A 115,343-nucleotide genomic window follows, 5' to 3' on the forward strand; every position below is an offset into this window, starting at 1 on the left:
TCGCTTCAGACATTGCTGAACGTGCCCCACTGGGGCACAGCAACCGCTCTGACCCGTTCTCGTTTGTCAACTCGGTCGTTGCTGGACGTGTGCCACCGGCACACAGCAACCGAGCCGACGGGCGAGAAAGCCAAGGGTGTGCGCTAAACTATTAAAGAATCATTTCGGAGAAAAAATATGGTAATGACCTTAGAGGCGGATTACGCCGTCAGGATCGTGGAATATTTGACAAAGCACCCGGAGCGCTGCGATGCGAAAACCATTTCAGAGCGGGTAAGCGTTCCCCTTCGGTTTTCCCTGAAGATTTTGCGGGATCTGGTGCGGGAGGGCATGGTTTGTTCCTTTAAGGGAGCAAAGGGCGGCTATACCTTGGCAAAGCCTCCGGCGGAGATCACCCTGCGGGAGGTGGTGGAATCCGTGGAGGGGCCGTTTATGCTCAGCCGCTGTCAAAAGGAGGAATACAGCTGCGGCCGGGCCCACTGCAAGCTGCACAGCATTTACGAGAAGATCTCCGAGGACGTGCGGAAGGAACTGGATTCCTACAATTTTGAAATGATCTGCGGAGAAGAGCGGGAGGCGTAATGATGGCGACCTACACCATGTTTTCTTTGCTTTTCGGCTGGGGAACCGCGCCGCAGACCTGGCTCCTTTTGTCCTTTTTCCTGCTGCTGGGGGCGGTGGTGCAATTTGTCGCGCTGAAGCGCTGCAGGCGCTTTGGGCGGTGGCTGCTTCCGACCCTGCTGCTCCTTTTGTGGTTCGCCCTGGAGCTTCTGACGCCCCAAACCGTAAACTACACGCAGCTCATCGGCCTTGAGGTGCTGGCCTTTATATTAGCCTGCCTTTTGGGAACCATGCTGGGAACAGCGCTGTTCTATCTGGCGGAGACCGTGAAGAACAGGAAAGAAAAGAGCGCGGAGGATCGATGAAACGGAACGATATATGAGAGACCGAAGGGCCTCTCACTGTCATCATTGAGCAGAAAGCAAGGAAAACCTTGCTTTCTCAGTGAAGGATCTCGTCCTTTGCCCTTTTGGGGGATTAAAGGACGAGATTCTTCGTCAAGAAAGCTATAGCTTTCTGCGTTCCTCAGAATGACAGTGGGGAACTGTTCTATAAATTGGAATTTAGCGGTTATCTGCACACCACCCTCCTGTCATTCTGAACGAAGTGAAGAATCTCGTCCTTCTTCCTTTTCCCGGAATAAAGGTCGAGATTCTTCGTCACTATGTTCCTCAGAATGACAGTGGGGAACTGTTCTATAAATTGGAATTTAGCGGTTATCTGCACACCACCCTCCCGTCATTCTGAACGAAGTGAAGAATCTCGTCCTTCTTCCTTTTCCCGGAATAAAGGTCGAGATTCTTCGTCACTATGTTCCTCAGAATGACAGTGGGGAACTGTTCGGTAAATTGGAATTTAGCAGGTAAGTTGCTAGTCGTGAGTAGTTAGTTGTTAGAAAGGGGAAAAGGCTCCCCCTTGTCATTACTGAACAAAAAGCAAAGCAAGCTTTGCTTTCTTTGTGAAGAATCTCGTCCTTTGTCCTTTTGCCCTGGAAGTAAGGACGAGATTCTTCGTAAAGAAGCGAAGCTTCTTTTCCTCAGTAATGACAAAAGAAGAGGGCTTGCTCTTCTCTAACGACTAACGACTAACAACTAACAGCTAACAACTAGTCCGCTAAACTACAATTTATTGCATTATCGTGACCTCCATTGCTAATTGCTCATTCCTTATTCCTCATTATACATAAATATATAGTCATTCTAGGGCGCCGGGGCCGGGTAATCTATTCGTGCCTCTGCCGTCTAAAAGCCGGTGTCTAAAATAAAAGTAAAAGCGCGTTGCGGAAAGAAACTGCAACGCGCCCTTTTTATATCAGCCCGAAAAATAAAAAAGAAGCCCGGGAAAGGGCTTGACAAAAGGAAAATGTTGTTATACAATAATATACTGCATCATAATGGGTTGAAGTATCCCCGTTACCTTTTTATTAGTATAACACAGGTGTGGGAAATAATCAAGACCCAACTGACAAAAAAACAATTTTTTTGTCGAGAATGCTCTTTTTGTGCAAGTTCCAGCAGAGGGCAGCGCCTTTGTCGGATTTGAAAGATCAAATATCTATTAAAAGAAAAGATTGGAGTGGCTGTGCCAATGGTGAATGTGAAACCGGTAAAATTAGGCAAGAATACTCGCATGAGCTTTTCCAAAATCGAGGAAGTTCTGAAAATGCCGAACCTTATCGAGGTTCAAAAGGATTCCTACGGCTGGTTCCTTCACGAGGGCCTCAAGGAGGTTTTCGAGGACGTTTCCGGCATTACGGACTTCAACAACAATCTGGTACTCGATTTTGTGGATTACAAGCTGGACGATAAGCCTAATTACAGCGTATCGGAATGTAAGGAACGAGACGCAACCTACGCCGCCGCTCTTCGGGTGACCGCGCGTCTGCTCAATAAGGAAACAGGGGAGATCAAAGAGTCTGAGGTCTATATGGGAGATTTCCCCCTGATGACCCAAAGCGGCACCTTTGTGATAAACGGCGCGGAACGCGTGATCGTTTCCCAGCTGGTCCGTTCTCCCGGCGTATACTATAAAATGGAATACGACCGTTCCGGCAAGGAGCTTTTCAGCTCCACCATTATCCCCAACCGGGGCGCCTGGCTGGAATATGAGAATGATGTGAACGATGTATTCTATGTCCGCATCGATAAAAACAGGAAAATGCCCATTACCGTGTTCCTGCGCTGCCTGGGGCTCGGTACCGATCAGGAGCTTTTGGGTTTCTTTGGTGACGATGATAGGATGCGCGCCACCATTGAAAAAGATACCTGTAAATCTGTGGAAGAAGCGCTGTTTGAGATCTATCGTAAGCTGCGCCCCAGCGAGCCGCCCACCATTGAAAGTGCGCAGGCCCATATCAACGGCCTGTTCTTCGATCCCCGCCGGTACGACCTGTCCCGGGTGGGCCGGTATAAATATAATAAGAAGCTGAATTTGGAAGGCCGTCTGGTAGGACAAACCCTTTCTCAGCCTGTGGTGAGCCCCGCCACCGGAGAGGTGCTGGCGGAGGCGGGCACTACTGTGAACCGGGAGCTTGCCATTCAGCTGGACGATGCCGGCGTTACCATGGTCACGGTAGAGCTTGACGGCAAAGAGGTCAAGATCATTTCCAACGGCATGGTTGATATTTCCAAATATGTGGATTTTGACGCCAAGGCAGAATGTGAAATCAACGAGCGTGTGAGTTTTCAGGTGCTGCAGGAGATTTTGGAAAGCGCCGGAGACGATCCGGCGGCGCTGAAGGCCGCCGTAAAGGCGCGCCGCAAGGATCTGATCCCCAACTATATCACGGTGGAGGATATTTTCGCGTCTGTCAACTATATGAACTGCCTGGCGGTAGGCCTGGGCGTTACCGATGATATCGACCACTTGGGCAACCGGCGCATTCGTTCGGTAGGCGAGCTGCTGCAGAACCAGTTCCGCATCGGCTTTTCCCGTCTGGAAAGAGTCATTCGGGAGCGCATGACCCTGCAGGCGCAGGATCTGGAAAGCCTTACGCCTCATTCCTTGATCAATATTCGCCCGGTAGTGGCCGCCATCAAGGAGTTTTTCGGCTCCTCTCCGCTGTCTCAGTTCATGGATCAGACAAATCCTCTGTCCGAGTTGACCCACAAGCGCCGCTTGTCCGCTCTGGGTCCCGGCGGCCTGTCCCGTGACAGAGCCAGCTTTGAGGTGCGCGACGTACACTATACCCATTACGGGCGTATGTGCCCCGTGGAGACCCCCGAAGGTCCCAACATCGGTCTGATCTCTTACCTTGCCACCTTCGCCCGGATCAATGAATACGGCTTTATTGAAGCCCCTTTCCGCAAGGTGGATAAAAAGACCGGCGTTGTCACCGATGAAGTGACGTACATGACGGCTGACATGGAAGACGATTTCATTGTGGCCCAGGCCAACGAGCCTTTGGACGAAAAGGGCCGCTTTGCCCGTGCCAAGGTGGTAGGCCGTTATCGAGATGAATTTGTGGAGGTAGAAGCCTCCAAAGCGGATTACATGGATATCACCCCCCGTATGGTGGTTTCCGTTGCCACAGCAATGATCCCCTTCCTGGAGCACGATGATACCAACCGTGCGCTGATGGGCTCTAACCAGCAGCGCCAGGCAGTGCCCCTGCTGAAAACGGAAAGCCCCATCGTGGGTACCGGCATGGAATATAAGGCCGGCGTGGATTCCGGCGTATGCGTTTTGGCCAAGCGGGGCGGTGTGGTAAAGTCCGTCAGTGCCAATCTGGTTCGTGTTACCGCGGATAACGGCGATATCGATGACTATGAGATCATCAAATTTATGCGCTCCAACCAGAGCACCTGCATCAATCAGGTGCCGGTAGTCTCTGTAGGCGAGCGGGTAGAGGAAGGCGATGTGATCGCCGACGGTCCCGGCGTCAAAAACGGCGAGATCGCCCTGGGCCGCAACGCGCTTATCGGCTTCATGACCTGGGAGGGCTACAACTACGAGGACGCCGTACTGCTCAATGAGAAAATGGTGCGGGAGGACGTTTATACCTCCATTCATATTGAGGAGTACGAAATGGAAGCCCGGGATACCAAGCTGGGTCCGGAGGAGATCACCAGAGATATCCCCAATGTGAACGAGGAGCTTTTGAAGGATCTGGACGACAGGGGCATTATCCGCGTAGGAGCGGACGTCCGTGCCGGCGATATTCTGGTAGGTAAGGTCACCCCCAAGGGAGAAACAGAGCTTACCGCGGAAGAGCGGCTGCTTCGCGCCATCTTCGGCGAAAAGGCCAGAGAGGTGAGAGATACCTCTCTCCGCGTGCCTCACGGTGAATCCGGCGTGGTGGTAGATGTGGACGTGTTCACCCGGGAAAACAGCCACGATGAGCTTTCTCCCGGTGTCAATAAGGTGGTGCGCTGCTACATTGCCCAGCGGAGAAAGATCTCCGTAGGCGATAAGATGGCGGGCCGCCACGGAAACAAGGGCGTTGTGTGCCGTATTATGCCGGAGGAGGAAATGCCCTTCCTGCCGGACGGCACTCCGCTGGATATCGTACTGAATCCCCTGGGCGTGCCTTCCCGTATGAATATCGGGCAGGTGCTGGAGGTCCATCTGGGCATGGCCGCCAAATCTCTTGGCTGGAAGATCATGACCCCCGTGTTCGATGGCGCGCAGGAATCCGATATCCGCGAATGCCTGAAAATGGCGGATATGAGCGAGGACGGCAAGTTCTGGCTGCGTGACGGCAGAACCGGCGAATACTTTGATAATCCCATTACCGTGGGTTATATGTATTATCTGAAGCTCCACCATCTGGTAGACGATAAGATCCACGCCAGAAGCACCGGCCCCTATTCTCTGGTAACGCAGCAGCCTTTGGGCGGTAAAGCCCAGTTCGGCGGCCAGCGCTTCGGCGAAATGGAAGTGTGGGCGCTGGAGGCTTACGGCGCCGCTTACACCCTACAGGAGATCCTCACTGTGAAGTCCGATGATGTGGTGGGCCGTGTCAAGACCTATGAGGCCATTGTCAAGGGCCAGAATATTCCTACGCCGGGTATTCCGGAATCCTTTAAGGTGCTCATCAAAGAGCTGCAGTCTCTGGGCCTGGACGTGAAGGTACTGGATCAGAACGATCAGGAGATCGACCTGAAGCAGAACTTTGACGAGGACGATGATATGGGCCTGGGCCGCGGCGGAGCCATGTTTGACGAGGAAAGCGTTGCCGACGATCTGGAGGGTTATTCCGTTGAAGACGCCGAGGATCTGCTGATGGACGGTGTTTTGGGCGATGGCGATGAGGACGAGGACTTCGATGAGGAAGACGCCGAGGACGAGGATTTCCTCATGGACGATGAAGACGATCTGGAATAAAGGGAGGAGACGATTAAGTTATGGAATTTAACACCTTTGAATCGATCAAGATAGGTCTTGCTTCTCCTGACAAAATACGGGAATGGTCTCACGGTGAGGTGAAAAAGCCGGAAACCATCAATTACCGTACCTTAAAGCCGGAGCGGGACGGTCTGTTCTGCGAACGGATCTTTGGGCCTACCAAGGACTGGGAATGCCATTGCGGCAAGTATAAGCGCATTCGCTTTAAGGGCAAGGTGTGCGACCGTTGCGGCGTGGAGGTCACCAGGGCCAAGGTTAGAAGAGAGCGCATGGGCCACATCGAGCTGGCAGCCCCTGTGTCTCACATCTGGTATTTCAAGGGTATTCCTTCCCGCATGGGCCTGATTTTGGATCTTTCTCCCCGGGTGCTGGAAAAGGTTCTGTATTTTGCTCTGTATATTGTTACCGATCCTGGCGATGTGCGGGAGCTTTCCAAAATGCAGACCCTTACCGAAAAGGAATACCGGGATTTGAAGGAAAAGTACGAGGACGATTTCCAGGCGGAAATGGGCGCCGAAGCCATTCAGAAGCTGCTCAGCGAGATCGATGTGGAAAAGGTCGCCCAGGAATTGAAGGACGAGCTGGAAACAGCCTCCGGCCAAAAGCGTGTGCGCATTTTGAAGCGCCTTGAGGTGGTAGAGGCCTTCCGCCTTTCCGGCAACCGCCCGGAGTGGATGGTCTTAAATGCTGTGCCGGTGATTCCCCCGGATATCCGGCCCATGGTACAGCTGGATGGCGGACGTTTTGCCACCAGCGACCTGAACGATCTGTACCGCCGCGTCATCAACCGCAACAACCGCTTAAAGCGCTTGCTGGAGCTGGGCGCGCCGGATATCATTGTCCGCAACGAAAAGAGAATGCTTCAGGAAGCGGTAGACGCTTTGATCGATAACGGCCGCCGCGGCAGGCCGGTCACCGGCCCCAACAACAGGCCGTTGAAGTCCCTTTCCGATATGCTCAAGGGCAAGCAGGGGCGGTTCCGCCAGAACCTGCTGGGCAAGCGCGTGGACTATTCCGGCCGTTCCGTGATCGTGGTTGGGCCGGAGCTGAAAATGTATCAGTGCGGCCTGCCCAAGGAAATGGCACTGGAGCTCTTCAAGCCCTTTGTGATGAAGCGCCTGGTGGAAACCGGGGCTGTTGGCAATATCAAGGCAGCCAGAAAATCCGTAGAGCGGGCAAAGCCCGAGGTTTGGGACGCGCTGGAGGTAGTGATCAAGGATCACCCCGTGCTTTTGAACCGCGCGCCTACCCTGCACCGCCTTGGCATTCAGGCCTTTGAGCCTGTGCTGGTGGAGGGCCGTGCCATGAAGCTGCACCCCCTGGTGTGTACCGCCTACAACGCTGACTTTGATGGTGACCAGATGGCCGTGCACGTACCTCTTTCGGCGGAGGCTCAGGCGGAGGCCAGGTTCCTGATGCTGGCGGCTAACAACCTTTTGAAGCCCTCCGACGGGCGGCCTGTTACCGTGCCCACCCAGGACATGGTGCTGGGCTCCTATTACCTGACGCTGGATAAGGAAGGCGAGCTGGGCGAGGGCAAGGTATTCCGCAATATGGAAGAGGCCCTGATGGCCTATGACGCGAAATATATCAGCCTGCAGGCAAAGATCAAGGTGCGCCGTACGGTGGAATTTAACGGCAAGCCCCTGACAGGCATGGTGGAGACCACCATGGGCCGTATGATCTTCAACCGCTCGATCCCTCAGGATCTGGGCTATGTGGACCGCAGCACGCCGGAAGGCGCCCTGCAGCTTGAGGTGGATTTCCTGGTAGGCAAGAAGCAGCTGGGGCAGATCATTGAGCGCTGTATCAAAATACACGGCACCGAGGAAACCGCCGAGGTGCTGGACGCGGTAAAGGCCCAGGGCTATAAATACTCCACCATCAGCGGCATCACCGTGGCTGTGGCGGACGCCACCACCCCGCCGGAAAAGGCGGAGTTTATCCGGGCCGCCGAGGAAGAGATCGATGAGATCACAGAGGAATACAATCAGGGCCTTCTGGCGGAGTCCGAGCGCTACAACGCCGTGCTGCGTACCTGGGAAAAGTGCACTGACGACGTCACCGCCGCTTTGCAGCGCGATCTGGACCGCTACAACCCCATCTATATGATGGCGGATTCCGGTGCCCGAGGCACCATGAGCCAGATCCGTCAGCTTGCCGGTATGCGCGGCCTGATCGCCAACACCTCCGGTAAGACCATTGAGATCCCCATTCGGGCCAACTACCGCGAGGGCCTGAACATTCTGGAATACTTCATTTCCTCCCGCGGCGCGCGGAAGGGCTTGACCGATACGGCTCTGCGTACCGCTGACTCTGGCTACCTGACCCGCCGCCTGGTGGACGTTTCCCAGGAGGTCATTATCCGCGAGGAGGACTGCGGCACCACCGAAGGCCTTGAGATCTTCGATATCACCGCCGGGCCCGAATCCATTGAGCCGCTGAGCGAGCGTTTGGTAGGCCGGTATCTGGTGGAGGATTTCTGTGATGAAAACGGCAATGTGCTGGTTTCCAAGGATAAAATGATGAACGACGCGGACGCCGCTTTGATCGTAGGTCACGGCGTGGAGCGCATCAAGATCCGCTCTGTGTTGAACTGCCGCGCTAAAAACGGCGTGTGCAAGAAGTGCTATGGCGCTTCTCTGGCAAACGGCCAGCCCGTTCAGGTGGGCGAAGCGGTGGGCATCATCGCCGCCCAGTCCATCGGCGAGCCCGGCACACAGCTTACCATGCGTACTTTCCACACCGGCGGCGTTGCCAGCGCGGAGGATATCACCCAGGGTCTGCCCCGTATTGACGAGCTGTTTGAAGGCCGCAGGCCCAAGCACGTGGCCATCATCAATGAGATCGACGGCAAGGTGACCTTCGAGGAGATCAAGAAAAACCGCCATGTTGTAGTGACCAACGAGGAAGACGGGGATTCCCGCTCTTACCTGATCCCCTTCGGCTCCCGTATTACCGTAAAGGAAGGGGAATATGTCAAGCGCGGCGCAAGGCTGACGGAGGGCTCCGTCAATCCCCATGATGTGCTGGCTATCAGCGGCACGGAGGAGGTTCAGAATTATCTGATCCAGGAAGTGCAGCGAGTCTACCGGATGCAGGGCGTGGATATCAACGATAAGCATATTGAGATCATCGTGCGTCAGATGCTCCGCAAGGTGCGCGTGGAGGATCCGGGAGATACCGATCTTCTGGTAAGCTCCCTGGCAGATAAAAACGAAGTGTTCTTCGCCAATGAAGAGATCCGCCGCCGGATCCAGGCAGGGGAAAGCGAGCTGAGGGAAGCCACCTATACCCCGATCCTGCTGGGTATTACCAAGGCTTCTCTGGCCACCGATTCTTTCTTGTCCGCCGCCTCCTTCCAGGAAACCACCCGCGTGCTGACCGATGCCGCCATCAAGGGCAAGGTAGATACCCTGCTGGGCCTGAAGGAGAACGTGATCCTCGGCAAGCTGGTGCCTGCCGGCACCGGTATGAAGTGCTATAGCGAGGTGGAGATCGAGCCCGATGTAGAGCCTGCCATTCAAGCGGTTCCTGAGGAGCTGGATTTTGAAAATACCCTGCCGGATATTCAGGCAGAAATGCCCACGGAGCTTCCGCTTTGAGAAAAGCGGCGGAAGAATAGCCGTTCGTGATCCTGGGCATTTTGAAAAAACATGCGAAATGCAGGAAAAAACTTGACAAAAAAGCACGCTCAGAGTATAATTACTTTCCGAGCGGCTTAGGGGGTATTCTGCCCTTTTGCAGAAGTATCCCGTTTCAGCCGCGCTTCGGGGAACTCCCCGAAGCGCTTTTCCTGTCTGTTTGGGCCGTTTTCGTATATTGTGATGGGACGGTGGGCAGTTTAATTCTGTACGCCTGAACATAAAATCAGAATCATTTTCAGAAAGGAGGAACACTATGCCTACTTTTAACCAGCTGATCCGCAGCGGACGTTCTGTCGCGGAGAAGAAGAGCAAGTCTCCTGCGCTGCTGAAGGGTTGGAACTCCAAAAAGCGTTCCGCGATTGATCAGGATTCTCCCCAGAAGCGCGGCGTGTGCACCACTGTGGGTACCAAGACCCCCAAGAAGCCGAATTCCGCTTTGCGTAAATTCGCCAGAGTGCGGCTTTCCAACGGCATCGAGGTCAACGCCTATATTCCCGGCGTGAGCCACAACCTGCAGGAGCACAGTGTGGTGATGATCCGCGGCGGCCGTGTACGTGACCTGCCCGGTGTGCGTTATCACATCATTCGCGGCACCCTGGACGCTCAGGGCGTTGCCAAGCGCATGCAGGCCCGTTCCAAGTACGGTGCCAAGCGTCCCAAGGCCGGCGCAAAGTAAGCTTCTTTTCTTGGGAAGCCATTCGTAAAGTCAAAGAAATTCGTGTGACTGCCCCGGCCTTGCCGGGGAAGGCAGTGTATCGTATAGATTCCTTATGGGATCTCGGTAGTTGCCGATTTTGTCAAACGGGAGTTATTTGCTTTCGAGTACCGATGATATCATTTTATGAAGGAGGGAAGAGTATGCCAAGAAGAGGCAATGTGGCAAAGCGCGATGTTTTGCCCGATCCCATGTACAATTCCAAGCTTGTCACCCGTCTGGTGAACAATATCATGCTGGACGGCAAGAAGGGGGTTGCCCAGAAGATCGTGTACGGTGCGTTCGGCATCGTGCAGGAGAAGACTGGGAAAGAGCCCCTGGAAGTGTTTGAACAGGCCATGGAAAGCATTATGCCCAGCCTGGAGTGTAAGTCCCGCCGTGTAGGCGGCTCCACTTACCAGGTGCCCATGGAGGTTCGGCCTGAGCGCAGGCAGACCCTGGGTCTGCGCTGGCTCACCGCCTATGCGCGGCAGCGTTCCGAGCGCACCATGCAGGAGCGCCTTGCCGGTGAGATCCTCGACGCTGTAAACGGCGCCGGCGGCGCTGTGAAAAAGCGGGAAGATACCCATAAGATGGCCGAGGCCAACCGTGCCTTCGCCCATTACAGATGGTAAAAGAATAAGCGGCACAAATCAATTTGTGCGCTGAAAGGAGGAAATCACCAGTATGGCAAGACAGGTAGCACTGGAACAAACCAGAAATATCGGTATCATGGCTCACATTGATGCCGGTAAGACCACTACTACAGAACGTATTCTGTTCTACACAGGTGTCAACTATAAGATCGGCGAGACCCACGAAGGCGCGGCCACTATGGACTGGATGGCACAGGAACAGGAGCGCGGCATCACCATCACTTCCGCCGCCACCACCTGTTTCTGGCCGGATCATCAGGGCCGGCAGAACCGTATCAATATCATCGATACCCCCGGCCACGTGGACTTTACCGTGGAAGTGCAGCGTTCTCTGCGCGTGCTGGACGGCTCCGTGACTGTTTTCTGCGCCAAAGGCGGCGTAGAGCCCCAGTCTGAAACGGTATGGCGCCAAGCGGACGAATACAAGGTTCCCCGCATGGCCTATGTCAATAAGATGGATATCATGGGCGCCGATTTTTATCGCGTGGTTCAGATGATGAAGGACCGCCTGAAGTGTAACGCTGTCCCGATTCAGCTGCCCATTGGCAGTGAGGATACCTTCAAGGGCATCGTTGACCTGGTGGAAATGAAGGCCTATGTCTATTACGACGACCTGGGCAAGGATATCCGCTGCGAGGAGATCCCGGAGGATCTGAAGGAGAAGGCCGAGCAGTATCACACCGAAATGGTGGAGCATGTCGCCGAGCTGGACGACAACCTGATGGACAAGTACCTCTCCGGTGAGGAACTGACCATCGAAGAGATCAAGGACTGTATCCGCAAGTCCACTATCGCCAATCATATGGTGCCTGTGACCTGCGGCACTTCCTATAAGAACAAGGGTGTTCAGAAGCTTTTGGACGCCATCGTGGACTATATGCCTTCTCCCGTGGACGTTCCCGCCATCAAGGGTGTGAACCCCGATACGGAGGAGGAAGTGGTTCGCAATTCTTCCGATGAAGAGCCCTTCGCGGCTCTGGCTTTTAAGATCGCCACCGATCCCTTTGTGGGTAAGCTGTGCTTCTTCCGCGTCTATTCCGGCCACATAGCCGCCGGCTCCACAGTATATAATTCTGTGAAGGACAACAACGAGCGTCTGGGCCGTATTCTGCAGATGCACGCCAATGACCGGAAGGATATCGACCACGTGTATGCCGGCGATATTGCCGCCGCCGTTGGTTTGAAGAACACTACCACAGGCGATACTCTGTGCGATGAGAAGCATCCGGTCATTCTGGAATCCATGGAATTCCCGGATCCCGTGATCCGTGTGGCCATTGAGCCCAAAACCAAGGCCGGTCAGGAGAAAATGGGCATCGCCCTTTCCAAGCTGGCGGAAGAAGACCCCACCTTTAAGGCATATACCGATGAGGAAACAGGGCAGACCATTATCGCCGGCATGGGCGAGCTGCATCTGGAGATCATTGTGGATCGCCTGCTTCGTGAGTTCAAGGTGGAGGCTAACGTCGGTAAGCCCCAGGTGGCCTATAAGGAGACCATTCGCAAGCTGGCGGATGTGGATACCAAGTATGCCCGTCAGTCCGGCGGTAAGGGCCAGTACGGCCACGTTAAGATCAAGATCGAGCCCAACCCCGAAAAGGGCTACGAGTTCGTCAACGCCGTGGTAGGCGGCTCTGTGCCGAAGGAGTATATCCCCGCGGTGGATCAGGGCGTTCAGGGCGCTATGCTGGCCGGCGTATTGGCCGGATATAATGTTGTGGACGTCAAGGTCACGCTGTACGATGGTTCTTATCACGAGGTGGACTCTTCTGAAATGGCGTTTAAGATCGCCGGCTCCATGGCCTTTAAGGAGGCTATGCGCAAGGCGGACCCCGTTTTGATGGAGCCCATTATGAAGGTCACCGTCATTACTCCTGAGGAATATATGGGAGACGTTATCGGCGACCTGAACTCCCGCCGCGGCATGATCTTGGGTATGGATGCCATTCCCGGTGCCCAGCAGGTAAACGCCGAGGTTCCGCTTTCCGAGATGTTCGGATACGCTACCGATATGCGTTCCAAGACCCAGGGAAGAGGCCAGTATACCATGGAGCCCGCTCATTATTCCGAGGTTCCGAAGGCCATTTCCGAGAAAATCATTTCCGAACGCGGGAAAAAGTCTGAATAAGCTGTAAATATCTCTTGATTTTTCAGTGCTTTGTTGGTAAAATGAAGCATAAGCAGGCTAGACAATTATTTCCTGAAGGGCAGCTTCGCAAAACTGGGGATCACCCCGCGCGGAGCGCTCAAAAACAAAAGGAGGAAATTTCCAATGGCAAAGGAAAAATTTGAAAGAAACAAACCGCACGTTAACATTGGCACCATTGGCCACGTGGACCACGGCAAGACCACGCTGACCGCCGCTATCACCAAGGTTCTGGCTATGAAGGGCGACGCTGACTTCATGGACTATGCCAACATCGATAAGGCTCCCGAAGAGCGTGAGCGCGGTATCACCATCAACACCGCCCACGTGGAGTATCAGACCGACGCCCGCCACTATGCCCACGTTGACTGCCCCGGCCACGCTGACTATGTAAAGAACATGATCACCGGCGCTGCGCAGATGGACGGCGGTATTCTGGTGGTTTCCGCCGCTGACGGCCCCATGCCCCAGACCCGTGAGCATATTCTGCTGGCCCGTCAGGTAGGCGTGCCCGCCATCGTAGTATTCATGAACAAGTGCGATCAGGTTGACGACCCCGAGCTGCTGGAGCTGGTCGAGATGGAGATCCGTGATCTGCTGAACGAGTATGAGTTCCCCGGCGACGATACCCCCATCATCAAGGGTTCCGCCCTGCAGGCTCTGGAGTCCGATTCCAAGGATCCCGCCGATGCTGTGTATGCTCCCATTCTGGAGCTCATGGACGCGGTAGATTCCTATATTCCCACTCCCGAGCGCAAGGCTGATCAGCCCTTCCTGATGCCTGTTGAGGACGTGTTCACCATCACTGGCCGCGGCACTGTTGCCACCGGTCGTGTGGAGCGCGGCGTGCTGAAGATGTCTGAGGAAGTTGAGATCGTCGGTCTGGCCGATGAGACCAAGAAGTCCGTTGTTACCGGTATCGAAATGTTCCGTAAGCTGCTGGATTACGCTGAGGCCGGCGATAACATCGGCGTTCTGCTCCGCGGCATTCAGAGAACCGATATCGAGCGCGGTCAGGTTCTGTGCAAGCCCGGCTCCATCAATCCCCACACCAAGTTCAAGGGCCAGGTTTATGTTCTGACCAAGGACGAAGGCGGCCGTCATACCCCCTTCTTCAACAACTATCGTCCTCAGTTCTTCTTCCGTACCACCGACGTTACCGGCGTGATCTCCCTGCCCGAGGGCACCGAGATGTGCATGCCCGGCGATAACGTGGTCATGGACGTTGAGCTGATCACCCCCATCGCCATCGAGGAAGGCCTCCGCTTCGCTATTCGTGAGGGTGGCCGTACCGTTGGCTCCGGCGTTGTTACCGCCATCAATTCCTAAGATTCTATCTATTCGCAAAGCTCTCAGTTTTTACTGGGAGCTTTGCTTTTTCTTTCCCAAAAATTTGCAGCTGTGTATGGAGGTGCTTGAAATGGGGATCCAAATTCTGGAGATAAAGAAGGAAAGCTGGCCTGCCGCCCGATTGATCGGCAGGAAGTACGAAGGCGAGGCCAACTGGGGCGAGTGGTGGGAAAACGGTTGGTTTGAGGTTTTGGAATCCGCCGAGCCCCTCTCTCTGAACGGAGACGCATATATCGGCGCCGTCCATGTGGTAAACGAGCAGCCGGAGCGCTGGATCGGTATGTTCTTTTCGGAATCCGCGGCGGTTCCTGCCGGGTTTGAGTCCATAGCCATTGAGCCGCTTGATTATGCGGTCTGCTATTTGCGGGACAAGGAGGGAAGCGGAGATTTTTACACGCTGGAAACGCACCGGCGATGTCTGGAAGAGCTGGAGTCCCTTGGCTTCCGGCGGAAGGAAGACAGCTGGTGCTTTGAGCGCTATCAGTGCCCTCGGTTTACTTCCCCCGACAAGGAGGGCCAGGTGATCCTGGATTACGGAATCGCGGTCGAGAGCTGACCTGCTTTAGCGGCGGTAAGCGGCAAAAAAGAAAGGAGAGGGTATACATGGAGCTTCAACGTCTGGAAGCTTTGGCAGAAAAGTACATGGGGCACAGAAAATCCCATATTGAGCGGGAGATCGGCCATGTGTATTTTCACGGCAAACGCGTGGCAAACGGCGTGCTGCTGCTTCGAAAAAAACTTTTCCCGGAAGATGCTTCTCACGATGATGTTCTTTTCTGCGCCGGGCTGTTTCACGATGTGGGAAAGGGGATCGAGCCCCACCCCCGCACCGGAAGCACGCTTGTGCGGGAGCTGCTTTGCGGGGAAATGACCCCGGAAGAGATGGAAGCTGTCTGCGGGCTGATTGCGGTTCACGATGACAGACGGGCGGACAGCCCCCATTCTCCCTGGGTGAAGCTTCTGCAAGACGCGGATCTGTTGGATCATTTCGGCATTCAGGGAGTCTGGCTGAGTTTTACCTACTATGCCTATATGGGACAAAAGGGAATGTCGGAGCTTCCTGAATTCTATGAGACAGAGTGGAAGCCCATGGTCGCCAAAAACCGAAAGCTTCTCAATTTCCCTTTCTCCAGGGAGATTTTCGATGAGAAAACCACCTACGAATGGTCGGTGATCCAGCGGCTCAAGGAAGAGGGAACCGGCGCTTATCTGGAACGAACCCTGCAAAGCCTGTAAATTTTGAGTTTGCTCTATAGAAAATTCATGTGCGTAAGGCGATACGATACCATTGCGGCAAGTGCCTTAAGCGCTTTCCTGTTTATCAGGCGCCTCCGCATACAGATTGTGCGGTATTGCCTTACCTGGAATCGGCAAAACCACCTGGTTTCATCCTGTTTTGCCAAAAAGTCAAGAAGGAGAGAAATGCTTATGGATCTGACGCGCTACACACGGCGTTATGTATCTCTGACTGCTGCCGCAAGCGGCAATCAGACCTTTTTTACCGGAGAGAAGAAGCCCATGGAAAGCGTGGTGTTTTATCGCCTTTCCGGAAAAGCGGATTGCCCTTTTTCGCTCCTTTTTTCGGACAGTATTGACAGCACTTTCGAAGACGGCTCTCACAGCCGGGCCGGAGAGGTTTTGGGCGGTTGGAAAATTTTGTCTGCCCACGCCGCGGTCGTAAAGGCCCCAAAGCCCGGGGAACCTGTGGAGGAAGCCCGCCTTACCTTTGAAGGAAAACCGGAAAAAGCAGCGGCGCGGGGAGAATGGTTTGCCTCCGATCCTCTGAATCTTCGGGGCGCTGCCGGAGAGTATCTGCGTCTCCGCCTGGTTTTTACGGGGAAGCGTCTGCCGTGCCTGCGGGAAACACTGCTGGACAGCTACCGGAGGCAGGGGGAAAGCTGGGTGGTTTCCCCGGAAACTCCTTTAGCCGCTATGATCGGGGCGGAAAAGCCGGCGCGAGTCAGGCTTGGTTTTTTAGGCGATTCCATCACAGAGGGGATCGGAACAGAGCCGGGAAGCTATCAAGGTTATGTTTCCCTTCTCTCTTCGCTTCTGGGAGAGGAATACGCGGTATGGAATTTAGGGCTGGGCTACGCCCGGGCGGAAGACGCCGCCGGAAACGGCAGCTTTCTTCGCAAAGCAAAGGCCTGCGATGCGGTAGTGATCTGCCTGGGGACCAATGACCTGCTGCAAACGGGAGACGCGGAGAAGCTGCGGGAAAACCTGAAAAAAATCATTTCTCTTCTGCGGGAAGCCGGCGTCCGAATCTTGCTGCAAACTCTTCCGCCGTTTGATTACGAGGGGGAACTGGAACAAAAGTGGAAAGAGACGAATGGCTTTCTCAAAGAAGAGCTTGGAAAAGAGCTTCCCGTATTTGACCCGGTACCGCTGCTGTCGCCTGACGGCGGAAACACCGGAAGGGCCCTTTACGGGGGGCACCCCAATGCGGAGGGCTGCCGGAAATGGGCGCAGGCTTTATCCGGAGAACTCATAAAATGGCTCGCATAAAGCTGCTGTTTTGACTATGAAGGGAAAAGAAAAAACACAAAAATATTTGATGGAAAAACCGCTTGAGGGCAATGTGGTACAGCTCTCAAGCGGTTTTTGTCAAGAGAAGGGAAGCCCTGCTAATCTTCTGGAGTTTCGCCCTCCTCATATAGTTTTTTCCGGTACTGTGTGGGATACAGGCCGGTGATCTTTTTGAAATCCCTTGAAAACTGCTGCGGATATTTCAGCCCGACCTTGTAGCAGATATCGTTGATTTTCATGCCCGGCTCCCGCAATAGCTCAATAGCCTTTTGGATCCGGAACCGCAGCAGGTAGGCCGGAAAAGTCATCTGCGTTTTTTCGCGAAACAGAGCGCTGAATCGGCTGTAAGAAAGAGCAACAGATTCCGCGACCTCTGCCATACTCAGGCCGCTGTTGAAGTAATGCTCCTGAATATACTGTTCTGCGTATTCTATGGTATCCTTGGCCGGAACATTGGAGCTCTGCTCACTTTTTACCCTGGGCTTTTGCTGCACCGTATACGCCTGCAGCTTTTGATCCAGCTGGCCGATCTCAATAGGCTTCAGCAAATAATCGTCGGCGCCGTTCAGAAAAGCGGTACGCACGGTATCGAAGTCATCATAACCGCTGAGTACCCAAATTTTACTTTGACATCCGGCTTTTCGCAGAGCAGCGATCAGGCTGAGGCCGCCGAAAAAGGGCATGCGGATATCGGTAAAAATGATATCAAATTTTTGATGCTTTATCTCTTCCAGTGCCTGATAAGCGCTGGAACAGGCGGTCACCCGGTACTCGATATCCGGGTAATCCAGCCGTTTCAGCTTCAATTTCAGGTTTTCCGCTACGAAGCTTTCATCGTCCACAACCAAAATAGAAATTGACAGCACCGTATCACTCCCTTATCTTTAGAAAAAATAATGCTTGCTATTCTGCCACTCATAGAATATACTCAGGTTGTCAATAAGCTCTCTGACCATAAAAACGAAAAGGGAAAGAGTGTGAGAGGGGATCATTTGGATCCCTCTCTTGCATTTCCCCAAAACTTGAGAAAACAAAGAACGGAGGGAGCGGCCTTGCGCACAGGGAAAGGTAAAAATTCTTTGTACTACTCCATGATTTTCAAAATGGTCATTTTTTTAATTCTTCCCCTTCTGGCAATAGCGGGTGTTTTCTTTGGGAAACTTCTGCAAGATGGTGAAAAAAACTATCGCAACACGCTGACTCTGGTCATGGAACAGGCGGAAAGCGCCAGAAATGAAACGATCGATGATATTTTGAGGGTAGCGGACAGGATCAGCTCTTATGAACTGCTGAAGGGCTTTTTGCTGACAAAATATTCTTATCGGAGCTGGAATTACTATTCGGATGAGGTCGTCCGAATGGTTTCAGGGGGCTTGTCTTACGAGAACCGCATTGTGCCGAAAATCTATTTTGCGAACACAACTTTACCCCGGGGCTACGATATGTTTTACCGGCTGGAGGATATTTCCAGGTTCGATTTTGTTTCCGAGTTTTTAGCCGCAGATCAAACAGAGCAGTGGATCACTCCTGCTATGGTAGAAAAGTATTCTTTCTCTTTTACACCCTTTGCTAACCACTATACCTATATGAGAAAAGTGTATTCCGAGGAAGGGCTGCTTTATTTGCTGACTCTTTCTGTAACCCAAAGAGAAATGGATCCATTTTTATATCAGATACAGGAGGGAAGCTCCGGTGGAGCTCCACAGGTGGTGGAAAGCCCGGAGAGACTTTTGCTGAATTATTCCGGAAAGGAAATCAGCAGTGAGGAAGAAGCGTTGACAAACGGTTCTGTTTTAGTAAAGACCATATCTTTTGAGAAATCGGGGTTTCCCCAAAAACTTACTTATATTTGGGGGAATAACCCTCAAAGGATCTATTTCCTGTTTGGGCTGGCCGTGGTGCTGCTGTTTGGCTGCTGCTCGATCCTGATCAATATCCAGTTCGTGAAAAGGATCTTCGCGAAGCTGCTTTCCTGTGTAAACCGATTTGAAACGTCAATCGAGACCGGAAAATATGAGTCGCAGCCGCTGACCGGGGAATTGGAGCTCAGAAGGTTTACAGCTACCTTTAACGCGTTGACTGAAAAAATAAGAGGTCTTCTGGAGCTTACCGAACAGCAGGCGGACCTGGCGAAAGAAAGCCAGCTGAAAATTTTACGCCAGGAGATCAATCCGCATTTTCTGTACAATACCCTGGAGGTGTTTGCCTATCGTATGGAACTGCATCACCATGCGGAGGAAGCAGACGCCATTGCCTCTTTTTCCGGAATGCTGCGATACAGCCTATCGAAGGAGGGAAAGTATGCTGCCATTCGGGAAGAACTGGAGCAGGTAAGAAAATATATTCAAGTACAGAAGCTAAAATATCCGTCTGTCCGCTTTGAAGCGGATATTTCCCCGGAGCTCTTGGAGAGAAAAATGATTCGCTTTCTGCTGCAGCCCCTGGTGGAGAACAGCTTTACCCATGGGTATCAGGAAAAGCCTCTGTTTATTAAAATATCCTGTACTGACCTGGGCAATGGCACCCGGTTTGAGATTTACGACAACGGGAAGGGAATCGCGAAGGAACGGCTTCAGGAGATCAGAAACAATTTGAAAGCAGGCGATGAAGGACCGGAGATCGGCATCGGGCTGGGAAATATCGACCAGCGCCTGAAGCTTTTCTATTCGGAGGCTTCCGCATTGCAGATAGAAAGCAGTGAAGGGGAGGGAACCACGGTAGCTTTTCAGATCCCCCGATAAGCGCATTTTTTCATAAATTAGAAAAAGGCGGAAAGGACAACATTGGATTGCCCTTTCTGCCTTAATTTTATCTTGAAACAGCAAAAAAATAAAGCACTATATACAAACAAAGTGAAAAATGTGAAGAAATCGTTAATTCTGTTATTTGCAAAAACGCAGATCGCTGATATCCTAAAGATAAAGAAGGTCACAATAGGTGAAATTTTTAAGGAGGGTGGAATTTTGAGATGAAAGCTGCAGGGACAAAAAAGAGCAGAAAGCATTATGGCCTGCGGGAACAAATGGCGTTGCAATCCATGATTTTTCCGGCCATATTGGTGTTGTTTGTATTTTCTTATGTTCCAATGTACGGCATTGTGATCGCATTTAAGGATTTCCGGATCACAGACGGTATTTTCGGGTCTCCCTGGGTGGGGTTGAAATATTTTCAGCAGTTTTTAGTAGACCCTTCCCTGTGGAAGGTTTTGCGCAACACCATGGTGCTCAACGTGGTGGGTACGCTGATCTGCTTTCCCACGCCGATCATTCTGGCGGTGCTTATCAGTGAGCTCAAGAATAAAAGCTTCAAGAAAGTGGCTCAGACGGTCTCTTACCTTCCATACTTTCTTTCGTGGGTTATTTTTGCCGGGCTTATTATGGAAATGCTGCGGCCCAGCGGAATTTTCAGCGATATCTGTGTGGCGCTGGGGATTTCAAAGGATCCCATCAATTTTATGGCGCATGGCTCCTGGTTTTACGCGATCTACATTCTTTCCAGCTTGATCAAGGGGTTGGGATACGGCTCTATTATTTATGTGGCCGCCCTTTCGGGGGTAGACCAGGAAATTTACGAGGCGGCTACCGTAGACGGGTGTTCCCGACTACAGCGTATCTGGTATGTTTCTCTTCCCAGCATCATGGGTACTGTGGTAATCATGCTGATCCTGCAAATTGGCTCCATTCTGAATACCGGTGTAGAGCAGATCCTGATTTTCCAGAATCCTCTGAATCTGAATTTCAGTGAAACCCTGGACACCTATGTGTATAAAATCGGTATCAGTCAGGGACGGATGTCCTATTCCACAGCCGTCAACCTGTTGAAGTCTCTGGTTTCCGTAGTGCTGCTCTGCATTGCGAACGGGACTTCCAGAAAGCTGACGGAAAAGAGCCTGTTTTGAAAAGGGGGGCCTTTGTATGACAAAAGCGAAAAAGCCGGTTGAAATTTTCGATGTGGTAAACATCATTTTGATGATCCTGATGATGGTCGTGATGCTTTTTCCCTTCTGGTATGCCGTGGTAGGGTCGTTCAATGACGGCACAGATTATTTGACCGGCGGCGTATATCTGTGGCCCCGCAAATTTACCACCTACAATTACAAAGCGGTATTTCGGGATAAAACGATCCTTTCCTCTTTCGGTATTACGGCGCTGAAGGCCATTGTGGGAACAGTGACCAGTCTGTTTGTCACCTCACTTGCCGCCTATGCTTTGAGCCGCCCGCAGCTGAAGGGAAAAAAGTTTTATATTCCCTATATGATGCTCACCATGTATTTTGGCGGCGGCCTGATCCCATATTTTATTACCATTAAAAATCTGGGGTTGTACGATACTTTTTGGGTCTATATCATTCCGGGGCTGTTCAGCGTATGGAATATGATCATTATCCGCTCCTTCTTTTCGGAACTGCCGCCCAATCTGATCGAAGCGGCTAAAATCGACGGCGCCGGAGAATATCGTATCTTTTTCCAACTGATACTTCCTCTGTCAAAGCCCGTTCTGGCAGCAATCGCTCTGTTTACGCTGGTAGGCCACTGGAATTCTTATTTCGATTCCATGATGTATACCTCGTCTGCCAGCTTGCAGACGATCCAGCTGTTCTTACAGAAGGTGATCACAGACGCCGGCACCGCCAAGGGCCTAGCAAATCAAGCTATGTTGCAGCTTCCGGAATCCGCGCGCCAGATCACACCGCAAACGATCAAGCTGTCTGCAATGGTGGTTACGGCTCTGCCCATTATCTGTGTGTATCCCTTCCTGCAAAAATATTTTGCCACGGGGATCATGGTTGGTTCTCTCAAAGGGTGATAAGCGGTTTTCTAAAATCGCTTGCCATATACAAAATCATACAATTTCAGTAAGGAGGAAAATCAAAATGCTGAAAAAATGGAAAACAGTGTTTGCGGTTGTCTGTATCGCGGGGCTTTTGTGCGGCTGCGCCGGTACGCCGTCCAGCACACCCAGCTCTAAAGCGGGTACATCTTCCGCCGTAAGCGCTTCCACACCGGAAAGCGAGCCTGCCTCTTCCGGAATCACGCTGGCCAGCCCCAGCTGGAAAACCGATACCTCTCCCATTACTCTGGAGTGGTTCGTGGGGTACGACTGGGCGTCTTTTACCTTTGACCCAGCCAACAACGAGTTTGATAAATGGTGCCTGGAGGAAACCGGCGTAACCATTTCTTACAGCTTCGGCAATCAGGAAAAGCTGAATGTGCTCATCAATACCGACAGCCTTCCCGATATCGTTACTTACGATGTGGTCTCCACAGAAAGATTGTCTATGGAAAATGGCGGCTTGCTTCTGCCGCTGGACGATCTGCGGGAGCAGTATGCCCCGGATTTCCGTGTGGTGCCCGCTATGATGGATTGGTACCGCAATGAAAACGATGGCCATTGGTATTCCTATGCCAGCTATTTCTATGATGTGGAGGATACGGAATCCAGAGGCGGCTATTTGACCTCCCACAATATGAACTTTGCCCGCAAGGATATTATGGAGCAGCTGGGGATCAAGCCTGAGGATATGCAGACCAAAGAGGGCATGATCGCCGCGCTGAAAAAGGTAAAGGACGCCGATATTACCTACAATGGCGTCAAGGTGGAGCCTATGCACGGCGCGGGAGGAAGTACCACACAGTTATATGCCGAGCAGTTTGGCCTGGATCGTGAGGATAAGGACGGCAATTTCCTGAATATGTACCGCCAGCCTGAATATCTGGAAGCGCTGCTGTTCCAAAACCAGATGTATCGGGAAGGCCTGATCTCCGATGAAGAGTTCACAGCGGACAATGTACTGCGCAAGCAGAAGGTCACCTCCGGCGCTTACTTTGCCGGTACCGGTCAAGCCGATTTAGACGGAAAGGCCGATTTGTTCTATTCCGACAGTGAAGCGATGATGATGTACGTGGGCCATATCAAGGGAGACAGCGGAAAAGAGCCCATTATCACGCCTTCCACTACCGGCGGCTGGACCGGAACGGAAATTTCCAAGAACTGCAAGGATCCTGCTCGGGCCATTCAGCTGTTTGCCTTTTTGTCTCAGCCTGAAAACGCTATTTCTTACTATCTCGGCGGTGTGAACTGCTATGATCTGGTAGACGGCAAGGCAGTGATAAAGCCCGAATGCGCACAGGAACGTGAGGCCGATGCCGTGGCCTATAATAACCGGACTCGCAGCGGAATTCAGGAATACCTGCTGGACTTTGTAGATGTGCAGATCGCGACATCGCAGGACGATATGGACGCTATGCAGCAGGATGAGACCAATGGCCGGATCAAGTACATGGACGGGCATTACTATGATGACAAAATTTTCAGCAATGTGATTCCGGAGGGTGGTTCCGACCTGGCCGCGGTTTCCGCGCAGATCGAGGATTACTGGTCCCAGCAGTCCGCTCAGATCATTATGGCCCCTTCCGCGGAAGAGGCGGAAAAGCTTTACAACGACGCCATTACCCAGATGGATCAAATGGGAATGAAGGAGCTGGACGAGTACCGCAACGAAAGATTCCAGAAAAACAAAGAAAAAATGGGCGTAAAATTTGCCTGGCCCAGAAATCAATAAGCTTACTATCTGAGATCCTTCTATCAGGCGGAGCGAGGGAGAAAGGTTTCTCCCTCGCTTTTCCTAATACAGTTTATTTTTGAAAGGGGAGAAGGAAGGTCAATGAAATTTTCTGTCTTTTCCGACTTGGAATGGACCTACCCGGATACAGCGCTTACCGACCGGCGAAGCGTGGAGTTGAGCTGCGCGAAAAACGGACATACCGGGTTTCAGCTGCTGGGGGAAGCGCTGCCGGAAAAATCGGCGCTTCAGATTTCCATGGAATGGGAAAACGAAGGGGATCACCCGGCGGTGGAAAGCTTTGAATTGATCGATATCGGGGTGGAAGAGAATACCGGCGCGAAGCTTTACACCACTACAGATTACGAAAGCTGCAAGGCGTTTGTGACCAGAAAAGCTCCCTTCCGTGTGTATGACTGTCTGCGCCCGCCGGAGGGGGTATTGCAAGGAACAAGGCTTGCCTTGTATTTTCGGTTTACAGCGCCGCCGGAGCTGTCTGCCGGAGAGCACCGGGGAACCCTTACCGTTTTTGCCGGGGAGGAGAAGCTTTCCCTTCCCGTCAGGCTTCAGGTGTATTCTGCCGTTATTCCGAAGCTGCCGGAGGCGAAGCTGTCCTTTATCCATTTCTTCAGTTATCAGAATTTGGCACTACAGGAAAAGGCCCAGCCGGATACGGAAGAATATTGGGAAGCCTTTCGCCGCTATGTCCGCGCTCAACAGGAGCTGCGCTGCAGCGCGATCATGCTTCCGCCGGGAGAAGCCGTTTTCTCTCCGGAAGGAAAAATCAGCTTCGATTTTTCCCGGGCGGTGCGGGCGGCGGAAATCGCCTTTGAGGAAGGGATCCGGAAGGTTTGCGGTTGTCAAATCGCGAAACGGCGTGATGCGCCGCCCTACGGCTATACCCTGAACTGGGAAACGCCCGGCAGGAAAGCTGAAACCGCTTCGATCGAGCGATACTTTTCCACTTGGCGGCAGATCGTAGCGGAAAAAGGCTGGGAAGGCCGGGTGATGCAGTCTCTCGCCGATGAACCCCAGCCCTACAGCGCCGCCGCTTATCGGGAGCTTGCCACCTGTGCCAGGGAATATTTGCCGGGAGTCCCCTTCCTGGAAGCGGTGGAAACGCCGAACCTGGGGGACGCTTTGGATATCTGGATCCCGAAGCAGGTTCACTATGAGGAAAAAAGAGAGGACTATGAGCGCCTGCGGGCAGAAGGGAAAACGCTTTGGTTCTATACCTGCGCTTTCCCGGCAGGACCCACGATGAACCGAAGCATGGATCTTCCGCTGGTGCAGTGCAGAGAGGTATTCTGGATGGGATTTTTCTATGACTTCACCGGGTTTCTGCACTGGGGGTTCAATTACCATGAAGGGAAAGATCTGTGGAATTTCGCCTGCTGTGAGGATCCGCAAAGCGGAAAGAAATTCCCGGCTGGGGATTCCAACATTGTTTATCCCGGTAAAAACGGGCCATGGCGCAGTATGCGCTATGAGGCGCAGCGGGGCGGCGTGGAGGATTTTGAACTGTTGCGGCAGCTGGAGCGGAAAAGCCCGAAAGAAGCGCGGGATCTGGTGCGCCGCATTTGTACCAGCTTCCGGGAGTATAACACTTCAGCCTCGGCATTTGAAAGCAACAGAAGATTGCTCTTAGAAGCCTGCGAAAAACTGGAGCGCTGAAAAGCGCAAAGAGCGGGGGCCATACTGATATGGCCCCCGCTCTTTGTATGTTGTGACCGGTCTTTGCCGGAATCATGGCCGTCAGCTTCCCGGAAACAGCGGCAGCATCACACAGAAGAGCACCAGAAAGATCAAAATGTGAAAGGAGATCGTGCTCAGGGCAAATTCCCGTTCTTCCACGGCTTCTTCCTTGATCAGCAGCGCCCCCACAAAGAAAGGGGGAAGCAGAAACATGGTATAGACCGAAACGGAAAAGACCGTTCCCAGGTGTAAGATTCCCTTGATGAGGAAAGTGTCCAGCAGAAAGGCAATGGAAGATAATAGAAGCAGCCGCAGGGCGATGATGAGAAAGGAGCGACGCAGATAGTCCCTTTTGATCCGCAGTCCATAGCCGATGGCAAGGCCCATAATGGGCGTTGTCAGGGCGGAAAGCTGTTCCAATCCCTCGAAAAGCCCCTGTGTAAGGAGACTTGTCTCCAGCAGCGGGACACACCCGGCGCAGTTCAGCAGGATCGCCAGGGCAGAGGCCCACACATAGGGATTTGTGAGAAAAGCCCTGCCGATGCTTTTGGAGGAAACAGCAACGATCTCCCGGTTTAACACCCGCATGTAGGTGACGAACACCAGAGAGAAAAAGAGTGTTTGCCCCAGGTCCATGATCACAATGGGATAGATATTTGTCTGGCCCAGTGCTGCCGCCAGCACGCCATAGCCCAGCATGCCGTTTTCATAGCCGGTAAACAGGGCGGAGGCATAGGGGGTTTCCCACCGCAGCAGCCGCCCGATTCCCCTTCCCACGCATAAAAGCCCCATGCTGATGAGAAACACAAAGAGCGCCAGAACCAGATAAGAAGCTTTGATCTCCAGCCTCAGCAGGGAAAGAAAGATCACCACCGGCAAAGCCAGATTTACAGCAAGCTTTTTCATGCCTTCCATCACTTGTGAGGAAACAAAGCCGGTGTGCCGGAATACACAGCCCAGTGCGATGAAAGCGAGAATGGGGATCAGCCTGCAAAGAACCTGAAGCGTTTCTCCCATGGAGCTCACCGCGCTTTCTTCTTTGCTTCCAGCCTGACCAGGGCCCACTCCGGCAAGGCAACGTCCACATGACCCTGTGCCGCTGTTCCCTTGTGGCATTCCCTGCGGTTCCAAAGATCATACACCATCAGCTCGTATTCCTCCGCCATATCCGTGGTGAGAAAGCTGAACCCGGCAGGGTCCTCCGGGCGGCGGAAGAACAGGAGGAACAGCTCGGAGCCCTTGTGAAGGCACAGACCGCTGCTGGTATTCATCATGATGATCTCGGGCTCCATCTGATCAAAGGGCAGGTCTTTCATGATTTCTCCGAAATATTGCAGCCGAGGCGCGCTTTCTCCCACCATCTCTCCGCCATAGGCCCAGAAAATATCCCGGTTATTGCCGTTGACGATGTAGGCTTCCCCATGGCTGGCATAGCCGCCGGCCATCACGGCCCGAATGTGGCGCTCCAGCTCCTCCTCAGGGGTGCGGTCTCCCCACACGCTGCCGGTAATGTTTCCCTCATAGCCGTATTCATCGGCAATGACAGGCCGCTGAAATTTTGCCTTGAAATCCAAAACAGCGCAATAGGTATTGGAATTCTGGAACACAGTGTGGGTGAGCCAGTCAAAATCCGGTACGGCGCCCACGGTAAAATTGTGAATGGAGCGCAGGTGGCCGTAGGGGTCGGCTTCCCGCAGTGCCTTACCGATGCGGTCCCAATTTTTCAGATCGGATAAGGACTTCACCGTGTGGTCGTTTTCCGAAAGCGGCGTCAAAAGCAGATCGTATTCGTTTGCCAGGCACCACCATACATTCCGGAAGGCGGAAAGCCGTGCCGCCAGGTAGCGGACATAAAAGAGATCGTCCCGTTCACTCATGCCGGGATTGATGCCCCAGCGGTCAAAATCGTAAAAGTGAAACAGGATCACATCGGCTTCGATCCCCCGTTCCAGTAAGGCGGCCACGTCCTCCTCAAAGCGCCGGAAGTAAGCGGGATTGGGCCGGGTAAAATCCAGACTTCCCGCTTCTCCGGCAAAGGGCAGATCCGGCGGATCCTGGGCGATATCGATGGTGACCTCCGTCAGCTTCTGGGCCTTCAGGTGCTTGGGAAAAAAGCCCATGCGCAGCTTGTTGAAGCCATAGCTCGCCACAGATTCTACCGTTTTCCGGCGGGTTTCCGGGGAACTGGTGGTCCAGGCATAGGCGGTGGTGCCCAAAACGAACAGCGGGGTGCCGTCCTCATAGGCAAAATGAAACTTCTTTGCCACCCGCACCGGCCCGTGATTTCCCTGTGCGGGTTCCCTGCACAGAAAGCTGCCGGTGGTTTTGTTCAGGCTGGGGAGATTGGAAAACACGGTATATTGGTATTCTCCTGTGTGCTGGGGCATAAACCGCAGCTTCCACACACCGTCTCCATCGTAAAAACCGTCTACGGTCAGCGTGTGATAGCCGTTTTGAAACCTTGCCTTCAGCTCTCCCTCGAGAAAGGGATTTTGAAAGAGAGCCTCCGTTTCCGGCAGGGAAAAGGCAAGCTCAAAAATTCCCCATTTTTCTATGGTTTGTGTCATATGCTCTAAGCTCCTTTCTGATTGCGGCTTATCCCTTTACGCCGCCCAGTACCATACCGGTGGTAAAGTACTTTTGCAGCAGGGGATAAAAGCCCAGGATCGGGATCATGGCGATAAAGATCTGAGCGCATTTTACAGTGCGGTCCGAGATCTCGCTGAGGGATTCTGCGTCCTTGATGGAAAGCATGGAAATATCCCGGTTTACCACCACTGTCTGTAAATAGCTTTGCAGCGGGTAATTGTCCGGGTTGTTCATCAGGATCAGCCCGTCAAACCAGGAATTCCAGTTGGTGACCAGGCAGAACAGGATCAGCGTGGCCAGGGAAGGGGTGGAAAGCGGCAGATAAATTCGGGCAAGGATCGTCCATTGTCCCGCGCCATCGATCAGCGCCGCTTCCTCCAGCTCCTTGGGAAGGGAACGGAAAAAGTTCATCAGAATGATCATGTTGAACACAGGCAGGGCGCCTGGGATCACCAGGGCCCAGATAGTGTCGATGAGCCCGGTATTGTAAATGGTCAAAAACCAGGGAATCAGCCCGCCGCTGAACAGCATGGTAATGACAAAATACCAGGTAAAGATATTGCGGGCACGGAAGGCGCTTTTCCCTTTGGAAAGGGGATAGGCCACCAGAACTGTCAGCAGCATATTTACGGGCACCGCCAGAAGAACGCGCTGGACGGCCACAAGGAAGGAACGGTAAAAGGCGGGTTTGCGAATCACATACTGGTAGGATTTCCAGGTGAAATCCACCGGCCACAGCGTTACCTTGTTGGCCATTGCCGCCGCGCTGGAGCTGAGAGAGACTGCCAGCACATAGACAAGAGGCAACAAGCAGCACAGCGCCGCCAGGATCAAAACGGTGTAATTGACAATGAGAAAGATCCTGCGACCAGGGGAAACATGCTTCATCGAGGATACCTCCTTAGAAAATCTGATAGTCCGCGAACTTATATGCCAGCAGATAGGAAGTGGAGATCAGGGCAAAAGAGATCACAGACTTAAAAAGCCCCACCGCCGTGGCAATACTGTACTGTACCTGCTGCAAGCCCAGCCGGTACACCATGGTGTCGATAATATCCCCGGTGGCGTATACCTGTGGGGAAAGCAGATTATAGATCTGGTCGAACCCCGCGTTCAGAACATTTCCCAGAGCCAGCACAGTCATCAAAACAATGGTGGGCAAAATGCTGGGCAGAGTGATATGCAGGGTCTGTTTGAACCTCCCAGCGCCATCTACCACGGCGGCCTCATACAGGGTGGGGTCGATCCCGGTCAGGGCGGCAAGATAGATGATGGTGCCGAAGCCGAATTCCTTCCACACATCAGTGAAAACCATGGTGTAGGGGAACCAGCCGGCGTCCCCCAAAAAATAAATGGGTTCTATTCCGAAAGCCCCTAACAGCCGGTTGACGATCCCTTCCGTTGGGGAAAGCAGATCGATAAAAACGCCCGCCAGGATCACCCAGGAAAGGAAGTGGGGGAGATAGATCAAGGTCTGTACCGTTCTTTTGATGGGCGCTATGGCAACCTCATTCAGCATGAGAGCCACCAGAATGGGAACCACCAGACCGCCGATAATTTTTAAGATGGCGATGAAGAAGGTATTGAAAATAATGTTTGGGGTGTCCGGCATGGAAAAGATGTAGTCGAAATTGGAAAGTCCTGCCCAGGGAGAGCCAAAAATCCCCAGGGAGGGATCGAAGTCCTGAAAGGCCATCACAAGGCCGCCCAGAGGAATGTACTGATAAATGAATACCACAATAATGCCTGGCAGCAGCATGAGATAAAAAGGAATTTCCCGTTTGAGCCTGCCGGCTTTCTGCATTTTCCGGTCCATACGCGATACGCTCCTTTCGTCAGGCGGAGGCAGTACACCGCCCGGTGCATATGTTTATCAGAAAAAATCCGCCGCCTTCTGGCGGCGGATCTTTTCTAAAGGAGAAAACAAAATTTAGGAGAACCCTCGATTTTATTTTTATTGCGCGGAAGCGGCGTACCACTCATTGACCTCCGCCGTGATCTGCTCGCCGCCCAGGCGGTTCCAATCGTTTACAAAGCTGTCAAAGGTGTCGATGGAAGCGCCCATGATGATCTTGGTGAATATCTCATTTTCCATTTTGCTGAGCACACCGGAATTTGCCACAATGTTGGAGCCCTTGGTCGCCATAGTCTCCGTGGGAGCGCCATAGAAAGCGTTGTAAAGGTAGGAGTTTTCCTTCTCGCACTGCTCCAGCACGGTAAAGGCGCCCTCTTCTCCGTAAATGGCGTTCATACACCAGTCGGCGCCAAGCACACTGCCGTTTAAGGTATTCACGATCTTCTCATAGTAAGAGGTCTCAATAGCGGACAGGCTGGAAGGATCGTCCTTTTCAATGGCTTCCAGGCAGTTTTTGTGGGTATCCAGGTTCTGGTACAGTTTCTCGCTCATGATAGGAGCGTATTTGAAGGCCTGGATCCCGTCCGGGGTTTCCCAATAGGTCAAAGGATCGGCATTTTCACCGAAAACCTTTTCATAGAAAAGGTTCAACATCTTTACTACTGCCTCGGGGTGCTCGCAATTCTTGTTGACCACCACGTAGTTGGATACCGGAATATCCACTACGGAAACAACGGGGCTGCCGTCCACGCTTGCCAGGGGGCAGGCGACCCAATCGGCGTTGGGGTCGTTATCCTTGCTGCTGTTTAAGGGCCAGGAGGGATTCCACATCATTCCCATTTCAATGCCGATCCGGCCGGAACTGGTGTATTCCGCTACCTTGCCGCCGTCCTTTGTACCGAATTCCGGATCGAAAATTCCCTTTTGGTACAGTTCCTGAAGCTTCAAAAGCGCGTCCTTCATCTCGGGCTGGATCGAGCCGTATACCACAGAGCCATCGTCATTCTGGAGCCACTTTCCGGGATAGGCGCCGTAGGCAAAGAAAATGCCGTCCGCTCCGGAAAAGGTGCTGAGAATGTCCTTTGTCAGGCCGATTCCGTAAGTATCGTTCTGGCCGTTTCCATCGGGATCGTTTTTCACAAAGGCCTCCGCCACAGCGGTGAGCTCGTCCATGGTAGCGGGCTTTTCCAGGCCCAGTTTTTTGAGCCAATCCTGGCGGATCCACAAAACAGGTACACGGTCCAGGCCCGTGGTGGCGTTGTGGGGCAGAGCCATCAGCTTACCGTTGAAATTCGCAGACTTGAATACGATATTGTCCAGCGGGCGGATCTCTTTCGTCAGGTCGGTGGCGTATTGATCAAAAGCGTCGTCCAGGGGGGCAATGCTCTCCTCTTTGGAATCCACCAGGCGCTGTAGCTGCTTCATGTCCACATTCATCAGGTCGGGCAGATCGTTGGTGGCGATCAAAACGTTGATCTTATCGCTGGCCTGTACCTGGGGAACGGTCCATTTGTACTCGATGTTGATGCCCAGCTCTTCCGCGTAGGCCCGGATCCAGGCGTTGTCCTCATAGCTTTCTCCTTCCTTGTATTTGATGGTGTCGTCCACTACAAAGATGGAGGAAATGCTGATGGGCGGGTCGTACTTTGCCATGGGATCAGCCGGTTCGGCCGCCTGACTGGAGGGTGCCGCTGCGGAGGACGAGGGTGTGTTTTTGCTTTCGGTCTGGCTGGAGGGAGAGCCGGGCTGCCCGCAGGCCGCCGTGCCCAGCAGCATGCTGGCGGCAAGGGCCAATCCGGCAGCTTTTTGGATCATTGCTTTTTTCATGTTGGAACCTCCTCTTGATTAGGCAGCTGGTTGCTGTCTATTGTTCTCAAAAAGAGTCTACCATATGAGAAAGAAATGATACAATATTTCCATTTCCAGATTGTTGCCCTCTGTCCAGTTCTTCTCCTTTTTTGTCGAAAAAAGGCCCCTCTATAAAGGAGCAATGAACAATTAGCAATGGAGTGCAAGGGCGCAAGCGTTGTAACCAACGCTCAGTAAATTATAGTTTATCTGCTCTTAGCCTCCCCTTATTTATAAGGGGAGGGGGACCGCCGAACGGCGGTGGAAGGGATAGTCACACGCAGAAAGTGGCATAGAACCGCTAGTTAGAATCCCCTCAGTCACGGCGCAGCCGTGACAGCTCCCCTTATAAATAAGGGGAGCCGAAAGACGCTAAATATAAATTTAGCAAACTAAGTCCTTGCCCTTAAATTGCTCATTCCTCATTGCTCATTCCTGATTTCTAATTGTCCTCCCGGTCGGAACGCAGGCTCTCCTGATATTGCAGGGGCGTCATGCCGGAAACCTTTTTGAAAAAACGGGTAAAGTAGGAAGAGGAGAAAAAGCCCACTGCCGCGGAGATATCCTTCATTTTCAGCTTTCCTTCGGCGATGAGGCGCTTTGCCTCCTCCAGCCGCTTTTCTGAAATGTAGGCGGAGAGGTTTCGCCCGGTTTGGGCGCGGAACAGGTCGGAAAGGTATTTGGGATTATAGTTGGAAAGCTCGGAAAGTCGGGAAAGGGAAAGATCTCCGTCCAGGTGGTTTCGGATATAGGACTTTACCGTTTCCACACAGCTGTGGGTTTGGGCATTGCTGGAGGCCTGCTGAAAGTCAAACAGCGCTTCTCCGAAGGCCAGATACCTGTCTTGGGGAAAAGGTCCGGAAAGCTCTGCCTGAGAAAGCTCTTGGGAAAGCACGCGGGTTTGCGCCGTGGCTTTGGCGTGGGAAATCTGATTCAAGCAGGAGAGAAACAGCAGGTTCAATTCCAGCGCCAGCTCCCGGCCAATCTCCCTGCGTTGAGAGGAAAGTTCCAAAAGCGCTTCATAAAGGGCGGAAAGCCGTTTGGAAAAGGCTTCCCGATTTCCCGTTTCCAGATCTGCCTTCAAAAGCTGCATTTCTTTTTTGCAGGCTTCCTTTGCCCGGAAAAGGCTCGATTCCTGAGTGGGCGTATCCTTTTCGCCCGGCGCCACATAGATCAGGTTTTTCCCTGTGGAAAGCTGCAGGCGAAGGACAGATTTCAAATGCTGATATTCATAAAAGACCTGATCCCAGGCGGCGGGCTGTTCCGCCAGCACAAAGCAGAAGCTGCTTTGGCATACCGTTTTCGCGGCGTCCAGCTCGTCGAAAATCAACTTGGGAAGGGCCTGGGTGATCGAGGGCGGCAGGGAGGCGCAGGGCTGTAAAAACCAGACAAAGCCCCCGCTTTCCTGATAGGCAAAGCACCGGGCCTTGTCTCTCAGCCGAATGGTCAGCAGATCGGTGAGCAGGTTCATTTGCAGCAGCGGATCCTCTATAGGAGAAACAGGAGCCCCCAACAGTAAAGTGACCGGCTGCTCCGCCCGGAAGGGGATCTCCAGCGCATCAAAAATCTTTTGTGAGATTGGGGCGGCATCGCCGGCGATCACCCCGCTCCAGAGCTCCCGCAGCCGCAGGGCCCGAATGATTCCCAGCTGCTCTTGAGAGCGCATTCGCAAAGCTTTTTCCTTCAGTTCCTCCTCCATTTCCTGAACGCATTCCCCCACGGCCTTCAGAATGGCGTCGTGTCCTTCTGTTTTGAGCAGAAAGCGAACTCCGGGGTTTTTCAGCGCCGCATAGGCGTATTCAAATTCTTCGAAGGCGGTGAGAAACAAAATGCGGCAGTCGGGCCAGTTGACCCGTACCCGCCGCATCAGCTCCAGGCCATCGATCACGGGCATTCGAATATCCGTAAGCAGAATATCAATGCGCTGCCGGTTCAGGATCTCCAAGGCCTGGGTGGCAAGGCAGGCCTTTTGTACCTCCAGCTCCCAGGGATTGCGCTCCTCCAGTAAAGTGGATAAGCCCTCCACGATCATGGGCTCATCGTCTACGATCAAAATGCGGTACATGATTTCAGCCTCCTTTTTCGGTTTCTTCAAGGGGGTCGGAAAGCGGAATATCGATTTCCACCCGCAGGCCGCCAAGCTCTGACCTCACAACGCGCATCAGACCGGACTTCCCAAAGCGAATGGAAAGGCGGCGGTAAAGATTGGAAAGAGCGCCCGCTGTAATAAGGTCCCGCGGCTGCACGCAGTTCTGCCGAGTCGCTATGAGATCCTCCTCTTTGAGCTCTTCGCCGTTGTCTTCTACAAACAGGGTAAGGGCCTTTCCCTTTTCCTGAAAGCCAACGTGAATGATCCCATCGGAAAGCTTGTTTCGCAGCCCGTGCTCCAACGCGTTTTCGATCAGCGGTTGCAGCAGCAGGGCGGGCAGCCGCAGGGCCTCCAGCTCCGGGCGGGGCAGTTCATCGATCTGAATGGTGATCCGGTTGGAAAAGCGGATCTCCTGGATCTCGGCGTAAATGCGGGCATATTTCAGCTCGCTGGAAAGCTTCACGTTCTCAGAGGCCTCCTTGGTAACAAAACGAAAATATTCCCCAAGCTTTTGAGAAAGCCGGGAAGCCAGCTCGCACCCTTCCGCCATGGAAATGGTGGAAATGGAGAAAAAGGCGTTGTAGAGAAAATGGGGATTGATCTTCTGCTGTAAGTGCTTTAATTCTGCCTGCTGGGTCAGAATGGTCTGCTCGCTCACCTCGTTATTGAGGCGGCAGATGGTGGAGATCATGGAATTAAAGCCCTCGTAAATATAGGCGAATTCTTCCGGCCCACGGTGCTCAATGACAGCGTTCAGCTTACCGTTCTCCACCCGGCGGAAGGCCGCCAAAAGTGTGCGCAGAGGCTTGTGTACGATTGCGTAAACAATGGAGGAAAACACAGCCAGCACAAAAATGGAAAACAGGAGAAACGCGATAAGCCAGTTTCGGTAAAAATGCAAAGGGGAAAAAATATTTTCCTCCGGCGTGTAGCTGAGCAGTGTGGCATCCAGCGCCTGAGAGTGCTGATAGCTTACCACATAAGGAGTTCCCTGATAGGTAAGGTGCAGGGAGCCTGACGCATCCGCATTAGAACGTTTCGCGATTTCTCCCGCCAGGTATGGGCCGATCTCCGCCCGGACTTCTTCCTCGGCGGTCGCTTCGCCAAACTGCAAATGGGCCTGCGTGCCGTACAGGGCTTCCCCCTTGCTGATGGTGTCGGTGAAGGAATCCAGATCCAGCTGAATGGTAAGGGCGAAGGCATCGAGGCCCCTGAGGGGTCTGGCGCTCAGATCCATGAGGTAGGGAGAAAGCAGCACCATATAGGGCTTTTCTGTATGGACCGTAATGGGAGAAGCCAAAATCTCCATACTCTCCCGAATAAATTCATACTCCTCGTCTGTCATAGTGGAAACGCCGCTTTTCCCGGAAATGGCAATCCCACTGGACAGGAACCAAACGGTGGCGTCCTTTACATAGACAGAGCTGGAGCAGAGGGTATTCATCTTTTCCTGTACGGAGCGCTCTGTAAAAACGATGTCGGAAAGAGACATATCGTCATAAGAAAAGCCCAGCGTGTTCAATTCAAAATCGTTGACTAGATTCAGCTGCTGGCTGCGGATATACTGAATATCGTTTTCCAGCACCTGCATATCATTTTTGATCTGCGCCTGATGAGAGGAAAAAATATTCTCCTGGATCAAATGGTAGCTTTTTTCATAGACCAGCAGGCTCATGGCGTATAAAAAAGAAAAAAGCAAAAGAAACAGGAGCATCACGGTGCGAAAGGTGGAAGCGGTAAATACCCGTTTGACGCCGGAAAGTAGAGAGGCACTGTGCATGAAATCGCCGCCTTTTCAGAGGGTCCCGTCCCGAAAAAAGCCCTCGAATTTTCACGAAACTTGTCGGAATGTATCGCATTATAGCACTTTCTGTTCCGGCCTGACAAGGAAATTTTAACGGGCGGACTCTAAAGCCTGATCTCCACCGCCTCGTCCAGTACCATGGAATTCGGGGAAACCAGGCAGTCGTAAGCGAGAAGCTGTACGCCGTGGGAAGCGGCAAAGCGGAGGGCCTTTGCGAATTCCGGGTCGGTAACGGCGTTCGGCTCAAAATACCTTGGTCCCTTCATCTGAATGACGAACAGCGCGCAGGCACGGTAGCCCTGCTCCACGCAGCGGCAAAGCTCTCTGAGATGCTTTGTGCCCCGTTCGGTGGGCGCGTCAGGAAAACGAACCACGCCGTTTTCTTCCAGGGTAACGCCCTTCACTTCCAGAAACCATTTTTCATTCTGCCCTGTTTCGGCGTAAAAATCAAACCGGGAATTGCCGAATTTTTGTTCCGCACGCAGCAGGATAAGCTCCGGAAGCAGCCGGGGCAGGGCCTCCGCCGCAGCCTTGTTGGGGGCTTGGCTGTCCATATTGATCAGAAGCTCTCCCTTTCTCACGGCAATGAGATCATACAGGGTTTTCCTGGCGGCATTTTCGCTTTTTTCCACATATACCTCCGCTCCCGGAACTAAAAGCTCCCGGCAGCGTCCCGTGTTTTTTACATGGCAAACGCAAACCTCCCCATTGATTTTTACCTGGGCGATAAAGCGATTGGGCCGGGAAAGAAAGCTCCCGGGAAGCACGGTTTTGTAAGTCATGGAAAAACCTCCGCAAAATTTCAGGATAGGTCTTGCTCTAAACGGTAGAAAGCTTTATACTAGACAGAAAGAAGCAAGGTGATTTGTTCTTTTCCGAAAGTGCAAAAGAGCTGCCCTGGCTCCTTCGTGAATTTTAGTATAGCATATTTTTCGAGAGAAAGAAAAGAACAAATCAGAGCTCTATATTATGGTAACTTAAATTAAATATGTAAATCAAAGTAAATCCGGTGTTTGCAATAAGATAGTTAAAATTCTTTGATGTATTGCTGGGTTTTATAAACAAAAATCAGAAAAGGAGTGATCGGCTTGAAAATTTATGTAAACTCAAATGCGGCCCAAAATGGAAACGGAACAAAGGAAGCGCCCTTTCAAACGCTCTCGCAGGCGGCTGAGATGGCCAGGGCGGGGGACGAGGTGCTGGTGGCTCCCGGTATTTACCGGGAATGGGTAGATCCGAAAAACGGCGGCATGGACGAGGAGCACCGGATCGTTTACCGATCCCTGGAGCCGGGCAAGGCTGTGATCACCGGGGCGGAGCCGGTAAAAACCTGGCAGCCATACGAGGGAGAGGTTTGGACCGCCCGGATCCCCAATTCCCTGTTCGGCGGCAGCAATCCTTATACCACCCTGCTGGAGGGAGATTGGTACATTCCGGAAAAGCCCTTCCATACCGGGGAAGTGTATCTGAACGGGAAATCTCTCTATGAGGCGGAAACGCTGGAGGGCGTGCTCAAACCGCTGCCTCACGCCGCCTCCTGGGACCCGGAGTTTACCGTTTACCGCTGGTACACGGAGCAGGAGGGGGACAGCACCGTGCTTTACGCCAATTTCCACGGGCTGGATCCCAACCGGGAAAATGTGGAGATCAGCGTGCGCAGCAGCTGCTTCGCCCCTTCTGAGACTGGAAAGAACTATATTACCCTTTCCGGCTTTACTGTGCGGCAGGCTGCCACACAGTGGGCGCCGCCCACCGCCTATCAGGAGGGAATGATAGCCCCCCACTGGTCCAAGGGGTGGATCATCGAGGACTGCGAAATCTCCGAATCCAAGTGCTCCGGCATTTCCCTGGGAAAATACCGCCAGGAGGGCAACGATAACAAGTGGCTGCACTGGAAATATAAGGACGGCACCCAGACGGAGCGGGAGTGTATCTGCCAGGCTCAGCGGGAGGGCTGGACAAAGGAGAGCATCGGCTCTCACACCGTCCGCCGCTGCAATATTCACGATTGCGGACAAACCGGCATCGTGGGCCATTTGGGCGGTGTGTTCTCCGTGATCGAGGACAATCATATCCACCATATCAACAATAAGCAGAACCTGGCCGGCGCGGAGATCGGCGGCATCAAAATGCACGCCGCCATCGATGTGGTCTTCCGCCGGAACCATATTCACCACTGTACCCGAGGCCTTTGGCTGGATTGGCAGGCCCAGGGCACCCGCGTCACCCGGAACCTGTTTCACGATAATACCCTGCCCAATCTGAAGCCCGATATGGAGCAGCCGGACCCCTCCCTGTTTCAGGGCCTGGGGGAGGATATTTTTGTGGAGGTCTCTCATGGTCCCACGCTCATTGACAACAATCTGCTGCTTTCCGCCCGTTCTTTGAAGCTTGCCTGTCAGGGTGTGGCGGTGGTGCACAATCTCATTGCGGGCAGCCTGGTTTCGGTGGGCATCGGCACGGATAACGGCGCGAAAACTCTGGCCTGTCCCCGTTATACGCCCTACCATGTTCCCCACCGCACGGAGGTGGCGGGTTTTATGACCTTCCTCCACGGAGATATGCGGTTCTATAACAATATTTTTGTACAGCAGCCGGTGCACCCGGCCCTTTGGGCGGCCATGGAATCCAGAAAGGAAGCGAAGGACCCCTGGGACGACTGCAACATGAAAACCGGAACCTTTCCCTATGACGGCTATCCCACCTTCGAGGAATGGGACCGGGAATTTGAAGGTTACTGCGGTATGGGTTCTGCGTCCAGCGACCGCTACTACATGCACCTTCCTGTGTGGACGGGAGGCAACGTGTTCTTTAATGGTGCCAGGCCCTGCGACAGAGAAAAGGATTATGCTGTGGCAAGCGATACGGTCACCCTGAGCCTGAAGGAGGAAAACGGCGCGTATACTCTGGAAACAGATCTGTACGGGTGTCTGCCGAAGCTTGAAACGGCCCTTGTGACCACCGAACTTTTGGGTATGGCCTTTGAGCCGGAGCAAAGCTTTGAAAGTCCCGATGGCTCCGCTATCTGCTTTGACAGCGATTATTTCGGCGTCAGCCGGGAAAATGCTCCGCTGCCGGGTCCCTTCGCTTCCGGAAAAGAAGCGGAAGCTCCGCTGTTCTAGTCGTGGATTTTCCAAAAAGGTCATATTGCTTTTTTCTGCTCAATACAGTATACTGGTTATTAGAGCCGAAAAGGGCAATGCCGCCTGTTTCCGGCGCTGAATTCGAGGGGGGAGTGGCGATGCTGATGCAGTATCTCTGGCTGAGCGTAACGATCCTGGCCGCCATCGTGGAGGCTGCTGTGCCCGCACTGGTGTCCATCTGGTTTGTGCCGGGAGGCCTGGCGGCGCTGATCGTGAGTCTTTTAGGCGGCCCGGTGTGGCTGCAGATCCTGCTGTTTCTTGTGGTTTCTGCGCTGGCTCTGCTTTTCACCCGTCCTTTGGTGAAAAAATTCCAAAAGGATAAGGCGGAGAGCACCAATGCCGATATGGTACTGGGGCGTACCGCCCTGGTCACGGAGGACATCAACGACCTGCTGGGAACCGGCAGAGTCACGGTACGGGGGAACAGCTGGTCCGCCCGCTCTGTGGAGGAAGGTACGGTGATTCCCAAGGGAGAAGCCGTTCTGGTAGAGCGCATTGAAGGTGTAAAGCTTATGGTGCGCCGGAAAAAAGAAGGAGGATCTTTATGACGGGATTAGAAGCTTTTGCCGGAATTTTTGTGGTCGCGGTGCTGGTGATCTTTGTGCTGGCGGTCATCATCGCCAATATCAAGATCGTTCCTCAGGCACACGCCTTTGTGGTGGAGCGGCTGGGCGCGTTCCATGCCGCATGGGGAACGGGCCTGCATGTGAAAATTCCCTTTTTGGATCGCATCGCGCGGAAGGTGAGCCTGAAGGAGCAGGTCATTGATTTCCCGCCTCAGCCGGTGATCACCAAGGATAATGTGACTATGCAGATCGATACTGTGGTCTATTTTCAGATCACCGATCCCAAGCTTTACGCTTACGGCGTGGAAAACCCCATTTCCGCCATTGAAAATCTCAGCGCCACCACGCTGCGGAACATTATCGGCGAAATGGAGCTGGACCATACCCTCACAAGCCGCGACGTGATCAATTCCAAGATCCGGGTGATCCTGGACGAGGCCACCGATCCCTGGGGCATCAAGGTAAACCGTGTGGAGCTGAAAAACATCATTCCTCCTGCGGAGATCCAGGATTCCATGGAGAAGCAGATGAAAGCGGAACGGGAGCGCCGGGCCAAGATCCTGGACGCCGAGGGTGAAAAGCGCAGCGCTATCCTGATCGCCGAGGGCCAGAAGGAATCCGCCGTGCTCCGCGCGGAAGCGGTAAAGGAAACGAAGATCCGGGAGGCCCAGGGCGAAGCGGAAGCCGTTCTCACTGTGCAGCGGGCCAGGGCGGAAGCGGTAAAGCTGATGAATGAGGCGAACCCCGGCGAGCAGGTCATTGCCCTGAAGAGCCTGGAGGCCTTTGAAAAGGCCGCCGACGGCAAGGCAAACAAGATCATTATCCCCTCCAATATTCAGGGCCTGGCGGGCCTGGCGGTCTCTCTGAAGGAACTGATGGCGGACGGGGAAAATAAATCGCACAAAAATTAGGAGAAAACCTCCTGAAAATTTTCCCATTGGCAAGGCTTCTTACATCGGTAAGAAGCCTTGCACTTTTTTTGGTTTCATTGTATACTGAACCTTGTTCTAATGAGAAAAATCAGGTGCGGAAAGGAAGGCTGTTTTATGCCCTTTGTAGATGTGAGAATGAGCTGCGCGGTTACGGCGGAGCAGGAGTCCCGCCTGAAAGCGGGGCTGGGCGAGGTCATTTCCCTGATCCCTGGAAAATCAGAGAGCTCTTTGATGGTACAGATCGCGCCGGAATGCCATATGTGGTTCGGCGGCAGCGAGGCAGGCCCCATTGTCATGGCCAAGGTATCCATTTACGGCAGGGCCCCCGAGGGTTCCTTTGAGAAATTCGGGGAAGCGGCGGTGGCGTTGTTCAGACAGGTTCTGGGGGCGGAGCACGTCTATGTCAAACTGGACGAAACCACCGACTGGGCCTGGTAATTTTCTGTTCGGGAAAGGAAGAAGCTCAAATATGTGTGAGAAAAAAGCAGCGGTCATTATGGGCAGCGACAGCGACCTGCCGGTGGTGGCCCCGGCCATCAAGCGGCTGAAGAGCCTGGGGATCCCCCTGGAAGCTCATGTGATGAGCGCCCACCGCACCCCGGAGGAAGCGGCGGAATTTTCCAAAAACGCCCTGCAAAACGGCTTTGGCGTGATCATCGCCGCCGCCGGAAAGGCAGCCCATCTGGCAGGCGTTTTGGCGGCGCATACCACACTGCCGGTGATCGGTATTCCGGTGAAGTCCTCCACCCTGGACGGCCTGGACGCGCTGTTGGCTACCGTGCAGATGCCCTCCGGCATTCCCGTTGCCACCGTTGCTATAGACGGCGCGGACAACGCCGCGATTTTGGCGGCGCAAATGCTGGCTTTGTCCGACCCGGCGCTTCAGGGAAAGCTTTCCGATCTGAAGCGGGAAATGCGGGAAGGCGTTGCAAAAAAGGATCAGACCTTGCAGGAAAAACTGAAGGAGCTGTAACAAGAAATTCAGAAAGCGGAAGGAGAAGCGAATATGAAAAAATCGATCATGAGAAAATACGCCAAATTGGCCGTGAGAAGCGGGGCAAACCTGCAAAAGGGCCAGGGCTGCGTGATCTCCGCTCAGGTAGACCAGCATGAGTTTGCCGAAATGGTGGTGGAAGAGGCCTACCGTGCCGGGGCAAAATGGGTCATGGTAAACTGGGGCGATCAGGCGGTGACAAAGCTCCACTACCGTCACGGCACCGTGACTCAGCTTTCCCGGGTAGAGGAATGGGAAAAGGCGAAAATGCAGTATATGGTAGATACCCTGCCCGCCATGATCCACATTGATTCCTCTGACCCTGACGGCTTAAAGGGCGTCAATATCGCGAAGCTGCAAAAGTCCAGCGCCGCCAGGGGAACGATCATGAAGCCCTTCGAAAAGAAAATGGACAATAAAAACCAGTGGACTATTGTCGCCGTACCCTCCAAGAAATGGGCGAAGAAGGTGTTCCCGGAGGATCGCGCCAGCGTAGCGGTGGAAAAGCTGTGGAACGCCATTTTGCATTCGGTGCGTATCACAGCGGAGAACGACCCTGTGGCCGAGTGGGAAAAGCACAACAAGGCCCTGGCGGAGAAGTGCGAAAAGCTCAATGCCCTTCATCTGGACTACCTCCACTATGAAAGCAAAAACGGTACGGACTTTAAGTGCTGGCTGATTCCCGAGGCCCGCTGGCACGGCGGCGGCGACACGCTGCCTAACGGCATTTTCTACAACCCCAACATGCCTACCGAGGAGGTTTTCATTTCCCCCAGGAAGGGCAAGTGCGAGGGAACGCTGGTGGCCACCCTGCCGCTGTCCTATCAGGGAAACCTCATCGATAAATTCTCTGTTACCTTTAAGGACGGCAAGGCGGTTTCCGTAAAGGCTGAGAAGGGCCAGGAGCTTTTGGAGCATATGATCAAGATGGACGAGGGAGCCTGTATGCTGGGCGAGCTGGCCTTAGTGCCGGACGATTCTCCCATTTCCAATTCCGGTATTCTGTTCTACAACACGCTTTTTGATGAAAACGCCGCCTGTCACGTGGCTCTGGGTATGGGCTTCAATGAGACCGTGGAGGGCTTTGAGAACATGACCGATGAAGAGCTCAAGGAATTGGGAATCAACGATTCCATTATCCATGTAGACTTTATGGTAGGCAGCAAGGAACTGAACGTCACCGGGTACACCAGGGACGGAAAGAAGGTACAGATCTTCAAAAACGGCAACTGGGCTATTTGACCGATCTAAGGCAACACCGGGATTTTTCCGGTGCTGCCTTCCGTGTTTTTATCATCATTGTGAAAAGGAGCTGCTGCAATGAAAAGCTACAGCGATAGTTACAAGGCGGCGGGTGTGGATGTGACCGCCGGGTATCAGTCCGTGGAATTGATGAAGGAGCATGTCAGGCGCACCGTAACTCCCGGCGTGGTTTCCGGCATAGGCGGCTTCGGCGGCCTGTTTGCCCCGGAATTTTCCGGCATGAAAGAGCCGATCCTGGTTTCCGGCACAGACGGCGTGGGCACAAAGCTCAAGGTGGCCATGCTGATGGAAAAGCATGATACTATCGGCATCGACGCGGTGGCCATGTGTGTAAACGATGTGGTGTGCTGCGGCGCGAAGCCCCTGTTTTTCCTGGACTATATCGCCTGCGGAAAAAATATTCCGGAAAAGATCGCGCAGATCGTGGCGGGAGTGGCCGAGGGCTGCGTACAGTCCGGCTGCGCCTTGATCGGCGGGGAAACTGCCGAGCACCCCGGCATGATGCCGGAGGAGGATTACGACCTGGCCGGTTTTACCGTCGGCCTGGTGGACAAGCCCAGGGTCATCGACGGTTCCGGGCTTCAAGCGGGGGACGTGCTGTTGGGTGTGTGCTCCTCCGGCGTTCATTCCAACGGCTTTTCCCTGGTGAGAAAGGTGTTTGGGCTGAATGAAGCCAACATCGGTAAATATTATGAAGAGCTTGGCGGCACTTTGGGCGAAACCCTGCTCACGCCTACCCGCATCTATGTGAAAGCGGCCCTGGCCGCCATTGAGAAGGCGGAGGTAAAGGCCATTTCCCACATTACCGGCGGCGGCTTCTATGAGAATATTCCCCGCATGATGAAGCCGGGGCTGACAGCCCGGGTGGAAAAATCGGCCATTCCGGTCCTTCCCATTTTCCCGCTGCTGCAAAAGGCGGGCAATATTCCGGAGCACGATATGTACAACACCTTTAACATGGGTGTGGGCCTGTGCATGGCAGTGTCTGCGGAAACCGCCCAGGCGGCGCTTTCTGCTATCGAAAGCGCCGGGGAAAAGGCTGTGGTGATCGGCGAGGTGACAGAAGGGGAAGAGGGGGTCTTGCTGTGCTGAACATCGGTGTGCTGGTGTCTGGCGGAGGAACGAACCTGCAAAAGCTGATCGACGCCCAAAATGCCGGAGAACTCCAAAACGGCATTCTTCGGGTGGTGATCGCCAGCAAGGCGGACGCCTTTGCCCTGGAGCGGGCGAAAAAGGCCGGGATCGAGGCCATCGCCCTGTGCAGGAAGGACTATCCCGATGTGGACGCCTACAGCCAGGCGCTGATCGACGCCCTGTGGGAGCGGCAGGTAGAGCTGGTGGTGTTGGCTGGTTTTCTCACCATTACGGGAGAAAACTTTGTCCGTGCCTTCCCAAACCGCATTTTGAACGTTCACCCGGCGCTGCTGCCTGCCTTCGGCGGCAAAGGATACTATGGGCTTCACGTCCATGAGGCCGTGCTGCAAAGGGGCGTGAAGGTCACCGGCGCCACGGTGCATTTTGTCAATGAAGTCTGCGACGGCGGGCCGATCATTCTCCAGAAGGCCGTGGAGGTCCGGGAGGGCGATACCCCGGAGACTTTGCAAAGGCGGGTCATGGAGGAAGCCGAATGGAAGCTTTTGCCCCAGGCGGTTTCCCTGTTCTGTGGAGGAAGGCTCACCGTGGAAAACGGTGTGGTTCATTGTAAGGAAGCATAAAAGGAAAGGAAGAGTTTGATGAAGCCAGTCAGTCTTTATGAAGATCTCAGCTCCAATTCTTACCCCGGCCGGGGGATCGTGATCGGCAAAAGCGAGGACGGAAAAAACGCGGTGATCGCTTATTTCATCATGGGCCGCAGCACAAATTCCCGGAACCGTGTGTTTGAAGCGGAGGGAGAAAACCTGCGCACCAAGGCTTTTGATCCCGCCCTGCTGTCCGATCCCTCCCTGGTGATCTATTTCCCCGTGCGCGCCTATCCGGGCGGCCAGATCGTCACAAACGGCGACCAGACCGATACCATCTATGACTTTTTACAGGCGGGAAAAACCTTTGAGGACGCTTTGCGAACCCGCACCTTCGAGCCGGATCCGCCGATTTTCACCCCCCGGGTCTCCGGGATTGCAGAGCTTCAAAACGGCGATTTCTCCTACAAGCTGTCCATTCTGAAAAGCACGGACGGCGATGAGGGCTTTGCCCAGCGCCAGTTCTTTGAATATGCTCCGAAGCCCGGCCTGGGCCACTTTATTCACACCTATCAGGGAGACGGGAACCCGGTGCCCTCCTTTGAAGGCGAGCCCACCCCGGTCACGCTTTCCGGCGATATCGATACCTTTACCGGAAAAGTCTGGAACGCCCTGAACGAAGACAACAAGGTTTCCCTCTTTGTGCGGTACATTGACCTTGCCACAGGTAAGTACGAAACCCGTATCGTCAATAAGAACGGTTAAATAATGTGCCGTCTGCTGAAAAGCGCCCTTGTTCTTCTCTGACAACCAATAACTAACCTCTGAAGGAGCGATCAAGATGACCGAAATGGAACTGAAATACGGCTGTAACCCCAATCAGAAGCCCTCTAAGATCTTTATGAAGGACGGCTCGGAGCTTCCCGTTACCGTCTTAAACGGCAAGCCCGGCTACATCAATTTTCTGGACGCCTTCAATTCCTGGCAGCTGGTCAAGGAACTGAAAGCGGCTACCGGCCTTCCCGCGGCGGCTTCCTTCAAGCACGTCAGCCCTGCCGGTGCGGCGGTGTATGTGCCGCTTTCCGACACCCTGAAAAAGATCTATTTTGTGGACGATCTGGAGCTTTCTCCCATTGCCTCCGCTTACGCGGCGGCCCGGGGAGCCGACAGAATGTCCTCCTATGGCGACTGGGCTGCTCTTTCCGACGTGTGCGATAAAGAAACCGCTGCTCTGCTGGCCCGGGAGGTTTCCGATGGTGTGATCGCCCCCGGCTATACGAAGGAAGCGTTGGAAATCCTCAAGACAAAGCGCAAGGGCAATTACAACGTGGTACAGATCGATCCCGAATACGTTCCCGCCCCCATCGAGCACAAGGACGTGTTCGGCGTTACCTTCGAGCAGGGCAGGAATGAGCTGAAGATCGACAGCGAGCTTCTGAAGGAGCTTCCCACGAAAAACAAGCACCTCACCGAGGAAGCCAAGCGGGATCTGATCGTGTCCCTCATCACCCTGAAATATACCCAGTCCAATTCTGTCTGCTATGTGAAAAGCGGCCAGGCTATCGGCGTGGGCGCCGGCCAGCAGAGCCGTGTTCACTGCACCCGGCTGGCGGGAAATAAGGCGGATAACTGGTATCTGCGCCAGTGCCCCAAGGTTTTGAACCTGCCCTTTAAGAAGGATATTCGCCGCCCGGACCGGGACAACACCATTGATGTGTACATTTCCGATGAATACATGGACGTGCTGGCGGACGGCCAGTGGGAGAATTTCTTCACCGAAAAGCCGGAGGTCTTTACCCGAGAGGAGCGCCGTGCCTGGCTGGATACCATGGCAGGCGTAGCCCTGGGCTCAGACGCGTTCTTCCCCTTTGGTGACAACATTGAGCGCGCCAGAAAGAGCGGCGTGGAATTTATCGCCCAGCCCGGCGGCTCCATTCGGGACGACAACGTGATCGCCACCTGCGACAAATACGATATCGCCATGGCGTTTACTGGGATCCGGCTGTTCCATCATTAAGAACTTTGCCGTGATTTTCGCGCCCAACGATCAGGGCTTTCGGGAAAAGGAGGAACGACCATGGCAAGCGCTTTGCTGCGAAATTTGACAGGAAAGGTCTGCACCGTTTCCATGTCTATCAGCCTGTCGCCTTATGTGGGAAGGATCATGGCGGTAGAAGAGGACTGGCTGGAGCTGAAGCAGAAAGACGGAACGCTGCATTATCTCAATATCCCAAGAATCCAGGAAATTCAAGTGATGCCTGAAAAAGTACAGGAGCAATGGAGAGAAAAGCTATGAAAATTTTAGTCATTGGCAGCGGCGGCAGAGAGCACGCCATCGTCCGCAAATTAAAGGAAAGCCCCAGGGTGGAAAAGCTGTACTGCGCTCCCGGCAACGGCGGCATCGCCATGGACGCGGAGTGCTGCCCCGTGGGGGCCATGGACAAGGAAGGGATCCTTGCCCTTGTGAAAGAAAAGCAGATCGATTTTGTGTTCGTCGCCCCGGACGATCCTTTGGCCGCCGGTATGGTGGACTGCTTAGAGGCCGCCGGGTTTCCCTGCTTCGGCCCCAATGCCAGGGCGGCCCAGCTGGAAGCCAGCAAGGTGTTTTCCAAGGGCCTGATGAAGAAATACGGGATCCCCACGGCGGAGTATGAAGTGTTTTCTCAGGCGGAGAAGGCCTTGGCCTACATCAGGGAAAAGAATACTTATCCCATCGTCATCAAGGCGGACGGCCTGGCGCTGGGGAAGGGCGTTATCATCGCCCAGAATGAGCAGGAGGCACGGGACGCCCTGCACTCCATCATGGAGGATAAGCTCTTCGGCGATTCCGGCTCTGAGGTGGTGGTGGAGGAATTCCTCACCGGCCCGGAAGTGACCGTGCTGGCCTTTACCGATGGCGAGGCCATGTGCCCCATGGTTTCCTCCATGGACCACAAGCGGGCTTACGATGGGGACAAGGGCCCCAACACCGGCGGCATGGGCACCATAAGCCCAAACCCCTTCTATACGGAAGCGGTGGCGGCGGAGTGTATGGAAAAGATTTTCCTGCCCACCATGAAGGCCATGAACGCGGAAGGAAGAAAATTTAAGGGCTGTCTCTATTTCGGCCTGATGCTCACTCCCGGCGGCCCCAAGGTCATCGAATACAATTCCCGCTTCGGCGACCCCGAAACCCAGGTGGTGCTGCCAAAGCTTCAAACAGATCTTGTGGAAATCATCACCGCCGTGGCGGAGGAGCGCTTGTCAGAGCTTACCATCGAGTGGTCTTCCCAGCCCTGCGCCTGCGTGATCCTGGCAAGCGGCGGTTATCCCGGCAGCTACCGGAAGGGCCTTGAAATTCACGGCCTCCTGGAAAACGGCCAGGTGGACGGCACAACGGTCTACCATGCCGGAACCAGGCTGGAAAACGGAAAATTCCTCACGGCCGGCGGCCGGGTGCTGGGCGTTACCGCAAAGGGTGAGACCCTGGAAAAAGCGCTGCAAAACGCCTATGCCGCCGCGGAAAAAATCAGCTTTGAAGACGTCATATACCGAAAAGATATCGGCAACCGGGCGCTGGAAGTGAGGTAGCAAAGGAGAACGATCGTTATGGATAAAAATTTGGCTTGGGAAAATGTTTTGTTGACGGATTCCGGATTTTTTGATCCATTTGATTTGAGCAGGCCGCTCGCCCCTATTGTAGAGCGCTTTACCACTATGGTAGCAAAACCTTTTTCCAAGGCACGTATTTTATTTATTCCTGCTGCTGCTTGTGATGAAGAGTCAAAAAAGCTTGCTTCTATTCTGTATTCTGAGCTTATCTGGCTAGGCTTCTCTTCGAAAAATATAACTACGTATATGCTGGATAAACCCCTTCCCTTGGAGGAAGCTTTAACCTATGATATTCTGTTTTTGACAGGCGGCTGGTGTGAACATCTCCTTAAACTTATCAAAAAGACTGAATTTGTAGATGTTGCCAGAGCCTTTGTGTTTGCTAATAAGGTTTACGTGGGGGTAAGCGCTGGAAGTGTCATTGCTACTCCCAACATAATGGGGACTTTTGAGCAACGACCTAGCCTTGATACGAGCGGCCTGGGTTTGGTTTCCGCATACATAGATTGTCATTGTGATATGCAGCCTGGCCTAGTGCAAAAGACACTTGCTTTTCCTCATATATTGCTCCACTTTAACCAGGCGCTGGCTGTCAATAGCAGTTCCTATGAGCTGATAGAAGCTCCTGCGACTTCGCAGAATATAAACTGGTCCTCACCGCCAACTGTTGGTGAAGAGATTTTTCAACTGAATAACTCTACGGAGCTGTATCAATACAACTAAAATAGGGAGGGAAACTAACATGAAAGCACCCATCACATTTGCTATTTGCGGCTTTGGAGACAGGGGAAGCACCTATGCTTCCATGCAGAAGCTGTTTCCTGATAAGATGAAGGTCGTTGCCGTGGCGGATCTGAATCCCCGGAAGGTGCAAAAGGCAAAAGAGCTTTACGATATTCCGGAGGAAAATTGTTTTTCTTCCGGGGAGGAAATGCTGGAGCACGGGAAGCTGGCGGACGTCATGGTGGTTTCCACCATGGATCGCCAGCATGTGGGCCACGCCATTCCCGCGCTGAAAAAGGGCTACCATATTATGATGGAAAAGCCCATTTCCCCGGAGCTTTCCAAGTGCCGGGAAATTTTGGAGGTGGCAAAGGACTGCCCCGGCAAGATCATCGTGTGCCATGTGCTGCGCTATACCACCTTCTATAATACCCTGAAGGATCTGATCTCCGGCGGGCGGATCGGAGATGTGGTTTCCATCTGCGCCAACGAGAATGTGGGATATTGGCACCAGGCTCATTCTTTTGTGCGGGGCAACTGGCGGAATTCCAAAGAAACCAGCCCCATGATCCTGCAAAAATCCTGCCATGATATGGATATCCTCACCTGGCTTTTGGGGAAAAAATGCAAAGCGGTCTCCTCCTTCGGCGGTATTCAGCTGTTCAAAAAGGAATGCGCTCCCGAAGGGGCTACCCCTTATTGCCTGGGCGGGTGCAAAGCAAAAGAGCACTGCGTTTTCGATGCGGAAAAGATCTATATCACCAGCCCGAAAACCGGCAGAGCCACCCATAACGACAACTGGATCACCTCGATCCTCAGTGTGGAAAACACGGTGGAAAGCACCTATGAAGCGCTGAAAAATGGCCCTTACGGCCGCTGCGTCTATCATTGTGATAACGATGTGGTGGATCACCAGCAGACAATTCTTCTCATGGAAGACGGCTCCACCATCAGCTTTACCATGTGCGCCTTTACCGAAAGCTGCTACCGCTATTTTAAGGCCATGGGAACAAAAGGGGAGATCGAAGCGGATATGATTTCCAACGTGATCCATATCCGGGAATTCGGCAAGCCGGAGGAAGTGATCGATGTAGGGAAGCTGGCTTCCGACCTGAAGGGCCATGGCGGCGGCGACAGCGGCATCGTTTCCGACTTTTTGGAAATGCTCTTAAACGGCAGCGAAGCCACCGAGCGCACCACCACCCTGGAAAATTCCATGGAAAGCCACTTTATCGCCCTGGCGGCGGAGGAGTCCCGCTTAAACGGCGGAAAGGCCATCGAGCTGGAAAGCTTTAAGAACGGAAAGTAAAAAACAGCCGGGAACCTCCATGGCAAGGTATGCTTTAGAAGTTTCCGGCTTTTGCTGTAGAAGGGAGGGAATCATATGGAAGATACTGCCGCCGGGAAGGGTCTGGGTTCTTTCCAGCTGAAGCTGATTGCCATAGCCGCCATGCTGGCCGATCATTTGGCCTTTGCCTTTTTGCCTGCCGGAACGGTTCCGTATTTTATCCTGCGCTTTTTCGGCAGGCTCACCGGCCCGCTGATGTTTTTCTGCGCGGCCCAGGGGTACCGCCACACAAGAGATCTGAAGCGGTATCTCCTTCGGCTTTTCCTTTTCGCGCTTCTCAGCTATGTGCCCTTTGTTCTCTTCAGCGCTCAGGGGGAGCGTGCCAATCTGAATTTTCTGAGCCTCAGCGTGATCCACACGATCCTTCTGGGCGTGCTGGGAATTCATGTTCGCCACAGGGTGGAAAATCCGGTGCTGAAGGCGCTTTTGCTGGCGCTGCTGTTGACGCTCAGCCTTCCGGGAGATTGGGGCGGGATCGGCTTTGTGATAATCCTTGTGTTTGATTTCTTTTACGAAAGCCCCTCCGGCCAGAAAATGGGCTATTTCCTGATCGTTCTGTTTGGCGGCGGTGTGCTGTTCTTTTTAACCTCTCCCATCATCGACCTTTTGACCACGGGCATCTGGCTGACGGATTTTTCCTATTTCCTTTCCGGGGGCATTAACCTGGGAATGCTTCTGCCCCTTTGGTGCATTTCCCGCTATAACGGAAAACCGGGTACCGATAAGGCCTGGACAAAATGGCTGTTCTATGTGTTCTATCCCGCCCACCTGCTGCTGATCGCCCTGATCCGGTTTTGGATCGCCCGGTAGGATCACAGGAACCAAAAGCGGCCTTCCTTTATAAACTGAGAAGGAAGGGGAAAAGTCCCCTGAAAATTTCCAGTTTCTTGATTAAAGCTCCCAAAGTCAGGCAAAACTAGAAGTGAAAACGCCTGAACCGGAGAGAGGAAGGTCAGAATTGTGATAGTCCATCGAGGAGATATTTATTATGCGGATCTGAGCCCCGTCGTGGGCTCCGAGCAGGGCGGCGTTCGCCCGGTGCTTATCGTGCAGAACGATGTGGGCAACAAATTCAGCCCCACCGTCATCGCCGCGGCGATCACCAGCCAGCACGATAAGGCGAACCTGCCTACTCATATTGAAGTAAACGCGGAAAATACCGGTCTCTTAAAGGATTCCGTAGTGCTTCTGGAGCAGGTGCGCACCATTGATAAGCACCGCCTCAAAGAAAAAATGGGCCGCCTGGATACCGGCTCCATGAATCGGGTAAACCAGGCCCTTTCCATTAGCTTTGGCCTGCCTACATAGGCCAAAGCGAAGGAAACGGAAATCGGTTCCCCAAAAGCAAGGGCGCGCAGAGCTTCTGCGCGCCCTTGTCCTTTCGGAAAGCTTCTTCCAATGGGAAATTTTCGGCATAAAAAGAGTTCCTGAACCAAAAAGATTTCTCTTGCAGTTTCCCAGCCGGTGCATTATAATAAACAGGTCAGCCATCAGGCTGATCCCCTGCGGGTATGGCGGAATTGGCAGACGCGCCAGATTTAGGTTCTGGTGGTACCCCCGTGCAGGTTCAAATCCTGTTACCCGCACCAAAAGGAGACAAAAGCAATTTAGAGGCTTTTGCCTCCTTTTTTATGCTCCAAAACTCTATAGGTGAAACAAAAAGCGTGGGATAACATCTTAATCCACGCTTTTTGTGTTCTTTAATCTATGGGAAATCCCTAATAAGTCACTAATAATCATGTTCAGTAGAGGGAAAAAGAGAAATTAATATCACTAATTTGTAGGTTCTACTTGAAAACGCTCGAGCAACCCACTATAATGTAAGAAAGGAAGATCCTCGTGAAGTTGTCCCTGTTGGAATCAAAAATTTTTGGCAAGGTATGTTATGGCTTTCGGCGTGACAAGAACAAGCGGATAGAAATAGTTGAGCATGAGGCCAAAATCGTGCGGGAGATATTTGCCCTTTGCCTGTCAGGAAACAGTTTGGAGAAAATCCAGGAGCATTTACGCAAGCAAGGTATTCCTTCTCCATCTGGAAAAGCGATGTGGAGCCGTGACGTGCTGAACAAGCTGTTAAACAATTATAAGTACACGTTTGGCGTTATCGACCACGCCACTTACTTTGCTGTGGAAGAAGTGAAATCAAATCGGTGCAAAAATCCCAATTGGAATATTGAGGACGATGAAGAATGGAACGAGCAAGTCAATCTGAGCTACTATGGGCCTACGCGATAACGAGGGATGAGTATGCCAAAAGGCTAAGTGAAAAATCGCTGCTCAAAGCGGAAGACCTGGAGTTTATACGAGACTGTATCTTCGAACTTATCAACCGTGGGGAGGCCAACATTCATGACCCGAAGGAGGAGCAAAGACTTCAAGCGGTTGTAGAAAAGTATTTATATCCTGAAGTTGAATATATCTCACTGACAGATATCGCAAAGCGTTTTGATTCAGAGAATCCAAGTTATGTGATTCAAAGCTGGCTACGCAGCAGGAATACGATTGCATTTTTAGGCCAGTGGGAAAGAGAAAACAATCCCAGCTTTGACGAGCAGGCTTTTCAGCAATTACTCGTTGATGTTCGCTCCCCCTCCTATACCTTGACTCCTGCCAGATGGATCGAAAGGGTAAATGCTGCTGGGATTATCTCTAAGCGAGGAAAGAAGGGGGGCACTACGGCTCATCCTTTCATAGCTTGTGATTTCGAGATGTGGAATGATGTGGCATTTCGATACAGAGTAATATCTATATTTGGTTAACAGAAATTTGTATTTTTAAACTCCAGGCATCTTAAAATAAGAATCAGCATTTCGCTTCAAGCCAAACCATTAAGTAAATTATCAGGGTGGAATTTATGGATAAAATCGTAAAGACTGGCTTAAAGATCGACTTACACATTCATTCCTGTTTTTCAGCTAAAAAGGATGGAAAAAAGGTCAAGGACAATACGATTCAAAATGTGCCCGTGCTTATAGAAAAGCTAACAACGCAAGGTGTCAATATTTGTGCAATTACTGACCATGATAGTTTTTCATATGAAATGTATTCTACTCTTAAATCCGCTGAGACTCAAAATGGCTCAATCTGCAAGGTTCTCCCAGGAGTAGAGTTTTCAGTTACCTTTGAAACAGAGGATTCTTCGCCAAGCACAGTTCACATTGTGACAATTTTCTCCGACGAGAAACCACAAAAAGTCCAACTGTTGGAATCTGTTTTAAATACAATACCTCCTGATTTGAATGGGACTTATTCCGAGGAATGCTTTTTACGGGTACTCCGCGAAATCGATTTAGATACGATTCTAATTGCTCATCAAAAGAATTCTTTAGGTAGTCGTAAGCCAAGAAAACATGATGCAAATTCATTAGGGGATGCAAAATTTCATGAATTTATCTATTCAGACTATTTTGAGGCGTTTGAATTTAAAAATCGCAAAAATGAAGTCTTAAACAAAAATTACCTTGTTCAAACAAATCTTGATGAGAAAGTCACTTTTGTAACCGGAACAGATTGCCACGATTGGAGTGTATATCCCAAAGAAGACACTTCCGATTCTTTGGTTGAGTTTCCATATACATTTGCAAAATGCCTTCCAACTTTTAAGGGCTTAGTAATGGCAATTACAGATTCCTCTCGCCTAAAAATGGTTAATAGTTTTTTCAGCCCGGATAAATTTTCGTTAGAAAGTTTATCCTTCAAAACCAGGAATAAAGAACTTTCTATTCCTCTTTCTAAAGGAATTAATGTTATTATCGGAGATAATTCAATAGGTAAATCGTTATTACTACATTCCATAACAGGATTTGAAAAAAACGGAGACGCCCTTGCACCTGCAATAAAAAAAGGGTATAAGAGTTACTTAAAACGAAACAGTTTGGTTATTCCAAAGAAACTATCTATTGAGAATATTTTTTATTTTGATATGCAAGGTGAGATTCGAGCGAAGTTTGAAGAAAACCACTTAGATGCCACTGAATTTCTTTCAAGATACTTCCCTCCAAACATTGATGAGCAACCTTATAAACGTCTTGTCGAAAATGAGCTCAATCGTATGATTGATTATTTGACTAACAAGTTTTCTATAGATGCTGAAATCCACAATCTTGCTTCCTTTACAATTGCTGTTTCGGATAAACCCTCAGAAAGCTTGGTCTTTAGTCACAATCTTCGCTCACATAAAGTAGAAACAAAGCAATTCATTGATATCATTTCAAAGATTGACGAACTGGTTATTTTGTTAAATCAGATGACGGATTTGCAGGTAGATGAAGATGATAGGACATATTTTGAAACGCAACGTGCCAACATATTGAAAATGCGGTCAAAATACCAAACACGCGCCAATGAAATAAGTCTAGAAAACCAACGTATAGAAGCCATAGCCAAATCAATTCAGAATGTGGCCTCACGCCATAATAGAAGTATTTCTGATAGGCAAAAGAAACTTGAATCTTTTGAGAGCAATACGAACACCCTCAAAGAAACTGTGATTTCTATACTTAAAAAGCTACAAAAACTTCAGCGATATTCACCACACATCGAAGAAGTCTCAATTGCACCAAACACCAATACAATTTTTGATTATCAGTTTATATCTCGTCTAAATGTTGATAAATTGAATACAGAATACTTCTTGTCACATATCGCTAAAGTGATTCGGTCTAAGTCATCTATTGATTGGGAGACTATTACCGAAAAGAAACTTAGAGATATTCTTTTGAAGTATGATGAGTCCAAACCAGTTCTACAATTTTTTAAAGAGGCAATGCTTGACAGTATAGAGAATGATTTTCTGCCCAAAAAAGCCATAATTTATCAAGGAATGGACAAATCAGATGAGTTATCTTCGGGTCTCAACTCCAAAATATATTTTGACCTGCTTTCCTATGAAAACACCAGAGATGGAATCTATATTGTCGATCAGCCAGAGGATAATGTTTCTCAAACAGCGATAAAAACTTACTTATTGGCTCGATTTAAAACGATGGGAGAAAATCGGCAAATAATTATGGTTACGCATAACCCTCAGTTTATTGTCAACCTTGATGTTGATAATATTATTTATATTTTCCAAGATGGAGATGGGTTCAACGCCTATTCTGGCGCGTTAGAATATGCAGATGATACCTATAGCATTCTTGATATCGTCGCTAAGAATATAGATGGTGGACTAGATTCAATTAAAAAGAGGTGGAAACGCTATGAAAAGATTACTGCGATTTGAGTTTCGGCAGAACTCTTATATTCTTCTTGAAAATGAAAAAACAGTCTTTTCCATTAACGCAAGAGACCTCAAATTCAATGCGTTACAATTTTATAAAGGAGTATACTCCGAAAAAGGTATATCTACCAATATAGAAATTGAAAACCGTGTTGATGATTCAGATAAAACAGGCAAGTATGTATTCGTGTGGTTACTTGAGATAGTCCAAGCCATATCTGAAGCTTTGCCAGAAGAAAATAGTGATAGTGAAGATATTACCCCTTCTGAAAAGAATAGTGAAGAATCTCTACCATCCAAAATTATTCCCTTGTTTGAGTTTGCAGCTTGTGCAGGAGATGGTTTTTTCAATGATGACACTATTCCCCATACAGATTATTCCACTGATGTTATCGAGGCAGATTATGCGGTGACTATAGCTGGTCATAGCATGGAACCGACTATCCAAGATGGCGCGGTTGTGTTAGTAAAGAAAGTTGATTGTCTTGAACACAATGAAATCGGAATATTTATTGTTGATGGATCAATTATGTGTAAGCGGTATGTCAAAAAGGGCCGGGGGGTTCTTTTGTGTCCAGATAATCAATCAGGCGAATATTCTTCTATAAAGGCATCTTCAGTAAACTCATGTATACTACAAGGAAAGGTGCTTGGGGTATAAGCATAAATCCTTCAGCAAAAGATGTACCGTGGGATTTTAACTTCCCAGAATTGTCATATGTGGTAATATTTTGTGAGAGTTCGAATGCATACCTTGATTGGGCAAAAATATCTTTTTGGTCGTGGGTTCACAGACCACTGTGCCGAAAGCTCAGCGCAAAGCGCTGAGCTTTCGGCAATTTGCGAACCACAGGTTTTCTGAAAAAGTTGATCGAGGAAAAGAAAAAAGAAAGAGAAAGGAAACTTGCAATGAAGATCGAATTTGAAAATATCAGCCTTCGGGATATGGAGGAGTCCGATATTGAGGATTATGTGCGCTGGTTTACCACTGAAACAGAATGGTCGAAAACGGATGCCCCGTGGGAGCCGGTTGAATCGGACGAAGAAACTGAACGCGCATCCTGGCGTGACTATTATGAATCGGTAAAAGATCTTTCCGATGAGACCCGCCGCTGGAGATTTGAAATCGAATGGAACGGCAGGCATATCGGGTGGGTAAGCTCCTACTCGATTGACGAGAATTACAACTGGATCGGCGAGGTTAGAGAAGGGCAGACCGTTTACCGCACGATTGGCATTGATATTTGCGAGAGCGACGTTTGGGGAAACGGGATCGGCACCAACGCCCTCCGTGCTTTTATCAAGTACAACCTGGAAAACGGCGTGGACGAGCTTTACACACAAACCTGGTCAGGCAATGTCCGTATGCTCCGCTGTGCCGAAAAGCTGGGCTTTCAGGAGTGCGGCCGCAGCATCGGCACACGGGAGGTCAATGGGCGGAAATACGATGGGCTGACCTTTCAGCTGAAACGAGAGAAATAAAATTAAAAAAGCCAGGAAAAAGGAACTGCTGCAAAACACTCAATTTTGCGGCAGTTCCTTTTTTAGAAATACAATGAGCAATTAGCAATGTAGGGCAAGAACGGGTCGCTAAATTATAGTTTAGCGTCCTGATTCCGCTATCACTATTGTCATTCTGAGGAACGAAGTGACGAAGAATCTCGTCCTTAACACCAGGGTAAAAGGGCAAAGGACGAGATTCTTCACCGAGAAAGCAAGGCGCGCCTTGCTTTCTGTTCAGGAATGACAGGTGGAAAGCGAGCAGCGTACTCACTAAATTCCAATTTACCTGCTTGCTTGTGGTCGGGCCGGAAGCTATCCTCCCACACCAGGCAGCTTCACGGGTTGCCGCGACGCCTCGCCGCTAAATTCCAATTTATCGGACTGGTTTCCCCCCTTGTCATTGCTGAGCAAAAAGCGAAGTAAATTTCGCTTTCCCAGCGAAGGATCTTGACCTTATTTTCTGGGAAAAAGCCAAAGGACGAGATTCTTCACTTCGTTCAGAATGACAGGAGGGAGGTGAGTAGATAACTGATAAATTCCAATTTAACAGGCATTACAGGCATTGCTTACACCGCCTGTGCTCTTGCCCTTAATTGCTCATTTCTCATTGCCTTTCCTGCAATTCCTGCAAGAGCTGCCACAGCTGCTCGGGGGTAGCGTCGGTGCTCAGGCGGGCCGCAATCTGATAGCCGTCCCAGGAAAACGGAAAGCGGTGCTGGAACTGTACGATGCCCCTTTTCCAGTATTCCCGCAGGTCCTGCTCTGTCAAATTGGAAATATCTCCGGCAAAATTGTACTCCTCCCAGAGGTCCAGGCCGAAATCGGGATTTTCCCGGTAGATATCCCAGCCAATGACCGCATGGCCGGAGGCGGCTGTATCGTAAGCCAAAAGCACCGCGACAGGAATACCGTTTTGCAGCCTCACTTCGCTGGCGGTGGGGATTAGCGATGGGCAAAGCTCCGAATCCACAGGGTAATAGCCGGCAAACGCATTGGGAATTTCCGCCAGCGTTGCCCAGGTATATTCATCGCCCTTTTCCTTCGCGAAGGCTTCTACCTCAATCGGGCGCCGCAAAAAATGCTCCAGCACGGCAAGTATATCCTCCGCGGGAATCTCTTCACTGCCGTAAATGCGGTACCAGAGCTTTTCTTTTTGGAAAGTCAGGCATTTTTCCGTTTCCGCACTGCCAACGGCGACGATCTCGGTTCCCTCCTGCCGGGCGAGGTACTGCCCAAAGTGAGAGGCGTACTCGTCCACACCGGGAAAACGATTCAGCTTTTCCGAAACAGAAACGATCAGGAAATTTTCTCCATAGCCCCAATCCGTCGTGTGAACTAGCTTCCAGCTTAGGGAGAGCTCTTTGAGCCGGTTATCCTCTTCAAAAAAAGCGCCGCAGGTAAACTGATAGCCGCCATGCAGGGCGGGGATTACCTCGGCCTCTTCCAGCTCCTGCCGTTTTGTGCTGAAAAAGCGCTCTCCTGAGGTAACGGTTTCGCAGATATCCCGGATCATGCCGAAGCTCGGTTCCTCTTTGGGGGAGGGAGCATTTTGAAAATATTCCCGAGGTGTGATCGCCGTTTCCCCTTGGGAAGAGACAGCTTCGCTGCTGCTGACTTTCGGCGTACTGGCATTGGGAAGGCCCGCGCTGCCGCAGGCGGCACAGCAGCAAACCATGGCGGCGGCGGTCATCAGGCCGAGAATCTGTACCGCAATGCTTTTGATTTTTCGCATGACATTCCTCCTGTGACTATTTTATCAATTATACAACGCAAATGGAAAAATCACTGACCTTTTCTGAAAATAATTTTCCTATTTTACATGTCCTGTGGAGGACAAGAGGCCGTATGCTCAATATCCGCCCGTATTGGCTTGTCCCTGAAGAGCTTGTATTAAACTTTGTGATTTTCAGATTGACAAACAACATTTTTTGCGTTATATTTTGGCAAAAGAACAATTTTTATCAAAATGATATTTTTGAAATGGAAAATTGTCTTAGAAATTCATCTTGGAAAAGCTTTTGTATGGATTCTTGGGATTTGCTATAGTGAAAAAGGAGAATGAGAAGTATGAAAAAATTTCAAAAAGCTCTGGCTGTACTGCTTTCAGCGGCGCTGCTTCTGCAGGCGGTTCCCCTGCGGGCCATGGCGGAGGAAGCTGTCTCTTCCGCCGCAGTGCAGGAAGCAGAGAAAATAGCGCTTCCTACAGATTTTGTAGAGGAGAAGTCCCTCGAAGCCCAGGTGGTGTACGAGGAAACCGAACAGCGGAGCGCGGCGGAAAAGCATTTCCGTTTAAGCGACGGTTCTTTTGTCGCAGCTTCTTATCCCGGCCCGGTGCATTATGAAACCGAGGACGGCGCCTGGGAAGAGATCGATAATACGCTGTCGCTCTCTCAGGCAAGCAGATATTCCCTTGGGAGAATCAATGCTCCGGGTATGTACGAGGCTAAAAATGGGGAAGAAACAAAGCGCTATTCGTCTGTTCTGCGTCCTGACGAACCCCTCTTTTCTCTTGCGAATCAGGACTATAGCTTCGGATTGGCGCTTTTGCGCCCGGATACGGCACAGACACTTGTGACGGATAAAGCGGTAAAGCCGGAAGAGGGCACCGCGGAGGATAGCGCGGAAAGCTCTTCCTCCTCAGAGCCGGAAGAAACCTCCGAACCAAGCGAAAGCTCAGATGCGAGCTCCATGATATCAGAAGGCGAGAGCGTTTCATCACAGCCCGAACGCTCAGAACTGCCCGGCTTCGATCAGGATTTGAACAGCGAAGAAGAGATTCAGGAAGAGTCTGTTTCCACTTTTGCCGAAGAAAAGGACTTCCCGGTTTCATCCGCTCCGTCCTCCCTGGAGGAAAAGGAGGAAACGGAATCCTCTGCGCCTTCTGCCGGCCAAGGCGCTTTCGATGAAGAAACTTCCCTTCCTTCTGATGCTCCGGAAAGCACCGCTCCGGAAGGCTCTGAGCCTGTGGCTTCCGCTCCGGAAGAGGACAGCGCCACCGAGCTGCCGCCTGCGGAGAGCGGCAAGGAAGAAACCACCGCTGCCGCTATGGCGGCCAGCGTTTCCGCGAAAATCGAAAATCCGAAAGGCGCAAAGCCCGGCGCGGCCCTTGCCCCCGGAAACCAGATCAACAGTGTTGGAGTAACTGACGATACCGAAGCCGCGTCTTCCCTGGAAGACCAGCTGCAGCCGGAAAAAATATCCTCCAAGGTGACCTATGAAAACGTCTGGCCCGGGGTGGATTTGCAATATTACAACTACGGCTATAACGTCAAGGAAAGCATCATTGTCAGGCAGCCGCAGAAAAGCTACCGGTACAGCTTCCTTTTGAATTTAGAGGGCCTTACTCCCGTTCTGCGGGAAAGCGGCAGTGTTGACCTGCTCGATGAGAACGAGAAGATCCTCTACCAAATTCCCGCCCCTTATCTGGTGGACGCCGGCCAAAGCGTTTCTTACGACGCGGCTTATGAGCTGGTCCACACCACAGAGGGCTATGTGCTGACGGTAGAAGCCGCCGCGGAATGGATCAACGCCGAGGACCGGCAATTCCCCGTTACCATAGACCCAACGCTGATCCTGTACGGCAGTGATTTCGGAAATTCCTTTACAGCTACCTGTGTAACCACAGAAAAACCGAATACTCCAGGTTCCGGTGTGGAAAGCCTGTACATAGGCCATGGGACCACCGGTGATGAAATGCAGGTCTTTTTCCAGTTTGCTTCTCTGCCTACCATACCTGCCAACTGCAATGTGGTCAACGCGACTCTGAACCTGTATCAGCACACCTATAGCCAGGTGGGGCTGAACCGTATTTTTGTGCAGGCCCATGAGGTGACGTCCGCGCGGCCTTCCAGCTATGGGTCAAACGCCGAGTGGATCAGAAACATAACCTGGAACACCAAGCCGTCCTTTAACCAAAACATTACCGAGGCTTATGCCCGCATTACAGAGGCGAGCGAAGGCAAATATATCTCCTGGGATATTTCCCGCCTGGTAAGCAAGTGGTATCATGATCCCGCGGCAAACTGTATGCTTGCCATGGACGCTATTGGGCCCGATAAATTCAGCTCTACCCAGTGCGGCACCGGCATTTTCTGGATGAATATCAATTCCAGGCCGCTTTTTTTGATCCATTATCGAAACAATGTGGGCCTGGAAAACAGGTTTACTTATCAGACCTCTTCTGTTGGCAGAGCGGGTACAGCCAATATCGGCGATTATTCCGCCCAGCTTACCCTGGCAAATACCCTGTTTTCCAGCAACAGCGAAGCCATGCCGTTTTCCCTGGCGGCGTATTACAATTCTCCTTACCGGGGCAGGTATTTTACGGCCAATAATGGCTTTGGCGTCCATACCGCCAACTATGCCAATATGTGCGTGGGCTCCGGCTGGAAGCTTTCCGTGCAGGAAACCGTTGTAAAAATCACGGTAAAAACCAATAACGCTTCTACAGACTACTATGTGTATACCGACGCCGATGGAACCGAGCACTATTTTGAAGCCCCTTCTTCGCTGAGCGCTTATAAAGATGAAGACGGGTTGGGCTATACCCTGTCGGTTTCCGGTGCCATTTCCACGCTGAAGGACGAAAAGAACAACAAAAAGGAATTTTATAACGGCTACCTGACGAAGCAGACCGATAGAAACGGCAATGCGATCTATTACCTTTACAACGACAATACGGCCTACAGCTCGTCAAGCCCTTTCAGCCCGTCTTCCACCGCCTGGAAGCCGAAAGCGGGGCAAGCCAACCGGGTCACGCAGGTTTGGCAGGTAAACGATAACGGCAGCGCCGCCGGTGTGCAGAGCCTGGTCTGTAAGCTGACGTACTCCGGGAATTTTGTGAATAAGATCACCGATGCCAGCGGGCGGGCTTATACCTTCCAGTATGCCGCCCCGGCCTCCGGCGCGCAGCTGCTCAGTAAAATCACATTCCCGGACGGGCATTCCGCCCAGTACGGATATTCCACCGACACGGATCTTCTTATAAAGATCTATGATGAGGAATCAAAGTCCGGGTTGGAGCTTGCCTATGGATCCAGCTTTAAGAACCAGTATGTACACAAGGCTCACGAATATATCGCCTCTACCCTGAACGGCACGCAAACGGTGGGAAGCACCTGGCACAATTACTCTCCCAGCCTGCAGCAGAGGCTGTATCGGTTTTACGGGCAGGATCGTACCGAGAATACAAACGATGACATTACCACCCGCTATACCTTTGACCTGGCAGGCCGAACGGTCAATGTGGTAAATTATAATTCCAACTGGACGGAAATTCTGGGGACCTCCGCCCTTACCTATACCAAAAACCAGGGAACCAATAAAACCAACAACCGCGTGACCGGCGCGGCGGCTTCTGGTATTGCGGCGGTGAACCAGCTTCAAAACGGCGGTTTGGAACAGGTCAATTACGGTTGGGTACATCAGGCGAGTACTGCCAACTCAGGCTCATTGATTTGTGAGAATATAAGCGAAACAAGCAAAACGATCCTCCCCCGAACCGGTAAATATCTGATGAAGCTGCGCCACTCTCCGACCGCGGTTTCCACCACCGGTTCCGGTTCGATATCCTCCTGCTTTCAAAGCGTGTATCTGAAGGCGAGAACTACCTATGTGTTTTCGGGTTATGCCAATTCCTCCGGGATCACAGGTTTTGGAAAAGACGGAGGAATGACGCTCAGCTTCAATGATTCCACCGGAACGGAAGTTCTTGCCGAAAGCAAACTGCTTGACTATGCTACCTCCACAAAAATTGAATCAGGGTGGACCCGCTTGCAGGTCAGCTATAGGCCAAAAACCAGCGGGAACTATCGGATCTGTGCAACTTTAAAGAATGCGTCTGAATACGGGGCTTTTGACGATTTTCAGCTTGAAAAGGTTGTCATTCCATTTGGCAGCGTGCTGTTAGAGAAACAGGGGGCAGCCACCACTGTAAATCTGGTGCAATTTGGAGGCTTGGAAAAGTGGGTTTCCTCCGATACTTTGTCAACAGTCCCCATTTCAAAATATTGGACTTATCCGGATTCCCGCGTGTCTCCTGTCACTTTAAGCGGCGATGACGCCCGCCGCGGCGTTGCGCTTCAGATGCTGGGGCACCCGGACGCCAAAAGGCGCGCTTATCAAACGGTTTCCATCAATCGAAGCTCCAATACCACCTACATGCTGTCCGCGTGGGGAAAGGCGCGCTCGGTAACAGACGGCGCGCCGGTCAGCGACTTGTCCGGTGACAACGATACGCCACAACGCTTTTTCGGCATGATCGCTAAAATTCTGTATTCCGATACCACCACGCCGGAATATCAGTATGTTTCCTTTAACCCGCAGTTTGACGGCTGGCAGTATGCCTCCGGCTTTATCGTACCCAAGCGCGCCAATAAAACGGTAACCAGCATTACCGTTTCTCTCGCGTATGATTACAACGTAAATACCGCCTGGTTCGATCAGGTTTCTTTGACCGAAGAGCCCGCGCAGACCTATACCTATGACAGCAACGGCAAGCTGAAAACCGTTACCACCTCCGCGCAAAGCACCGATACCTATACCTACAGCGGCCCGGATCTCACAAAGCTGGTTTCCGCGTCCTCCGGCACGTTCAATTATACCTACGACAGCAGCCACAACATGACAAAGGCCACGAACGATGGTGTGAATTTGACCGCCGCCTACGACCCGGCGGGAAACAACACCTCCGCCAAGCTGCAAAAGGGAACAAGCGGCGTTTATATGCAGAGCAGTGCCGCGTATACCTCCAATAAAAATCACCCGTCCTCCATTACAGACGTAAACGGTATCACCACCGGCTATACCTACGATGGCCTGGGCAGGGTGAGCACGGTGAAAACGCCCTATGCGGGAGGCACCCTGACCGTGAACCAGCAATATGTGGCCGGAACAAACGATAAGGTCAGCAATACCTATGTTTCCGGGGCGATCTCCCTCTCCAACAAGTATGACAAAGGGGAAATATCCTCCGTCATGCGGAAAAGCTTCCAGGGAACCACGCCGCAGTGGCAAAAGTATCTGACGCCCAGAGACGACTGGGGAAATGTGACAACGGTACAGGTGCAAAGCGGAAATCATGCTTCTCTGGAAGGTGATGTAGTGTGGGAGTCTCCAATCACGCTTGCGTCGTACTATTATGAGCCGAATAACGGCCCCCTGTTTCAAACGGTCTACGGAAACGGCGATATAGATGAGTACTATTATGATATCTTGGGCCGCCCGGAATCCATATGGCATTACACAGATGATTTATTTGATTATGAAGAAGCGCTCGGCTATGATTCTTATGGAAATGTCGCCCGAAGCACGGTGTTTGATGAGTCGGATAATTTAAGCGCGGAATATTTCTATGAGTATGACAGCTTGGGCCGCCTGATCCGAAGTGAGCAAAGTGGAGATCAGGTGACAGCCCTCAGAACTCAGCATAAATATGACGCGCAAAACAGGCTTTCCTCCCAGTCCTGGCAGCTTCCCGGCTATACGCTGTGGGAAACCTATGCTTACAATAACGCCAACGGCACCCTGAAAAGCATGGAGCTGGGTACAGGCCGCTCATTGACCTTTGGGTATGATAACCTGCTCCGCTTGCAATCGGAAACCCTGGAAGGGATCTACCAGCGGCGCAGGAACTACGGCGAAACCACCACCGCAAATAAGGAAACCAACCGGCCCAACTACTTTATCTATTACAAGCCGGACGGAACCACAGTGAAGCTCGGCTACCGTTATCTCTATGACGCCGCCGGGAATATCAAGCAGGTCTATAGCCGGGAAGGGGAAAATGCCCTTGCATTGGAGTCCAGTTACGAGTATGATAAGTTCGGGCAGTTGACTTGGGCGTATACCCTCTCAAGAGCTGAGTCCTACACCTATGACACGGCAGGAAATATGCTGAGCCGTACACAGGGGAGTACCACAATAGATTATAGCTATGAAAACAGCCAGTGGGGGGATCTGCTTACTTCCTACAGGGGTCGGAAGATAGCCTATGAGGGTCAAAGCTATGACATGGCTACTAACAGTGTTACCGGAACGCCGGTCAGCGGAAACCCCGTCAACTATTGTGGATCCGATGCTAAGCGTTGGGAGATGACGTGGAAAAACGGCAGATACCTGTCGAAAGTAAAATCTGGCGCAAGAATCGCTACCTATGAGTACGATAAGAACGGCCTGCGCACCAGCAAAACGTACAACGACACAAGGTACGATTACGCCTATGCCGGGGACAAACTGGTGTGGCAGGGCTGGGAAGGCAATGAAATGTACTTCTTCTATGACAATACAGGCGCCCCTATTGCTTTCTGGTATTTTCCCGATGGAGGAAGCCGGGTAACCGGGTATTATTTTACGAACGCTCAGGGAGATGTGACCCGCATAGAAGACCCCAACGGCAATGTGCTGGCGTCATATTCCTATGACGCCTGGGGCAAAGCATATAAAAGCTCAGGGAGTATGCGAAATATCAATCCCCTGCGGTTCAGAGGATACTATTACGATACCGAAACGGGCTTTTACTACCTGCAAAGCCGCTACTACGACCCCGTTGTTTCCCGTTTCATCAATGCAGACAGCTACGCCTCCACCGGCCAGGGTTTCCTGGGCTACAATATGTTCGCCTACTGCGGCAATAACCCGGTGAGCAGGGTAGATGCTGATGGGAATAAATATACGATGGTCAATGATAATGTATTCGGTGGAGGCGGTGCCGGTTTAATTGGAATTTTTGGACTTTGGGCTCTTGCTCAGAGTGCACAGAATGTAAAATCTCAGCCTTTAGCAAAAGCAACAACTGATAAGCCACCTGAGGAGAAATCAAAGACTTACTACCATGTGACCACGGCTGGGAATGCTGCTGCTATTATAGCAAGTGGGCAGTTAAGAGGTAGTGGTTGGGAAGGAGGATATGTTTTCGTCTGGGAGAAGTATCCTAATGAGCAAGCTATCAAAAATAGTGGCGCAAATTATGGTCAAGGAAAATCGGGTGTTATCATTTCCATTGAAACAAATGCGGCATTTGAAGAAGATAAAGGCATAACAGATAAAAAAGCAAAATCATGTGGACCGCTTAGAAGCGTTTTAATTGGGCCAGTTTCAGTTCAAAATACGAAAATTGTAGGGTGGTATTAGTGAGAATTGAGAGTGTTGAGATAAGCAGCAGTGGATATATGCGCTGTAAGTCAGAATTCTACACAGTTGAAGATGTAACAACCAGGGCAAATACCTACCATTTCTTTCCTGGTATCAATGCTTTATATGGAGAATGTGATTCCGGTAATTGGGGAATCAGTTATTTGTTGTCTATGTATCAGCACGAGCGATATAGTCGGAAGCACATTATCAATTCACCGCTGATTGCCAAAGTAAACGGCGAAACCGTTCCCCTGGAACAGATTTGGGATATATCCTGTTACATGGTTTCCGGCATGGATCCCTTGTTTGCTTCCAGAAAAACAGTGCGGCAGCTGGTACAGAAAGCCATCAACAAAAATCATCTCTCGGAATCTGTAGAGGATATTCAAAGGATATTCCATATAGAAAATGTTAGATTTGATCGTCGTATTCAGTACACAGGGCATGAAGTGTTTCGAATGATGGCGGCAATAGGATATTGTAATGGGAAAGAAATCTTTTGCTTTCCGTGGATGAGTGAAAGCCGGTTTGATGCTTTTACCGGTCATCTTGCTGATACGCTTCGCATTTTGGATTCCCTGAATAAAATTGTAATCCTGCCAGTATCAGAGGCTACTGATATTGATGCGTTTTGGCGAACTTCCTCCGGTAGTGAAATTTTTCAAAAGTACTGGAACGACAGCAGATTTCAGGATTTTTATACCCATACTGAGGCCAAATAATCTGATCAATACCAGCCCAATAACGGTTCCTTGTCGAAGCTGATGCCTACAATAACGCCAACGGCACCCTGAAAAGCATGGAGCTGGGTACAGGCCGCTCATTGACCTTCGGGTATGACAACCTGCTCCGCCTGCAATCGGAAACCCTGGAGGGGATCTACCAGCGGCGCAGGAACTACGGCGAAACCACCACCGCAAATAAGGAAACCAACCGGCCCAACTATTTCATCTACTACAAGCCGGACGGAACCACAGTGAAGCTGGGCTACCGCTATCTCTATGACGCCGCCGGGAATATCAAGCAGGTCTATAGCCGGGAAGGGGAAAATGCCCTTGCATTGGAGTCCAGTTACGAGTATGATAAGTTCGGGCAGCTAATTAAGGCCGATACGGGGGCAGGGCTGGAAACCTATACCTATGACACGGCGGGAAATATGCTGAGCCGTACCGTAGCCAGCACGGTCAAGAGCTTTGGCTATGAAAACACTCGGTGGGGAGACCTGCTCACCTCCTATCGAGGCCAGAAGCTCGCCTATGAAGGGCAAAGCTATAACAGCTCAACTAATACCGTAAGCGGCAATCCGGTCAGCGGAAACCCTGTCAGCTACTATAACGGCAGGCGCTGGGAGATGACATGGAAAAACGGCAAACAGCTTGCCAGCGCCACCAGCAGTGGAAGAACCGTAAGCTATGAGTACGATAAAAACGGCCTTCGCACCAGTAAAACCTACAACGGCACAAGGTACGACTATGCCTATGCGGGGGACAAGCTGGTCTGGCAGGGCTGGGAAGGCAATGAAATGTACTTCTTCTATGACAATACAGGCGCACCCATTGCTTTCTGGTACTTCCCCAAGGGCGGCGCCCGTGTTACCGGCTACTACTTTACGAACGCTCAGGGCGATGTAACCCGCATAGAAGACCCCAACGGTAATGTATTAGCTACTTATGCTTACGACGCCTGGGGCAGAAACTACAGCGCCTCCGGCAGTATGCAAAACATCAATCCCCTGAGATACAGAGGGTACTACCAGGACGCTGAAACCAATTTCTACTACTTGCAAAGCCGCTACTATGATCCCAGCACTGCCCGTTTTATCAACGCAGACAGCTACGCCTCCACTGGCCAGGGCTTCCTGGGCTATAACATGTTCGCCTACTGCGGCAATAACCCGGTGAGCAGGGTAGATGCTTCAGGGAGTATGCACGTTAGGATTGATGATTTTGGCGGAGGCGGAGGATTATCTGTAAATGGAGCGGGATCAAAGTATGTTTTGCAATCGCAAGAAAAAGATAGTAGCGTTGATAAAAAGAATCCTCCTCCACCAAGTACTGGCTATAAAGAACCTAAAAAGGGGCTTAATCGTAATCACAACAATGGAAAAGTTAAAAATCCTAATGGCCCTGGGTGGGGGTGGCCTTCATCGGATGGTGGTGTATGGATGCCGGGTGATAATATGGATGGAGGAGCTGGCTGGACAATTCAATATCCCAACGGAAACCATAAGCACGTATATCCTAACGGGCATACTCGCGAGCATATAACTATAGATTGGGATCCCGTAATAGGCGGAGGGATAATTGTTGGTTCAGTTCTAGGATTAATATGGGTTGCTGGAAATGATGCAACTTTAGTTGGTATTGCTGACGATGCGGTTGCTATTCCGCCGTTATTGGGAGCAATACAACAGGGTTGGTCAATGATTGTTGGTTAGGAGAGTTATATGATGAAGAATGTAAACGTTAAAAAGCAAAATGATCATGAAGTTATGGATGATATAATACGACATTTCGTTTTTGAAACAGATAGTCAGATTGAGTTGTTGTGGAATAATGATACAGATTGTTCCATGACAGAAACGAAAGAAAGATTAGAAGCCTATTTGAGTTATGTACAGAGAGAAACGACACCAAATATTGTTCGCTATTTGACAGACTTTGGATGTAGTTCTTCTGATATTGAAAAGTTTTTTGTACTTTCCAAAGAATTGGAAAATAATTTGGAGCCCATGGAAAAAAGGCTGCAAAGGTGCAGAGAAGTAATCTTGAAATACACACTTTCTGATACGTTGTGCTTGCTGAAAAATGTGCTACACGACAGCGAAGAAGATCCTCATTACTCTGCTGTCACTGCGGACAGACTTTTGAAGGATTATTTGATCTGCAAGGGTTTGAAGGAAGAATATTCTGTGCGGGAGTTTTTAAGAACTCAGGGGTATTCTGCGGCAGATATAGACTTATTTTACGAAAAATACCGAAAGGAGTGTCTGCATTGCTATTTTCGTGAGCCGAAAGAACCGATGTACTCCAACGGAATTCTGAAGGTCTACGAAGTAGAGGGGATTTTTGTCATCGCCATTTTGGCGGAAAAAGAAAACAAAATAATCGATCCCAGAGGCGCGGAATTTACAGCAGACAGACAAGTGAAGTGGACGAAGAAATTGAACTTGGTAAATACTTATCAACCAAATTGGCTTTTAGGTAAAACCGCAGAAGAGTTGCAAGCGGAGTTTGGCGAAACTCACGTTTTCCTGACCTTTGGGGAAAGGGAAAGTGTGCCAAGCTATATTACGAATCAAGGGCATCTAATTGGTTTTGTTTTGACAGATGGCAAAATAACGGATTTTGTAGAGCTTGATTTACTGAAACAATAAGTGTCCGCCACAAAAGGCAGGGCTGGGAAGGCAATAAGATGTATTTCTTCTATGACAATACAGGCGCACCCATTGCTTTCTGGTACTTCCCCAAGGGCGGCGCCCGCGTTACCGGCTACTACTTTACGAACCAGCAGGGAGACGTAGTGCGGATAGAAGACCCAGATGGAAATGTGCTGGCAACCTACGCCTATGACGCCTGGGGCAAAGCATATAAAAGCTCAGGGAGTATGCGAAATATCAATCCCCTGCGGTTCAGAGGATACTATTACGATACCGAAACGGGCTTCTACTATCTGCAAAGCCGCTACTACGACCCCGTTGTTTCCCGTTTCATCAATGCAGACAGCTACGCCTCCACCGGCCAGGGCTTCCTGGGCTATAACATGTTCGCCTACTGCGGCAATAACCCGGTGAGCAGGGTAGATGCTTCAGGGAGTATGCACGTTAGGATTGATGATTTTGGCGGAGGCGGAGGATTATCTGTAAATGGAGCGGGATCAAAGTATGTTTTGCAATCGCAGGATAGCAAATATATTGATACTCAAAACCCCCCGCCACCTGAAACTGGTTATCAGCCTCCTAAAAAAGGATTATCAAAATATGATAAAGGAAGAGTAAAAGTTCCAAACAGTAAAGATAAAGGTTGGCCTGCACGCGATGGCGGTATTTGGGTGCCAGACAATGGCATGGATGGAGATCCTGGCTGGACAGTTCAATATCTCAATGGAGATCACAAACATGTATACCCCAATGGGCATACTCGCGAGCACATAACTATAGATTGGGATCCCGTAATAGGCGGAGGGATAATTGTTGGTTCCGTTCTAGGGTTAATATGGGTCGCTGGAAATGACGCAACTTTAGTTGGTATTGCTGACGATGCGGTTGCTATTCCACCGTTATTGGGAGCAATACAGCAAGGTTGGTCAATGATTGTTGGTTAGGAGGTATTTATGAAAAACAAAATGCAGTATACCCCGATTTATTCTGAAGCAATAGAAGAAGTACTGTTTTTCTTTCGAGACTCCACGTGGAAGCTTCTAGATTGGCTGTGGGAACCGGAAGCGGAAGATGTTTCCGCAGAACAAATTAAAGAGAGAATTGAGCTTCTCATAGGCTTAACAAAAGAACAAAGCAGTATAAAGCAATTTCTTTTGGACTATGGATTCAGCCCGGCAAAGATAAGACGATTTTCCCGTGAGTGCGGAAACATTGATCTTAAACGGCAGATTACTTTTTTAGATAGCAGCATACCTGTGGAAAGATTATTAGCTTTATTTTTACAAGATAGGCTATCGTTTATGGGGTTAGTTTTACACGACAGTGAAGAAGATCCTCATTACTCTGCTGTCACTGCGGACAGACTTTTGAAGGATTATTTGATCTGCAAGGGTTTGAAGGAAGAATATTCTGTGCGGGAGTTTTTAAGAACTCAGGGGTATTCTGCGGCAGATATAGACTTATTTTACGAAAAATACCGAAAGGAGTGTCTGCATTGCTATTTTCGTGAGCCGAAAGAACCGATGTACTCCAACGGAATTCTGAAGGTCTACGAAGTAGAGGGGATTTTTGTCATCGCCATTTTGGCGGAAAAAGAAAACAAAATAATCGATCCCAGAGGAGTGGAATTTACAGCAGACAGACAAGTGAAGTGGACGAAGAAATTGAACTTGGTAAATACTTATCAACCAAATTGGCTTTTAGGTAAAACCGCAGAAGAGTTGCAAGCGGAGTTTGGCGAAACTCACGTTTTCCTGACCTTTGGGGAAAGGGAAAGTGTGCCAAGCTATATTACGAATCAAGGGCATCTAATTGGTTTTGTTTTGGCAGATGGCAAAATAACGGATTTTGTAGAGCTTGATTTACTGAAACAATAAGTGTCCGCCACAAAAGGCAGGGCTGGAGCGGCAATGAGATGTATTTCTTCTATGATAATACAGGCGCCCCCGTTGCCTTCTGGTACTTCCCCAAAGGCGGCGCCCGTGTTACCGGCTACTACTTTACGAACCAGCAGGGAGACGTGGTACGGATAGAAGATCCAGACGGAAAATTGTTGGCCTCCTATGGCTATGATGCCTGGGGAAAAGTTATTGTCTCTTCTGGTAGCGTGGCAGCCATCAACCCGCTAAAGTACGGAAGGTACTACCACGATACCGAAACAGGTTTTTACTATCAGCCGGGACTGGCTTACTCCTGCTTAGCGGCCTGCCGCAGGGCGTATTGTTTTGGGGTAAGGCCCTGACTGCGGCGAAAGACACGAATGAAATAGCTGAGGTCGTTAAAGCCGCAGGCGAAGGCCGCTTCTGTAACAGAGCAGCTTCCCTCGGCCAGGAGGTCGCAGGCATGGCTGATCCGGCGGAGGTTCAGGTACTCCATGGGGGTGTGCTGAGTCATCTCCCGAAAAAAGCGGCAGAAATATTTTGGGGACATTCCAGCCTCCCGGGCAAGCTGCTCCAGGGTCAGGGATTCGGTATAGTGCGCCTCTACAAAGGCAAATAATTTTTTCAGCAGGCGGATATTTTTCCGCCTGTTTTCCTTTTCCGGCAGATTTGAGGTATACCACCCTTGTTCTACCATGTGGCCGAACAGCCCGCAGAGGGCGCCGAAGGCGGCGAGGCGTTCTCCTTTTTCCTTTGCTGCTCCATGGGAAAAGAGCAGCTCCGCCAAAAGAGAGAAACCGGCGTCAGCCGTTGGAGGCTTCGGCAGAAGAAACAAATTTCCCGCGGCAAGCTCCCGTAAATGCTTTGACCATTGGCCGCAGGCGCTTCGCAGCAGCTCCAAATCAAAAACGATGCACTGGTAAACGCTTCCCTCCTCCGGCTGGCCGCTGTGCAAAACGCCTCCGGCGATCCACAGCAGCTCTCCCGGCTCCAGATGATACTTTATCCCGTTCAGCCAAATGGTCAGCTGCCCCGTAAGCACTCTGACCAGCTCGTATTCTATGTGCCAGTGATAGGGCATCACAAAGCGAGGGTGTCCTTCTGAAATATGGTAAAGCTCCAAAGGGAAATCCGGTTCCCCTCTGGGAAGCAATTCGTTATAGGCCTGTTCCTGCATAGCGTACCCTCCAGGAAGTGAATATTATCCTACTTTTTGCCATAATAACACAAGTGCCAAAAAAAATATAGGGATATAATGAAAAAAATATCATTTTTATGATGAAGGAGGAAATGTACTCATGACAGAAAATCGGTATCGGGGAGACTATCCTGTGATCGGCATTCGGCCTACCATCGATGCCCGCCGGGGCGCCTTGCAGGTGCGGGAATCCCTGGAGGCGCAGACCAGGGCCATGGCGGAAGCGGCGGCTAAGCTGTTTGAAGAAAATTTGCGCTATAGCAACGGAGAGCCCGTGAAGACGGTGATTTCCAGCGTATCTATCGGCCGTGTGGGCGAGGCGGCTGTTTGCGCCGATGAGTTCCGCAAGGCCGGAGTGGATATCACCCTTACTGTAACGCCCTGCTGGTGCTACGGCGCGGAAACCATGGATATGGACCCCAACACCATTAAGGGCGTTTGGGGTTTCAACGGCACGGAGCGGCCTGGCGCGGTATACCTGGCTTCCGTTCTGGCGGCTCACGCTCAGAAGGGTCTGCCGGCCTTCGGTATTTACGGGAAAGATGTTCAGGAGGCGGACGATACCTCCATTCCGGAGGACGTGCGGGAAAAGCTGCTGCGGTTCGGCCGGGCGGCAGTGGCCGCGGCCACCATGCGAGGGAAATCCTACCTGCAGATCGGCTCGGTCTGTATGGGGATCGCGGGTTCCATTATCGACCCGTCCTTTTTCGAGGAATATTTGGGCATGCGGGTGGAATCGGTAGACGAGGTAGAGCTGATCCGCCGCATGACGGAAAATATTTACGACGAGGAAGAATACCAAAAAGCCCTGGCCTGGACGAAGAAAAACTGTCCTGAGGGCTTTGACAAAAACCCGGAAGAGCTCCGGCGCAGTCCCGAACAAAAGGAAAAGGACTGGGAATTCTCTGTGAAGATGATGTGCATCATCAAGGATCTTTGCCGTGGCAACGAAAAGCTGCCTGACCGCTGGAAGGAAGAGCGGGTCGGACACAACGCCATTGCTGCCGGATTCCAGGGCCAGCGCCAGTGGACGGATTTTTACCCCAACGGGGATTTCGCCGAGGCCATGCTCAACTCTTCCTTCGATTGGGAGGGGTCCCGGGAGCCTTTTGTGCTGGCCACTGAGAACGACACCTTAAACGGCGCCGCCATGCTGATGGGAAAGCTGCTTACGAACCGGGCACAGATCTTTGCTGATGTTCGTTCCCACTGGAGCGCCGATGCCGTAAGACGGGCCGCCGATGGGTACGAGCTGGAGGGAAAGGCGAAAGCGGCAGGCGGTTTTCTGCATTTGATCAATTCCGGCGCGGCCTGTATTGACGCCTGCGGCGAGGTAAAGGACGAAAACGGAAACGCCGTGATAAAGCCCTTCTGGGAAATGAGCGAGGCAGACCGGCAGGCCTGCCTGAAGGCCACCGAATGGTGTGCCTCCGACCTGGGATATTTCCGGGGCGGCGGCTTCTCTTCCCGGTTCTGTACCCGGGCGGAAATGCCGGTCACCATGATGCGTCTGAATCTGGTAAAAGGCCTGGGCCCTGTGATGCAGCTGGCAGAGGGCTGGACAGTCCATCTGCCGGAGGAGGTTTCCGATAAGCTTTGGAAGCGTACCGACTATACCTGGCCCTGTACCTGGTTCGCCCCCAGAACCACCGGGGAAGGCGTTTTTGCCACAGCTTATGACGTGATGAACAACTGGGGCGCCAACCATGGCGCCATTACCTACGGCCATATCGGCGCCGACCTGATCACCCTCTGCTCCATGCTGCGGATCCCCGTCTGTATGCACAACGTGCCGGAGGAGAAAATTTTCCGTCCCGCCTGCTGGAACGCCTTTGGCATGGAGAAGGAGGCCCAGGATTATCGCGCCTGCCGGACTTATGGCCCCCTGTATCGATAACAAACGTAAACAACTTCCATAAGAAAGGGAGATCGAATCATGTTTGACGGACTGCAAATGAATCTTGGAAATCTGTTTCGGACGTCCGACGCGAAAACCCGCTCTCTGTCTCCGGAGAATGTTACCGGAGAAAAGGGAAAAGGGGGCATGTGCGAGCTGGAAAACGGCAGCGCCCGCCAGGCCGCCCGGGGCTTGGGAAAAACCTGGAAGGTGAATCCTTATTTTGTCGTTGCACCCGGTGAAACCATTACCCTGGCAGATGTGGCAGGTCCCGGCTGCATTCAGCATATTTGGATGACTCCCACCGGTAAGTGGCGCAGCACCATTCTGCGTATGTACTGGGATAACGCGAAGCGGCCTTCGGTGGAATGCCCCCTGGGAGATTTCTTCGCCAGCGGCTGGGAGGAATACGCGCCTCTTTCTTCTTTGGCGGTATGCGTGAACCCGGGCAGGGCCTTTAACTGCTATTGGCCCATGCCTTTCCGGGAGCACTGCCGCATCACCATGGAAAACCGCAGTGAAGAGCCCATGACCATTTATTATCAGATCGACTATACCCTTACGGAGCTTCCAGAGGATACCGCCTATTTCCACGCCCAATTCCGCCGGGTCAATCCTCTGCCCTATAAGCAGGTCTATCCCATTTTGGACGGTGTGAAGGGAAAAGGCCAGTATGTGGGTACCTATCTTGCCTGGGGCGTCAACAGCAGCGGCTGGTGGGGAGAAGGGGAGATCAAATTCTTCCTGGATGGCGATACGGAATACCCCACTATCTGCGGCACCGGTACGGAGGACTATTTCTGCGGCGCTTACAATTTTGAAAACCAGAAGCTCCATCAGTATGAACCCTATTGTACGCCTTATGCAGGCCTTTCCTATGTTTCCAAGCCGGATGGCCTGTACCAAAGCCAGCAGCGGTTCAGTATGTATCGCTGGCATATCATGGATCCCATTCGCTTTGAACAGGATCTGAAGGTGACTATTCAAGCCCTGGGCTGGCGGGAAGGCGGGCGCTATCTGCCGCTGCGGGACGATATCGCTTCCGTTGCCTTCTGGTATCAAGCCGGAGAGACTCAGCCCTTCCCCGAGCTGGGCGATAAGGATGCGTTGGAGGTCAATTAGCAAAGCCGATCTCAATTTACAGAAACGAGGATCCTACTATGAACAGTAAAACCTACACCGGGAACCAGCTGGACTATATCGGGTTCCCCTTAGGCGGCATGGGCGCGGGAATGTTCACTGTGGAAGGCACAGGAGCTTTTTCCGCTTTTTCCCTGCGCAACGCACCCAACGTCAATTTGGAGCCCTGTCTGTTTTCCGCCATTACCGTGAAGGGGGAAAAGAACCTCAGCCGTGTTATTGAAAGCCAGGTGCCGAAGCACAAAATTTACGGAGCGGCCACCGCGCCTGCCACACCTGTTCTCTATGAGGAAAATTTTGCCAGGGCTACCGGCCTTCCCGGCAGGACCTATGGGCTGCCCCGGTTCAAAAGCGCCGTGTTCTCCGCCCGGTTTCCCTTTGCGGAGATCTGCTTTGAAGACCGGCAGTTCCCGCTGGCCGTTTCCCTGAAGGCGTGGAGCCCCTTTACGCCGCCCCACGCGGACGATTCCAGCTGCCCTGTTGCCTATTTGGAATATACCTTTGAAAATACCAGGTCCATCCCGCTGGAAGCTGTTTATTATTACAGCTCCATGAACTTTATGGCCCAGGGTAGCGGCGTTCGTTCGGTATACCCGGTGGAGGGAGGCTTTGTTCTGGCCCAGGAGGGAACGCCGGAAAAGCCCTGGGATCGGGGCTATTATACCGCCGCTGTGCGCGATCCGGCGGTCAGAGTGAATACCGCCCTGTTCCGCGGGGGCTGGTACGATTCCCTTACCATGCTTTGGAACGATATCGAGGCGGGAAAATCGGAAGAGAAGTACCGGGAAAACGACAGCGAGTACCCCAATCCCGGGGGAAGCCTTTCTCTGCCGTTCCGGCTGGAGCCGGGAGAAAGAAAAACCATTGTGGTGCAGTGTGGCTGGTATGTGCCGGAATCCAGGCTGAGGATCGGGCAGACAGATCAGAAAGAGCCTTATACTGACGAGCAGCTGGTGAATTTGAAGCGGTACCAGCCCTGGTATACCACAAAATTCCGGAGCGTTGAAGACGTGGCGGAGTTCGCGGCCTCTCACTATGAGAGGCTCCGTAAAGAAACCGCGCTGTTTTGCGATACTTTTTACGCCTCCACCTTGCCCGATATCGTCCTGGAGGCGGTGGGGGCCAACCTGTGCATCTTAAAATCTCCCACCGTACTGCGGCAAACCGACGGCAGACTGTGGTGCTGGGAGGGCTGCTGTGACAGCGTGGGCTCCTGCCATGGTTCCTGTACCCATGTGTGGAACTATGCCCAGGCGTTGTGCCACCTGTTTCCCGCTATGGAGCGGAGCCTGCGGCAAACGGAATTTTTCGATTCACAAAACGAAGCGGGCCATCAGAATTTCCGCTCCGCCCTGCCCATCGGAGAAACCACCCATGATTTTTACGCCGCTGCCGACGGCCAGCTGGGTGGGATCGTAAAGGTCTACCGGGATTTCCTGGTCTGCGGGGATCTGGCCTGGTTGAAAAAGCTGTGGCCCAGGGTAAAGGCTTCCATGAAGTTCTGCATTGACCGGTGGGATAAAAACCGGGAGGGCGTTCTGAAGGAGCCCCATCACAATACCTATGATATTGAATTCTGGGGCGCCGACGCTATGTGTTCTTCCTTCTACCTTTCCGCCCTGAAGGCCATGGTGGAATTGTCCGCGCTGCTGGAAGAGGACGGCCGGAAATACGAAGAATTGTTAGAGAGAGGAAAGGCCTATTTGTCAGAGCGGCTCTATAATGGGGAGTACTTTTGCCAGGAGGTGGAATGGAAAACCCTGGGAAAAAAGCCCGGACAGGCCGCGATCAATGATACGAAGATCTCTCCCGAGGCGGAAGCTTTGATCACTGAAAACGGCCCCAAGTATCAATATGGCAAGGGCTGCATTTCCGACGGCGTGCTGGGCTTTTGGCTGGCGGCGGTTTGCGGTCTGCCGGAGGTGGGGGATCCCGAAAAGATCAAGAGCCACTTAAATTGTGTGCATCGCTATAACCTGAAGAAGGATCTGTTGGAGCACGCGAACCCCCAGCGTTCCAGCTATTGCCTGGGGGAGGAAGCCGGGCTGCTGCTCTGTTCCTGGCCCCATGGGGAAAAACCGGCCCTGCCCTTTGTGTACAGCGATGAGGTGTGGACGGGTATCGAATACCAGGTGGCTTCTCATCTGATGTTTGTGGGAGAAGTGGAAAAGGGCCTTGAAATTGTGCGGGCCTGTCGCAGCAGATATCAGGGGGACGCGCGCAACCCCTTCGACGAGTACGAGTGCGGCCACTGGTATGCCCGGGCTATGGCATCTTACGCTCTGCTGGAGGGCATGACGGGAATCCGCTACGATGCTTACCGGAAAACTCTGTACATTGCGCCCAGGATTCAGGGGGATTTTCAATCGTTTTTAGCTGCCGATACCGGATACGGCCTGGTGGGCGTAAAAGACGGTGAAGCCTACTGCCAAGTGGTTTCCGGCTCCATCGATGTGGAAAAGATTCAGCTGGAGGTATAAGGATTTCCGACAAGAAACCACTAAAAAGGAGCTGCTGCAAAACGGGTCGTTTTGCAGCGGTTCCTTTTTTAGATATTAGTCGTAAGTAATGAGTTGTTAGAGAAGGGCAAGGCCCCTCCTTTGTCATTCTGAGCCGTAGGCGAAGAATCTCGCCCTTAATTTCTGAGCAAAGAATCAAAGAGCGAGATTCTTCACTTCGTTCAGAATGACAGGTAGAAAGTGAGCGGATAAACACTAAATTCCCATTCATTAAATTTTGCCCGCAAATTTAATAATTTCTCATTCCTCCCTGTCCCTCTCCCTTTCTGAGCAACTCACCATGCACAACTCGCAACTGGTAAAAAAGAAAAGGCTTCACTCTATTGTTCTTTTCTGTGCAAAGTCTTTTGGGTTCAGGTAAAATGGGAATACTTGAAAAGAAGGAAACACGGCAGCTTCAAGGCTTTTTGAGTTTTTCAAAAAAGCACTGGCCTGAGAGAGCCGCAATTTACAGGAAAGGATAGGAGGAATATGATCAAGAAAAGACAGTACAAGCTTACGGACAAGCAGCTTCTGGAATATGAAACTTATCTTCGGGAGCAGGAACGGGCGGAAAATACCATACAAAAGTATATCCGTGATCTGAAAAATTTGCAAGCCTACACGGAGGGCAAAGTTTTCACAAAGGAGCTGCTTCTCGCCTGGAAGGAAGAACTGCTGGAAACACGTTCCTCCGTTTCGGTCAATTCCATGCTGGCAGCCGCAAACAGCTTTTTCACATTTATGGGGTGGCAGGAGCTGACAATGCGGTTTTTGAAAGTTCAAAAAACTCTTTTTCGGGATGAGAGCAAAGAGCTGACCCGCACAGAATACGCTTCGCTTGTCCGGGAGGCAAGGCGGGAAGGAAATGAAAGACTTTCTCTTTTGATGCAAACCATCTGCGCTACCGGGATCCGGGTATCGGAGCTGCAATATATCACGGTGGAGGCTGTGGCGCGGGGCAGGGCGGAGATCAATAACAAGGGAAAGCGCAGGGTGATATTCCTGCCGCAAAAATTGCAAAAGCTTTTACGGAAATATCTTCAAAAACAAAAAATAACCGCCGGAGCGGTTTTCGTAACAAAATCGGGAAACCCCTTAGACCGTACCAACATCTGGCGAGAGATGAAGCTTCTCTGTGAAAGGGCGGGGGTGGAACCGGAAAAAGCTTTCCCACACAATTTGCGCCACCTGTTTGCCAGAACGTATTACGGAATGGAGAAGGATCTGGTGCGTTTAGCAGATATTTTGGGACATTCCAGCGTGAACACAACGCGGATCTATACGGCGGAAAGCTGCCTGGATTACGCAAAACGCCTGGAACGATTGGATCTGATCACCGTATAAAGCGAAAGCAAAGTGGGCTTGCAAAAATCAATTTATTATTACAACATAATTTGTATTGTGTGGTAAAATTACATATTTAATTTTATCATACTATGCGTTGCTTTGCAAGAGGTTTCTCGTTACAGAAAGAATTTGCCCTGTTGAACTCAAGCATTTGAAAAAGGGAAAGCAAAATTCTGGTTCTCAGGCAATACCGAACAAATCTAAGCATCGTCTTGCTTGTGCAAATACGACACTCAGATTTGTTTGGTGCTGCCCCAAAGCAATATTACCGAGCCTTTGCTGTCAGTATAGAAAAGGCTGTTCTTTTTGCGCCTGTGTTTCGCTGATAGCATTACAACATATTTCCATCTGCTGTTCCGCGCCTATCATTAGGCGTGGATTTTTCATGAAAAAAGCAATGAGGAAAATATGGGGAGGGTGCCAAAAATCTTCGGAAGAAAAAGGGAAAAGTCAGCAGGCAAGTTTACCACACAATACAAATTATGTTGTTGTGGGGCCAGGGGGGGAATTGGTTTGAAGAAGCGAGCAAAGAAGCTGTGGGTCTCCAGAATGCTTTCCGGGCTGGTTGCTTTTTCTCTGCTGCTGGGGGGGCTGCCACTGATCGCCGCGAAAGCCTACAGCACAGAAAGCCAGATCGTGTCGTCTTTTACTGTCTCCTATGATGGGACATCTTTGTCTCTGGGGCTGGAGGGAAGGTCGTATAGCTCGCAGGAACCTGTGTTGACGCTGATCGGACAGGATGGCTCCCGGGAAACGTATCTGGTCGTCATTTCACAGGATAACATTCAGCTTTTGAAGGATTGGGCTCCGGTTTCCGGGGCCAGTGCTGCCATACAGAGAGACAATACAGAGGCGGGAAACTGGGGAGAAGCTTATCAAGGCGTTTTGACTGTGCCGCTTGCTTCTCTTCCTTTAGATCGTTTCAGTTTGGAATTTATGGGTACGGCAATTTCCGCCGCTGAACTGGGATTTTCCGAAGAGGCTCCGGAATCCACGCCGGAGTCTGCTGTGGAAAGCGGCCTGGAATCTACTTCGGAAGACAAGCCGGAATCAGGGATCACCTCTGAACCGGAAAGCAGCGTGCCGCCGGAGGAAGAGGAAACAAGGAAACGGCCTGCCGATACCACCGGACGGATCACAGTGGACGGCAGCGCGGAGGATTGGAGCGCCGTAACGCCTGTTTCCCTTTCCGGTGTGGAGGATCAGGGAATCAAAATCAATTCTCTGCGAACCGCCATGGATACGGAAGGCAACGTATATCTTTGCTTTGAAGGTTCCGCCAATCAGTACAACCTTCCCAACGCAAAATGGATCATGGTGAATATCACACAAAATGGTGTAACACAGCAGATATCGCTGGATTCCCTTTGTCAGCAGGGCGGCGAACTGCAAACCGGCGGTGAAGTGGGAAATAGCGATGGGCCCGTAGTGGTGGAGGTGAAGCTGCCCGCCGGTTATTTTGCGGACAGCGATTTTACGATCTCCTATCGGAATACCTCATTCCCGGCCTCCGGCATGCCTGTAATGGACGGAACGGAACTGGAAAAACCGGAACCGGTTTATGAGGGGATCGTCATAGACGGCAGCTTTTCCGATTGGGACGCGGTAAAAAAATACCCGGGAAATGATCCCGGCGGCAACTTGGACTGTGTAAGCGCCGTGTTTGACGGGGATTGGATCTATTTCTATCTTAAGGACACTCCCAGCGGCAACGCTGCCAACGCGGGCAGCCACGGAAACGGAAAATATTCCCTGAAAACCGATTTGGGGCATGAGCTTTTGTTCCAGTTAAACGCGGATGGCACAGTAAGCTGCCCGGCTGAGGGGGCTTCCGCCCGGCATGTGGGAACCCAGTGGGAGGTGGCAATTCCCGCTTCTGCTCTGCCCAGCTACTTAAACACCTTTGATTTTGGACTGTATCTCCATGACCCGATCATCACAGAGGTGGCAAATTTGAATGGACAGGGAAGCGGGGGCAGCTTTGAAGGGATCGTTTATGATGGGCTTTACGGAGACTGGACCTACTACCCGCATACCACGATCCAGTATGATACCCAGGGCACGCAGGAAGAGAGCATCGATGCCAGCGGTGCTTTGTACACCAGCGGCACTACATTATACGGGCATGTCAAAACCACCGTGCCGGACCATCTGGCCCAGAAGGGATACGAGCTATGCCACGCGGTGACGATCCGTTTCAATGAAAGCAGCGAGCTTCATTTCCGCCTGGTTTCCGTGGCAGAGGACGGAACCATAGACTATAACACCAATGTGGGCGGTTTGGCCCCCGGTACTTATGAATACTACATTTTGGAAACAAACGACAGCCAGGAATTGAAAAATATCAATAACACCGATCCCAATGCGCCCCCGTGGTATGGGAAAATGATGATCACCGTCAAGGAAGGCGTAGACGAGGGTGAGTTTTATCTGGATCTGGAAAAGCTTGCCAAAACCTTTGACTGCGGTGTGGGAGATTTCAAAACCATTTCCGCGCAGTTCGGCGAGCTGGGTCAGCAGTGGATCACTATAGCCGGCACTTCCTCCGGAGCGTGGCTGGGCGTTTTACTTTGCCTTGCCGCTGTGGTAGGCGTGGGTGGCTGGCGCAGGCGCAGAGGCGGCGTAAAAGAATCATGAATCCATTTTTCCTTCTTTTCGCGGTTCTCATATGGGTTTTTCTGCTGGTGGTCACAAAAAAAGCAGAGCTGCATGCCTGGCAGTTTTTCATTGGAAGCGCGGGGCTGTTTCTTCTTTTGATGACGGCAGCTCGCCCAGTGCTGACACAGCCGCTGGCCAGAGCTGTTTCCGGCTTGGTTGGGATAGTCGGCAATCTCACCGGGCAGTTTATGGCTTATTTTAAGTACGGCATCATTTTTATCGCCTGCGGGGGAGAATCCATGACCCTGCAGATCGATTTTGAGTGCTCCGGGATCATCGAGATCATGGCCTATGAAAGCCTGCTGGCGTTTTTCAATGTATACAGCGCTACAGAAAAGCTTCTGCTTGCCCTGACCGGCTTTTGCTATATCATGGCGTGCAACGCCCTGCGAATCGTGGTGATCTGCTTAGCGGTATGCTTTTTCGGGCCGGGGGCCTACTATGCCGCCCATGCGATCATCGGGCGGATCATCTTCTACGTTCTCAGCATTTACCTGTATTTTTATGTGTTTACAAAGCCGCAGATCGTGCGGATGAAAGTGGGAAGTTTTGCCTATGCCCATACTAAAAAGACTCCTTGATTCCTTTGCCTTCTGGGGTGCCTGGATCATCATTTCCGTGGCAATGGAGATCATTCCCTCTCTGGGGAGCATTCTGCTTTTGCTCAAGCGGCGGATCCAGAAAAGGAAGCCTTACGAGCGGCCTAAAATCGACCCGGAAATTTCTGTGATCATTCCGGTGTACAATTCGGCGGAAACACTGTTTCACTGCGTGGAGTCTATTGCGGAAAGCACCTATTCCAGTGAAAGCATTCGTATTTTTCTGGTCAATAACGGTGGCAGCGACAACAGCTTTTCCGTGTTTGATCAGTGCCAAAAAGCCTTTCCCCAGTTGAAAATGCAGTGGCTGAACGCGGAACAGGGGAAATCCAGGGCCATGAATCTGGCCCTTTACAACAGCGGTGGAAAATACATTATCAATATCGACAGCGATGGATATCTGGAAAAAAACGCCTTGGCAAATCTGGTGGCAAAATTTGAAGCCAACCCTGATTTGAATTGTATGACAGGCGCTGTTTTGACCCACCCCGATGACATTCGGGCGCGGAAGGGCTTTTTCAGCAGACTGCTGCGGAACATGGAATTTATGGAATACGCTCAGGCCTTCCTGGCCGGGCGCAGCTACGCCTCGGAAACCAATTCTGTTTATACGCTGTCGGGCGCTTTTTCCGCTTTTCGCAAATCGGCGGTTTTGAGTTCCTGGCTGTATAATACCGATACGATCTGCGAGGATACCCACATTACCTTTCAAATGCGGGTGCGCCAGAAGGAGCGGATCGAGATCTGTGAAAACGCCATCTATTTCACCGATCCCATTCAGGGAATGGATCAGCTGTATACTCAAAGGCAGCGGTGGCAGCGGGGCAGCCTGGAAGTGGCCCAAATGTTTTTGGATAAAAGCTTTCGGGTCCACAAACTCGTAAAAGATGTAAACGTTCGCACCCTGCTTTTTGATCATACCTTTGCTCTGCCTCGTATGATCTGGTATTTAGCCATGTTCTGCCTGGTCTTTATGAATTATTCCGGGCAGACCATTTTATATGCCATGGGTGTGATCTTTGCCCTGTATATCCTCATCGGCTTTTTTTATTTTTTCTCGGTTCTCGCTTTTCTGAAGATGGATCCCCCGGTGCGAAAATACTATGCCGATCACTGGTGGTGCGTTCTGCTTCTGCCGTTTTTTAATATCATGGTGTTTTTTATCCGGCTGGCGGGGATCGTGAACAGCATTTCCACAGACAGCGCCTGGAAAACCAGAACGCTTTCCGAAGAAGGCAATTCCTTTGCCGCTGCCGCCAGGGAGCTTTGCAAAAAGCCTTTAACGCTTTTGGGAAAATTTCGTGATGCCGTCAATCGAAATAAGCCGCAAAAAGAAAGTGTGAAAAAGCTCCCGTATTCTCTGTCTTGGTATTTGGGAACAGGGGCCGTCTGGTTTTTCGGGGCGCTGCTGCTTGTGGTAGTGTATTGGTCCAGAAAAGCCTTCGGTGTGGAAATAAACGAGATCTTAAATACGCTGGCGGGCGGTACGGAGGGTACCGGCGCCGGCATGATCAGTGAGATCCTATGGGGGCTGGTGCTGCCTCTTGGGGCGGCGCTTCTCTGCTGGGGGCTTTTTTGCTTTTTGGACTACCTTGCGGGCCGCCGCCTGGAAAAACGGCGGACGGAAGCCCCCCGTCTCTCGCGGGTCTATCGCGGCTTTCATACCGCTGTGCTGTACGGCGGTGCGGTGCTGCTGCTTTTCGAGGCGCTGTATGCCAACGGGGAATATAAGCTTCTGGATTACTTTGGGCTGTTGGGAACTACTACTCGCCTTTACGAGGATTATTACGTGCCGCCGGAAGAAACCGCCATCACTGCTTCGGGAACAACGAAGAATTTGATCTATATCTATGTGGAAAGCTTGGAGACCGCCTACGCTTCCCGGGAGGCCGGAGGAAAGCAAACGGAAAATTATATCCCCCGGCTTACGGAGATCGCCCGGCAGAATCTCAATTTTTCCGATACAGAGGGCCTGGGCGGCTTTCACTGTACCCAGGGGGCCAACTGGACCATGGCGGCGCTTTTTGCCACCACCAGCGGCGCGCCCTATGCGTTACCCGGTACAGAGCGGAATTACCTGGAGGGAGAAGCGCATATGCCGGGGATCGTCACCCTGGGAGATATTTTAGCGGAGAAGGGATATGTTCAGGAATTTCTCTGCGGCTCGGCGGGCTCCTTCGCGGGGCGCTCCAATTATTTCCAGCAGCATGGGGACTATGAAATTTTCGACCTGTGGGCGGCAAGAAAAGAGGGCTATATTCCTGAGGATTACAAGAAAAACTGGGGAATTGAGGATAAGGTACTGTTCGATATTGCCAGGGAGGAGCTCACCGAGCTGGCAGGGCAGGGAAAACCTTTCAATTTTACTCTTCTTACAGTGGATCTTCACGCGCCCGGCGGTTATCTCTGCGACTGGTGCGAGAAGAAATACGAGAACATTACCGCCAATGTCGCGGCCTGTAATGACAGTCTCATCGCGGAATTTTTGGCATGGTGCGAGAAACAGGATTTTTACGATGACAGCGTGATCGTGATCGTGGGGGATCACCCCCGTATGGACGGAAACCTGGTAGAGGGCTTGGACTATTATGACAGAACGGTGTATACCTGCCTGATAAACAGCGATACCTCCTGTCAATCTGATCCGCAAAGGCGTACTTATACCTCTATGGATCTGTTTCCCACCGTGCTCGCTTCCCTTGGCTTTGAGATCGAGGGAGACAGGCTGGGATTGGGGGTGAACCTCTTTTCTCAGGAAAAGACCCTGGCGGAAGAAAAGGGTTTTGCCTGGCTGAATAACGAGGTGCTGAAATCTTCCGATTACTATATTTCTTCCTTCGTGGAAAGTCCGGCAAGCTGAGGAAGAGAAAGGAGGCGGCCACATGAAAAGAAAAGAACTGGCTCATAAGGCACAGGAGAAAGGGAACGTGAAGAGGCATACGGCGCTGCTGGCGGCAGTGCTTTCCATTTCGGTTTCCCTGTGCGCCGCCTGCCTTGTCTGGCTGGGCCTGGACCGGTACGAGCGGGGCGTTCTGGACGTGTGCGCGGTGCAGCAGGACGCCTATGTGCAGCTGGTATTAGACCAGATCAACCTGAAAGAAAACCGCAGCGACACGGAGATCATCACCGGTATTCTGAGCAGCCTGGACGCTTCCACCAATAAGTATTGGACCTTTTCCCGGGAGCAAAATATGCTGTTTGTCAAGGACGTGCTGGAAACCAACAAGTATAAGGGCCTTACCACGGCGACTTATTACGCCTCCAACAGCGCGCAAAGCTTTCTGAACAGTCTTTCCGTAAATCATGTGATCCATGGCGAGATAGAAATTGATGGAAGGGAATACATCGCTTCCGGCGTGGCTTTTATTTACGACGGCGCTCCTTATCGTATGTGTCTTTTGACCAACCGCAGGGTGCTGCTGGATAACAACCGCTTTTTGGAGGCAAAGGTGGGGCTGTGTATTACGGCAGCGGTGCTTTTGGTCACTCTGTGTGTCACTTCCCTGGGAATGGCTCATCGGATCCAGAAGCTCCGGGAGGAGCGGGAGCGGCAAAAGCAGCTGATCGAAGGGCTGAATCAAAGCCTTACATCCATCAATGAGCGATTTTCCGAGCGGGACATTCACGATGCTAAAACAAATCTTTGGAAGAAGGAAGCCTTTTCCGGCTTTTTACAAAAGCTTATACAGCGAAAGGCGTTTCCCATTTCCATTGTTCAGCTCCGGTGCGCGGACAGCGCGGGACAAAAAAGCGTGCTTCTCCTTTCTCAATATCTCACGGATAAAAGTGTGTTGAAATTTCAGTGGGCAGACCGGGTCTTAGTGCTGGCTTTCATACAGGCCAGCGCCTCCGCGGTGGAGCAGGAGCTCTGCTCTCTGCTTTCTCCGGAGGGAACAAAGCTCCTTTGTCAGATCAGAGTCACGGAAGAGGGGCCCGGTCAGGAAGAGATAGAAGAAAAGCTGAGGGAGGGGGGAAAAATATGAGTGTGCGGCTGTACCGGGAATACAAGCTCAAGTTTTATCTCAATGCCCGGCATTATATCATCGTAGGCGGACGCAAGGGCGAGCCCCACTCCCACACCTGGGAATTTGCCCTCACCATTCGGTTTGGGCGCACCTCCTTTGTGGAATTCAACGTGTTTGAAAAGGGAATTTCCAAATACCTTTCCCGCTATCAGAACAAGGTGATGAACGAGGAGGAGCCCTTCGACGGCATTTTGCCCACTTTGGAAAATATGACAGATTACTTTTCCGGGGAATTTTACCGTGTGATCCATGAGATCGGCGGTATTCTCACAAAGGTCGAGGCCAGTGAGACGCCTACCAGAAGCTATATTTTGAACCTTTCTGAAAATGAGGAAAACAGAAGGCTTTCGGAAGAAACAGAGCAGGAGATCCTGTCCGATGTGATGGACGCGGTGCTGGATCAAATTGTCGAAGAATGAGAGTGGGATTTTCATAACCGATCAAAAAAGGGGGGGCTGCACAGATGGCGCTTTGGCGGAAAAACAGACAGTTCGGGCGGCAGCTGTACAGCTTTCTGCCGCTTTTCTATCTCTGTATGGCTGTGGGGGTAGTGGCTCTGGTAAGCCGCGGCGGCGTATACCCCAGCGGTTCTGATACCATGTATCACGTGTTCCGGGGAGATCTGGTTTACAAAGCGGTTTGCGGCGGTGATCTCTGGCCTGGTTATACGCCGCTTTGGTACAACGGGGTGGAAATTTTGCGGTACTGGCCTCCTCTGCCCGCTTATTTTATGGCGTTGTGCCAGGCGGCGGCAGGGGGAGACCCCCTGAACGGCTATCTGGTATTTGTGGGCGCGGTCTGCTTTTTGGGGGCACTGCCCTGGCTGTGGATCGGACAGCGGCTGGAAAGACCGTTTTTAGGCGGTTTCTTAGGCGCTTTATGGTTTTTTCTTCCCAATAATCTTTTGGCGATTTTTCAGGAGGGGAATTTAGCCCGCGCGCTGAGTATGGTGTTTCTTCCGGTGTTTCTGTACCTTGTGGAGGAATACCTGAGAACCCAAAACCGGCGGCTGTTTCCCGGACTTGCCGGAAGCTTTCTGCTGATGGTGCTTTGCCATTTAGGGTACGCGGGCATGCTGGCGCTGGCGGTTTTGCTGTTTTTATTGCTGCATCGGATCTTCCGCGGAAAAAAACAGGGTGCGGGAGCGGTACTGTTTTCCATGCTGTTTGGATTTTTGATGACCGGCATTTGGTCATTGTCCGCGTTGCGGGGAGGAATCTCCAATGTAGACAGCTCGGAAAGCATGGCGGGCTTTTTTCAAAGCCTGGCCATCACCCTGAATCCTCTGGAGCGGCTGGAAAGCGGTAACGGGAATTTCTATTTCGGACTGGCGGCTTTCCTGCTGGCGGTTTTCGGTATATTGGGCGGAAACCGGGAAGAGCGCCCCGACTTTGCGGCGGGAATTCTGATCTGTCTTTCCACCGGCTCTTCTGTGTATTATCTGTTTCGCTCTCTTCCCGGCGGCCAGTATTTGTGGATGCTGCGGTTTATTTCCATAGCCCTGTGCCTGATCCTGCTTGGCCTTCTGTTTTGGAAAACCCTGCGGCGTTCCCTGGTGCTTCTGTGGTGCGTTTTACTGGTGCTGGACTGTGTTCCCTCCCTGTCGCTGCTTACCGGCACACAAAACGGCGTGCGGGCCGCGGACCGGCTGGACAGCCTACAGGAGACCACCCTTATCGCCCGGGCGCAGGAGGTCACAGAACAGCGCATGGCGCTGATGGACGAAAGCGCTATGGGCTCCACCGGGGCCTTTTTGGTTTCCGATTGGGGAAACAGTGTCCCCGCCGTCTTTGGCGCGGGCTGGGAGGCGGCTTCCACCTCCTCCAATATCGTACAGCTCAATAAGGCGCTTTCCGGCGGGCAGTTTTTGTATCTTTTCGACCGGTGCCTGGAGCTTGGAAGCGATACGGTGCTGGTGTATGAGTCCAGGCTTCCCAAAACTTCAGATGCTGTAGAAAACTTGGATGCCGCAGCGAAATCGGTGGGCTATGAGCTGCTGGAAAAAAGCGGGGGATATCGGCTGTACCATAAGGAAACCGGCTGTAAAAGCTGGGGAACGAAAACCCGCTACAGCGCCATCGGCATTGGCTCCGGCGCGGCGGCGATTTCCCTGGATTTTCCGGCGGTAGAGGAAACAGATTCCTGGAATTTGAACGAATACAGCTTCGAGCAGCTTTCCCAATATGAAACCATTTATCTGGCCGGCTTTACCTATGACGATAAAGAGGAAGCGGAGGCATTGGTCACTCAGCTCAGTGAAGCGGGGGTACATATCGTCATCGCGGCGGATGGCATTCCGGAGGACCGAAAAGCGAATAATCAAAGCTTTCTCGGCATCACCTGCAATCCGGTCACCTTTTCCAACGGTTACCCGGAGCTTCTCACCGTGGACGGCACCATTAACGCGGATCTTTTTCCCACGAAATATGCCACCTGGCAGACCGTGTTCGTAAACGGCCTGGACGAATGCTGGGGAAGGCTTTACGACAATGGCTTGGAGCTGCCCTTTTTCGGCACGGTAAAAAATGAAAATATTGTAGTGATCGGGATCGGCCTGACACGGTTTTACGGCCTGACTCAGGATCCCTCTGTGGGAAAGCTGCTGAGCAGAGCCATGACGCTTTCTTCTTCCGAGCTGCCGGAGCGTACCATTGTCCCCTTGGAAATTCGGCAGAGCGCCCACGAGATCACCGTGGAGTCCCCGGAAGATAAAGTAAATACCGCGCTGGCATACCACGATTCCTTCCTCAGTGAAAAGGAGCTTTGGGAAAAGAACCATTTGACTTATGTAAACTCGGGGGCCACTGTGATCCGGATCACAGCGCCCTATTTCTGGTCGGGAGCGGCGATCAGCGCAGCAGGGGCGGTGTTCCTGGTACTGTATCTGGTATTTTTAAGCCGTTGCGGTCGAAAAGGACAGAAGGAAAAGCCGGAGAAGGAGGGAACAGGGCTTGGAAGGTCGGAATAAGCCGGGCGTGCTGATCCCGGCGTATGAGCCGGGGGAACAGCTTTTCATTTTGGCAGGGGAGCTTTTGGAAAAAGGGCTGGAGCTTGTTGTGGTAAACGACGGCAGTACGGGAAAGGCAATCTTTTTGCGGCTATCAAAGCAGCCCGGCGTAACGGTGCTGGAGCATATGGAAAACCAGGGAAAAGGCGCGGCGTTGAAAACCGGACTGCGTTATATGAGGGAGAGGGGCTTTACCCACGCGATCACGGCGGACGCCGATGGTCAGCACAGCGCGACTGATATTCTCAGAATGAAAGAAGCGGTGGAAAAGAACGGCGGGAGCTTGGTCTTGGGCGTAAGAAGCACCGCGGAAATGCCGGGGCGCTCCCGGTTTGGAAACAAGCTGACCTGTCTTCTGCTTCATGGGCTGTACGGACTCAAGCTCAGCGATACCCAGACCGGACTGCGGGGAATTCCTCTCACAGGGGAAAAGGTGGAGGCTCTGCTCTCCCTTCCCGGAATGGGCTATGAGTTTGAAACGGAAATGCTGATCCGCTCCGGGGAGCTTTTTCCGGCGGGGATCGTGGAGCTTCCGATCCAAACGATTTATCTGGGCCAAAACGAATCCTCTCATTTCCGCCCTATCCGGGACGGTATGCGGATCTACCGGGTGCTGTTCGGCAGCCTGCCCCGCTTCCTGCTTTCTTCTTTAGGAGCTTTTGTTCTGGATTATCTGCTGTTTAATTTGATTTACTATATGGTCTTTCCCCAGGAGGTGGCGGCAGCGGTGATCGCAAGGCTCATCAGCGCCAGCACGAACTACCTCATCAACCGGAATTTTGTGTTTCGGGGAAGGAAAGAAAGCTATACGGCCTTAAATTACGGAAAGCTGGCCTGTGGGCTGCTGCTGGCAAATGTTCTTCTGCTGCGCTTTTTTACAGGTATTCTGGGAGTGCCCGCCTATCTTACAAAGCTGTTTGTAGAAGTTTTTTTGTACATTGTCAGCTTTCTTGTGCAAAGCAGCCTGGCGCACAGGCATATCGGGAAGAAGGAGAAGTGAGGCAATGGGGAAACAACAGAAGAAAAAAATTTTGATCGCGGACGATTCTCCGATGAATCGGGCGCTGCTTCTGGAAATGCTGGAGGATCAGTTCGAGATTCTAGAAGCGGAAAACGGCAAGGTGGCGGTAGAGCTTCTTTCCGAGCATAGACAGGAGCTCTCATTGGTGCTGCTGGACATTTTGATGCCGGAAATGGACGGCTTTGAAGTGCTGGCAGTGATGAATAAGTACCATTGGATCGAAGAGATGCCGGTCATTATTATTTCGGCGGAAACCTCTCCTTCTTATATTGACAGGGCCTATGATTTTGGCGCGATGGATTTCATCACCCGCCCCTTTAACCTGGCTGTGGTACGCCGCCGTGTGGAAAACACCCTGCTGCTTTTTGCCAAAGAACGAAAGCTTACCAATATTGTGACGGAGCAGATTTTTAAGAACAAGCAGAGCAGCCGCCTGATGATCTCCGTGCTGGCACAGATCGTGGAATTCCGAAACGGGGAAAGCGGCTTGCATGTTCTGCACATCAATACCATCACCTCTCTGCTTTTGCAGCAGCTGCGGCAAAAGGAAAACAGATATGGCCTGGATCAGGAAAAATCGGAAAGGATTACAACCGCCTCCACTCTGCACGACATTGGAAAGATCTCTATTCCGGAGGAGATCTTGAACAAGCCCGGAAAGCTCACCTCAGAAGAGTTCGAGATGATGAAAACACATTCCATGATCGGGGCGAAAATGCTCAGCGGCCTTTCGGAAAAGCAGCGGGAGGATCCACTGATCCAAACGGCCTATGAGATCTGCCGCTGGCACCATGAGCGATATGATGGCAGAGGATATCCCGATGGGCTGAAGGGGGAGGAAATTCCCATTTCCGCCCAGGTGGTTTCCCTGGCCGATGTATACGATGCGCTGACCAGCGAGCGCTGCTATAAAAAAGCCTTTTCTCACGAAGCTGCCCTGGAGATGATCCTGCAGGGGCAGTGCGGGGCGTTTCACCCCATGCTGCTGGAATGCCTGCGGGAGATTTCCGAAAGTCTGAAGGTGGAGCTGGCGGTCAATTCCGACCATCGTGAGGAAGAGGAAGATCTCAGAAATGTTGCGGATCAGCTCCATGATTACGGCTTGCTTTCCTCAGAGCGTATGGCGGATCAGGAATATTTTGAGCGGCATAAGGTTCGCTTCTTTTCCGATACCAGTGAAGAGATATTCTTCGTCTATACGGCTTCTCCGCCCATGCTGACCTTGAATAAATACGGAGCGAGGCGTTTGGGGCTGGAGGAGTTGCTGACAGAGCCGTTACAGGAGGAAAAAGCAGAGAAATGGCTGGGACAGGGCAGAGCGCTTTTCAGGGAAAAAATGGCGGCGGCCTCGCCGGAAAACCCGGATTTCGGTTTTTCTTCCACAGTTTCCATAGACGGTCAGCCGCAGGGCTGCGATTATGAATGCCATACGGTGTGGACCTCTTCCGGCTGCTACGGAGCCATCGGCAAGCTGCTTTTGAAGCGGAAGGAAAACCTGTCTGCCGACCGGGAAAAGCACCGCCTGAAAAAGCTGGCGGAAGCGGTGGAGCAGATCTCCGCCGGGCGATTTGAGCTTTCCCTCTCCGTGGAGGGAAAAGACGAGATCGGCAGGCTGGAAGCGGGATTTCAAAGTATGACGGAGCATTTGACCCGCCATTTGGACGAACTGAGTGACCTTGCGTATCGGGACAGCCTGACCTCGGTGAGAAACAGGGTGGCCTACCAGAAAGACGCGGCACGGCTGGATCAGCGCCTGAAAACGGAGCGCTGTGACTTTGCCGTGATCGTACTGGACGTGAACTATCTGAAATACATCAATAATACCTACGGCCACGCTTTGGGAGACGAACTGCTGGTGAAGGGCTGCAAAATAATTTGCGGGGTCTTTCAGCACAGCCCGGTTTACAGGATCGGCGGCGATGAATTTGTGGTGATCCTGGAGCGGGAAGACCTGAAAAATGATGAAGAGCTTACCGAAACGCTGCGTCATAGCATGGTGGAGATCGACTGTTTGGACGGCACGGCCTTCAAAACGCCCATCTCCATGGGGATCGCCCGGTATGAGCAGGGAAAGGATCTCTCCTTCGACGATGTCTTCCGCAGGGCAGACGCCCTGATGTACGAAAACAAGCTGGAAATCAAGTCGGCGCATCGTTTATTCTCCGATTTGACTGACGGATCGCAAAAAACAGTACAGGCGGGAAATTGACCGCAAAGAATCAAAGCTGGAGCAGGCTTCGGAAATAGAAGCAGCACCGTATAAAGATAAAGCTGAGCTTCTATTGCATTTTCAGGAACCGCTCTAAGGGAAAGGGTGTCTGTATGGATCTGAAAAGCTGTTATACCGCCTTTGGCGGAGATTATGAGGAGGTTCTGGGCAGGCTGTATTCAGAAAAGCTGGTAAAAAAATTCCTTCTGAAATTTTTGGAGGATAAAAGCTTTGAAGCTATGGTTCAGGCATGGAAGGAAGGAAACGGGGAAGAGGCCTTTCGCATGGCGCACACGCTGAAGGGCGTGTGCCAGAATCTGGGGATCGCCCGGCTGGGAGCTTCCGGAGCAAAGCTCAGCGACCTGTTTCGCGGCGGCACGATCCCGCCGGAATCCGGGGCGGTCATAGCCGCGGCGGAGGAGGAATATGCACAAACCCGGCAGGCGATAGAAACCTATCGAGCCGAAACGGAAAATTTATAAAGCATAGGAAGGTGACTGTATGGACAGCAATCAGCTGCGCAAAAAGACTTCCAGATTTCTTATAATCGGTTTTGCGGCTTTGGCAATACTCAGCACAGTGATTTTCAGTATGACAGGAATTATATTGAACCGGGAAAGCACGGAAGGGCTTTGTGAGCTGGGCGAGCTGTATATGACCGGCATGAGCGAGCAGCTTTCCAGACATTTTGAAACTACGATCAAGCAGCGGCTCAGTCAGGTGGAGGGCCTGAAAAAGGTGATTCAGGCGGAGGGAATGACTTCGCAGAGCCTGTATCAGGAAATGGAATACCGTGGTCAGGTGCGGGATTTCGATTATCTGGCCCTCTGCTCTGCGGAAGGCGATTTTGAAATGATTTACGGAGAAATGATCCAGGCGAAAAACCTTCCCCCCTTTCTGGAGGCCTTGAACCGGGAAGAAATGCGGGTGGCTTTGGGAAGCGATGCTTCGGGAAACGCTCTGGTCATGTTCGGCGTCAGCGCGGAATATCCCATGCCCAACGGAAAGGTCAGTACCGGTCTGATCACCGCCGTACCTCTTGAATATATCACAGAAACCCTTTCCCTGGACAGCAGAGAGGACGAGCTGATTTACTGTCATATCATTCGCCCGGACGGCAGCTATGTGATCCAGAATTCCAATACGGAGCTGGAGCCCTTTTTTCAATCCGTGCGAGAGCTTTATCAAAGCAGGCAGACGGGAACCCCGGAAAAGGAGGAAGCCGGGCAGGAGGAAAAAGAGCTGTGCGATGCATTGGAGCAGGCCAGGCCCTATTCCGCTTCGCTGAATATCAATGGAGAAAAGCGGCAGATCTATGGAACCAGCTTGCCCAATTCCGAGTGGTATCTGCTCATGGTTATGCCCTATGGCAAGCTGGATCAGGTGGTAAGCGAGCTCACGGCAAAGCGGCTGTGGGGAACGCTGGGGGCCTGCGCCGCCGTGCTGATCATTTTGATTCTGATCTTTGTACGCTATTTTTCTCTGACAAAGCTTCAGCTGCAGGAGCTGGAAAAGGCCAGAAGCGAAGCGGTGCAGGCGGCAAAAGCGAAAAGCGAATTTTTATCGAATATGAGCCATGATATCCGCACGCCGATGAACGCCATCGTGGGCATGACCTCCATCGCCATGTCTCACATGGAGGATCGTGAGCATGTGAAGAACTGTTTGAAAAAGATCGCGCTGTCCAGTAAGCACCTGCTGGGGTTGATCAATGATGTTTTGGATATGTCAAAAATTGAAAGCGGCAAAATGAGCCTTTCGGTAGATCGCGTTTCTCTAAACGAGGTAATGGAGGAGATCGTCAGCATTGCCCAGCCTCAGATGAAAAGCAAGAGGCAAAGCTTTGATGTGCATATCGAAAATATCACAGCGGAATATGTGCTCTGCGACAGTGTGCGCTTAAACCAGATTCTGCTGAACCTTTTGTCAAACGCGATCAAATATACGCAGGAGGAAGGTCATGTGCGGCTTTCTCTGTCGGAGGAGGCGTCTGAAAAGGGAGAAAGCTATGTTCGGCTCCACTTCCGGGTAAAGGATAATGGGATCGGAATGTCCCCGGAATTTCTGAAGCGGGTGTACGATTCCTACAGCAGGGCGGATAACGCCAGAGTACATAAAACAGAGGGCGCGGGCCTGGGCATGGCGATCACAAAATATATTGTGGATGCCATGGGTGGAACGATCCAGGTGGAAAGCGAGCTGGGAAAAGGTACGGAATTCTGCGTTACGCTGGATCTGGAAAAAGCTGAGATCACAGAAAAAGAAATGAACCTGCCCGCCTGGAAAATGCTGGTGGTAGACGACGATGAAACCCTGTGCCGAACTACCGTAAAGGCGCTGGAATCCATCGGGGTGAAGCCAGAGTGGACCTTAAGCGGTGAGAAGGCTGTAGAAATGGCTCTTCGGCATCATGAGGAGCAAGATGATTATCAGATCATTCTGCTGGATTGGAAGCTGCCCGGCATGAGCGGGATCCAAACCGCTGCGGAGCTGCGGAACAAGCTGGGGGAGACGGTTCCGATCCTGCTGATTTCCGCCTACGATTGGAGCGAATTTGAAACGGAGGCAAAGGAAGCGGGAATCAACGGATTTCTTTCCAAACCCCTGTTTAGATCCACCCTGTTTTATGGATTGCGCTCTCACATGGGAATCGAGGAAGAGAAAGCGGCGTCTGAAGAGCCCGGCTCCAGCCTTGCTGGCCGCCGGATCCTTCTGGCGGAGGATAACGAGCTGAATTGGGAGATTGCCAACGAACTGCTTAGCGATGTTGGCGCGGAAATAGAATGGGCGGAAGATGGTCAGGTTTGCCTTACCATGTTCCAGGAGGCCCCCGAAGGCTATTACGACGCGATCCTGATGGATATTCGAATGCCGATCATGACAGGATACGAAGCGACAAAGAAGATCCGGGCCCTGCCCCGGCCCGACGCGGCCGTTATTCCCATTATCGCCATGACGGCAGACGCCTTTTCCGAAGATGTACAGCGCTGCCTGGAATGCGGTATGAACGCCCACATCGCGAAGCCCATCAATATGCCTGAGCTCTTGCGGGTATTGCACAAGTATCTCAAGTAGCACTGATACAGGGATAAAAGCAAAAGGCACTGCGACAGCCGGCTTTCCAGCTGCCGCGGTGCTGTTTTTGCCATACAGAGCTAACGACGAAAAACAACAGAAAATTCAGTTTGCCAAATTGAAATTTAGCGGTGAGAAAAGCCTCCCCTTGCTTGCAAGGGGAGGGGGACCGCCGAACGGCGGTGGAAGGGATAGACACCCGCAGAAAGTGGGATAAAACCGCCAGTTTTAATCCCCTCAGTTAGCCTTCGGCTGACAGCTCCCCTTACTCGCGCAAGTGGAGCCTAGGGACGTTGAACTATCATTTAGCGCCTATCCGCCTTCCCAAAATTGACTTTTTTGTCAGATTCAGGTAAAATAGCAAAGGTTTGCAAAAAACCGAAAAAAGTCCCGGCTTTGCTTTTACAAAGTGATATCAGAAAACGCAAATTCCGGAGAAAGGCGACGAAAGATCGTGACTATGGATTGGATCAAAAACAGAAAGATCGACTGCCACACCCACATTGTCAGCCCGAAGATCAGGGAAGAGTATTTTCGGTGTACCACCGGCTTTGCCCTGGTAATGCAGTTTCCGGAGAGCATTATGAAAAACCCGGACTGTATTCGCACCGTGCAGGAGGACGATCGGCTTTTTCTGAACGCCTCTGTAGACCTGAAGCGTCCTATTCCTCCGCAGCTGAGCCTGATCGAGGAAAATTTGGAGCGCTGGAAGGTAGTGGGGCTGAAGCTTTATTTGAGCTACCAAAGCTCTCGGGCAAATGATCCTCCTCTATATCCGATCTATGAATTCGCTCGCCGTCATCGGCTTACCGTGACCTTCCACACCGGCCTGTGTTCTTTGGTGCTGCCATCCGATCAGGATATCGAGGGCTCTGCCGCCTGCTATATCGCAAAAGCGGCGGAGGATTTTCCCGAAGTGAATTTTGTAGCGGCCCATATGGACGATCCCCGGTTTACGGAATGTATTCGCCTTGTGGCGGAGCATGAAAATATGTACACCGATTTTTCCGGCGCCTATGAGACCGGCACAAAGGAAGGAAATGATGTGGAGGGCGCCATTGCCACCTTTGGAGCGGCCATTCATTCCCAGCCGGGTATGGAGCGGAAAATTCTTTACGGCACTGATTTTTGCCCGCCTATCAATCTGGCTCAGTTGGAAGAGTATGAACTCAGTATTGAAAAAATATTTCCGCCGGAGGCCTTCCCGCTGGTCTATTTTGAAAATTGTCTGCGCGCCTTTCCGAGGCTTGAAAATTGGATAAAAAGAGAGGATCCTTCCCTGTGAAAAGCTTTTTGAAATCTTTTACCCCATACCAAATCATTTATCTTGCCGCCGTATTTCTTTTGACAACGGCCTTCATCATTTTTTTCCCTGATCATATGCTGGACGATACCTCAAATACACTGGTGCTGGTTTGCTCCGTGGTCGCCACCCTGGCAAATCCTGTCTGCGAGCTGCTGATCTCCAAGCAAAGCAAATGGAATTTTGGGGTGGACGTGCTCTTGATCGAGATCCCTGAATTGGTGATCTGTCTCGCCATGGGCTGGTACACTATTGCCATTGTTACCATGGTATTCTGGATCCCCATCGATATCGTCAGCTTCCTGCGGTGGACGCGCCACCCTGACGAAACGGAGGAGGAGCTTACCGTGGTGAAGCGTCTCAGCTGGAAACAGGATATTTTGGTGGTCCTGGCGATCCTGGCCTTTGGCTTCGGCGTGGGTTCTTTGATCTCCATGCTTCCCGGCGCGGCGGACTCCTATCTGGACGCTCTATCCGCCGCCTTCGGCATGGCAAACGGTATTTTGCTGCTGCTGCGCTACAACGAGCAGTGGTACGCCTGGTTTATTACGCTGGTGCTTTACGCCGCCTTGTACATCATTTCCGGTACTTATATCATGCTGATCACGGTAGCCGCCATGCTGGTCAACACCTGCTACGGCTTTGGAAAATGGGTGCTCTACATCAAGCGTCACCCGGAAACAAAAACGGAAACAGACGCCTCGGCAGAATTGCCCCAGTAAGAGACGGAGAAGGAGAAAGCGTGTATGAAAAAGCTGGAAAACAACTATGATCACACGAAATATGCCTGTTACGTTGCCTATGTGACCCAGGCGGTGGTCAATAATTTTGTTCCGCTGCTGTTTTTGACCTTTCAAAAAAGCTTCGCGATCTCCTTAAACCAGATTGCGGCGTTGGTCACCATTAATTTCGGGATCCAAATGGCGGTAGACCTTTCCAGCTCTTTCTTTGTAGATAAAATCGGCTATAGGACCTGTATAAAGGCCGCCCATTTGTTTGTAGTGGGAGGACTGTTGGGGCTGTGCTTTTTTCCCTCTATTCTGCCCAGCGCCTTTTTGGGGATCATTTTAGCGGTAATGCTTTACGCAGTAGGCGGCGGGCTGCTGGAGGTGCTGGTCAGTCCCATTGTGGAGGCTTGTCCCACGGAGAAAAAGGAGTCGGAAATGAGCCTGCTCCATTCCTTTTACTGCTGGGGCCATGTCCTGGTGATCTTATGCAGTACGGCGTTCTTCGCAGTGTTTGGCCTGGAAAACTGGCGGGTGATGGCGTGCCTGTGGGCGGCGATCCCGCTTTTGAACTTTTTCTATTTCTGTCAGGTGCCGGTTCCTACTCCAGTGGAGGAGGGAAAGGGTATGAAACTTCGGGAGCTGATAGGAGCAGGCGTTTTCTGGAGGCTGTTTCTGATGATGCTGTGCGCGGGCGCCTCAGAGCAGGGCATGAGCCAGTGGGCTTCCGCCTTTGCGGAGGCTTCCCTCCACATTCCGAAAACCGCCGGAGATCTGCTGGGGCCCTGTGCCTTTGCGGTGATGATGGGCCTTTCCCGGCTGTTTTTCGGGAAGTGCGGGGACAAGATCAAGCTGGAACGGTTTCTGAACCTCTCCAGCCTGCTCTGTGTTGCCAGTTACCTTCTGGCGGCGCTTTTTGATCAGCCAGCCCTGTGCCTTCTGGGCTGTATGCTCTGCGGCCTTTCCGTGGGGATCATGTGGCCCGGCTGCTTCAGCATTGCCTCGAAAAAGCTGAAAAACGGCGGTACCGCCATGTTTGCCCTGCTGGCTTTAGCAGGGGACGTTGGCTGCGCGGCAGGCCCGGCCTTAGTCGGAAACGTGGCAGAACTCTTCGGCGGCGAGCTGCAAGCAGGCCTCCTGGCCGCCGTGATCTTCCCAACCCTGCTTCTGCTCTGCAACCTTCTCCGCAAAAAACAGAAACCAAACGCAAACAACCCCTAAAATCCCATCAAAAAAGCGTTTCAGAGCGGTGTCCTCTGAAACGCTTTTTCTAACAACTAAATCCCCATTTCTTTCTTCACTTCCTGGAAGCACTGTACCGCAAAATCCAGATCCTCCCTGGTGTGTCCGGCAGATACCTGGGTGCGGATACGGGCCTTACCCTGAGGCACCACAGGGTAGCTGAAGCCAACCACATACACGCCCTTTTCCAGCATACGGGCGGCAAATTCCCCGGCAACCTTGGCATCGTACAGCATCACGGGAACAATGGGGTGGCTGCCGGGCAGCACGTCAAAGCCCAGCTTAGAGAGCCGCTCCCGGAAGTAAGCGGTGTTCTCGTGCACCTTATCCCGCAGCTCGGTGGAAGCTGTCAGCAGCTCCAGGGTTTTCAGGCTGGCGGCGCAGACAGCGGGAGCCAGGGTGTTGGAGAAGAGATAGGGACGGCTCCGCTGGCGCAGCAGATCCACGATCTCCTGACGGGCGGCGGTATAGCCGCCAGAGGCCCCGCCCAGGGCCTTACCGAAGGTGCCGGTGATGATATCCACCCGATCCTGTACGCCGCAGTATTCCGGGGTGCCCCGGCCAGTATCGCCCATAAACCCGGCGGCATGGCTGTCGTCCACCATGACAAGAGCGCCGAATTCCTCGGCCAGGTCGCAAATGCCCTGCAAATTGGCAATGTAGCCGTCCATGGAGAATACGCCGTCTGTGGCAATGAGCATCACCTTGCAGCCAGCTTCCTTAGCCGCTTCCAGCTGCAACCGCAGATCGTTCATGTCGTTATTCTTATAGCGGAAGCGCTTCGCCTTGCAAAGCCGCACGCCGTCAATGATAGAGGCATGGTTCAGCTCATCGGAGATCACAGCGTCCTCCGGCCCCAGCAGGGTCTCAAAAAGGCCGCCGTTGGCGTCAAAGCAGGAGGAATACAAGATCACATCGTCCATGCTGAGAAACTCCGCCAGCTTCTTTTCCAGCTCCTTGTGAACGGACTGGGTGCCGCAGATGAACCGCACGGAGGAAAGACCGAAGCCCCATTTATCATAGCTTGCCTTTGCCGCCTCCAGCAGAGCCGGGTGGTTGCTGAGGCCCAGATAGTTATTGGCGCACATATTGACCACCTGCCGGGCCTGAGTGGTATCGATCCGCGCCTTCTGCGGGGTAGTGATGACCCGCTCGTCCTTCCAGGTACCAGCCTCGCGGATCCCTTCCAGTTCTTTTCTGTACTTTTCAAGAGCCTGCTTCATAGGAAAACCTCCAACTTTTTATTTCAATGAGTAATCAGCAATTAGGAAGGGCACAAACAGTACAATTAACGCCAGATAAATTGGAATATATATGGCGCTCCTTGGCGCCCCTGAAAGGGGAGCTGTCAGCCGAAGGCTGACTGAGGGGTTCCGTGGTGATGAGTAGAAAAGGCAAGTTTTGTGCGGGATTTCAGCGCCCTATAACCCCTCCGTCACGGCTTCGCCGCGCTGCCGAAATCTGCTCGAAGAGCAGATTTTCCCCTTCTCAGGGGTGAACGCGTCCCGGTGGGGGGAAGGTCTCCAGTGGAGAACTCAGCTGTCGCTTCAGACATTGCTGAACGTGCCCCACTGGGGCACAGCAACCGCTCTGACCCGTTCTCGTTTGTCAACTCGGTCGTTGCTGGACGTGTGCCACCGGCACACAGCAACCGAGCCGACAGGCGAGAAAGGCAAGGGTTGATGCTATTTGCCAGTCCGCAAACTATAATTTACCCCTGCCCTTATTTACTCCAATCCAAAATCACCTTGCCGGAGCGGCCGCTGTTCATGGCGGCAAATCCTTCTTCAAATTGGGTGTAATGATACCGGTGGGTGATGATGGGGGAAAGGTCCAGGCCGCCCTGAACCATATAGGACATCTGGTGCCAGTTATCCATTTTCCGCCCGTAGATCCCCTGCAGGGTCAATCCCTTGCAGATGATGCTGTTCATATCCATGGGAACAGGCTGGTTGGAAATTCCCAAAAGACTGATCTTTCCGCCGTTTCGCATCACAGATACCATCTGAGTCAGGGCGGCTCCATTGCCGCTCATTTCCAGGCCGATATCAAAGCCCTCCACAAGCCCCTGTTTGGACATGACCGTGGGCAGATCCTCCTGCTGCACGTTTACCGCAGCGTCAGCGCCCATTTTGCGGGCCAGCTCCAGCCGGTAATCGTTCACATCGGTAATCACGACCCGCCGGGCTCCCGCGTATTTGCAGATGCCTGCGGCGATGATGCCGATGGGCCCCGCGCCGGTAATGAGCACGTCCTCTCCTACCAGATCCCACATTAGGGCGGTGTGAGTGGCGTTGCCGAAGGCGTCAAAGAAAGCTACTATCTCTTCCGGCAGATTTTCATTGATGATGATCACATTGCTTTCCGGAATGCACACATATTCCGCGAAAGCGCCGTCCCGGTCAACGCCCACGCCCTTGGTGTCCCAGCACCATTGAATGTTGCCAGTGTGGCAGTTGCGGCAGCGCCCGCAGGTGATATGTCCCTCGCCGCTGACCCGCTGGCCCACGTGCAGGCCGGTCACACCGTCGCCCAGTTTGGCGATCTCTCCCACGTACTCATGGCCGATGGTCATGGGCGGGCGGATGTGCTCTCTGGCCCAGGGATCCCAATTGTAAATATGTACGTCCGTTCCGCAGATAGCGGTTTTGTGGATCTTGATCAGTACCTCGCCCGGCCCCGGCTCCGGCACAGGAACCTGGCGTAATTCCAGACCCGGCCCGGCGATCGGTTTTACTAAAGCGTCCATGAGCTGTGCCATAACTGTCCTCCTATAAAATACAGATGGTGCGATTTTTCCGAATTCTGTATTTGTTCTGAGGACAGTATAGCGGCTTGCCAAGGAAAAGTCAAGAGCGAACTTCTTCAAACTCCGAAAAAATAGTGGAAGAACAGCCATGCTATCTTTCTCCCTTTCCGGGCGGCACAGAAATTTTCCTTCCGCATCAAGCAGCTGCACAAGTACCTGCGGCGGATTAGGCGTTTGCAAGCAATGAATTTATTGCATTCCTTTCGGTCGGGCCAGAAATTTTCCTCCCGCACCAAGAGGCTTCACGAGTGCCTACGGCGGCTCGCTGAAAAAGCATTAGACATTTTTTCGATACAGCGCTATACTTATCTCAGAAGTATGAAAGGAGGCACTGCTGTGAAGTATATCAAATTGGGAAATTCCGATCTGACCGTGTCCCGAGTCTGCATGGGCTGTATGGGCTTCGGAGATGCCGGGAAGGGCATGCACTCCTGGACGCTGCCTGAGAGCGCTTCCCGGGAAATCGTAAAGCGGGGGCTGGAGCTGGGAGTAAATTTCTTTGATACCGCTATCAGCTACCAGAGCGGGACCGGGGAAGAATACCTGGGCCGCATTCTACGGGGCCTCACCCGGCGGGAAGAGGTGGTGGTCGCCACGAAATTTCCGCCCCGCACACCGGAGGAGATCGAAGCGAGAGTCACCGGGCAGCAGCATGTGAAAAACATGCTGGATACCAGCTTACAGCACCTGGATATGGACTATGTGGACCTCTATCTCGTTCACTCCTGGGATAACAACACCCCGATTTTTGAGATCATGGAAGGCCTGAACGATGCGGTAAAGGCGGGAAAGGTTCGGGCGATCGGCATTTCCAACTGCTATGCCTATCAGCTCTGTAAGGCCAATGCTGTGGCAGAGCGGGAGGGCTTTGCGAAATTCGTTTCCGTCCAGGGCCATTATAACCTGATTTTCCGGGAAGAAGAACGGGAAATGGCAAGGCTTTGCCAGGAGGAGAATATTGCTATGACGCCCTACAGCGCCCTGGCGGGAGGCAGGCTGGCGAAGCGCCCGGGGGAAACCTCCCGGCGGCTGGAGGAGGACGCCTTTGCCAAAGGGAAGTACGACGCCACGGCGGAGCAGGACGGGAAAATCATCGACAGAGTCGCAGAACTGGCGGACCGCCACGGTGTTTCCATGACGGAAATTTCCCTGGCCTGGCTGCTGACAAAAACCACTTCCCCGGTAGTGGGCGCTACAAAGCTTCACCATATAGAGGGCGCGGCAAAAGCAGTGGAATTAGAGCTTACAGCGAAAGAGCTTGCCTATTTGGAGGAACCCTATGTTCCCCATAAGCTGGTGGGGGTAATGGCCCAAAACTGAATCCGTATCCTATAAAAAAGTTAAGGCAACCCCGCACAAAGACCGGCCAGAGGCCTTCGTACACAATTTGCTTGCAGATTTTCCGTCATAGCACACAGCTTTCGTTTGCCAATCGCAAGATTGGCTGCATTCAATCTGTGCACTCTGACGAAAAATCTGACTGTACAACTTGCGCACAATCTTTGTGCGGCGTTGCCTTGACCGTGCAAAAAAGGAGACTTGCACCAACCAGTGCAAGTCTCCTTTTTATAGAATAACTTATTGCTTCTGCTTTTCCATGCGCTTCAAAACGATCCCGGCAAGCAAACCAATGAGAACGCCCGCCACAGTTCCGCTGATCAGCAGCATCGGCAGGTAGTAGAGCAGCTCTGCCGTTTTGGTCACGAAGCAGGCCACCGCGATCTGCCCGATATTGTGGCACACGCCGCCTGTTACGCTGACTGTAACATAGGAGAATTTTCCGCTCTTTTTCAGAAGGATCATCACCGTTAGGCTGAGTACCGCTCCGGCCGCGCCGTACAACAGGCTCATCATAGAGCCGAAAAGAATACTGACCAGCAGCAAACGGAGTAAGCTGACAGCCACAGCCTCTTTTTCCCCGATCCCATACAGCACAAAGACGATGGCCACGTTGGGCAGCCCCAGCTTAATGCCGGGAATGGCGGTCAATGGCGGGATCTGATGCTCCAGAAACGATAAGATCATTGCCAGAGAAACGAACAGCGCTAAAGAGGTCAGTTTTGATACTTTCATAGGTCTATCCCACTATCTCCGCAAAATTTTCCCCGCCGGAAACCGTGACCGTAAGCTTGTTGGGCAGGCAGGTAATGGTCTCATTGGTCCTGCTGATCTGTCCCTGATGGATACAGTAGTGATCGGGACAGCTCGCTTCTTCCATGCGCGCCTTGCCGTTTTCGATCCGCAGCAGGTTGGTGCCGCCGTTTAGACTGTAGGTACCATCGGCGGAAAGGGAATACCGCCCCTGCTCCTGTCCGTCCACACGGATAATGACCTCCGCGCCCGGTTTCTTTCCCAGCTGAAGGAACAGAAGCAAGGCAAGGGCAATCAGCACGATCCCGCCGATCAAAAGAAGATCCCGGCGTTTCATCAGAAGGCCAGCAATGCCAAAGCGATCATACCCGCGCAAAGCAGGCAGACGGGCAGACCGCGGAAGGCCTTGGGAACGCTTTCCTCATCGATCCTGCTGTGCAGCTTGGAGAAGATGGCCATGGTCAGAGTAAAGCCAATGCCTACCGCAGCGGCGGTGAGAACAGCCTCGCCGTATGCCAGCTCTGTATTATGGACGCACAGGCCCAGCACGGCGCCGTTGATGGCGAACTTCATAAAGTCCACCTTGCAGTAGTTTTCCAGCTTTTTCTTCGCGAAAAGATGAATGAACTCCACTACCAGCAGCATGACAATGACGAAGGCCATGGTGCGAAGATAGGGGATATCCTTCAGCAGGTAGGTTTGCAGCGGCCAGGTGATCAGGGTGCTGAGCACCATGACGATGGTGGTGCCCAGGCCCACCAGAAAAGACTTCTTGGTGGAGCGCTCGTTTTCAATGACGGCGCCTGTGCCCAGGAAATGCAGGAGGGCATAGTTGTTGGAAAGAAGCCCAGCCAGAAGAATTCCGAAAATTACATCAGCAGTCATCAGTCAGTTCCCTCCTTCTTTGTTACCTTTTCGCTGATCTTGCGGATCGCGGCAAAAATAATAGCCAGTACAAGATAGCCGCCAAATACGCCGGACAGGGCGGATACCCGGTAGTCCTTCAGAAACTCAATGGAAACGCCCCAAATGCTGGCATTTCCCAGCACCTCGCGGATCAAAGCGCAGAGCACCATGACCAGCGTAAAGAGGAAGCCGGTTTCCAAAGCGGTCTTGATCGTGGTGGTCTCCACATTTTCACCGGCCACGTCCTCCGCGTTGCGGTAAGGCACGGCGCTGACCGCCAAGGCGGCCAGATGGACGCCCAGCATATTGACCACATTGGGGAAATACGCCTGCATCAGCATGTCGATCAGGGAAACAAAACCGGTAATGATCAAAATGTAGATGGGCAGGTGTGCCCGGCTGGGGATCACCTTTCTAAGAGCGGAAATGACAACAGCGCTGAAGAACGTGGCAAGGATCACCGCCGCGCCCATGCCGAGAGCGGCACGAAGATCCGCGCTGGAAGCCATGACAAAGCCTACGCCCAAGGGGAGCAGGTAAGCGGCCTCTTTATGAGAAATGCTGCTTTTCGTTGAGTTTTTCATTCTGCGGTACCTCCGTTCTGTACTGTCTGAAAGGCTTCAAACGCGTCAGTGACCGCCTGCTGCATGGCATGAGAGGTCATAGTAGCGCCGGCGATCAGAGCGTTGTCTCCTGTCCAGGTGTCCTGGGTCAGGCCGGTGAAGGAGTCCTTATAAGCAGGCTGGTCCACCGTGTCGTCCACCGTGAAGTATTCTTCGTCAAAGAAGAGTTTCTTGGCGTCCGCCTTGACAATAGCGCCGGAAGCGTCCAGGATCACATAGATATCCATGGTCTGATAACCATAGCCTCTGGCACAGAAACCGTAGTAGGTGTCCTCGCCAACCTGGAAGGAATCAGCGGCTACTATTGTACCGAAGGTAGTGAGGGAAAGGGGCTGCATGTTGGAAGCGCCCTCCATCAGCTTTTCAAAGCGGGCAACGGCAGGCTCTTCATAGGAAGCCTGATTGGCGCCGGCATGGGCCTTTGCTTCCTCTACCAGGGCGGCATGGTCGGCGGTCACATCATTGCCTTCCACATCGAATACCTTGCCTGTACCAAAGGCGTTTACCGTTACCAGCAGGGTAGCGTCGCCTTCTGTCATGATATAAGCGAAGCCGGAATCGTTCAGGGCCTTTACGCCGCTGAGCATATTGCCGGAAGCCTCGATCTCTTCCGTCTGCATCATACCATCGTTTGCCATACCGGTAAATACGGTGGGCAGCAGCTCCATTAGAAGCTGATCGTCGCTCTTTACACCCTCGGCAATGAGGGAGTTGGCGATCAAAGTGTTCATCGCTTCCTCAACAGCGGTTTTGAAAGCGGTAGAAGAGAAGGTAGAGCCTGCCACCGTGCCGACATCGGCCAGGGCAGAATCCTTGCCCACATAGGTGGAGAGGTACTCCGGATCCTTTGCACGGAAATCGAAGGCCTCGGAATCGTTGTAGGAATCGATCTGTACATTGTAGATCTTACCGTCAGCGGAAACGCCCAGAGAGATCTCCATCGGAGCGGTAGAATAGTTGGAAGTGGCGGTCACATGGACCGCGTATCCCAATCCGGCAGCCTCCTGGTACACCGCGGTAACAGAGGGGGGAACGTCTGTCAGAGAAGAGCCCTCCGGGGCGGCAGCGTCATAGATCATCGCATCGGCGTCAAAGGCGGCGCCTTCGGGCATTACCGCCAGCAGCGGGCCAAACTGCGCGCTGGCGTTGTTGGCTTCGATCAGGGGACCGGTGTGGAAATTCAGGCCGAACATGGCGGCGCTGAACACTGCCACGATCACCAAAAGAAGCGCGATAGACTTGATAAGGTCGGTACGTTTCATTATTTAATACCTCCCAGCGTCTTTTTCGTAGTCCAGGTCTCAATAAAGGGAGTGAGCAGGTTCATAGCGAGAATGGAAATGGAAACACCCTCGGGATAAGAACCAAACTGCCGGATAGCAAAGGTGATAAGGCCGCAGCCGATGCAGAAAATCACTCTGCCAAGACCGGTGGCGGGGGTGGTCACATAGTCGGTGGCCATAAAGACCGCGCCCAGGATCAGGCCGCCGGCAAGTACCTGAGCCAGCGCATATGTAGCATCGCCTGTAAAGACCAGGTAGCAGAGGAATACCGTAGCCACAAAGGAAACGGGCACATACCATTTGATCACCTTGCGCACCACCAGGTAGAGGAAGCCTACCAGCAGAGCGGCGGCACAGGTCTCGCCGATGGCTCCGCCGTGAACGCCCAAAAACAGATCCATCATGGAGGGGGCTGCTTCCAGCCCTTCCACGCCCGTATTCAGATCAGCCAAAGGAGTGGCTGTAGAGCTGAGCTCCACAAGAGTGGGCATTGCGCCTCCGCCGACAGCGCCGAAGGTGAGAAGCATAAACACACGAGCGGCAATAGCGGGGTTTACAATGTTCTTTCCCAGGCCGCCGAACAGGCCCTTGACGATCACAATGGCGAAAACAGAACCCAGAGCGCACTGCCACAGCGGTACATTGGTGCTCAGGTTCAGTGCCAGCAGAAGTCCGGTAACTACCGCACTAAAATCGAATACAGTCTGCTTTTTGTGTACACAGAGATTAAACAGAGCTTCGGCCAGCACAGCGCTGGCAATACAGGTAAGAATGATCAGCAGCGCCTGCAGACCAAACAGCACCACCGCGGCAATAGCGGCGGGTACCAGAGCGATCACCACATCCAGCATGATGTTGTGGGTGGAAACGCCACTGTTGATATGAGGAGCGGCGGAAACATGAAGATTTTTCATCAGGTATTTCCCCCTTCTTTTTCTTTTTGAGCGGCAGCATACTGCTTGAGCCACCATTTCGCCTCCTGGTTATTGGCAAGCAGGGGACGGTGGGCAGGGCAGATATAAGAGCAGCAGCCGCAATCCACACACTGCCGAACGCCGGTATCGATCAGCGCCTCGGCACGCTTGTCCTCGTCCTTTTGCTTCATAGCGTCGTCCACCGCCACTACGTTGATGTTGATGGGGCATTTTTCAATACATCTGCCGCAGTGAATACAGGCGGTGGGGGTGGGAAGCACGCTCTTCTTCTCATCGAATACGAGAACGGCGTTTGCCACCTTGACAATGGGATCCTCCACCGAGCAAACGGCGGTGCCGTTCATGGGGCCGCCGATGACCACCTTGCCGGGTTCGGCGGAAAGGCCGGTCTGCTCCAACAGGTAGCTAATGCGTGTACCAATAGGGGCGATCAGGTTTTTCGGCTCCTTTACGGCAGGGCCGTCTACCGTGACGATACGCTCTACCAGGGGCATACCGGTGGAAATATACTCCGCCATTTTGGCAAAGGAGGAAACATTGATGATCACCGCGTGGAAATAGGGGAAACGCTTTCCGGCAATGGCTACCCTTCCCGTGGCGTTATACAGCGTTACCTGTTTGGCGCCCTGGGGATAAATGGTATCCAGCTCGTGGATCTCCACATAGTCCATTCCGACAAAGGCCTCGCGCATTTTCGCGATGGCGTCAGGCTTGTTCTTTTCGATGCAGATCTTAAAGCGCGCATCCTTCAGATACTCGTTCATGTAGGTCCTGAGATATTCCACGCCTTTTACAATGAGATCGGGGTGATCCAGCATCATACGGTGGTCGCTGGTGATATAGGGCTCGCACTCCGCGGCGTTGACCAGAACCGTATCTACCGTGTATTGTCCGCTGCACATTTCATTGAACTTGGCCCAGGTGGGGAAGGCGGCGCCGCCGAGGCCTACCAGGCCGCTTTCCCGTAAAGCCTGCAGGAATTCCTCGCAGTTGTGGATCTCCGGGGGCTTCAGGTTGGGGTCTTTCTCCATTTTGCCGTCGCTTTCGATCCGGATGGCCTGGGTCTCTTTGCCGTCCGCCGTTTTCATGGGGCCGATCTCCACTACTGTGCCGGATACGGTGGCGTGCACCGGGGAAGAAAATCTTCCTTCTTCTCTGGCAATCAGCTGCCCCACAGTAACGTGGTCGCCCACCTTCACAACAGGCTCGGCATCGTGCCCGGAGTGCATGTTCATGGGAAGCAGCACCTCAGGCGGCGTGGGAATGCGCACAGGAGCACACCCGGCCGTATGCTTGTTGTGGGGGACATGCAAAGACGAAATGTTTTTTCGTTTCAGCATTCTGTCATCTCTCCTCAATTTTTTCATTCTGGTTTTTTATCTATTGGATGGATACCGGGCGTATATTCCTGGGCGCCATCCTGGAAGATCCACAGTACATCTACATTTTCCAAGGAATCCACAAGCGCCCGGCCATCCTCATAGCTCATGCAGAACAGTGCGGTAGAAAGTGCGTCAGCCAGCCCGCTGTCTTTTGTAATGACCGAGACAGAGGCGAAATGATCCGCCGGCATCAGCGTATCCTTATCGATAATATGGTGATACCGTGTGCCGTCTACGGTAAAGAACCGTTCGTAAATACCGGAGGTAACGCAGGAGGTATCGGAAAGTTCCACATACATGGCATAATTGTTCTCGTGGTCAAAGGGATCTTTGATCCCCGTTACCCAGCCGGACTGATCCGGCTTTTTTCCAATAATGCGGATATTGCCGCCGATATTCAGCACATAGCCTTCCGCGTTTCGTTCGGAAAGCAGCCCGGCCGCTTTTTCGGTGGCATAGCCCTTGCCGATAGCGCCCACATCGATCTGTGCCTCGGGGTCAGAGATGCGCACGGTGCTTTTTTCCTCGTCGATCTCCAAAAGGGAAATATCCGTATGCTGCTTTGCCTGCTCCAGCAAAGCCGGATTGGGCAGAGAGGCCTTTTGTGGATCTTTTTCCGCCGCGGCACGGCAGTCGTGCCAGGGGCGGAGCACCGCGCCGAACATCACGTTCATTTCGCCGTTTGTCAGCGTATAAAGCTCTTTGGTATAAAGCAGAAATTCTATGAGCTTTTGATCTACCTCTAAAGCCTCGCCGCCAGCCTGCTTATTGATGGTGCAGAGGTTATTGATCCCCGCGTATTCATGATAAATATCAAACAGGCGATGGTATTCTTCCAAAAGCCCGGCGGCGGCCTCCGTGTTTTCATCAAAGATCTCTTGAGAATCTCCCGCATAGCTGTAAAGAAAGGAAACTGTATCGAAAAAGGTATAATATGCTTTACCCACAGGCTCTGCCTTTTTTGCAACAGTAGGGCACCCCGCCAAAATGACGGGGAGCCCTATCGCTAAACACAGGCAGAGAAAACTTTTGAAAAGTTTAGTGCCTTTCATTTGCAAAAATACTGTTGGATCAGCGAGCGTTCTTAGCGGCCTTCGCGGAAGTGTCCTTCATGGAAGTGATTTGCATGGAGCAGCCAGCGCTGAGCAGATCCTTATCCACAGCGATCTGATGGCCGTTAGCCTCCTGAGTCTCCAGGGCGGCAACCTCATCAGCAGTTTTGCCAACGATAAACTTGGAGAAGGCCTCAGACTGCTCGAACCACTCCTTCATCACGCCGTCGCCATCATTGTCGACCTTACCCTCCATGCCGTAATCGCCCTTGAGAACGCGCTTGGTAGCGGTGTAGTCAGAGCTTACGATCTCGCCGTTGGTATTGATGGTGATCTTGGGCTGTACAGAGTCATTCAATGCGGCAACGATTTTGCCGTCCGCTACAACAGCGGCGGAGAAATCGGTGTACATGGCAACCAGGCCGTCTTCTTCATCGGTAGCAGCCTTGGAATCGGCGGCAGAGGTGCTGGCGGCAACGCCCAGTGTAAATTCACCGGCCTTGAAGCTCATGCCCTGCTCGTCGTTACAGGCGGCGGCAACAGCTTCCATGAAATCGGTGATCTGCATGGAGCAGCCGGCGCTGAGCAGATCCTTGTCAGCGGCGATCTGATGGCCGTTGGCCTCCTGCAGCTGAATGCCCTTAACCTCATCGGCGGTCTTACCGACCACATACTCTTCAAAGGCCTTGGCCTGCTCGTACCATTCCTTCATCACGCCATCGCCGTCGTTATCGACCTTGCCGGCCATGCCGTAGTCATCGCCCAGTTCCATCTTCGTCTTAAAGGTGGCGGCAGTGTCAACAGCGCCGCCGGTAACGTCCATCTTGCTCTGGGCCACATCAATGCGGCAGGAAACGATCTTTCCGTCCTTGTCGGTGACGACGGTGGCTACGGTAGCATCGACCTGCGCGTTGTTTTCCGCAGAACTGTCCGTGTTCAGAGCGACACCCATGCCCAGCTTGTACTCAGCTTCCTTTGCGCCGGAGCATGCGGTCAGCATAGCCGCCATGCAAAGGCAGAGAACGATTGCGAGAACCTTCTTCATACTTGAAACAACATCCCTTCTGAAAATGATAAAACGTTATTGTGAGCGAATCAGCGCTCATCTGCAAGTATAGCGCAAACTTTTCCAGAAAGCAAGGATAATTTTTTCACAAAGACAGGATTCCCATGTTTCTATGAATTAAAGGGTATTCCAAAAAGTTTTCTGTGAAAAACGCTGGGATATTTTTGCAAATCAAAAGTTCCCGTTCCTTTTTCGCATATAAATGTATGAGGAGCAAGCACCACACTACATAAAATGAGCAATTAGGAAGGAGCAATGAGCAATTATAAGGTCAAGGGCGCGGGCACCGCAAGCAGCGCCTGGTAAATTGAAATTTGGCGGTAAGGCGCTCGCTCTCCGCCTTTCATTCTGAACGAAGTGAAGAATCTTGTCCTTGACCTTTTTCAGAGAATTCAGGGGTGAGATTCTTCGCTGGGAAAGCAAGGCGAGCCTTGCTTTTTGTTCAGCAATGACAGTGGAAAACTATGTGCTAAACTGCAATTTGCAGTTACCTGCCCACTCTCCGCTCTTACCCTTAATTACTACTTTCTAATAGCTGATTGCTCATTTTCCATTGCCCAAAAAGTCATTCTGTACGCAGCGCGGTAACGGGGTCTTTTTTGGCAGCGCTTTTCGCGGGGAGCAGCCCGGCGATCACGGTGATGGCCACGCTGAGCAAAATCAAAAACAGAGCCGCCGGAAGCGGAAGCGAGGCGGAAAGCGCGGCTGTATCCAAAAGGCCTTGCAAAAGGGAGTTGATGGGGAAGGTCAAAAGTACCGTAACGCCCACGCCCAGCACACCGGCCAGCAGGCCGATGATAACGGTTTCCGCATTGAATACCTGGGAAATATTCCGTTTGGAAGCGCCGATCGCCCGAAGGATCCCGATCTCCTTGGTACGCTCCAGCACGGAAATATGGGTGATGATCCCGATCATAATGCTGGAAACGATCAGGGAGACCGCCACGAAGGCGATGAGCACATAGGAGATCACGTCCACAATGGTGGTGATGGAGCTGGTCAGCAGCGCCACGTAATCGGTATAGGTGATCCTGTCTTTTTCCTCCACGCCTTCGTTATACCGTTCAATGCAGGCGGAAACAGCGTCCTTGGCTTCAAAGCTGTCCGTATAAATACTGATGGAGGCCGGGGCCTCATAGCTCACCTTGCCGAAGCTTTTCATGTTGTCCTTGTAAGTGGCTCCGGCAATATACTCTTCATAAACAGACAGCAGCAGCTCTTCGTCCGGTGTTTCCGCAAGCCAGCGGTCCAGCAGGGCAGCCATAGCCGTTTCGTCCGGCTGATTGCCGCCCGGCGTCATTTCTGCCGGAGCGCCGCCGGGGGCCGGCTGGGAAGGCTCGGTTTCTGTTTTCTCTGCTTTCTGAGAATTATAATATAGGATCATGCTGTAAAAGGAGGCCTTATCGGATACCCCGAGACCGGAAAGATAGGTCTTGGCGGCTTCCGTTTTCGCGTTGTCGTCCGCCGCCTCAAAAGCCATGCCATTCAGAATGTTGACGGCTTCATCCTTTTCCTGCGCCAGTACCACAGGGCTTTCATCGGTCAGGGCAATGATGTGATCTGTCAGCAGCGAGGTGTAGGCCGCGGCGGTGGTGAGGTTGGCGTTTGCCGCGTCCCTTTTGGGACAGATCACGCCGGTCACCTTCAGCTTGATGGCATTTTCCAGAAGGGGCTCCAGCTTCAGGGCCTCCTCGCCCACATACGTGAAAAGGCCGTTTTCCTTTTCCTCATAATGCTCGCAGGCGGGCAGCAGGTAGAAGGTGTGGCTGCAAAGCTCTTCATAGGTCCAGGTGCGTTCCGGCGCTTTCCCGCTGTTCTTGATCTGCTCTGTGATCTCCTGATATTCTTCGCCGGTGAGCAGGCCCAGCTGGAAAAGAGCCTCCGCGGGGATCGAGCCGTTTTCCTCCAGCACCAGCACGATCTCATCATAAGCCTTGGGCCACGCGCCGTACAGAACATCGTAGCTGTCGGTCAGGATCCGGCTGACAACGGCGCCGCCGGTGCCGGGCATCAGCTGCGAGAAATTTTCCGCGCCGGAGGCGTTTTTGCCCATCAGAGAATTCATGCGATCCATGGCGGCTGCCGGGCCCATACTCCCGCCGGGCAGGGAAGAGCTGCCCGCCTCCTCCGGCTCGGCGTCGGAGCTTACCAATGTGCCGTCCGCGTCATAGGAGTAAACCTTGAAGCTTACGCCGTAGGTATAGGCTACGCCGTTCTCGCCGAGATACTGCCGGATCTCGCTGTCCGGATCGTCCAAATATTTTTTGAAGGCGGTCAGGTTGTTTTCCTTGATGCTGCTGGCGATCGCCTCGCTGGATTCCAGCAGGCGGGTGTCCATGGAAACCATATTGTCCGGCCGGGTTTCTTTCTCCTGAAGCATGCCGCCCCGCATACCGGCCTGCATGCCCATTAAGCCGGACATATCCACCGCCTGAGAGCCTATGGTAATGGGGTAGGAGGTCATGGTTTCCTTTTGAATATCCGCAATATAGGTGTTCACCCCGCTGGAAAGGGCCAGGATCAGCGCGATTCCGATAATGCCGATGGAACCGGCGAAGGCGGTCAAAATTGTCCTGCCCTTTTTGGTGCGCAGATTATTAAAGCTCAGGGAGAGGGAGGTCAGGAAAGACATTTTGGCTTTTCCTGTCTTTTTTCCCTCCGGTTTCGCGGGGGTCTCCTCCGGCAGGAAGGGGTCGCTGTCGCCGGTGATCTTCCCGTCCCGCAGCTTGATAATACGGGTGGAGTACTGTTGGGCAAGCTCCGGATTATGAGTGACCATGACCACCAGCCGGTCCCTGGCCACCTGCTTTAACAGCTCCATCACCTGAAGGCTGGTTTCCGTGTCCAGCGCCCCCGTGGGCTCGTCCGCCAGCAAAATTTCCGGGTTGTTTACCAAAGCCCGGGCAATGGCCACCCGCTGCATCTGCCCGCCGGAAAGCTGGTTGGGTCTTTTATGGAGCTGGCCGGCAAGTCCTACCTCCTCCAGCGCCTTTTTGGCGCGGGTTCGCCGTTCGGTACGGGAAACGCCGCCGATGGTCAGCGCCAGCTCCACGTTTTGGAGAATGGACTGATGGGGGATCAGATTGTAGCTTTGAAACACAAAACCGATGGAATGGTTCCGGTAAGAATCCCAGTCCCGGTCCTTATACTCCTTTGTGGAGACGCCGTTTATCAAAAGATCTCCGCTGTCGTACCGGTCCAGCCCGCCGATAATGTTCAGCAGCGTGGTTTTTCCGGAGCCGCTTGGGCCCAGGATCGAGACAAACTCGTTGTCCCGCAGGTTCAGCGAAACCCCGTTTAACGCCTGCTGCACCAGCTCGCCGGTACGAAATTGCTTTGAGATATTTTTTACTTGAAGCATTGGCCACTGTTCCTTCCTGTAGAGCCTGATTTTTCTCAATCTCACTCAGAATAAAGGGAAGATACAACGAAACTGTAAAGAAATTATGAAAAAATTATGAAAAAAGGCCGCCGCATTCTTGCGGCGGCAACCGTTCGTTTCATTTTGGCAAAGGAAAGCATTATCCCCGAGCAGCGGGAAGGCTTCCTGAAAATGTATTTACGCATGGTTTCCCTGCTTCAAAAAGACATAAGCGGTCTCATTGGAGTATTCCGGCGAATACCGGTAGCCCAGGCGGTCAAAGCCGCGCAGCTCCTCCAGCGCCTCCGCGCCGGTTTCCGCCAGAAAGCGCACCATTTCGCCCCGTGCCATTTTGCAAAGGGTGCCTTTTTCCAGAAGCTTTCCGTTTTGCAGCTCTCCGAAAACGCAGGTGATCAGCCGCACGGAGGCTGGAAGATACCTGGAAACACACAGGCTGTACTCTTTAGAAGCCAGGTTTATCACACAGTCCGTTTCGGAAAACAGAAAATCCGCGAGAGTATTTCCCCAAAAGGAATAGAGATCCTTTGCCTTTCCCAGGGAAAGCCGGGCCTGCATTTCCAGGCGGTAGGGAGTTACGCCGTCGAAGGGGCGCAGCACGCCGTAAAACCCGGAGAGAATGCGCAGGTGTTCCTGAAGGTAGGCAAGCGCCCGCTCAGGCATTACTCCCGGCGCCATGTACTGGTACTGGATTCCCTCATAGGCAAGCACGGCGGGGGTCAGAGAAGCGCGAAGCTCCATGTGCCGCAGGCGTTCCGCGTTCAGGGCGGCAATGGAATCATTGCAGGCCCAGAGTCTTTTCAGCTCGTCATAGGACATGCCCCTGAGCTTTTCCAAGAGCTGTTCTGTTTGCGGCAGAAAGCGGGGGAGCTCCTGCCAGGGAAGGCTGTCCATATCCACCCGCATCTTTTTTGCTGGGGCAATGATGATCTTCATGGAGCTTTTGACCGCCGTCACTTTTTCTCAGCCAGATAGGCCAGGATCTCAGCGGCGTTGGTGTCCGGCTTCACTTTGGGCATGGCCTTTTCGATCACGCCCTGCTCGTCGATCAGATAGGTAGAGCGCACCACTCCCATGCTGACCTTTCCGTAAAGCTTCTTTTCCTTCCAAACATCATACGCCTGAAGAACCTCCAGCTCCGGGTCG

General features: G+C 52.2%; 87 protein-coding genes and 1 tRNA gene (1 of these 88 running past the window's edge). 63 read left to right on the top strand and 25 right to left on the bottom strand.

What is annotated here, in order from left to right:
- The first annotated feature begins 177 nt into the window (after positions 1 to 177).
- The 11 genes from U8T64_RS12605 to U8T64_RS12655 all read left to right on the top strand — a co-directional run bounded on the left by U8T64_RS12605 (position 178) and on the right by U8T64_RS12655 (position 16,908).
- Entirely contained in the window at positions 178 to 582 is a 405-nt protein-coding gene (locus U8T64_RS12605; protein WP_322184004.1) for an RrF2 family transcriptional regulator, read from the top strand.
- Positions 582 to 926 (top strand): hypothetical protein, encoded by a 345-nt coding sequence (locus U8T64_RS12610; RefSeq protein ID WP_322184005.1) that lies wholly within the window; start codon positions 582 to 584, stop codon positions 924 to 926. The genes U8T64_RS12605 and U8T64_RS12610 overlap by 1 nt, the downstream gene beginning before the upstream one ends.
- Positions 927 to 2,148: 1,222 nt before the next feature.
- Positions 2,149 to 5,886, top strand: coding sequence for a DNA-directed RNA polymerase subunit beta (rpoB, locus tag U8T64_RS12615; RefSeq protein WP_322184007.1), 3,738 nt, complete (start codon positions 2,149 to 2,151; stop codon positions 5,884 to 5,886).
- A gap of 20 nt (positions 5,887 to 5,906) precedes the next feature.
- Entirely contained in the window at positions 5,907 to 9,512 is a 3,606-nt protein-coding gene (gene rpoC, locus U8T64_RS12620; protein ID WP_322184009.1) for a DNA-directed RNA polymerase subunit beta', read from the top strand.
- A 295-nt stretch (positions 9,513 to 9,807) separates the two neighbouring features.
- Positions 9,808 to 10,230 (top strand): 30S ribosomal protein S12, encoded by a 423-nt coding sequence (gene rpsL, locus U8T64_RS12625; protein ID WP_322184011.1) that lies wholly within the window; start codon positions 9,808 to 9,810, stop codon positions 10,228 to 10,230.
- A gap of 182 nt (positions 10,231 to 10,412) precedes the next feature.
- A complete protein-coding gene (gene rpsG / locus U8T64_RS12630; RefSeq protein WP_322184013.1) occupies positions 10,413 to 10,883 on the top strand; it encodes a 30S ribosomal protein S7 in 471 nt (156 codons plus the stop codon).
- A 52-nt stretch (positions 10,884 to 10,935) separates the two neighbouring features.
- Positions 10,936 to 13,032 (top strand): elongation factor G, encoded by a 2,097-nt coding sequence (gene fusA, locus U8T64_RS12635; protein WP_322184015.1) that lies wholly within the window; start codon positions 10,936 to 10,938, stop codon positions 13,030 to 13,032.
- 144 nt (positions 13,033 to 13,176) lie between these two features.
- The gene (gene tuf, locus U8T64_RS12640; protein WP_322184017.1) at positions 13,177 to 14,379 is read left to right on the top strand and encodes an elongation factor Tu; all 1,203 of its coding nucleotides are present in this window, start codon (positions 13,177 to 13,179) and stop codon (positions 14,377 to 14,379) included.
- A gap of 91 nt (positions 14,380 to 14,470) precedes the next feature.
- Positions 14,471 to 14,956, top strand: a complete 486-nt coding sequence (locus U8T64_RS12645; protein ID WP_322184019.1) for a GyrI-like domain-containing protein — start codon at positions 14,471 to 14,473, stop codon at positions 14,954 to 14,956.
- Between the two features lie 47 nt (positions 14,957 to 15,003).
- A complete protein-coding gene (locus U8T64_RS12650; protein ID WP_322184021.1) occupies positions 15,004 to 15,636 on the top strand; it encodes an HD domain-containing protein in 633 nt (210 codons plus the stop codon).
- 192 nt (positions 15,637 to 15,828) lie between these two features.
- The gene (locus U8T64_RS12655) at positions 15,829 to 16,908 is read left to right on the top strand and encodes an SGNH/GDSL hydrolase family protein (RefSeq protein WP_322184023.1); all 1,080 of its coding nucleotides are present in this window, start codon (positions 15,829 to 15,831) and stop codon (positions 16,906 to 16,908) included.
- Positions 16,909 to 17,027: 119 nt separating this feature from the next.
- Here the strand turns inward: U8T64_RS12655 and U8T64_RS12660 are convergent, their stop codons facing one another.
- Positions 17,028 to 17,795: a response regulator transcription factor gene (locus tag U8T64_RS12660; RefSeq protein WP_322184025.1), complete on the bottom strand. Its 768-nt coding sequence runs from the start codon at positions 17,793 to 17,795 to the stop codon at positions 17,028 to 17,030.
- 213 nt (positions 17,796 to 18,008) lie between these two features.
- Between U8T64_RS12660 and U8T64_RS12665 the strand changes: the two genes are divergently transcribed.
- From U8T64_RS12665 to U8T64_RS12685, 5 genes are all read left to right on the top strand, one after another.
- Entirely contained in the window at positions 18,009 to 19,670 is a 1,662-nt protein-coding gene (locus U8T64_RS12665; RefSeq protein WP_322184027.1) for a sensor histidine kinase, read from the top strand.
- 227 nt (positions 19,671 to 19,897) lie between these two features.
- Positions 19,898 to 20,827, top strand: coding sequence for an ABC transporter permease (locus U8T64_RS12670; protein WP_322184029.1), 930 nt, complete (start codon positions 19,898 to 19,900; stop codon positions 20,825 to 20,827).
- 16 nt (positions 20,828 to 20,843) lie between these two features.
- Positions 20,844 to 21,734 (top strand): carbohydrate ABC transporter permease, encoded by an 891-nt coding sequence (locus U8T64_RS12675; RefSeq protein WP_322184031.1) that lies wholly within the window; start codon positions 20,844 to 20,846, stop codon positions 21,732 to 21,734.
- Positions 21,735 to 21,801: 67 nt separating this feature from the next.
- Entirely contained in the window at positions 21,802 to 23,490 is a 1,689-nt protein-coding gene (locus U8T64_RS12680) for an extracellular solute-binding protein (protein WP_322184033.1), read from the top strand.
- A gap of 102 nt (positions 23,491 to 23,592) precedes the next feature.
- Positions 23,593 to 25,164: a DUF4091 domain-containing protein gene (locus tag U8T64_RS12685; RefSeq protein ID WP_322184035.1), complete on the top strand. Its 1,572-nt coding sequence runs from the start codon at positions 23,593 to 23,595 to the stop codon at positions 25,162 to 25,164.
- A gap of 81 nt (positions 25,165 to 25,245) precedes the next feature.
- Here U8T64_RS12685 and U8T64_RS12690 read toward each other — a convergent pair whose 3' ends face one another.
- The 8 genes from U8T64_RS12690 to sfsA all read right to left on the bottom strand — a co-directional run bounded on the left by U8T64_RS12690 (position 25,246) and on the right by sfsA (position 36,152).
- On the bottom strand, positions 25,246 to 26,202 hold the full coding sequence (locus tag U8T64_RS12690; protein ID WP_322184037.1) for an AEC family transporter: 957 nt from the start codon (positions 26,200 to 26,202) through the stop codon (positions 25,246 to 25,248).
- A 5-nt stretch (positions 26,203 to 26,207) separates the two neighbouring features.
- Positions 26,208 to 27,752 (bottom strand): DUF5060 domain-containing protein, encoded by a 1,545-nt coding sequence (locus U8T64_RS12695; protein WP_322184039.1) that lies wholly within the window; start codon positions 27,750 to 27,752, stop codon positions 26,208 to 26,210.
- 28 nt (positions 27,753 to 27,780) lie between these two features.
- Positions 27,781 to 28,662 (bottom strand): carbohydrate ABC transporter permease, encoded by an 882-nt coding sequence (locus tag U8T64_RS12700; protein ID WP_322184041.1) that lies wholly within the window; start codon positions 28,660 to 28,662, stop codon positions 27,781 to 27,783.
- Between the two features lie 13 nt (positions 28,663 to 28,675).
- Positions 28,676 to 29,590: an ABC transporter permease gene (locus tag U8T64_RS12705; RefSeq protein WP_322184043.1), complete on the bottom strand. Its 915-nt coding sequence runs from the start codon at positions 29,588 to 29,590 to the stop codon at positions 28,676 to 28,678.
- A gap of 138 nt (positions 29,591 to 29,728) precedes the next feature.
- Complete coding sequence (locus U8T64_RS12710; RefSeq protein WP_322184045.1) at positions 29,729 to 31,456, bottom strand: extracellular solute-binding protein; 1,728 nt, start codon at positions 31,454 to 31,456, stop codon at positions 29,729 to 29,731.
- Positions 31,457 to 31,919: 463 nt separating this feature from the next.
- Entirely contained in the window at positions 31,920 to 33,542 is a 1,623-nt protein-coding gene (locus tag U8T64_RS12715) for a response regulator transcription factor (RefSeq protein ID WP_322184047.1), read from the bottom strand.
- Between the two features lie 4 nt (positions 33,543 to 33,546).
- Entirely contained in the window at positions 33,547 to 35,346 is a 1,800-nt protein-coding gene (locus U8T64_RS12720; RefSeq protein ID WP_322184049.1) for a sensor histidine kinase, read from the bottom strand.
- 128 nt (positions 35,347 to 35,474) lie between these two features.
- On the bottom strand, positions 35,475 to 36,152 hold the full coding sequence (gene sfsA / locus U8T64_RS12725; protein WP_322184051.1) for a DNA/RNA nuclease SfsA: 678 nt from the start codon (positions 36,150 to 36,152) through the stop codon (positions 35,475 to 35,477).
- A gap of 306 nt (positions 36,153 to 36,458) precedes the next feature.
- Between sfsA and U8T64_RS12730 the strand changes: the two genes are divergently transcribed.
- The 22 genes from U8T64_RS12730 to U8T64_RS12835 all read left to right on the top strand — a co-directional run bounded on the left by U8T64_RS12730 (position 36,459) and on the right by U8T64_RS12835 (position 56,312).
- A complete protein-coding gene (locus U8T64_RS12730) occupies positions 36,459 to 38,492 on the top strand; it encodes a right-handed parallel beta-helix repeat-containing protein (protein ID WP_322184053.1) in 2,034 nt (677 codons plus the stop codon).
- Between the two features lie 77 nt (positions 38,493 to 38,569).
- Entirely contained in the window at positions 38,570 to 39,061 is a 492-nt protein-coding gene (locus U8T64_RS12735; protein ID WP_322184055.1) for an NfeD family protein, read from the top strand.
- A complete protein-coding gene (locus tag U8T64_RS12740) occupies positions 39,058 to 39,990 on the top strand; it encodes an SPFH domain-containing protein (RefSeq protein ID WP_322184057.1) in 933 nt (310 codons plus the stop codon). The genes U8T64_RS12735 and U8T64_RS12740 overlap by 4 nt, the downstream gene beginning before the upstream one ends.
- 135 nt (positions 39,991 to 40,125) lie before the next feature.
- Complete coding sequence (locus U8T64_RS12745; RefSeq protein ID WP_322184059.1) at positions 40,126 to 40,449, top strand: hypothetical protein; 324 nt, start codon at positions 40,126 to 40,128, stop codon at positions 40,447 to 40,449.
- Between the two features lie 31 nt (positions 40,450 to 40,480).
- Positions 40,481 to 40,984 carry a 5-(carboxyamino)imidazole ribonucleotide mutase gene (gene purE, locus U8T64_RS12750; protein ID WP_322184061.1) on the top strand — a complete coding sequence of 168 codons (504 nt, stop codon included), beginning with the start codon at positions 40,481 to 40,483 and terminating at the stop codon, positions 40,982 to 40,984.
- Positions 40,985 to 41,017: 33 nt separating this feature from the next.
- Complete coding sequence (locus tag U8T64_RS12755) at positions 41,018 to 42,247, top strand: aminopeptidase (RefSeq protein WP_322184063.1); 1,230 nt, start codon at positions 41,018 to 41,020, stop codon at positions 42,245 to 42,247.
- A 78-nt stretch (positions 42,248 to 42,325) separates the two neighbouring features.
- On the top strand, positions 42,326 to 43,360 hold the full coding sequence (purM, locus tag U8T64_RS12760) for a phosphoribosylformylglycinamidine cyclo-ligase (protein ID WP_322184065.1): 1,035 nt from the start codon (positions 42,326 to 42,328) through the stop codon (positions 43,358 to 43,360).
- A complete protein-coding gene (gene purN / locus U8T64_RS12765; RefSeq protein WP_322184067.1) occupies positions 43,354 to 43,983 on the top strand; it encodes a phosphoribosylglycinamide formyltransferase in 630 nt (209 codons plus the stop codon). Before purM ends, purN begins: the two co-directional genes overlap by 7 nt.
- A gap of 18 nt (positions 43,984 to 44,001) precedes the next feature.
- The gene (locus U8T64_RS12770) at positions 44,002 to 44,712 is read left to right on the top strand and encodes an IMP cyclohydrolase (protein WP_322184069.1); all 711 of its coding nucleotides are present in this window, start codon (positions 44,002 to 44,004) and stop codon (positions 44,710 to 44,712) included.
- Positions 44,713 to 44,788: 76 nt separating this feature from the next.
- Entirely contained in the window at positions 44,789 to 45,964 is a 1,176-nt protein-coding gene (locus U8T64_RS12775) for a phosphoribosylaminoimidazolecarboxamide formyltransferase (RefSeq protein WP_322184071.1), read from the top strand.
- A 60-nt stretch (positions 45,965 to 46,024) separates the two neighbouring features.
- Positions 46,025 to 46,243, top strand: a complete 219-nt coding sequence (locus U8T64_RS12780; protein WP_322184073.1) for a DUF6897 domain-containing protein — start codon at positions 46,025 to 46,027, stop codon at positions 46,241 to 46,243.
- Positions 46,240 to 47,517: a phosphoribosylamine--glycine ligase gene (gene purD, locus U8T64_RS12785; protein WP_322184075.1), complete on the top strand. Its 1,278-nt coding sequence runs from the start codon at positions 46,240 to 46,242 to the stop codon at positions 47,515 to 47,517. Before U8T64_RS12780 ends, purD begins: the two co-directional genes overlap by 4 nt.
- A gap of 18 nt (positions 47,518 to 47,535) precedes the next feature.
- Entirely contained in the window at positions 47,536 to 48,261 is a 726-nt protein-coding gene (locus U8T64_RS12790; RefSeq protein ID WP_322184077.1) for a Type 1 glutamine amidotransferase-like domain-containing protein, read from the top strand.
- Positions 48,262 to 48,280: 19 nt separating this feature from the next.
- Positions 48,281 to 49,570: a Gfo/Idh/MocA family protein gene (locus U8T64_RS12795; protein WP_322184079.1), complete on the top strand. Its 1,290-nt coding sequence runs from the start codon at positions 48,281 to 48,283 to the stop codon at positions 49,568 to 49,570.
- Positions 49,571 to 49,645: 75 nt separating this feature from the next.
- A complete protein-coding gene (locus tag U8T64_RS12800) occupies positions 49,646 to 50,419 on the top strand; it encodes a TraX family protein (protein WP_322184081.1) in 774 nt (257 codons plus the stop codon).
- Positions 50,420 to 50,569: 150 nt separating this feature from the next.
- Positions 50,570 to 50,917 (top strand): type II toxin-antitoxin system PemK/MazF family toxin, encoded by a 348-nt coding sequence (locus U8T64_RS12805; RefSeq protein ID WP_322184083.1) that lies wholly within the window; start codon positions 50,570 to 50,572, stop codon positions 50,915 to 50,917.
- A gap of 197 nt (positions 50,918 to 51,114) precedes the next feature.
- Positions 51,115 to 51,198: transfer RNA gene (locus U8T64_RS12810), tRNA-Leu, on the top strand.
- A 250-nt stretch (positions 51,199 to 51,448) separates the two neighbouring features.
- On the top strand, positions 51,449 to 51,844 hold the full coding sequence (locus tag U8T64_RS12815; RefSeq protein WP_322184085.1) for a recombinase family protein: 396 nt from the start codon (positions 51,449 to 51,451) through the stop codon (positions 51,842 to 51,844).
- Positions 51,799 to 52,368, top strand: a complete 570-nt coding sequence (locus U8T64_RS12820; protein ID WP_322184087.1) for a KilA-N domain-containing protein — start codon at positions 51,799 to 51,801, stop codon at positions 52,366 to 52,368. The genes U8T64_RS12815 and U8T64_RS12820 overlap by 46 nt, the downstream gene beginning before the upstream one ends.
- A gap of 95 nt (positions 52,369 to 52,463) precedes the next feature.
- Positions 52,464 to 54,833 carry a PHP domain-containing protein gene (locus U8T64_RS12825; RefSeq protein WP_322184089.1) on the top strand — a complete coding sequence of 790 codons (2,370 nt, stop codon included), beginning with the start codon at positions 52,464 to 52,466 and terminating at the stop codon, positions 54,831 to 54,833.
- Complete coding sequence (locus tag U8T64_RS12830; protein WP_322184091.1) at positions 54,811 to 55,491, top strand: S24 family peptidase; 681 nt, start codon at positions 54,811 to 54,813, stop codon at positions 55,489 to 55,491. The genes U8T64_RS12825 and U8T64_RS12830 overlap by 23 nt, the downstream gene beginning before the upstream one ends.
- 248 nt (positions 55,492 to 55,739) lie before the next feature.
- Positions 55,740 to 56,312: a GNAT family N-acetyltransferase gene (locus U8T64_RS12835; RefSeq protein ID WP_322184092.1), complete on the top strand. Its 573-nt coding sequence runs from the start codon at positions 55,740 to 55,742 to the stop codon at positions 56,310 to 56,312.
- Positions 56,313 to 56,937: 625 nt separating this feature from the next.
- On the opposite strand, the gene U8T64_RS12840 is transcribed toward U8T64_RS12835, so the two are convergent.
- The gene (locus U8T64_RS12840; RefSeq protein ID WP_322184094.1) at positions 56,938 to 58,065 is read right to left on the bottom strand and encodes a hypothetical protein; all 1,128 of its coding nucleotides are present in this window, start codon (positions 58,063 to 58,065) and stop codon (positions 56,938 to 56,940) included.
- 335 nt (positions 58,066 to 58,400) lie between these two features.
- Between U8T64_RS12840 and U8T64_RS12845 the strand changes: the two genes are divergently transcribed.
- The 7 genes from U8T64_RS12845 (at position 58,401) to U8T64_RS12875 (ending at position 71,086) form a co-directional block, all read left to right on the top strand.
- Complete coding sequence (locus U8T64_RS12845; protein ID WP_322184095.1) at positions 58,401 to 65,462, top strand: RHS repeat-associated core domain-containing protein; 7,062 nt, start codon at positions 58,401 to 58,403, stop codon at positions 65,460 to 65,462.
- A complete protein-coding gene (locus U8T64_RS12850; RefSeq protein WP_322184097.1) occupies positions 65,462 to 66,187 on the top strand; it encodes a hypothetical protein in 726 nt (241 codons plus the stop codon). Before U8T64_RS12845 ends, U8T64_RS12850 begins: the two co-directional genes overlap by 1 nt.
- Before the next feature lie 77 nt (positions 66,188 to 66,264).
- Positions 66,265 to 67,902, top strand: a complete 1,638-nt coding sequence (locus U8T64_RS12855; protein ID WP_322184098.1) for an RHS repeat-associated core domain-containing protein — start codon at positions 66,265 to 66,267, stop codon at positions 67,900 to 67,902.
- Between the two features lie 9 nt (positions 67,903 to 67,911).
- Positions 67,912 to 68,841 (top strand): hypothetical protein, encoded by a 930-nt coding sequence (locus tag U8T64_RS12860; protein WP_322184100.1) that lies wholly within the window; start codon positions 67,912 to 67,914, stop codon positions 68,839 to 68,841.
- Positions 68,842 to 68,879: 38 nt separating this feature from the next.
- On the top strand, positions 68,880 to 69,788 hold the full coding sequence (locus tag U8T64_RS12865) for an RHS repeat-associated core domain-containing protein (protein ID WP_322184102.1): 909 nt from the start codon (positions 68,880 to 68,882) through the stop codon (positions 69,786 to 69,788).
- Positions 69,789 to 69,797: 9 nt separating this feature from the next.
- Positions 69,798 to 70,721, top strand: coding sequence for a hypothetical protein (locus U8T64_RS12870; protein ID WP_322184104.1), 924 nt, complete (start codon positions 69,798 to 69,800; stop codon positions 70,719 to 70,721).
- Positions 70,722 to 70,759: 38 nt separating this feature from the next.
- Positions 70,760 to 71,086 (top strand): hypothetical protein, encoded by a 327-nt coding sequence (locus U8T64_RS12875; RefSeq protein ID WP_322184106.1) that lies wholly within the window; start codon positions 70,760 to 70,762, stop codon positions 71,084 to 71,086.
- Here U8T64_RS12875 and U8T64_RS12880 read toward each other — a convergent pair.
- A complete protein-coding gene (locus tag U8T64_RS12880; RefSeq protein ID WP_322184108.1) occupies positions 71,032 to 71,901 on the bottom strand; it encodes a helix-turn-helix transcriptional regulator in 870 nt (289 codons plus the stop codon). The genes U8T64_RS12875 and U8T64_RS12880 overlap by 55 nt on opposite strands.
- A 121-nt stretch (positions 71,902 to 72,022) precedes the next feature.
- Between U8T64_RS12880 and U8T64_RS12885 the strand changes: the two genes are divergently transcribed.
- The 17 genes from U8T64_RS12885 to U8T64_RS12965 all read left to right on the top strand — a co-directional run bounded on the left by U8T64_RS12885 (position 72,023) and on the right by U8T64_RS12965 (position 98,650).
- Positions 72,023 to 73,819 carry an L-fucose isomerase gene (locus tag U8T64_RS12885; RefSeq protein ID WP_322184110.1) on the top strand — a complete coding sequence of 599 codons (1,797 nt, stop codon included), beginning with the start codon at positions 72,023 to 72,025 and terminating at the stop codon, positions 73,817 to 73,819.
- A 39-nt stretch (positions 73,820 to 73,858) separates the two neighbouring features.
- The gene (locus U8T64_RS12890; protein ID WP_322184112.1) at positions 73,859 to 74,941 is read left to right on the top strand and encodes a glycoside hydrolase family 172 protein; all 1,083 of its coding nucleotides are present in this window, start codon (positions 73,859 to 73,861) and stop codon (positions 74,939 to 74,941) included.
- A gap of 38 nt (positions 74,942 to 74,979) precedes the next feature.
- Positions 74,980 to 77,439 carry a GH116 family glycosyl hydrolase gene (locus U8T64_RS12895; protein ID WP_322184114.1) on the top strand — a complete coding sequence of 820 codons (2,460 nt, stop codon included), beginning with the start codon at positions 74,980 to 74,982 and terminating at the stop codon, positions 77,437 to 77,439.
- A gap of 510 nt (positions 77,440 to 77,949) precedes the next feature.
- A complete protein-coding gene (locus U8T64_RS12900) occupies positions 77,950 to 78,804 on the top strand; it encodes a tyrosine-type recombinase/integrase (protein WP_322184116.1) in 855 nt (284 codons plus the stop codon).
- 516 nt (positions 78,805 to 79,320) lie between these two features.
- Entirely contained in the window at positions 79,321 to 81,444 is a 2,124-nt protein-coding gene (locus U8T64_RS12905) for a Firmicu-CTERM sorting domain-containing protein (protein WP_322184117.1), read from the top strand.
- The gene (gene xrtG, locus U8T64_RS12910; RefSeq protein WP_322184118.1) at positions 81,441 to 82,046 is read left to right on the top strand and encodes an exosortase family protein XrtG; all 606 of its coding nucleotides are present in this window, start codon (positions 81,441 to 81,443) and stop codon (positions 82,044 to 82,046) included. The genes U8T64_RS12905 and xrtG overlap by 4 nt, the downstream gene beginning before the upstream one ends.
- Complete coding sequence (locus U8T64_RS12915) at positions 82,021 to 84,924, top strand: TIGR03111 family XrtG-associated glycosyltransferase (RefSeq protein WP_322184119.1); 2,904 nt, start codon at positions 82,021 to 82,023, stop codon at positions 84,922 to 84,924. Before xrtG ends, U8T64_RS12915 begins: the two co-directional genes overlap by 26 nt.
- 22 nt (positions 84,925 to 84,946) lie before the next feature.
- Positions 84,947 to 86,047 carry a hypothetical protein gene (locus U8T64_RS12920; protein WP_322184121.1) on the top strand — a complete coding sequence of 367 codons (1,101 nt, stop codon included), beginning with the start codon at positions 84,947 to 84,949 and terminating at the stop codon, positions 86,045 to 86,047.
- Positions 86,044 to 86,508 carry a 6-carboxytetrahydropterin synthase gene (locus U8T64_RS12925; RefSeq protein ID WP_322184122.1) on the top strand — a complete coding sequence of 155 codons (465 nt, stop codon included), beginning with the start codon at positions 86,044 to 86,046 and terminating at the stop codon, positions 86,506 to 86,508. Before U8T64_RS12920 ends, U8T64_RS12925 begins: the two co-directional genes overlap by 4 nt.
- Before the next feature lie 44 nt (positions 86,509 to 86,552).
- Positions 86,553 to 89,057, top strand: coding sequence for a 6-pyruvoyl-tetrahydropterin synthase-related protein (locus tag U8T64_RS12930; protein ID WP_322184123.1), 2,505 nt, complete (start codon positions 86,553 to 86,555; stop codon positions 89,055 to 89,057).
- Positions 89,041 to 90,096, top strand: coding sequence for a GtrA family protein (locus U8T64_RS12935; protein ID WP_322184124.1), 1,056 nt, complete (start codon positions 89,041 to 89,043; stop codon positions 90,094 to 90,096). Before U8T64_RS12930 ends, U8T64_RS12935 begins: the two co-directional genes overlap by 17 nt.
- Positions 90,097 to 90,100: 4 nt before the next feature.
- Positions 90,101 to 92,326 (top strand): bifunctional diguanylate cyclase/phosphohydrolase, encoded by a 2,226-nt coding sequence (locus U8T64_RS12940; RefSeq protein WP_322184126.1) that lies wholly within the window; start codon positions 90,101 to 90,103, stop codon positions 92,324 to 92,326.
- A 113-nt stretch (positions 92,327 to 92,439) separates the two neighbouring features.
- Positions 92,440 to 92,808 carry an Hpt domain-containing protein gene (locus U8T64_RS12945; protein WP_322184127.1) on the top strand — a complete coding sequence of 123 codons (369 nt, stop codon included), beginning with the start codon at positions 92,440 to 92,442 and terminating at the stop codon, positions 92,806 to 92,808.
- Positions 92,809 to 92,827: 19 nt separating this feature from the next.
- A complete protein-coding gene (locus U8T64_RS12950) occupies positions 92,828 to 95,401 on the top strand; it encodes a hybrid sensor histidine kinase/response regulator (protein ID WP_322184128.1) in 2,574 nt (857 codons plus the stop codon).
- Between the two features lie 460 nt (positions 95,402 to 95,861).
- Positions 95,862 to 96,686 carry an amidohydrolase family protein gene (locus U8T64_RS12955; protein WP_322184129.1) on the top strand — a complete coding sequence of 275 codons (825 nt, stop codon included), beginning with the start codon at positions 95,862 to 95,864 and terminating at the stop codon, positions 96,684 to 96,686.
- Positions 96,683 to 97,426: a nicotinamide riboside transporter PnuC gene (gene pnuC / locus U8T64_RS12960; protein ID WP_322184131.1), complete on the top strand. Its 744-nt coding sequence runs from the start codon at positions 96,683 to 96,685 to the stop codon at positions 97,424 to 97,426. Before U8T64_RS12955 ends, pnuC begins: the two co-directional genes overlap by 4 nt.
- 24 nt (positions 97,427 to 97,450) lie before the next feature.
- Positions 97,451 to 98,650: an MFS transporter gene (locus U8T64_RS12965; protein ID WP_322184133.1), complete on the top strand. Its 1,200-nt coding sequence runs from the start codon at positions 97,451 to 97,453 to the stop codon at positions 98,648 to 98,650.
- A 56-nt stretch (positions 98,651 to 98,706) separates the two neighbouring features.
- On the opposite strand, the gene U8T64_RS12970 is transcribed toward U8T64_RS12965, so the two are convergent.
- Positions 98,707 to 99,894, bottom strand: coding sequence for a glycine C-acetyltransferase (locus U8T64_RS12970; protein ID WP_322184134.1), 1,188 nt, complete (start codon positions 99,892 to 99,894; stop codon positions 98,707 to 98,709).
- A 500-nt stretch (positions 99,895 to 100,394) separates the two neighbouring features.
- Positions 100,395 to 101,432: an L-threonine 3-dehydrogenase gene (tdh, locus tag U8T64_RS12975; RefSeq protein WP_322184136.1), complete on the bottom strand. Its 1,038-nt coding sequence runs from the start codon at positions 101,430 to 101,432 to the stop codon at positions 100,395 to 100,397.
- 384 nt (positions 101,433 to 101,816) lie between these two features.
- On the opposite strand from tdh, the gene U8T64_RS12980 reads away from it, so the two are divergent.
- Positions 101,817 to 102,800 (top strand): aldo/keto reductase, encoded by a 984-nt coding sequence (locus U8T64_RS12980; RefSeq protein WP_322184137.1) that lies wholly within the window; start codon positions 101,817 to 101,819, stop codon positions 102,798 to 102,800.
- Positions 102,801 to 103,058: 258 nt separating this feature from the next.
- Here the strand turns inward: U8T64_RS12980 and U8T64_RS12985 are convergent, their stop codons facing one another.
- From U8T64_RS12985 to bcp, 12 genes are all read right to left on the bottom strand, one after another.
- Entirely contained in the window at positions 103,059 to 103,553 is a 495-nt protein-coding gene (locus tag U8T64_RS12985; protein WP_322184139.1) for a Gx transporter family protein, read from the bottom strand.
- 4 nt (positions 103,554 to 103,557) lie between these two features.
- On the bottom strand, positions 103,558 to 103,908 hold the full coding sequence (locus U8T64_RS12990; protein ID WP_322184141.1) for a NusG domain II-containing protein: 351 nt from the start codon (positions 103,906 to 103,908) through the stop codon (positions 103,558 to 103,560).
- Positions 103,908 to 104,456: an Rnf-Nqr domain containing protein gene (locus U8T64_RS12995; RefSeq protein ID WP_322184142.1), complete on the bottom strand. Its 549-nt coding sequence runs from the start codon at positions 104,454 to 104,456 to the stop codon at positions 103,908 to 103,910. The genes U8T64_RS12990 and U8T64_RS12995 overlap by 1 nt, the downstream gene beginning before the upstream one ends.
- On the bottom strand, positions 104,456 to 105,061 hold the full coding sequence (locus tag U8T64_RS13000; protein ID WP_322184144.1) for an Rnf-Nqr domain containing protein: 606 nt from the start codon (positions 105,059 to 105,061) through the stop codon (positions 104,456 to 104,458). Before U8T64_RS13000 ends, U8T64_RS12995 begins: the two co-directional genes overlap by 1 nt.
- On the bottom strand, positions 105,058 to 106,362 hold the full coding sequence (locus U8T64_RS13005; protein WP_322184145.1) for an FMN-binding protein: 1,305 nt from the start codon (positions 106,360 to 106,362) through the stop codon (positions 105,058 to 105,060). The genes U8T64_RS13000 and U8T64_RS13005 overlap by 4 nt, the downstream gene beginning before the upstream one ends.
- Complete coding sequence (locus tag U8T64_RS13010) at positions 106,362 to 107,297, bottom strand: RnfABCDGE type electron transport complex subunit D (RefSeq protein WP_322184147.1); 936 nt, start codon at positions 107,295 to 107,297, stop codon at positions 106,362 to 106,364. The genes U8T64_RS13005 and U8T64_RS13010 overlap by 1 nt, the downstream gene beginning before the upstream one ends.
- Complete coding sequence (locus U8T64_RS13015; RefSeq protein WP_322184149.1) at positions 107,297 to 108,658, bottom strand: RnfC family protein; 1,362 nt, start codon at positions 108,656 to 108,658, stop codon at positions 107,297 to 107,299. The genes U8T64_RS13010 and U8T64_RS13015 overlap by 1 nt, the downstream gene beginning before the upstream one ends.
- A gap of 23 nt (positions 108,659 to 108,681) precedes the next feature.
- Positions 108,682 to 109,647 (bottom strand): FAD:protein FMN transferase, encoded by a 966-nt coding sequence (locus U8T64_RS13020; RefSeq protein WP_322184151.1) that lies wholly within the window; start codon positions 109,645 to 109,647, stop codon positions 108,682 to 108,684.
- A 124-nt stretch (positions 109,648 to 109,771) separates the two neighbouring features.
- Positions 109,772 to 110,797 carry a hypothetical protein gene (locus tag U8T64_RS13025; protein ID WP_322184153.1) on the bottom strand — a complete coding sequence of 342 codons (1,026 nt, stop codon included), beginning with the start codon at positions 110,795 to 110,797 and terminating at the stop codon, positions 109,772 to 109,774.
- Between the two features lie 586 nt (positions 110,798 to 111,383).
- Entirely contained in the window at positions 111,384 to 114,179 is a 2,796-nt protein-coding gene (locus tag U8T64_RS13030) for an ABC transporter ATP-binding protein/permease (RefSeq protein WP_322184154.1), read from the bottom strand.
- 198 nt (positions 114,180 to 114,377) lie between these two features.
- Positions 114,378 to 115,133: a peroxide stress protein YaaA gene (yaaA, locus tag U8T64_RS13035; protein WP_322184156.1), complete on the bottom strand. Its 756-nt coding sequence runs from the start codon at positions 115,131 to 115,133 to the stop codon at positions 114,378 to 114,380.
- Positions 115,134 to 115,150: 17 nt separating this feature from the next.
- Positions 115,151 to 115,343: the 3' portion of a thioredoxin-dependent thiol peroxidase gene (gene bcp / locus U8T64_RS13040; protein ID WP_322184157.1), read on the bottom strand. 272 nt of this gene lie beyond the right edge of the window; 193 of the gene's 465 nt are visible here — the last part of the coding sequence; its start codon lies beyond the right edge, outside the window; the stop codon is at positions 115,151 to 115,153.

Origin of the sequence: Neglectibacter caecimuris, from assembly GCF_034335015.1 — a bacterium.
In the GTDB taxonomy this organism is placed as follows: Bacteria; Bacillota; Clostridia; order Oscillospirales; family Acutalibacteraceae; genus Acutalibacter; species Acutalibacter caecimuris_A.

Coding starts and splice junctions, on each gene's coding strand:
- U8T64_RS12605 (WP_322184004.1), top strand. CDS start 178: ATGGTAATGACCTTAGAGGCGGATTACGCCGTCAGGATCGTGGAATAT.
- U8T64_RS12610 (WP_322184005.1), top strand. CDS start 582: ATGATGGCGACCTACACCATGTTTTCTTTGCTTTTCGGCTGGGGAACC.
- rpoB (WP_322184007.1), top strand. CDS start 2,149: ATGGTGAATGTGAAACCGGTAAAATTAGGCAAGAATACTCGCATGAGC.
- rpoC (WP_322184009.1), top strand. CDS start 5,907: ATGGAATTTAACACCTTTGAATCGATCAAGATAGGTCTTGCTTCTCCT.
- rpsL (WP_322184011.1), top strand. CDS start 9,808: ATGCCTACTTTTAACCAGCTGATCCGCAGCGGACGTTCTGTCGCGGAG.
- rpsG (WP_322184013.1), top strand. CDS start 10,413: ATGCCAAGAAGAGGCAATGTGGCAAAGCGCGATGTTTTGCCCGATCCC.
- fusA (WP_322184015.1), top strand. CDS start 10,936: ATGGCAAGACAGGTAGCACTGGAACAAACCAGAAATATCGGTATCATG.
- tuf (WP_322184017.1), top strand. CDS start 13,177: ATGGCAAAGGAAAAATTTGAAAGAAACAAACCGCACGTTAACATTGGC.
- U8T64_RS12645 (WP_322184019.1), top strand. CDS start 14,471: ATGGGGATCCAAATTCTGGAGATAAAGAAGGAAAGCTGGCCTGCCGCC.
- U8T64_RS12650 (WP_322184021.1), top strand. CDS start 15,004: ATGGAGCTTCAACGTCTGGAAGCTTTGGCAGAAAAGTACATGGGGCAC.
- U8T64_RS12655 (WP_322184023.1), top strand. CDS start 15,829: ATGGATCTGACGCGCTACACACGGCGTTATGTATCTCTGACTGCTGCC.
- U8T64_RS12670 (WP_322184029.1), top strand. CDS start 19,898: ATGAAAGCTGCAGGGACAAAAAAGAGCAGAAAGCATTATGGCCTGCGG.
- U8T64_RS12675 (WP_322184031.1), top strand. CDS start 20,844: ATGACAAAAGCGAAAAAGCCGGTTGAAATTTTCGATGTGGTAAACATC.
- U8T64_RS12680 (WP_322184033.1), top strand. CDS start 21,802: ATGCTGAAAAAATGGAAAACAGTGTTTGCGGTTGTCTGTATCGCGGGG.
- U8T64_RS12685 (WP_322184035.1), top strand. CDS start 23,593: ATGAAATTTTCTGTCTTTTCCGACTTGGAATGGACCTACCCGGATACA.
- U8T64_RS12690 (WP_322184037.1), bottom strand. CDS start 26,202: ATGGGAGAAACGCTTCAGGTTCTTTGCAGGCTGATCCCCATTCTCGCT.
- U8T64_RS12695 (WP_322184039.1), bottom strand. CDS start 27,752: ATGACACAAACCATAGAAAAATGGGGAATTTTTGAGCTTGCCTTTTCC.
- U8T64_RS12700 (WP_322184041.1), bottom strand. CDS start 28,662: ATGAAGCATGTTTCCCCTGGTCGCAGGATCTTTCTCATTGTCAATTAC.
- U8T64_RS12705 (WP_322184043.1), bottom strand. CDS start 29,590: ATGGACCGGAAAATGCAGAAAGCCGGCAGGCTCAAACGGGAAATTCCT.
- U8T64_RS12710 (WP_322184045.1), bottom strand. CDS start 31,456: ATGAAAAAAGCAATGATCCAAAAAGCTGCCGGATTGGCCCTTGCCGCC.
- U8T64_RS12715 (WP_322184047.1), bottom strand. CDS start 33,542: ATGTACCGCATTTTGATCGTAGACGATGAGCCCATGATCGTGGAGGGC.
- U8T64_RS12720 (WP_322184049.1), bottom strand. CDS start 35,346: ATGCACAGTGCCTCTCTACTTTCCGGCGTCAAACGGGTATTTACCGCT.
- sfsA (WP_322184051.1), bottom strand. CDS start 36,152: ATGACTTACAAAACCGTGCTTCCCGGGAGCTTTCTTTCCCGGCCCAAT.
- U8T64_RS12735 (WP_322184055.1), top strand. CDS start 38,570: ATGCCGCCTGTTTCCGGCGCTGAATTCGAGGGGGGAGTGGCGATGCTG.
- U8T64_RS12740 (WP_322184057.1), top strand. CDS start 39,058: ATGACGGGATTAGAAGCTTTTGCCGGAATTTTTGTGGTCGCGGTGCTG.
- U8T64_RS12745 (WP_322184059.1), top strand. CDS start 40,126: ATGCCCTTTGTAGATGTGAGAATGAGCTGCGCGGTTACGGCGGAGCAG.
- purE (WP_322184061.1), top strand. CDS start 40,481: ATGTGTGAGAAAAAAGCAGCGGTCATTATGGGCAGCGACAGCGACCTG.
- U8T64_RS12755 (WP_322184063.1), top strand. CDS start 41,018: ATGAAAAAATCGATCATGAGAAAATACGCCAAATTGGCCGTGAGAAGC.
- purM (WP_322184065.1), top strand. CDS start 42,326: ATGAAAAGCTACAGCGATAGTTACAAGGCGGCGGGTGTGGATGTGACC.
- U8T64_RS12770 (WP_322184069.1), top strand. CDS start 44,002: ATGAAGCCAGTCAGTCTTTATGAAGATCTCAGCTCCAATTCTTACCCC.
- U8T64_RS12775 (WP_322184071.1), top strand. CDS start 44,789: ATGACCGAAATGGAACTGAAATACGGCTGTAACCCCAATCAGAAGCCC.
- U8T64_RS12780 (WP_322184073.1), top strand. CDS start 46,025: ATGGCAAGCGCTTTGCTGCGAAATTTGACAGGAAAGGTCTGCACCGTT.
- purD (WP_322184075.1), top strand. CDS start 46,240: ATGAAAATTTTAGTCATTGGCAGCGGCGGCAGAGAGCACGCCATCGTC.
- U8T64_RS12790 (WP_322184077.1), top strand. CDS start 47,536: ATGGATAAAAATTTGGCTTGGGAAAATGTTTTGTTGACGGATTCCGGA.
- U8T64_RS12795 (WP_322184079.1), top strand. CDS start 48,281: ATGAAAGCACCCATCACATTTGCTATTTGCGGCTTTGGAGACAGGGGA.
- U8T64_RS12800 (WP_322184081.1), top strand. CDS start 49,646: ATGGAAGATACTGCCGCCGGGAAGGGTCTGGGTTCTTTCCAGCTGAAG.
- U8T64_RS12820 (WP_322184087.1), top strand. CDS start 51,799: ATGGAACGAGCAAGTCAATCTGAGCTACTATGGGCCTACGCGATAACG.
- U8T64_RS12825 (WP_322184089.1), top strand. CDS start 52,464: ATGGATAAAATCGTAAAGACTGGCTTAAAGATCGACTTACACATTCAT.
- U8T64_RS12830 (WP_322184091.1), top strand. CDS start 54,811: ATGAAAAGATTACTGCGATTTGAGTTTCGGCAGAACTCTTATATTCTT.
- U8T64_RS12835 (WP_322184092.1), top strand. CDS start 55,740: ATGAAGATCGAATTTGAAAATATCAGCCTTCGGGATATGGAGGAGTCC.
- U8T64_RS12840 (WP_322184094.1), bottom strand. CDS start 58,065: ATGCGAAAAATCAAAAGCATTGCGGTACAGATTCTCGGCCTGATGACC.
- U8T64_RS12845 (WP_322184095.1), top strand. CDS start 58,401: ATGAAAAAATTTCAAAAAGCTCTGGCTGTACTGCTTTCAGCGGCGCTG.
- U8T64_RS12855 (WP_322184098.1), top strand. CDS start 66,265: ATGGAGCTGGGTACAGGCCGCTCATTGACCTTCGGGTATGACAACCTG.
- U8T64_RS12860 (WP_322184100.1), top strand. CDS start 67,912: ATGATGAAGAATGTAAACGTTAAAAAGCAAAATGATCATGAAGTTATG.
- U8T64_RS12865 (WP_322184102.1), top strand. CDS start 68,880: ATGTATTTCTTCTATGACAATACAGGCGCACCCATTGCTTTCTGGTAC.
- U8T64_RS12870 (WP_322184104.1), top strand. CDS start 69,798: ATGAAAAACAAAATGCAGTATACCCCGATTTATTCTGAAGCAATAGAA.
- U8T64_RS12875 (WP_322184106.1), top strand. CDS start 70,760: ATGTATTTCTTCTATGATAATACAGGCGCCCCCGTTGCCTTCTGGTAC.
- U8T64_RS12880 (WP_322184108.1), bottom strand. CDS start 71,901: ATGCAGGAACAGGCCTATAACGAATTGCTTCCCAGAGGGGAACCGGAT.
- U8T64_RS12885 (WP_322184110.1), top strand. CDS start 72,023: ATGACAGAAAATCGGTATCGGGGAGACTATCCTGTGATCGGCATTCGG.
- U8T64_RS12890 (WP_322184112.1), top strand. CDS start 73,859: ATGTTTGACGGACTGCAAATGAATCTTGGAAATCTGTTTCGGACGTCC.
- U8T64_RS12895 (WP_322184114.1), top strand. CDS start 74,980: ATGAACAGTAAAACCTACACCGGGAACCAGCTGGACTATATCGGGTTC.
- U8T64_RS12900 (WP_322184116.1), top strand. CDS start 77,950: ATGATCAAGAAAAGACAGTACAAGCTTACGGACAAGCAGCTTCTGGAA.
- xrtG (WP_322184118.1), top strand. CDS start 81,441: ATGAATCCATTTTTCCTTCTTTTCGCGGTTCTCATATGGGTTTTTCTG.
- U8T64_RS12915 (WP_322184119.1), top strand. CDS start 82,021: ATGCCCATACTAAAAAGACTCCTTGATTCCTTTGCCTTCTGGGGTGCC.
- U8T64_RS12920 (WP_322184121.1), top strand. CDS start 84,947: ATGAAAAGAAAAGAACTGGCTCATAAGGCACAGGAGAAAGGGAACGTG.
- U8T64_RS12925 (WP_322184122.1), top strand. CDS start 86,044: ATGAGTGTGCGGCTGTACCGGGAATACAAGCTCAAGTTTTATCTCAAT.
- U8T64_RS12930 (WP_322184123.1), top strand. CDS start 86,553: ATGGCGCTTTGGCGGAAAAACAGACAGTTCGGGCGGCAGCTGTACAGC.
- U8T64_RS12940 (WP_322184126.1), top strand. CDS start 90,101: ATGGGGAAACAACAGAAGAAAAAAATTTTGATCGCGGACGATTCTCCG.
- U8T64_RS12945 (WP_322184127.1), top strand. CDS start 92,440: ATGGATCTGAAAAGCTGTTATACCGCCTTTGGCGGAGATTATGAGGAG.
- U8T64_RS12950 (WP_322184128.1), top strand. CDS start 92,828: ATGGACAGCAATCAGCTGCGCAAAAAGACTTCCAGATTTCTTATAATC.
- U8T64_RS12955 (WP_322184129.1), top strand. CDS start 95,862: ATGGATTGGATCAAAAACAGAAAGATCGACTGCCACACCCACATTGTC.
- U8T64_RS12965 (WP_322184133.1), top strand. CDS start 97,451: ATGAAAAAGCTGGAAAACAACTATGATCACACGAAATATGCCTGTTAC.
- U8T64_RS12970 (WP_322184134.1), bottom strand. CDS start 99,894: ATGAAGCAGGCTCTTGAAAAGTACAGAAAAGAACTGGAAGGGATCCGC.
- tdh (WP_322184136.1), bottom strand. CDS start 101,432: ATGGCACAGCTCATGGACGCTTTAGTAAAACCGATCGCCGGGCCGGGT.
- U8T64_RS12985 (WP_322184139.1), bottom strand. CDS start 103,553: ATGAAAGTATCAAAACTGACCTCTTTAGCGCTGTTCGTTTCTCTGGCA.
- U8T64_RS12990 (WP_322184141.1), bottom strand. CDS start 103,908: ATGAAACGCCGGGATCTTCTTTTGATCGGCGGGATCGTGCTGATTGCC.
- U8T64_RS12995 (WP_322184142.1), bottom strand. CDS start 104,456: ATGACTGCTGATGTAATTTTCGGAATTCTTCTGGCTGGGCTTCTTTCC.
- U8T64_RS13000 (WP_322184144.1), bottom strand. CDS start 105,061: ATGAAAAACTCAACGAAAAGCAGCATTTCTCATAAAGAGGCCGCTTAC.
- U8T64_RS13005 (WP_322184145.1), bottom strand. CDS start 106,362: ATGAAACGTACCGACCTTATCAAGTCTATCGCGCTTCTTTTGGTGATC.
- U8T64_RS13010 (WP_322184147.1), bottom strand. CDS start 107,297: ATGAAAAATCTTCATGTTTCCGCCGCTCCTCATATCAACAGTGGCGTT.
- U8T64_RS13015 (WP_322184149.1), bottom strand. CDS start 108,658: ATGCTGAAACGAAAAAACATTTCGTCTTTGCATGTCCCCCACAACAAG.
- U8T64_RS13025 (WP_322184153.1), bottom strand. CDS start 110,797: ATGAAGAAGGTTCTCGCAATCGTTCTCTGCCTTTGCATGGCGGCTATG.
- U8T64_RS13030 (WP_322184154.1), bottom strand. CDS start 114,179: ATGCTTCAAGTAAAAAATATCTCAAAGCAATTTCGTACCGGCGAGCTG.
- yaaA (WP_322184156.1), bottom strand. CDS start 115,133: ATGAAGATCATCATTGCCCCAGCAAAAAAGATGCGGGTGGATATGGAC.